Origin of the sequence: Actinomyces timonensis, assembly GCF_040702965.1 — a bacterium.
GTDB lineage: Bacteria > Actinomycetota > Actinomycetes > Actinomycetales > Actinomycetaceae > Actinomyces > Actinomyces timonensis_A.
This window is the reverse complement of record NZ_CP159989.1, coordinates 1,837,253-1,952,595: the sequence shown is the minus strand read 5'-3', so window position 1 is coordinate 1,952,595 and position 115,343 is coordinate 1,837,253. Positions and strand designations below refer to the sequence as shown.

The following is a 115,343-nucleotide window of genomic DNA, read 5'->3' as shown; positions in this document are numbered from 1 at the left end:
TTGTCCTCCTTTCGCCCGTACTCCCTGTGTTAGTCAACCAGCTTTTCGTTAAGCGGCTGTGGCACGTGGAGCGCAACCGGTCTGAGGAGCGACGTCGAGGACAGTACCTTCTTGCGCTGGCGACAAATGACAAGACATATAAAGAAACGCGCCTATTTGGCTTGCTTCCGCATTTCGTCAACACCTACCGGGAGATGTTGGAGCGATTCTACTCCGTCGACATGGCGATCGAGGGCAAGCGAGGTGCGGCTGGCGTCGCCTCAGGGCTTGCGGGTGTTGCGGTCACAGTAGTGGCAATATTTTTCGCGATATCTGATTCATTTGCGATTGGTGACGTCGGCCGGCTTGCCTCCTATATCAGCGCGATATCGGCCGTGACGGCCGCGGCGCAGATGCTCATTGGAGGATTCGGACAGCTCTTCGAGCACACACTCTTTCTCGGCAACCTGTTTGACTTTCTGGACCTCTCGCCCGCCCATGAACGAGGTGACGATTTGCCGAAGCGAACTCCGGGTGACGGGGAGATGGTGGATCCTCAGGAAATCGTTTTCGACGATGTGACGTTCCAGTATCCCGGGCAGTCGAAGCCCGCGCTTCTGAACTTTTCCGCCACCTTCTCCCCGGGGCGAACGGTCGCGCTCGTGGGAGAGAATGGGGCGGGCAAATTCACGATCGTGAAGCTGCTGACCCGCCTCTATGAACCGACAAGCGGCCGGATCCTCATTGGCGGTACTGACATACGGGAGATTGACCTGGATGTTTACCGTGGCCAGTTGGCAGTGTTGTTTCAAGACTTCATTCAATATGAAGCCTCTCTTCGTCAGAACATCGGTTTTGGGCGGCTAGAGAATATGGATGATGCTGATGGGATCCTTTTGGTCGCCGAGCGCGCCCGCCTCATGGACGTGATCGAGGACCTTCCTCATGGGCTCGATACGCAGCTTGGAAAATGGTTTAGCGAGGGCCGTCAGCTTTCGGGTGGGGAGTGGCAGCGTGTGGCACTTGCGCGCGCCCTTTTTCGTGACGCTCCGATCATTGTCCTGGATGAGCCTACCGCATCTCTGGACGCTCAAGCCGAGGAGGCTGTCTTTGAGCAGATTAACGTCGGAGAATCAAGGGCGACGAAGATTCTCATTTCCCATCGGTTTTCGACGGTTCGAATGGCTGACGAGATTCTTGTCGTTGGCGAGGGTAGACTCCTCGAGCGTGGTACGCATAGCGCTTTGGTCTCGGCTGGCGGCGTTTACGCGCAGATGTACGCCATCCAGGCGAAAAGGTGCCTGGATTGCTGACGCGGCTATGCCGGCTCTTCGCAGTTGAGGGGTGGGTGGCTGGGCGTGTCGGTGCCGGGGATGCGGCAGCAGGGCGCTGTCGCGTCGCGCGATGCGCTGGGCGTTGGAGGTGCTGGCGATCGACCCTCTGACCGTCTCGCGCATCGTCGCAGGTCTTGGGGCCTCCTGGCGCACGGTCAATGACGCGGTCCTGGTCGAGGGCAAGACCCTCATGCGAGAGCTGGTCACCAGCATCTGCCGGGGCGTGCGATCGGCCCTGAGCAGAGCCCCGAATGGTCGCCGGACTCGGGCCGTCAGGGGGCTTTGAGCCTCTCCATCACCGTTGCCGCCGCGTGCTCGACGTCCTCGTGCTCCCAGACGTGGATGACGGTCCACCCCAGGGCGGCGAGCCTCTCGTCGGTGTCGCGGTCACGCGCCTGGTTGCGGGCGATCTTCCACTGCCACCACTCGGTGTTGCGACCTGGCAGGGAGCCGTGCTCAGGGCAGCCGTGCCAGAAACAGCCATCGACCTGCACGGCGACCTTGCTGCCAGGAAAGGCGATGTCGACCTTGCGCCGCGGGAGCCCCTCCACCTTGTACTGCACCCGGTACCGGTAGCCGGCGTGCCACAGGGCGCGCCGTAGCGCGGTCTCGGGTGAGGTGTCGCGGCGTGCGAGACGGGCGTAGCGGCGAGAGACCGAGACGTCGGCCGGCGGAGTACGCTGCGGCTCGGGTGCGTTCAGAGCGTCGTCGGACACTATGCGGCCCTCAGTCGTGGCCGGACGCCCGCTGTGCGTGGCCCAGTGCTTCCCTCACCGGACCGTCCGGGCTGTCAGGCGCCTCGCGTACGGCACGGAGGATCCGCCGTCCCGACGCCGTGCTTTGAAGGATCGCCGCGTCACGCTCGCAGTGGCGCTTGAGAACGTTCCAGACGGCACCGACGTTGACGCCATTGCCCAGCTGCTTGTACGTCCTCGCTTCCGGCTGGCCGGCGAAGGAGAAGCCGTCTGGGAAGCCTTGCAGCCGAGCCGCCTCCCGAGGAGTCAGGCGACGACGACGAGGACCGATGATGCTTGTCTGCGTGATCGCGACGAGTGCGGGCACGTATGTCGGTGGCTTGGCACGCAGGCCCGACGGGCGGAAGTGCATGAGGCAGTCCCACAGGGAGCTGCTGTCCTGTGCCTGCCACTCGAAGCTTGCGGCGTGACGGGGGAAACTCGTGCACCCCCCACCGGCGCTCCCACTGGGGGATCCAGTGCGCGTGACGGGTGAAGAGCTCAGCGTTCTTCCTCAGGAAGCTGAGCTTCCAGGAGGGTGTCTCCTCGTGCGCGCCCGCTTCGACGTCGGCCTCGAAGGTCTCGATGTCCGCCCAGGCGTCCGCCCAGATCGGGAACCCGGGAAGCCTCGTGCCCGGCTCGTTGTGACGTCGGTACAGCTGAACCCACTCGTCCCAGGCGTTGATCCAGTGGGTCTGCGCCGCTGTGAGGTCGTAGCCGTCGACGTCGTCGTCGAGATAGTGCTCGATGCTCCACTCGACGGACTCGGTGCCGTAGTACTCCTTGGAACGAGTGACAGGCTGTGGCTCGGGCGCCCCGATGTGACGGGGGTCGTGGGACGCGGTGATGAAGACGCGCTCGCGAACCTGGGGACGTCCTCCCTGCTCGGGTCCGAGCTGGTGGGGTGAGAGGATCGCCGGCCGGTCGGCGACCTGATAGCCCTCCGTTCGCAGCGTGCTGACGATGACCTCCCACTCGTGGCGATGACGCGGGCCGGCGAGGTTGCGGACGTTCTCGAGCAGCAGCACGGTGGGGTGGTGCTGCTTCACGACCTGGAGGATGTTGAAGTAGAGAGTGCCGCGCGTCTCCTCCATACCCTTCTGCGCGCCAGACTTGGAGAAGGGCTGGCAGGGGAAGCCCGCGGCGAGGACGTCGTGGGCGCGGACCCTCGTGGCGTCCACCCCGTTCTCGCTGGCGTCGGCGGTGATGTCGCCGAGGGGGTCCATGCCCCAGTTCTGCTCGTACACGCGGGCGGCGTCCCTGTCGATCTCGACGGCGTAGACGCATCGGCCTCCCAAGCCGGACAGGGCGGCGTGGAAGCCGCCGATGCCGGCGAAGAGGTCGCTGTAGGTGAAGGCAGGATCGTGCTCCCTCGCCCGGGAGTAGGGGGTGCCCGTCATGGGGATAGCTAAACACACCTTCGACTTCAGGGGAACGACCGCTCGCGGCGGGCGGCGCCGCTCTGCAGGCGTCCCTGCCGGAACTCTGTGAGGACCCTCTGCTCGACAGCGGCCTCAAGGCCGTCTGCTCCCTCGAACACGTAGGTGTCGACGGTGACGGGAGTGAAGGCGGCCTTGAGTGTGCGGGACGTCGGTGTGCGTGCCGTGGTGCTGCCCCGCACAGCCCTGTGCCACGCGTCGAAGCTGGCGTCGGTGTCCGGCGCGGAGGACCCGGACAGGACGAGGAAACCGAGGGCTCCGGTCTGCTCGACGCACTGGAGGATCGAGTCCCGGTCGTTGACGGCCGGCGTGCGCACCGGGCCGGCGTGCCGGCGTGCGCTCCGGGCTGGCGAGACGGGCGCGGCGGCCTGGCTGTGCGGGTGCGCGGCGCCGCCTCTCCCGGGGTATCGACAGTCGGTCAGTGGTGGCGCAACGTCGATCAGTGGAGATGCTGACGCGATCAGTGGAGGAACTGACGCTGTCACTCTAGAAAGTGATGGCATCACTGACCTACAGTGACGCTATGGTTCGCGACGACCCCCTGCAGGCGCAGATCGATCGGCTCCGGCGCCTGCGCACGGATGACGAGTGGATTGAGGTCAAGGCTGCGGTCGGTGGACTACCCAAGAGCATCTGGGAGACCGTCTCGGCGTTCGCCAACACGGCCGGTGGTCTCATCGTCCTCGGCCTGGACGAGGCGAACGGTTTCTCTCCGGCTGACGGCTTCGACCTCGGCATGGTGGCGAACCAGCTCCGTGCCGGCTTGACCGAGGCGCCGGGGACGAGTCCCAAGGTCTCGCCCGTGCCCACGTTCGACATCAAGCACGACGAGGTCGATGGCTCACCGGTCCTCACGGTGAGCATCCAGCCGCTCCTCCCGGCCCCCCGATCGCAGATGCCGTGCTACGTCGTCGCGCGGGGTCTCCAGAACGGCAGCTTCAAGCGAGTTGGCGATGCCGACCAGCGCCTCACGCCCTACGAGACCTACCTCCTCAACAGCCGGTTCAGTGATGATCTCACCGACCGTGAGCCTGTCCGCGGAGCCGAGCTCACCGACCTCTCCGTCGACCTCGTCGATCGGACCATCGCGCGGCTGCGCTCCACCGGCTCGCGTGCCCTGGGGGGCTTGTCCCCGGACGATCGCGTGGGCGCCCTCAAGCGGATCAACGCCGCTACGGCTGACGGCCGGCCCACGCTCGCCGGCTACCTCGCACTCGGCATCTACCCCCAGCAGGAGCTCCCGCAGGTCGTCATCGACGTCACCGTCCACCCTGGCATCGTCAAGTCCCAGGACCCCGCGACCCGGTTCCTGGACCGGCGCATGTGTGACGGTCCTCTGCCGACCGCCATCCAGGACGCCGTCGCCACTGTCATGCGGAACCTCGGCACCGCCCGCGTCGTCGACGGGGCTCGGGGGCAGGACCTCCCGGAGATCCCCGAGGAGGTCGTCCGCGAGACCATCGCCAACGCAGCCATGCACCGGGACTACTCCACCTACGTTCGTGGGCAGCAGGTGGCGGTCGATGTCTATCCCGACAGGGTGGAGGTCAGCAACCCGGGAGGGTTCTACGGAGACCGGACCAAGGACAACGTCGCGGAGGGGTACTCGACGTCCCGGAACCCGAGCCTGGTGAAGCTGCTTCAGGTTGTCCCCATGCCCGACGGCGTGTCGACTGTCTGCGAGAACCAGGGCTCCGGAGTCGCCCTCATGGTGGACACGATGCGTAAGCGTGGACTCCCCGCCCCCGACTACTCGGCATCGTCCATCGACCACGTGGTTGTCAGGCTTGCTCGCTTCGGTCTCGTCAACCCGGAGACCGAGCAGTGGCTTGCAAGCCTGCCTGGGCGCACACAGGCGAGTCGGCACCAGGACATCGCCCTAGCCCTCGCGCGGAACAAGGGGAGCGTGGCCGTGTCGGACCTTCGCGCCAACCTCGGCCTCGACTCTGACGACTGTCGTGACGTCCTCGCTCACCTCGTCGCAGACGGCCTGCTCATCGGCGTCAACGACGGTCCCTACGTCCTGGCCGACCTTCGCCACACTGAGACGGCGACCGGCGCCGAGTGGGAGGTGCTCAACGCCCTTGACGCGGTCAGTCCTCGAAGTATCCAGGATCTTGTGGCAGCGACAGGCAAGACGCGTCACGCGCTGCGCCCCATCCTGCGAGACCTTGTGGACCGTGGGCTCATCACCCCGACCGCACCGCCGCAGAGCAAGAATCGCCGATATCTCCTGGGCTAGGTGTGCTGATCGGGCAGGTTGGTTGAAGGACTGCGATCCGGTTGTGTGAGTATGGGGAGGGCCTTACTGGTTGAGTGGGAGTCGCGACAGAACCGCTCAAGCCAGGAAGGCCCTCTCGCGTCCCACGCTAACGCAGCATTGACCCCGAGGCACCGTCTGATCATCGCCCGCCTGGTGGTCGGCAACGGCGTCCCGATCAGCGAGGCCGCCGCCCGCTTCCAGGTGTCCTGGCCGACCGTGAAGCGCTGGACCGACCGATACCGCGCCGGGGAGTCGATGCAGGACCGTTCATCACGACCACGCCACAGCCCGAGCAAGACACCTCAGCGGATCGTCAAACGGCGCGTGAGCCTTCGGCTCAGGTTGAGGGAACGACCCGTCCAGCTCGCCTCACGCCTGGGGCTGGCGCTTCGTGGGACACCGCCAGGGCGATCAAAACCGCGACAACCTCCCACCGATCACCCGGCTAACCAACATCCCCGATCAGTACACCTAGCGCAGCGGACCCGGACACCTTCTGAGCTATGGAACGAGTTTCACAGGCGGGGGGTGATTGGTGAGGCGGATTTCTTCACCTACTACGCTGGTAAGGACCGCGCGACCGGAATCGAGGTTGGGGCGGTGACTCGTCTGTGTAAGCCTCTGTCCCTGGCTGATGACTTGGGTGTGGCTCAGCCGCCGCAGAGTTTCCAGTACCTGGATGACGTCGAGTTCGCTAAGGTCCTTGCTGCAGCCTGACGCCATTGCTGGGGGGTGGTTGTTCTGCTGGTTCCCGGGTGACGACATGTGGTACACTATCTGCCGCACCAGGCGGCTGCTAACGAGCGCTACCGATCTATGTTCGGCTGCTCGATGGTGACAAGATTGGCATTGTAGTGTCGCCTGACGTGATATTGAGTGCAGTGTGGATGCGGCGGAAGTCGGACTCGCGGTCGCGGGTGCGGAAGGGGAGGGAATAGACATAGTTGACGCCGGAGCCTGGGTGGGTGTGGGTGCGCTCCGCTAGCGGCATGACGTCGTTCGAGTCCGGACGGCCGCGCTTGGCCCAGGCCTGACGCACGGGCGTGGGCACCTGGCGGCCATTGGCGTCATAGACGTAGGCGCCCTGGCCACGGCCATGGTCATAGTCGTAGAGCGCCGCGAACTGCGTGCGGTAGATCGTGCACAGATCCTCCACCGGCACACCCAGCATCATCGCCACCATGACATCGATCTCCGCCTGAGCGTTGCGACGATCCTCCGCACGACGCAACGGCACATCCGGCGTCCACACCGGCCCCACCCCACGCTCGTCATAACGCTCCAAGATGGGCGCATCATCGAGGAAGGACTCATCCCAGCACTCAGCCCACAGGTCCGCATAGGCCTCGGTCGCACAGTTGAGGCGCAGGCTGCGCAGGGTGACTTTGCGAGCCAATGAACTCTCAAGTGGAAGGGTCGGCAGCAGGTTGAAATCGTTGCCGCGGATGTCGTTGCGCGCACGGGAGCGAACCTGGAAGTCAGCGAGAAGAGAAGACGCCAGTCCGGCTACGATCGGTGTGGCGGCTAACGGTGCGGTATGGGGCATTGCGGCAGAGAAGACGGAGTCAACGTGCGCCGCGCCGGGAGGGATGATCGCCGGGATGAGGGTGCGCTCGCCGGTGTTGGCGGCCATGCGGCGCCACGCGATGCGGTAGTGGTCGCGGGCGGAGGACTCGCCCCAGTGGGTGTAGAGACGGTCGTAGTCGGCGCGCTCTCCAGCCGGCTTGTACTGCGTCACCGGCCGCGCACTCGCAGGAAGAACCTCGAGATCCGTCGAGGTCCAGTCCTTCTGGTTCTTCATCGTCTCGTTCGGGCTCTTGTACAGCGGTGTTGAGACATAGATGTGCGGACCCTGGAGGATCGCGTCCTCCCACGACGCCTCACCCCATTGCTGGACGAAGCGGCCCTTCTGACGGTCGATTGATTCATCCCAGCCGCGTGAGAACTCGAGCCCGAGGCTGCTGAGGCGCGGATGCGACGCCAGCGTGGACAGTGTGCGCGCGGCCGCCGAGTTGACGGTTGAGACCATGGGCGTCGAGCGCCAGTCCTCGGCCTCGGTCACCGCCTGCCAGGTCCGCAGCACCGACGCGTCCACCCGCTGGACACGGGCCGCGTGCGGGCGCAGGTCCCACGTGCCCGTGTGCGGATCCTTGAAGCCGGGCTCCTCACCACTGCCGTCGTGGAGGAGCGAGCGCAGGACAGTGTCGGGGTGGTAAAGCGAAGTCGCATGGGCGAACTGAGGGGTCCGATCCGCCCCGTAGACGTGGACCCCGTACGTCTTTTGGTTCTGGATGTCGAAGAGCTGGAGCTCGTTGATGAACTGCCAGTGCCGGCGCAGGTGCCGGTAGGCGGCAGCACGCAGCTCAGGCGTCTTGGCGTCCGTAATATGCGTCTCCATATGGATGAGGCTGGAGATGCCCCGCTCGGCTTGGTGCTCCCACACCTGGCACATAAAGGCCCGGTAAAGGTCGGGCTGGCCACTCAGAAGCGGATAGACGGTTGGGTCGCTCAGCAGCTCGGACTGGGCAATGACCTCCGCCGTGCCCTCGATGACCAGGTTTCGCACGCCGTCGCGGGCCACGGTGATGGGCATGCGCTCATTCTTGGCGGCGACCGAGGGCTTGCTTGTCAGGGTCCACCACGGGTCACCCTCTGACAGCAGGGCGCCAACATCGGTGCGTGGACGCACCCACGGCGGGTTACCCACCTGGAGGTCAAAGCCGCCTCGCGCGAAGACCGTGGCGAAGTCGAGCTCCCAGTGGAAGAAGCCCTGCTCGACTGCTGTTGAGCGCACCACCTCCAGCCAGCGGTTGCCCGGGTCGGAGCACACGGAGCCGACCGGGCGGGCGCCCGCGAAACTGAGCCTCGACGGCCTCCACATCCTCCAGCTGCGCCCAGGTCGAGGCCTCGGCCAGCGTCCCGTCCGTGCCCTTGGCGTCCTTGGGCGCCCGGCCCACAATCCCCTCCAAGGCGTTCAACCAGTGCTCCAGCGTCGGCGGGGACACATCCGTCGTCAGCGGCCAGAACCACAGGGCACACCACGCATCCATCACCAGGCGCAACCGCCGGTAGGCCGAGTCCTCATCAGCCAGGTAGGCCTCAATCTCCTCACGGCTCACCGTCGAACCCGCGGTCGGCGCCGCCACCCGGCCCCACAGGTCGATCCGCCGGGAGGCCTCAGCCTCCGCCACCCGCAGGCGCCGCAGGCTCAGCTCCCACAGCACCTCCACGCGCCGCGCCAGCGCCGTCAGCCGCCTGGCCTGCACCGGAGTCGGCGCCTTCGTCACCTCCCTACGCCAGGCCTTGAGCGCCCTCAGGCGCTCAGCGTCGACCAGGTCCCGCACCTGCTTCGGCACCTCCACCGCACTACCCCAGCCCTTAGCCGGCAGGAGGAAGTGGTGGACGCGATCCGACACGTCCACCGCCCCACCCAGGCGGCGCACGCCGTCGTCGGAATCCAGAACCTCAGCCACCGCGCGCAGAGGCTCGGCCACCGGCGCACTCCTCAGCCACGCCCCCTTCTTCAGCTGTGAGAGCGAGTACATGGCCCGCTTGGCGCCCACGAGCGAGTTGCCGCGCCGCAGGCGCAGACCGAACCACGGCGCCGCCAGACCCTCCACCATCGTCTCCAGCCACAGGGAGACCTCCGCCAGCTCCACCGCCGTCGCGTTGAGGTCCACCCCGTACACCTGGTGCAAGGCCAGGTACGCCTTGACCTTCGCCAGCTCGCGGGGACGCTCCTGCGGGTCCACCCGCTCACCCAGCTCACGTTCCCGGCGCGACAGGTACTGCTCCGCCAGCTGGCGCACCGCCTCGATCGCGAAGGCCCCCGAGCCCAGCGCCGGCTCGCACACCGTCAGGCCCAGCACCTCCTCGGCGCTCGTCGTCCGCCCACCACAGTCCAACAGCTCGGCCAGCGCCTGCTGCACCGTGAACCGGGTGAGCACCTCCGGGGTGTAGAAGGAAGCCGAACGCTGCCGGTCCCGGCCCGAGAGCCGGAAGACGAACTCGCCCGCCTCATAGGTCACGTTCCGGCGCTCCCCGGTGGCCTCGTCAACCGTCGTCACGAAGTCCCGCGCCTGAAGGCCCTCCATGACATCGTGCGGCACCACCCACGAGCCCTTCGAGGCATCCCCACCGGGGGCCACCTCCCACAGGCGCTCGGTGGCGAAGGAACCCGTGTAGCTCATGAGCCCCTCATAGACCGCGCCCAGCTGGTTGATGCCCAGCTCCACGTAGGAGATGAAGCCGCGCCCGGTCTTGCCGCCCTCCTTCGTCAGCAGCAGGCTGCGCAGGACCCGCAGCATCGCCGCATTGCCCAGCTTCACCTCGTCGATGAGCGCCGTCGCCACCGGGCGGAACAAGTCCGCGCGCATCGGCTGGAACACCAGGCCGTCAACCGGCTGTCCGGCCTCACCGGCCTCACCGCCCGCCGCCGGGGCGCGGTGCCCCTTGTCCACCAGGGAGAACAGCAGGCGCAAGGACTCATAGATGTGCGTGCCCGACTGAGAGGACTCCTCATGCAGCTCACGCAGGCACAACTCGCGCAGACGCTCCAGGCCGTAACCGGCGTCGTACTCCGCGGCCCCCACCGGCAGCACACCCAGCTCCGGGCTCGCCTCCGCGTACAGCAGGAAGATGATCCGGTAGATGAACCGCAGCGACTGAAGCGCCAGCGGCTGCGCCTGCGACTGGGGGAGCGGCGCCAGACCCGCCGCCGCGCGACGGCGCACCACCTCGTTCGCGATCACCTCGATCGAGGAGCGCACCCCCTCGCGCAGGTCCTTCGAGACCCCCACCGTGTGCGCCGTCGACTCCGCCAGCGTCACCGTCCACCACGTCTCACCCTCCGGGCCGGGCACGAGGGAGGCCGCCTCCAGGCAGGCCAGGGCCCGCTCCACCTCGCCGCCGCGCCGCACGTCATGGCGCTCGACGACCAGCTGGACATCCACCGCCAGCCACCGGCCCTCCGGCCAGCGCTCCTTCTCCGCGACCAGTGCCCACCGGCCCGCCAGGACCAGGGCGAAAGCCGGGCCGTGCTCGTGCGTCATGAGCGTCGACAGCGCCCGGGACACCGACTCCACCGGCTCAGCGCCCTCCACGGGCGGGGCGGCCGGCTCCTCCAGGTCCACCGGCTCCCACGGCTCCGCCAGGCTCAGGCCGTCCTTGACCAGCAGGTCCTCCACCGCGCAGACCGGGCGCGCCCGCAGCAGGGCCAGTGGGGCCGGGCCCTCATCACCCACAGGGCGCACCAGCGTCACCGGCCCGCGCTCGGTCAGCCGGTACTCGGCCGAGGCAAAACCCAGGACCTCGCGCAGCAGCGTGTCCAGCTCGGCGCAGGCCTGAAGGCCAGCGGCGGTCAGGGCCAGCGGCCCGCCCACCGCACCGCCGTCGGACCCACCACCGTCGGCCGCGGGAAGCGCCGCCAGCAGCTCGACCAGCCGGGGCCGGGCAGCGCGCACACGCGTACGCGGCGTCGGCGCGGGCACCGCCCCGTCGGCCGGCTTCTCCATCTCCTCCCACTGCTTGCGACGCTCCAGCACCCGCGCCAGGAAGGAGCCCTTGGCGGCGTCGGTGGTGAAGTAGTGCTCACTGATCCAGTCCTCGCCCACAACGAGCGCGTCCGATGCCGCCATCAGCGGTCTCCTTCCTCAGCGGCCTGCCGCGGTACGACGACGAGCAGCGGCCGGATGAGCGTATGGGCGGGCGAGTGCTGCGCGATGAGCGCACGCTCCTGGCCCACCGTGCGCCGCTGAGAGCGCAGCTGGCGGTTCTGCAGGAGCCGGCCGGCGTCGTCATCCCATGAGTCCACTCGCGCCGCCCAGGCGCTCACCCGCCGCTCGGCGTCCGCCGTGGCCGCATCAACCACCATCCTCATTGGGGCGTGGGCCGCACCCACCGCCGGGGCGACAAGCGCGGTCAGCAGGTCCAGATCCGCGGGCGCGCCCGGGTTCGTCTGCCCCGGCCCGACCCCGACCTCAGCGACCATGGCCGCCGGCGAGTCGTGCACCGTGGGGATGGGAACGCGTGGTGATCACGCGCCCTGCCGCCACATCCGCGCGGGCCGCCTCCACGTCCAGGCAGGGGAAGGCGACGCTCGCGCTGACCATCGACACCGTCCGCCCTGCCCGGTTCGTCAGCGTTCCCAGGAGCAGGACGGTCGGCGCGTTCACCTTGCCGTGGACGGCGAAGACCGAGGAGCGTCCCAGGCGCGCCAGCACCCGGTCACCGGCCCACTCCAGCACCGGGTGCAAGGGTCCCAGGTAGTGGGCCTCCGGCCAGGAGGAGTCCGAGTCGTCTCGCAGCGCCTGAGCCAGCAGCTGCGCGCCCTTGCGGGCCGTGGTCGCCAGTAGCAGGCGATCGCGCACCCGGCGCTCCTGCAAATAGGACTGTGGCAGGACCGCCAGGCGGGCGCGCAGCCCCGGCGGGGGCACGAGCTCGGCCACGTGCTCGACGCCGTGCTCACGCCAGGACACCCCGCCCCCGCCCGTCACCGGGTCGGCCTTCTCCTCCGGGCGCTCATAGAGCTCGGTCAGGGCCTGGCGCAGGTAATCCACCTGCGAGGCGTACAAGGGGTCCTGCTCGGATGCAGGCTGCGTCGAGGGCACCGCTGACGCGGCCGTGGACGCGGGGGAGGGCGGGACGCCGGCCGCCGGGGTGGTGCTGGTGGGTGGGGTGGTGCTGGCCGCCGGGGTGGTGCTGGAAGGCCGGGCCTCGCCGTCGGCAGGCACCGCCCCCGTCAGGCGCGCGAACAGGGCAGCCATCGGGTCGCGCTCCAGAGCCACATCCACATCCGGCACGACCGCATCGATATCCGTGCCCGCCGCCAGCGCCTCACGGATCGCCTTCTCCTCCTTCTCACCGGAGTACAAGCCCATGAGGGACGCAGCGTCCCCCAGCGCCCGGTGCGCCTGGTCCTCCTTGACCATCAGGCGGGTGAGCACCCGCACATCACCGGAGAATCCCGGGTCCGCAGGGCTGAGCAGCAAAGTCGTGATCTGGGGAGAGACCTCCTGGCCGTAACGGTCGATCCGGCCATTGCGCTGCTCGATCCGGATGAGTGACCACGGAATGTCGTAGTGGATGAGCTCATGGCACTGGGCGTGCAGGTTGACACCCTCCGAGGCCACATCACCGGTCACCAGGACGCGCACCGGCGTGTGCGACTGGCGGAAGGCCTCGACGATCTCCTGCTGCTCGACGTCCGACAAGCCACCGTGCATGATCCGCACCGCCTCGGCAGGCAGCCCCAGGTCCTCACGCAGGTGCTCCGCCAGCCAGCCTAAGGTCGCCACCCGCTCGGCAAAGACCACGACACGCTCAGGTGAGCGGCGCCCGATGCCGATCCGTGCCAGCTCCTCCAACAGCGCCCGGTACTTGCCCGAGTCCGTCGTGTTGGCCTGCACAGCCAGCTCGCGCAGCCGGGCCAGGGCCCGCACCTGCTCCGAGGAGGCCAGCGCCTCCTGGTTCGCAGCGCGGGTGCGGCGCCGCGCCATGCGCTCATCAATCGTCTGGATGAGAGCCGCCGGGGAGGACAGGAAGGCCTTGGCCAGCGTCCACGAGAACAGGGCCTCCCCGCCCCTGCCCGTGCCGGGGACCATGCCGGGCGCCGCGGCGCCGTCGGGCCGGTGCAGCCAGGAGCGTGACAGCTCCGCCGCCACCGCCTCCTCCGCCGCCGACGGCTCCACCAACCGGTTGACCGGGGCCAGCCGCTCCTTCCACCGGCCACCCACGACGTCACGCACCTGCGGGGAATGACGGTGGCGACGAATGACCAGGCGACGCACGGCCTCCTCATCCAAAGTGCCGTCCGGGCGCACCGCCGTCGGCTCCAGCAGCCGGATGAGCTCGGCGAAGGACCGTGGGTCGCCGTTGTGCGGGGTCGCGGAGGCCAGGATGAGGGCGTCCGTCTGACGCGCCAGCACGTCAGCCAGACGGTTGTTGAGCGTGCCCCGGTTCGTCACGTTGTGCGACTCGTCGATGACGACGGCGTCCCAGTGCTGGCGGCGCAGGTGGTTGAGGTAGCGGTCGGACTTGAGCGTGTCGATCGAGATGATCGCGCGGTGGTAGACGGAGAACGGGTTGCGGGTGGCCGGCACCGAGCGCCGCACCCGCTGGATGCCCAGCGAGTCCAGGCGCACGAAGGGCAGGGCGAAACGCGACCACATCTCGTGCTGCATCTGCTCCAGCACATGGCGCGGGGTGACGATGAGGATGCGCTGCCCACGGCCCCGGCGCACCAGCTCGGCCAGGATCATGCCGATCTCCAGGGTCTTGCCCAGCCCGACGGCGTCGGCCAGCAGGATCCGGGGGCGCAGGTTCGCCGGGTCCAGGGCCTGACGGACCGCGGCGAGCTGATAGGGCAGAGGATCGGCCAGCATGCCGCCCACCACCGCCAGCTCCGTGGAGAGCGCGGGCAGCGGGGACTTACGCAGCGTCGCCTCCAACCACAGGCGCGACAGGCGGTAGCCGGGCGACGGGTCCGCCACCACGCGGGTGTGGCGCGGGTCCACCGGGGTGATGCGGTCCAGGCCAGCGCTGAACTGGGCGGTCGTGTCCTGCACCAGCTCGGACAGGCCCTGGACGGTGACGAGCATTCCGTCGGCGTTGTGAGAGACCTGGGTGACCAGCCACTCCTCATCGCGCACGCGCACCACCGAGCCAGGGGAGACGTCAAGGGAGCCGGAGGTGGTGCCTGGGGAACCGGATGGGGGAGGGGCGGGTATGGCCGTGGTCACGGACGTGATCCTACGAGCCAACGACGACGAGCCCCACCTCGTGCACGCGCACCACACCGAGACCTTCCTCCTGCCTGACTGACGGAGGACGCCTCGGCCAAGGAGTACCGTAAGACGTCCTCGAGGCACCTAGTTGTATGAGGCCATGACGTTGGTGATGCGGGCGTGGACTCGGGTGGTTGGTCGTGGCAGGTGGCGTGGGGCCGATGGTAGCTGTAGCGGTGGACGTGCTGGTGGCGGGAGGCCGGGCAGGCCACGGTGCGGCGGACGTCCTTGACCCGGTAGCTCACCCCGTTGTCGGCGACCACCCGCACCAGCCACTCGATGCCGTCAGCGGCGAGGAATGCCCTGGCGGGGTCGGCCGGGGCGTCCAGGCACAGCCTCACCCCCGCTCCTTAGAGCTCCTCGGGGTACTTCCCAGGTGCTGGCATGGTCCTCATCCTTCCGTGGGATCAGACCCTCCACCACACCTGGAGCGATCCACTCTGGGGTCCGCCAGGGCTCGCGGGGTGGTGACCATCCCTTACGACAGGCCGATGCGCGAGCAGTGGCTGCGCCCGGACCGCCTGGCCCCGGCCACACACGACCTCTGGCTGCACCCCGCTGCGGCCGTGGCCCGGGGCGTATGAGGCAGCCCGCCCCACGGGTAGACTCGATCAACAGACAGACAATGGGAGACGAGGCATCATGACGCAGGTTCCGGTGGCGCCCACGCACCTGAGCGCGGAGGCAATGAGGGCTCGCATGCTCGCCCGCGCGGCTGCGAACCTGGCAGGTCATGCTGTGGAGGACGAGGACAGCCTCGAGCTGCTGGACCGCGTGGCCTCAGGGCAGGTCAGTGGCGATGAGGCCGTTGCGCTGTTCCGCCGTCGCGCCCTGGCCCGGTGAGCCGGCCCTTGTCCTGGGAGGACTACTTCATCCCGGGCACCCAGGTCCTGCGCAACCTGCTCGTCTCACCCGGCAAGCCCTATGGGGAGACCGACCCCGCCATCCTGCGTGACTTCGAGGAGAAGGTCACCGAGGTGCGCATGACCGAACTTGCCTCCTCGCCGGTTGACGGCGCTTTCGACTACGAGCACATGAAGGCCATCCACCGCCGCATTTTCCAGGACGTCTACGAGTGGGAGGGTCAGGAGCGAACCGCCCCGGTGGGTCGGTTCATGGTCAAGGACGGCCACGCCTACTACCCGGCAGGCCCCGCGCTGACGGCGGCGGCCGAGACCGAGTATCGCCGCCTCGCGGGCAAGAACCTCCTACGAGGTCTGGAGACCGGCGACTTCGTGCGCGAGCTGGCCGAGTCATGGGGTGAGATCAACGTGATCCACTCCTTCCGCGAGGGCAACACTCGCAGCCAGTTCATCTTCTTCTCCCAGCTGTGTGAGCACGCCGGCTATGTCCTCGAGGCGGACCGGTTCGCGCCGGGCCAGGCACTGCGTGACGAGTTCGTGGCCGCGCGCTTCCGTTCCCAGGGCACGGGATCGAACGCCGACCTGGCGCAGGTGCTGGCCAAGGCGGTGCGGCCCGCGCCGCTGACCCACCAGCAGGTCCTCGACGACCTGGTCACGAGGACGGCGCGAGCGCGCCGCCAACCGCAGGGCGCCCGTCGGTCGGGGCGTCCGCGCCGTCGGCCTCGCGCGTGAGGAGACGGCTTCTCAGGAGTCTTGAAGAACGCCGTCCTCCTCGGACCGGACGTGAGCGTGGTAACCCACATCCTGCCCAGGAAGCCTTCACCCACCCAACCCGTACACAACCTCCCGAAGAAGTACACCTAGTTGTTGTGGGTCTTGGCGTTGTGGACGCTGGGGGTGCGTAGGGGGCGGCGGGGTCTGCCTGTCAGGATGGGTGGTGCTCAGTCACTGTCCGTCCCAGAGAGAACCCGCCGCCCGTATGACACACCGTAAGGCCCCATTGACCCCGGAGGGTCGCTACCGGCTCGCCAAGCGCGTCGAGTCCGGGCGCCCTATCGCCTACGTCGCCGCCGAGGCCGGCATCGCCCGGTTCCCGGGGCGCATGATCCACGTGGATGTCAAGAAGGTCGGACCCGTCCCGCCCGGCGGCGGCTGGAGAGCTCACGGCAGAGGCTCGGCCAAGGCCAGGGCCTCCAAGCGTGGCGCCGGCGCGCGCGTGGGCTGCACCCATATCCACACCGCCATCGACGGCTTCTCCCGCCTGACCTACACCAAGGCCCTCGACGACGAGAAGGCGTCGACCACCATCGCCTTCTTCTGCCGCGCCCGAGCCTTCTTCGCCGCCCACGGCACTGAGCGTCTCGTGCGGGTGTTCACCGACAACACGGCGAGCCACAGGGCCAAGAACTTCCACCGCACGGTGCTGGCGCACGCGCTGCGGCATCAGAGGACGCGCCCCTACACGCCGAGGCCGGGCGGCGAGGTAGAGCACTACCACTGGATCCTGGCCGAGGAGTGCCTCTACGCCCGCGACTACACCTCAGAACAGTATCGCCGCCAGGCCATCGCCGTGTTCAACCATCACTACAACGTCCAGCCCGCGTAGGCGGGGGTTGAGCGCTGCGAGTCGGCCCGCGCAGCGTGAGTGCCCACGGTGGCGTCAGCGGTGCGTTCCGCACTGAGCGGTGCCGTTCGCGCCCACTGGTGCGTCCTGCCCGCACCAGTGGGTGCGAACAGCGCTGCTCGGTGGGAGCGGCATCAGTCGGCGCGGCCCCCGTCTCATGCCGTCGCCTGGGGCCGCCGCCAGCGGCGCCGCCCGCCCCCGCCCCTGGTCGCGCGGCGTGAGCAGGCAGAATATGCCGCGCGCGGGCGAGGCCTTTATCCTTTCGTCATGCGGCATGGCGCGGGGAATAGGCGAAGGTCGGGGTGGTGGCAGATCGCCCCCTCCTGCGCGCTCGTGCTCAGCGGGGCCGCGATGGTCGGCGGCTACGCGCAGGCCCACGACGGCGTCGCCCTGCCCGGCACCACCATCGCGGGGCAAGACGTCAGCGGCCTCGACCGCGACCAGATCGTCGGCCTCGTCTCCGCCCGCTTCAACGAGGCCCAGGTGACCATCCGCGTCGGGGACAGCAGCCAGACGGCCACCTTCGCCCAGGCCGGGGTCGTCCTCGACGCCGACGCCACCGCCAGGGCCGCCGTCGCCGGCGCGGGCTCCTTCGGCCCCACCCTGCGATCGATCATCGGGCCCCGCGAGGTCATCCCCGCGGTCACCCTCGATGAGGCGGCCTTCGCCGGCTTCCTCGCCTCCTCCCAGGCCCTCGCCGGCACCGCGCCCGTCCCCGCGCGCATCCAGCTCAGCGCCGACGGGACCGCTTTCGAGGTCGTCCCCGACTCCTCCGGAACCGGTGTCGACGGCGCCGCCATCCGCGCCTCCCTGACCACCTCTGCCCGCTCGCTGAGCGGCGGCGAGATCGCCGTGGCCGCGGCCCCCCAGAAGGCCCCGACCACCACCTCCCACGCCCAGACCGCCGTCACCGAGGCCAACGCGCTCATCTCCAGCGTCGTCACCCTTACCGGGGCCGGCTCCTCCTGGACTGCGACATCGGCTGAGAAGGCCTCCTGGGTCACCACCATCGCCACCGATCAGGGGATGACGGCCCAGGTCGACCCCGCCAAGGTCCGCGCCTGGGTGGACGCCCGCACCGCCGAGGTGGACAGGGCACCGGTCCATGAGATCACCAATGTCGACGCCGCCGGCAACGACCTCGGCCTGGCCCGCCCCGGCCGGCCCGGCACGCGCACCACCAACGCCCAGCAGATCGCCGACGGCATCGTCTCCGCCCTGAGCGCCGGGACCGACTACTCCGGGGCCCTCGCCTTAGAGCCCGTCGCCCCCTCCGCCCGGACCCGCACCGTCCCCTCGGGCCCCGAGCGCTTCGCCTACCAGGCCGCTGATAGTGAGAAATGGGTCGATGTCAACCTCACCGACGACACGATGACCGCCTATGTCGGCACCACCGTCGTCCACGGCCCCGTGAGCATCAACCACGGTGAGGAGTCCGGCGAGTGGGCCACCAAGCTCGGCACCCACCACGTCTACCTCAAGAACGAGTCCCAGGACCTCGGCTGCGCCCCCGACTTCCCCTACTGCCAGAAGGGAGTCCCCTGGATCGCCTACTGGGATGGCAACTTCGCCATCCACGGCGCCCCCTGGGCCGCCGAGTTCGGCTACGGCTCCGGTCGGACCAGCCACGGCTGCGTCAACGCCCCCGTGGAGGAGGCCCACTGGTTCTACGACTTCGTCGAGATCGGCACCACGGTCGTCACCCACGAATGAGTCCCGCCGCCGTCGGCGGGCGGGCCGCGGTCGGCGGGCGGGCCCCGGTCGGCGGGCGGGCCGCCGCCGGTTGTGCCCAGCGCCATAGGCGGGGGCTCCCGGCTGTTTTCACCGCTCAGCGGCGAGTGCCATAGGATGGCCGGGATTGACGCCATCCATGGGCGTCCGCCGGACGACGGCGCACCTGCAACCCAGCATTCGGAGTAGATCCCCCGTGAAGAGCACTGTCGAGAACCTAGACCCCGCGCGCATCAAGCTGACCGTGGAGGTCCCCTACGAGGAGCTCAAGCCCAGCCTCGACGCCGCCTACAAGGAGATCGGCTCGCAGGTCCAGGTCCCCGGCTTCCGCCGCGGCCACGTCCCCCCTCGCGTCATCGACCAGCGCGTCGGCCGCGCCTCCGTCATCCAGGAGGCCGTCAACAACGAGCTGCCCAACCGCTACCGCGACGCCATCGCAGAGTCCGGCCGCGTGCCGCTGCTCCAGCCCGAGGTTGAGGTCACTGAGCTGCCCAACGTCACCGGGGCCAACGGCGGCCAGCTCGCCTTCACCGCCGAGGTCACTGTGCGCCCCGAGTTCGACCTTCCCGAGCTGGACGGCGTCGAGCTCACCTTCGACGCCGTCGAGGTGGGCGAGGAGGACGTCGACTCCGAGCTCGACTCCCTGCGCGCCCGCTTCGGCTCGCTGAAGTCCGTGGGCCGCAAGGCCAAGACCGGCGACTTCGTCACCATCGACCTCAAGGCCGTCATCGACGGCGAGGAGGTCGACTCCGTCTCTGGCGTCTCCTACGAGATCGGCAAGGGCAACATGCTCAAGGGCCTGGACACGGCCCTGCGCGGCCTCAAGGCCGAGGAGTCCGCCACCTTCACCACCGAGCTCGCCGGTGGCGAGCACGCTGGCGAGCAGGCCGAGGTCACCGTCACCGCCACCGCCGTCAAGCAGCGCGAGCTGCCCGAGGCTGACGACGAGTTCGCCCAGATGGCCTCCGAGTTCGACACCATCGCCGAGCTGCGCGAGGACCTCGCCAAGCAGGCCACCGACCGCAAGACCGCCGACCAGGCCGTCGCCGCCCGCGACGCCCTCCTCGACCTGCTGCGCGACAAGATCGACTTCGAGGTCCCCCAGGCCGTCATCGACAACGAGGTCTCCCAGCACCTGGCCGCCGAGGGCAAGGAGGGAGACGAGGAGCACGCCGCCGAGATCCGCGACGACGTCACCAGCGGCGTGCGCGACCAGATCATCCTCGACGTCCTCGCCGAGACCCTCGACGTGCGCGTCGACCAGAGCGAGCTCCTGGACTTCCTCTTCCAGACCGCCCAGCAGTACGGCATGGAGCCCGGCCAGTTCATGCAGGGCGCCCAGCAGGCCGGCCAGATCCCGGCCTTCGTCTCCGAGCTCGCCCGCAACAAGTCCCTCGCCCTGGCCCTGCGCCAGGTGACCGTCAAGGACTCGGCGGGCAAGGAGCTCGACCTCAGCGAGTTCATCGGCTCCGATGAGGCCGACGCCGCCGCCATCGTCGACGAGGTCCAGCGCGTCGCCACCCCGGCCGACGGCGATGGGAAGGCCGGCTCGGCCGCCTCCGGCTCCTCGCCGTCCAGCCCGTCATCGGCCTCCTCTGCCAGCGCCCCGAGCGCCGAGTGAGCCGTCGGGCCCGGGCCATCTGAGCGCGGGGGCGCCCCCATCCGAGGAGACGGATGGGGGCGCCCCTCTCATCACGGGGAGTCTCGCCGGCGCGGTCACTCCTCGTCGACGTCGACCATGACCAGCTGCATGCGGCAGGCGGTGACGGCCGTGAGGGCATGGCGGTCGCCCGGGGCGAGGTAGACGACGTCGCCCGCCGCCAGGCGCTCGGTCCGCCCGCCGATGGAGAAGTCCATCTCCCCCTCGAGCAGGGTGACGACCACCGCCTTGGGGGAGGCGTGCTCGGTGAGCAGCTGGCCGGCGTCGAAGGTGAAGATCACGGTGCGCAGGACGTCGTTGTTGACGACGACCCGCGACGTCGTGGCCTCCTCGCTCACGGGAAGGGCCTCATTGAGACCCAGGCGGAACAGGGACTCGGTGACGGGTGTGGTGGGCATGGTGGGTGCTCCTCTCGCGGTTGGGCATCGGCGGATGAGTGGATGGACGGGCGGATGGGAGCGCGCCGGGCCGCCGTGGCGGTCCCGGCTCACCCTCGGGCGGGGGCGGGCTTGCGCGCGACGATGCTGACGGCGCTCAGCATCTCGCCCTGCGCTCGGAAAGTCTCGCGCATCGCCCTGACGCGATCCAGGGCGCCGGGAGTGCGGCGCACGGCGCGCCAGAAGCGGAGGGCCCCGAGAACCCCCTCGTCCTCGATGAGGCGGCGGGGCTCGAGCAGGCGCATCGGGGCCGTCCCGGTCCACACGACCTCCAGCCCGGCCCCCGTCAGGAGGGCGCGCCACTCCTCCTCGGGCAGCGGCCTGGCCCCCACCTTGATGATCCGGGACAGGCGCTTGCGGGCGGCCTCCCTCTCCTCCTCGCCGCGATCGGCGCGCAGGGCGAGCTCGTGGATCGCGTACTGGCCCCCGGGGGCCAGGAGCCTGGCGACCTCGGCGATGATCGCCCTCTTGCCCTCCTCCGACTGCATGGTCAGCATCGCCTCGCCGATGACGAGATCGGCCTCGCCTGCGGGGAGCCCCGTGTCGGCGGCATCGGCGACGACGTAGTCGGCTCGCGAGTGCCCCGCGAGGACAGCGGCGACCTGCTCGCGGCCCTCCGGGTTGGGATCGACGGCCCGGTAGGAGGCGGGGGAGGAGCCCAGGAGGAGCTCGGCGGTGCGGCCGACACCCGGCCCCAGCTCGACGATGCGCTGCCCCGGGCCGATGTCGACGGCCTTGAGGAGGCGGCGGGTGAGCTCGATGCCGCCGGGGCGCAGCACCCGCTTGCCGAGCTTGGCGAGCAGCCAGTGCCCCTGCATGCGCGAGGCCTCCGGCCCCCGGCGCTGGCCGTGGCCCGCAGAGGCGCTCACCCCCTCGCCCCGGGATGGGCGATGCTCCGCCTCCATGATTAATTCCTGTCGCAGTCGAGAGAAATATGGATGAGGGCAGACTAACCTGATCCCCGGGCCTGCGCTACCCCTGCGGTGAGGGGGCGGCCACCCGGCGGACCCTGTGCCGTGAGCGAAAAGGCCACGGGGGCGGGCATGGCGCTCAGCCGCCTCGCGCTAGCGTTGACACACCGACACGAGAGGACAGACGTGAGCGAGTTCCACACGCGCCCCGGCGCAGCCGCCGCACCCAGTGCCCACGAGGGCCAGGGCGCCGGGCTGGGCCTGACCGACTCCATCTACAACAGGCTCCTCAAGGAGCGCATCATCTGGCTGGGATCGGAGGTGCGCGATGACAACGCCAACGCCATCTGCGCCCAGATGCTGCTGCTGGCCGCCGAGGACCCCGAGCGCGACATCTACCTCTACATCAACAGCCCCGGCGGCTCCGTCACCGCCGGCATGGCCATCTACGACACCATGCAGTACGTCCAGCCCGACGTCGTCACCGTGGCCACCGGCATGGCGGCCTCCATGGGCCAGTTCCTGCTCAGCGCGGGCGCCAAGGGCAAGCGCTACCTCACCCCGCACGCCCGGGTCCTCATGCACCAGCCCTCCGGGGGCGCCGGCGGATCCGCCACGGACATCCGTATCAACGCCGACCTCATCATCAAGATGAAGCAGGAGCTCGCTGAGATCACGGCCGCCAACACCGGCCACTCCGTCGAGGAGATCATCGCCGACTCGGACCGCGACCACTGGTTCAGCGCGCCCGAGGCCCTCGAGTACGGCTTCGTCGACCACATCGTGCGCTCCAGCCGGGAGATCGGCCAGCAGAACGGGGAGAACTGATATGAGCACTCGTCCCTACTTCGAGGCCGTCGCGCGCCAGATGGGCCCCGCCGGCGCGGTCGGCGCCGCCGCCATGCCGCGGTCCCGCTACGTGCTGCCCCAGTTCGAGGAGCGCACCGCCTACGGCTTCAAGCGCCAGGACCCCTACGCCAAGCTCTTCGAGGACCGCATCGTCTTCATGGGCGTCCAGGTGGACGACGCCTCCGCCGATGACATCATGGCCCAGCTCCTCGTCCTGGAGTCCCAGGACCCCGATGGGCTCATTACCATGTACATCAACAGCCCTGGCGGCTCCTTCACGGCCCTGACCGCCATCTACGACACGATGCAGTACATCAAGCCGCAGGTGCAGACCGTCTGCCTGGGCCAGGCCGCCTCCGCCGCCGCCGTGCTGCTGGCCGCGGGCAGCCCGGGCAAGCGCCTGGCCCTGCCCAACGCCCGCGTGCTCATCCATCAGCCCGCCATGGAGGGCGTGCACGGCCAGGCCAGCGATATCGAGATCGTCGCCGACGAGATCGACCGCATGCGCGCCTGGCTGGAGGACACCCTGGCCGCGCACACCGGCCGGGACCGCGACCAGATCCACAGGGATCTGGAGCGCGACAAGATCCTCACCGCTGCCGCGGCCCTCGAGTACGGGATCGTCGACCAGGTGCTCAGCCCTCGCAAGGCCGCGCCCTCCCCGCACTCCTCCTGACGTCTCGTGGCGCCCGAGCGGCGCCATCCGCCCCGACTGGTGCCGATTCCACCCAGTGGTGCGTCCTCCCCGCACCAGTGGGCGTGGATGGCCCCAGTCGGGGTGGCGCGCTCCGCTCGGCGCGGATGGCACCGCTCGGGGATGGCGCGCGCCCGCCGTCGCGCCGCGCGGCGCCCGCCACCGGGTGGGTGATCGCTCAGGGGCTCGCCGGGCCCGGCCCTCGCGCCAGGACGCTCGACCTAATAGGCTGGCGGCACCCCGTTCCCTGATTCCAGCGGCGCTCCCCGCGTCGCCTGGGGGCGGACCCGACGACACAAGGGGGACACGTGCCACGCAATGCTGAGAGCGTCGACCTGCTCAAGTGCTCCTTCTGCGGCAAGAGCCAGAAGCAGGTCAAGAAGCTCATCGCCGGCCCCGGGGTCTACATCTGCGACGAGTGCATCGAGTTGTGCAACGAGATCGTCGACGAGGAGCTCGGCTCCGGATCCGTCGGCGTACCCCTCGAGCTGCCCAAGCCGCAGGAGATCTTCGACTTCCTCAACGGCTACGTCATCGGCCAGGAGGGCGCCAAGCGGGCCATGAGCGTGGCCGTCTACAACCACTACAAGCGCGTCCAGGTGCGCGAGCGCGCCGTCGCCGAGGGCGACGGCCTGGAGCTCGGCAAGTCCAACATCCTCCTGCTCGGCCCCACCGGCACCGGCAAGACGCATCTCGCCCGCACGCTGGCCAAGCTCCTGGACGTCCCCTTCTCCATCGTCGACGCCACCGCGCTCACCGAGGCCGGCTACGTGGGCGAGGACGTGGAGAACATCCTCCTCAAGCTCATCCAGGCCGCCGACGGCGACATCAAGCGCGCCGAGAAGGGCATCATCTACATCGACGAGATCGACAAGATCGGCCGCAAGGCCGAGAACCCCTCGATCACCCGCGACGTCTCCGGCGAGGGCGTCCAGCAGGCCCTCCTGAAGATCATCGAGGGCACCACCGCCTCCGTCCCCCCGGGTGGCGGGCGTAAGCACCCCCACCAGGAGTATCTCGAGATCGATACGACGAACATCCTGTTCATCGCCGCCGGCGCCTTCGCCGGCATCGAGGAGATCGTACGCGCCCGCCAGCGCAAGGAGACCGGCGCCCAGCTCGTCGGCTTCGGCGCGACGCTGGCCAAGGACCAGGCCAAGGACGTCTTCACCTCCCCGGTGCGCCCCGAGGACCTGCACACCTTCGGCCTCATCCCCGAGTTCATCGGCCGCCTGCCCGTCATCGCCACCGTGCAGGACCTCGGCGTCCCCGAGCTCGTGCGCGTCATGACCGAGCCCAAGAACGCCCTCGTCTCCCAGTACCAGTACCTCTTCGGGCTCGACGGCGTCGAGCTCGTCTTCACCGACGAGGCCATCGAGGCCATCGCCGCCAAGGCCCTGGAGCGCAAGACCGGCGCGAGGGGCCTGACCTCCATCGTCGAGGAGGTCCTGGGCGAGGCCATGTTCGAGGTGCCCTCCATGCCCGAGGTCGGGTGCGTCGTCGTCGACGCCGACGCCGTGCGCGGCACCGCCCGCCCCCGCTACGAGGCCGGTACCGGCTCGCTCAGCTCCACCCGCAAGGCCGAGCACGGCAGGAGCCGGACCGCATGAGCGCCTCCGAGGCCGTTGAGCGGGACATCCCCGGGGTGCCCGCCGCCCTCGCGCGCTACCGCGTCACCATCGACAACCTCGACGCCGCCCTCGTCCACCTCCTCGCCGAGCGCTTCCGCTGCACCCAGCAGGTCGGCGAGCTCAAGGCACGCCTCGACCTGCCGCCGTCGGACCCCGAGCGGGAGGCCCGCCAGATCGCCCGCCTGCGAGCGCTGGCCAAGGACTCCGGGCTCGACCCCGTCTTCGCGGAGAAGTTCTTCACCTTCATCGTCGCGGAGGTCATCCGCCACCACGAGGAGATCCGCGACGTGCTCTCCGAATGAGAGCCCCGGGCGGGGGCGCGAGGCCCCGGCCCGGATCAATCAGGCCACCGGCCTCCTGTAGAGCGCGTCGATCTCATCGGCGAAGCGCGCCAGGGCCTCCGCCCGGCGCACCTTGAGCGAGGGCGTGAGCAGGCCGTTGTCGATCGTGAAGTCACCCGGCAGCACCGTGAAGATCCGAATCGACTCCGCTCGGGACACGGCCTCATTGGCCCGGGCCACCGCCCGCTCCAGGGCCGCGCGCACGCGCGGATCGCTCACCGCCGACACGGGGTCGAGGTCCTCGATCCCGTGGGAGGCGAGCCACAGCGGCAGCATCTCCGCGTCCAGCGTCACCAGGGCGCCGATGCAGGGGCGGTTGTCGCCGACGACGAGAACCTGGCTGACCAGCGGATGGCCGCGCAGCCGGTCCTCCAGGACCGCCGGGGCCACGTTCTTGCCCCCGGCGGTGACGATGAGCTCCTTCTTGCGACCCGTGATGCGCAGCGAGCCGTCGGCCTCGAACGCGCCGATATCGCCCGTGCGCAGCCAGCCGTCGGCGGTGAGGGCCTCGGCCGTGGCCCCGGGGTTGGCGTGGTAGCCCCGGAACAGGCCGATGCCGCGCACGAGGATCTCGCCGTCGTCGGCCAGGCGCAGCTCCGTGCCCGGCATGGGGCCGCCCACCGTGCCGATCCGCATGCTCGCCGGCAGGGTGACGGCGCAGGGCGCGGATGTCTCGGTGAGGCCGTAGCCCTCCAGGACGGTCACCCCCGCGCCCCGGTAGTAGTGGCCGAGCCGCTCCCCCAGAGGACCGCCGCCGCTGATGACGTGCGAGACCCTCCCGCCCAGCAGCGCGCGGAAGCTTGGAGAACACGAGACGGTCGAAGATCCTCATCTGCGCCCGCAGGCCGCGGCTGGGCCCCTCGGGGGTGTCCAGGGCGCGTGAGTAGGCGATCGCCGTCTTGGCGGCCAGGCGGAAGACCTTCTGCTTGTTGCCGGTCGAGCGCGCGTCCGCGGCGTTGTAGATCTTCTCGAAGACCCTCGGAACGGCGACGACGAAGGTGGGGGAGAAGGTCGCCAGGTCGTCCACGAGGTGCTTGACATCCGGGGCGTGGCCCATGACGCCGCGCTCGGAGCACACGATGGCGATCTCGATGAACCGCCCCAGCACATGGGCCAGGGGGAGGAACATGAGGGCGCGCACCTCGCCGGCGCCGAGGACCTCGGGAACGTGCTCGCAGGTGTTGACGCCCAACTGGAAGAGGTTACCGTGAGTGAGCTCCACCCCCTTGGGGCGCCCCGTGGTGCCCGAGGTGTAGACGATCGTCGCCAGGTCCGCGCTGGTGAGCGCGGAGGCGCGGGCGTCCAGCCCGGCGCGGTCCACGCCTTTGCCCGCGGTGATGAGATCCGTGATCGCGCCGCGCGACAGGCACATGACCCGCAGGTCCGCCAGGGCGGCCTGATCGGCGGCCCGCGAGCGGATCGTCTCGATCATCTGCTCCATGCCGGCGTTCTCGACGACCACCAGCCTCACGGAGGCGTCGGTGAGGATCCACTCGGCCTGCTCCGCTGAGGAGGTCTCATAGATCGGCACCACGACGAGGCCCGCCTCCCAGGCGGCGAAGTCCAGAAGGGTCCACTCGAAGCAGGTGTGGGACATGATCGCGATCATGTCCCCGGGGCGCAGGCCGAGCGCCATGAGCCCGGACGCCACCTCACGGACCTGGGCCTGGAACGCCGCCGCGCTCATGGGGACCCAGCGGCGCCCGACCGAGGGCTTGCGGGCGACGAGCGGGGCGGACGGCGAGCGGCGCACGCGCTCGGCCAGCGCCCACGGGGCCGTCATCCCGTCGTGGACGGGGACCGCCAGCGGGGTGGAGCGGGTGGTGCTGGCAGCGTGCTGCTGGAGATCCGCCGGCTCGGTGCCGGGGCGCGCGGGGCTCGTCATAGCCCCATCATCGCCCGCCGAGGCGCGCGGCGGGGCCCGAATACGGTCACGTGCGCGTCCCACTCCCTGCCAGCGGCCCCGGGAGACGCCCCTGACCGGCGGCTTCCGCTGATCGTGAGCGCGTCAGGCCTCCGGGCCCCGGAGCTTGCCCGCGTAGATGGAGGCGACGGCGTCGGCATGGGCCTCCATGACGGCGGCCCGCTTGACCTTGAGCGAGGGGGTGAGCAGGCCGTTGGCCTCCGTGAAGTCCGTGGTGAGCACGCGGAACTCGCGGATCGACTCGGCCCGGGAGACCGCCTCGTTGGTGCGGGCCACGGCGCGCTCCAGCGCGGCGAGCACCTGCGGGTGGGCCGCGGCCTCGACCACGCCCATCTCCGGCAGGCCGTGGTTGCGCAGCCACTGGGACAGCATCTCCGAGTCAAGCGTGATGAGCGCGGAGATGAACGGCTCGTCGTCCCCCAGGACGAGGACCTGGCTGACCAGGGGATGGCCGCGCAGCCGGTCCTCGAGGATCGCCGGGGCCACGTTCTTGCCGCCCGCGGTGACGATGAGGTCCTTCTTGCGACCGGTGATGCGCACCCAGCCGTCGTCGTCGATGGCCCCGATGTCTCCGGTGCGGAACCAGCCATCGGGGGTGAAGGACTCGGCGGTGGCGGCGGGGTTGTTGTGGTAGTTCCGGAAGACGCCCAGGCCCCGCAGGAGGATCTCGCCGGTCTCGTCCACCCGGACCTCGTTGCCGCAGACGGGCGGGCCCACGGTGCCGATCTTGTTGCGCGCGTCGAGATTGACGCAGGTGGGGCCGATCGTCTCGGTCAGCCCGTAGCCCTCGAGGATCTCCAGGCCCATGCCCCGGTAGAAGTGCCCGAGGCGCTCGCCCAGCGGCCCGCCGCCGGAGATGGCGAAACGGGCGTTGGGGCCCAGGAGGGCGCGGAGCGTGCGGTAGACGAGGCGGTCGGCCAGCGCGTGCGAGGCGGCCAGCGACTTCGAGGGGCCCATCGGGGTGTCCAGCGCGCGGGAGTACTCGATGGCGACCTTCGCCGCCCAGCGGAAGGTCCGCAGCTTCATGCCGCTGCCCGCCTTGGCGTCGGCGGCGTTGTAGATCTTCTCCAGCACCCGCGGCACGGCCAGCACGTAGGAGGGCCCGAAGGCCTGAAGATCCGGCAGAAGGGTCTTGACGTCCGGGGTGTGTCCGAGCACGCCCTGGCCCGCCAGGGACAGCAGCTCCAGGCAGCGCGCGTAGGAGTGCGCCAGCGGCAGGAAGAGCAGGAGCCGAGTGTCCGGGCGGTAGAGGAGGTCAGGCATCCAGTGGACGCCGTTGTGCGCCAGGCCCGCCGCGTTGCGGTGGGTGATCTCGACGCCCTTGGGGCGGCCCGTCGTGCCGGAGGTGTAGATGATGGAGAAGATGTCCTCGGGGCGCACGGCGGCCGAGCGATCCTCGACGACGGCCCGCGAGATCGTGCGCCCGGCCGTCGTCAGCTCGGTGAGGGCGTCTCGGTCCAGGGACAGGACCCGGGGGCGCTCGGCGCCGGGGTCGGCGGCCGAGCGGGCCTTGATGGCGGCGTCCACCACGAGCGCGTGGCCGGAGGTCTCGGTGACGACGAGGCGGACGTCGGCGTCGTCGAGGATCCACTCGATCTGCTCGGCCGAGTCGGTCTCGTAGATGGGCACGGAGACCAGCCCGGCGCGGGCGATCGCCATGTCCAGGAGCGTCCACTCGTAGCAGGTGCGGGACATGATCGCCACGCTCATGCCCGCCTCCAGGCCCAAGCCGATGAGCCCCGCGGCGATCCGGGCGACCTCCTCGCCGAAGGCCCGGGCGGTGATCGGCGCCCATGTGCCCAGTGAGCTGCGCCGCTCGATGATGGGGCGCTCCGAGGTGCGCGCGATGCGGTCGGCCAGCAGCCAGGGGACGGTCCACCCCGACTCGGTGTCGCGGTTGTCGCAGGTGCCGGACGCGCCCATGGTCAGGGGGCTGGAGGCGGCGCCGTCGACGACGGTCGTGGCCCCCAGGGACGGGTGGGGCGCGGCGCCGGCGGGGGCGGGGGTCCGTTGCGGCACGGTCCTCAGCCCTTCTTCGGCTTGGCCGGGGCCTCACCGAGCTCGACGGCGGTGACGGTCACAGCCGGGGCCGGCTCGCCGTCGTCGCCCGCGCGAGGCTCGGCCGCGGCCAGGGTCATCGGGCCCGTCACCTTCGCGGCCTCGAGGAGGTCGGAGCGAACCGCCTCCACGCTCGCCTGGGCCTCGGGGGCCACGGCCAGCGCCACGGACAGGATCGGCGTCTTCTGACTCGTCTTGGCCTCCGACTTGACCTTGCGCAGCGCCGCCAGCGCCTGGCCGGCGCGGGCCACGAGGGCGGCGTCGGCACCGACGGAGGCCTCGCGCAGGGGCGCGGCCTCGGGCCAGGCGGAGCGGTGGACGCTGCCGGTGCGGTACCAGCTCCACACCTCCTCCGTGGCGAAGGGCAGGAAGGGGGCGAAGAGGCGCACGAAGGCGTCCACGGCGATCGCCAGGGTCGTGCGGGCGCTCGTGACGGCGACCGGGTCGTGGGAGCCGCTCAGGTCATTGGCGCGGTCCTTGACGAGCTCGATGTAGTCGTCGCAGAAGGTCCAGAAGAAGGACTCCGCGGCCTCCAGGGCGCGGGCGTGCTCGAAGCCCTCGAAGGCGGCGGTCGCGGCATCCACGACATCTGCCAGGGCCGCCAGGACCGCCCGGTCGATCGGCTCGGTGACGGCGGCGGCGTCCAGGCTCGGCGCGGGGGCGGCCGCGAGGGCCTCCTCGTCCGCGTCCCAGGGCAGGCCCATGGACAGGGCGAACTTGGAGGCGTTGAGGAGCTTGATGGCCAGGCGGCGGCCGATCTTGATCTGCTGCTCCTCGAAGGCCGCGTCCAGGCCCAGGCGGGCCGAGGCCGCCCAGTAGCGCACGGCGTCGGCCCCGAACTTCTCCAACAGGCCCATGGGGGTCTCGGCGTTGCCCTTGGACTTGCTCATCTTCTTGTGGTCCGAGTCCAGGATCCATCCGGAGATGCCCGCGTGCCTCCAGGGCAGTGAGCCGAACTCCAGGTCCGCGCGAACCACGGAGGAGAACAGCCAGGTGCGGATGATGTCCTGGCCCTGGGGGCGCAGGTCCATGGGGTAGACGCGGTTGAAGAGGTCCTCGTCCGTCAGCCAGCCGGAGACCAGCTGGGGGGACAGCGAGGAGGTCGCCCAGGTGTCCATGATGTCGAGCTCGGCGGTGAAGCCGCCCGGCTGGTCGCGCTGATCCTCGGTGTACCCGGCCGGGGCGTCCGAGGAGGGGTCGATCGGCAGCTCGGCCTCGGCGGGGGTGAGGACGCGGGCGTAGTCCACCTCGCCGTCGTCGTCGTCGATCGCGTACCAGACGGGGAAGGGCACGCCGAAGAAGCGCTGGCGGGAGATGAGCCAGTCGTTGTTGAGCCCCTTGACCCAGTTCTCGTAGCGGACCCGCATGAAATCAGGGTGGAAGTCGAGCTCGGCGCCGCGGGCGAGCAGATCAGCGCGCAGGTCGGCGCCAGTGGCCGGGTTCGTCCAGTCCTTCCCGCCGTTGCGCAGGTACCACTGGCGGGAGGTGACGATCTCCAGGGGCTTGTCGCCCTTCTCGAAGAAGTTCGTCTGGCGGGTGGTCGGGGTCGGCTCGCCGCGCATCTCGCCGCTGGCGGCCAGGGCGGCCACCACGGTCTCCCGCGCCGAGTAGGTGGTCTTGCCGGCCATGGACGCGTAGGCCTCGCGGCCCGCCGCGGTCGTGATCCACTCGGGGGTCTCGGCCTCGATGCGCCCGTCCTTGCGCAGGATGGCGCGCAGCGGCAGGCCGAGATCGCGCCACCACTCGATGTCGGTGGTGTCGCCGAAGGTGCAGCACATGGCGATGCCGGCGCCCTTGTCCCTCTCCGCCGCCGGGTGGGCCAGGACCGGAACCTCGACGCCGAAGACGGGGGAGGACACCGTCGTGCCCAGCAGCGGCTGGTAGCGCTCGTCATCGGGATGGGCGATGAGCGCCACGCAGGCCGCGAGCAGCTCGGGGCGCGTGGTCTCGATGCACACGTCATGGGTGCCGGCCGGGCCGGTCTCGATGGGGGCGCCCGCCGCGGCCGCGCGCTCGGCAGCGTCGGCGTCGACGACGTGGAAGGCCAGGCGGTGGTAGAAGCCCGGGTACTCGCGGGACTCGAGCTCCGCCTGGGCGACGGCGGTCTGGAAGGTGACGTCCCACAGGCCCGGGGCCGCCGCCTGGTAGGCCTCGCCGCGCTCCAGGTTGCGCAGGAAGGCGGCCTGGGCGACCTTGCGGGCGCGCTCGCCGATGGTCTGGTAGGTCTGCCTCCAGTCCACGCTCAGCCCGAGCTGGCGCCACAGGGCCTCGAACTGGGCCTCGTCGATGGTGGTCAGGCGCTCGCAGAGCTCGACGAAGTTGCGCCGCGAGATCGGCTTCTGATCCCTGGCCTTGACGGACTTGCCCTCGCCGCCGGTGCGCGGGGGGGTGAAGTCGGGGTCGTAGGGCAGGGAGGGGTCGCAGCGCACGCCGTAGTAGTTCTGGACGCGGCGCTCGGTGGGCAGGCCGTTGTCGTCCCAGCCCATGGGGTAGAAGACGGCCTTGCCGCGCATCCGCTGGTAGCGGGCGAGGGCGTCCGTGTGCGTGTAGGAGAAGACGTGCCCCACGTGCAGCGAGCCCGACGCCGTCGGGGGAGGGGTGTCGATGGAGAAGACCTCGGGGCGCTCGGCGGAGCGGTCGAAGGCGTAGGTGCCGTCCTCCTCCCAGCGCTGCCCCCAGGCGGACTCCAGGCCGTCGGCGCTCACCTTGGCGGGCACGCGCGGGCTGTGGAGCTGCGAGGGGATGAAACGGGATGAGTTACTGGGCTGCGACATGCCGCTGATTCTGTCACGGGGCTGCCTCGGCGCTCCAAGCGGGCGGGGCGACGCGCCTGTGAGGTGGGCTACCAGGCCGTGAGAGGTGGGTGCGGGGCCCCATCGGCCGTCCCCGGACCCCTCCTCGGCCCGAGGACCGGTCTCGGTGCTGTTTTCGACCGGTCTCGCTCCTGATTTCGACCGGTCTCGCGCGAGGGGGAGAGGATTGGTACGCTTGTGCCAGAACTGGCCGCAGCGATCCCCAATGACGAGGAGGCGGGCATGACCGAGGAGTCCCCGGGCGCGCGCATCGCGGGGCTGAGCGACGACGTCGCGACCCTGACCCGCAAGAACACCCTGCTCGCCAACGCCCTACGCGCCGCCCGCACCGAGCTCGCCTCCCTCCACGACGATCTCCAGGCCCTCCAGGCCCCGCCGCTGGCCCATGCCACCGTCATCGCCGCCCACCCCACCGAGCGCGCCGCCGACGTCGCCCTCGCGGGCCGGCGCCACCGCGTGGGCGTGGGGCCCGACGTCGTCGCCTCCTCCCTCGCCCCCGGGGCCCAGGTGCTCCTCAACGAGCACCTCGTCATCACCGCCACCGCGCCGAGGCCCCGAGGCGGGGAGGTCGTGAGCGTCAAGGAGGCCTACGACGACTCCACCGTCCTGGTCACCGCCCGCCACGACGAGGAGATCGTCCTCGCGCTCGCGGACGGGCTCTCCCGCCGCGCCCCACGCGCCGGGGACGTCCTCGTGGCCGACCTCACGGCGCGCATGGCCCTGCGCCCCCTGTCCCGCGCCGAGGTCGAGGACCTCCTCCTGGAGGAGGCCCCGGACGTCTCCTACGAGGACATCGGCGGGCTCGGCCCCCAGATCGAGCTCATCCGCGACGCCGTCGAGCTGCCCTTCCTCCACGCCGACCTCTACCGCGAGCACCGGCTCATCCCGCCGCGCGGCGTCCTCCTGTACGGGCCCCCCGGCTGCGGCAAGACCCTCATCGCCAAGGCGGTGGCCTCATCGCTCGGCGCCAAGGGCAGGGGCGAGGCCTACTTCCTCAACATCAAGGGCCCCCAGCTCCTCGACAAGTACGTCGGCGAGACCGAGTGCCGCATCCGCGTCATCTTCGCCCGTGCCCGGGAGAGGGCCGCCACCGGCATCCCCGTCGTCGTCTTCTTCGACGAGATGGACTCCCTCTTCCGCACTCGCGGCTCCGGGCGCTCCTCCGACGTCGAGACCACCGTGGTGCCGCAGATGCTCGCCGAGCTCGATGGCGTCGACGAGCTCGACAACGTCATCATCATCGGGGCCACCAACCGCGAGGACATGATCGACCCCGCCATCCTGCGGCCCGGCCGACTCGACGTCAAGATCCGCATCAACCGGCCCACGGCCGAGGGCGCCGCCGAGATCCTGGCCACCTACCTCACCGAGGACCTCCCGCTGCGCGACGGCCTCGTCGCCTCGGCGGGCGGGCGATCGGCGGCCATCCGCGCCCTCATTGACGGCGTCGTCGCCCGCCTCTACTCCGAGGCCCCCGGGAGCGAGATGGTCGAGCTCACCCACGCCGACGGGAGCGTCGAGGTCCTGCGCGCCGCCGACCTCGCCAGCGGCGCCATGCTCGCCAACATCGTCGACCGCGCCAAGAAGGCCGCCATCAAGGACCTGGTGACCACCGGGCGGCGGGGCCTGACCGCCGAGCACCTGCGCGCCGCCCTGGCCGACGAGCTCGACGAGAGCAGGGGGCTCGTGGCCGCCACCCGCCCCGAGGACTGGGCCAGGGTCACCGGCCGGCGCGGCGTGCCCGTCACCGCCGCCCGGCCGCTGGGGGGAGGGCCGGCGTGAGTGGGCCCGGCTTGCGCCCGGCCGACCGGGTGATGGGCATCGAGACCGAGTACGGGATCCTCGGGGCCAGCGCCGCGGAGGTCATCGACGCCTGCCTCGAGGCCGCGCGTCGTGACGGCCGGCCCGAGGGCGTGCGCTGGGACTACACGGCCGAGCAGCCCCTGCGCGATGCCCGCGGATTCGAGATGCGCCGCGAGGACGCCCACCCCGCCATGCTCACCGACGAGATCCGCGGCCCCGCCCTCGAGACCCGGGCCCCGCGCACCAGCGCCGCCGCGCGCCTGACCGACATGGAGGAGTCCTGGCAGCGGGGAACCTCCACGTGCCTGCCTGACGGCGGCCGCCTCTACGACGACCACGGCCACCCCGAGTACGCCACCCCCGAGTGCTCCACCCCCGCCCAGGCCGTCCTGCACGACCTGGCCGGGCAGGCCCTGCTCGCCGACGGCGCGGCGCTCCTGGCCTCGCGGGGGGCGCCCGTGCGCCTGTTCAAGAACAACATCGATGGCAAGGGCGCCTCCTACGGGACCCACGAGAACATCCTCATCCCCCGGGCTGTGCCCTTCGAGGCGCTGGCCCAGGCCCTCATCCCCCTGCTCGTCGTGCGCCCCCTGCTCACTGGGGCGGGACGCGCCGGCACCGGGGCGGTGACCAGCGGCGCCCGCCTCCAGGCCTCCCAGCGGGCCGACTACATCGAGACGGTCATCGGGCTGCCCACCGTCATGAACCGGCCCCTGATCAACACCCGCGACGAGCCCCACGCCGACCCCGCCCGCTGGCGCCGCCTCCACCTCATCCCCGGCGACGCGAACGCCTTCCCCACCATCACCTGGCTGGCGCTGGGCATCGCCTCCCTGGTGTGCCTCACCGCGGCGGACCCCGCCCCCGGCGCCGCGCCCTGGAAGCGCCTGGCCCTGGCCGATCCGATCGCCGAGCTGCGCGCGGTCTCGCGCGACACGTCCCTCGCCCACCGCCTGGCCCTGGCCGACGGCGGGAGCGCCGACCCCCTCGACGTGCTGGAGGCCTACCTCGACGCCGTCGTCGCCAGCCTCGACCGCGTCGGGGCGCCCCACCGGGCCCCCGAATCCGACCCGCTGATCCCCGACCTCGCCGCGCTCGCGGACGGCCTGGACGCCGACGGCCGTGAGACCGGGGCGCTCCTGGCCTTCTGGGAGGCCTCGATCAACGAGCTCAGGCGGCTGCGCGCCGGGGAGCGCGGCGCCGCCGGGCACCTGGAGTGGGTCGCCAAGGGGGAGCTCCTGCGCGCCACGGCCCAGCGCCACCCGGGGCCGGCCGGCGAGCCCGTCCTCCACGCCGTCGACCTGGCCTGGGGCGAGGTCGGCGCGGGCCTGGCCCACAGGGTCCCGGCCGCGGCCGCCGCCACCGGTGGCCTCGATGAGGCCCGTGCCCGCGCCGCCCTGAGCGCCCCGCCGCCCACCACCCGGGCGTGGCTGCGCGGCCGCCTCCTGGCCCGCTTCCCCGGTGCCGTCCGCGCCGCTGGCTGGCAGGCGGTCGTGCTCGACGCCGGGGGCGAGCACGACGAGCGCCTGGCCCTCGACGAGCCCACGGCGTACGGCCGGGCCCAGACCGAGCCCCTGCTGAGGGCCCCCGGCACCCCGAGGGACTTCCTAGAGGCCCTCGTGGGCGCCGGCCGCCTCGGCCCGCCCCAGGCCGCCGCCCTCACCAGGGCCGACACCCCGACCGTTCCACGACCATGACGCCCCGCGATCGAGGAGAGCAGCGATGAGCGAGACCGCCCAGCCCCAATCCACCCACCACGACGACCCCGCCCCGGACGACGCCCCCGAGCCCGGCGGCGCCGGCCCGGCGCGCGGCCAGGATCTCGGAGGCGTCCTGGACATGATCGACGACGTGCTCGCCGTCGGCGCCCAGGAGTTCGTCCAGGGCTTCGTCCAGAAGGGCGGGCAGTGAGCCGCGTCTTCGGCCTGGAGACCGAGTTCGGCCTGCTGCGCCTGGGCACCGACGGCCGCGCGGAGGACCCCGCGCGCACCGCCGACGAGCTGATGCGCCACCGCCCACCGGGCTACCGCAGCACGAACCTGTTCCTGCCCAACGGCGGTCGCCTCTACCTCGACGTCGGCTCGCACCCCGAGTACGCCACCGCCGAGTGCGCCACCGTGCGCCAGCTCATCGCCCAGGACGAGGCCGGCAGGGCCCTGATCGCCTCCATGGCCGAGCTCGCCGCTGCGCGCGACGGGGACCCCGGGGGCGCTGAGGGCGCTGGGGGCTCGCGGACGATCCATGTCCTGGCCAACAACAACGACTCCGCCGGCCACACCTACGGCTGCCACGAGAACTACTCCCTGCCCCGCCGCGTGAGCCCGGAGGCGATCCTGCCCGTGCTCTCCACGTTCCTGGCCACCCGGCCCGTCCTCGTGGGCTCGGGCGCCCCCGCGCGCGGCAGCGCCAGCGCCGACGGGGCCGGTGAGGATCGCGGGGCCGATGAGGACTCGGCCTGGGCGCTGTCCCCCAGGGCGCCCCACCTGCGCGCCCTGACCTCGGCCGACACCACCGGCGAGCGGGCCCTCGTCAACACCCGGGATGAGCCCCACGCCGACCCGGGCCGCCTGCGGCGCCTGCACATCACCTGCGCCGACACCACGATGTCCTCAACGACGACGGGCCTGCGTGCCGCCCTGACCACCCTCCTCCTCGACGCCCTCGAGGCGGGCGTCGACATGGACGGCGTCGTCCTGGCCGATCCGCTGGAGGCGCTGGCCTCACTGGGCTCGGGCCCTTGGGGGGACCGGGCCGCGCGGGCCCGTGACGGGCGGGCCCTCACCCCCGTGGACGTGCAGGAGGAGATCCTGGCGCGCCTGCTCGACCGCCTCGACGCCGTCGGCGCCCCGCCCGCCCTCGAGGGCGCGGAGCACCTCGTGCGGGACCTCGCCCCCCGGGTCATCGGCGCCCTGCGGGCGCGGGAGGCCAGCGCCATCGACACTGAGATCGACTGGGCGATCAAGCGGCGCGTCATGCGCGCCCACCGGCAGCGCCACCCCGATCTCAGCGGGCAGGCGCTCACCGTGCTGCGGCAGCGGGTGGACCTGGCCTACCACGACCTCGACGCGAGCAGCGGCCTGACCCAGCGCCTGCGCGCCCAGGGGCAGATGGCCGAGCTGTGCTCACCGTGGGAGATCGAGCAGGCGGCCATCCAGGCTCCACCGACGCGGGCCGCCCTGCGCGGCGCCTTCATCCGGGCCTGCCTCGATCGCGAGGCGGACTTCTCCGTCACCTGGTCCAGCATCCGCCTGGACTCGCCTCCCTCGCCGGCCGTCGACCTGCTCGATCCCGCGGCGTCCAGCGACCCCGCCGCCGAGGCCCTCATCGGGACAGTTCGCGCCCTGCTCCCCGAGGAGATCCGGCGCATCCGCCCCCAGGGGCTCTGAGCGCCCGGGGGCGGAGGGCGGCCCGCGCGGCGGCGCGACTGGCCCGACCCGTGCGGCCTCAGGCCCCCAGGTCGCGGTCCCTGGAGACCGTGGCCTCGAAGGCCCGCACGACGGCGTCGGAGAATCCCGCGCGCTCCATCGCCGTCAGCCCGGCGATCGTCGTGCCGCCCGGCGAGCAGATGGCGTCGATGAGATCCGCCGGGGTGCGGGGCGGCTCGGCGGCGCTCCCCGCCTGGGCGGCCAGAGCCGAGCCCAGCACGGCCTGGGTGACGATCCCGACCGCCGTGCTCTTGGGGATCCCGCCCAGCACGCCCGCCCGGGACAGCGCCTCGATGAAGGCCAGGACGAAGGCGGGGGAGGAGCCCGCCAGGCCCACGAAGGCGGAGAAGTCCTTGTCCTCCAGATCCACGGTGCGCCCGATGGCGCCCATGAGCGCGCGCACCGGCGTCATGGCGGTCTCATCGACACCCGGGCCCGCCGCCAGCGCCGTCATCGAGGCGCCGACCCCGGCGGCCATGTTCGGCATCGCCCGGACCACCCGGGCGCCGGCGGGCAGGAGGGCGGCCAGGCGCGAGAGCGTGAGCCCCGCGGCGATGGACAGCACGAGTGGTGATCGCTCGGCCAGCACGGGGGCGATCCCCTCCACGACCCCGGGCAGCGCCTGCGGCTTGACCGCCAGGACGAGGACGTCCCCCGCCCCCAGGCGGCGCATGAGGGACGCGGGGTCGGGCACGTGCTCAGCGCCCGTTTCCCCGGCCAGGGCCCTGGCCGAGCCGTGGGCGCTTGTGACGAGGAGGGAAGCGGGGGCGATGCCCGCGCCGATCGCCCCTCGAACGATCGCTCCCGCCATGTTCCCCGCGCCGATGAAGCCGTAGGTCGTCATCGCCCCAGGCTACCCGCCCGGCGGCGATCTCATCCGGACGCCTCCGATCTCCTCCCATCCCAGATGATCCGCATGGCGCCGGCCCCGGGCCGCGGTCCACAATGGGCTTATGAGCACCGCAGCCCCAGCACGATCAGCGCCCGACGGGCTCACCGCTGATCCCGCCATCGACTCCGCCGCTGAGTCCGCCTCCGAGTCCTCCGCTGAGTCCGTCCCCGTCCGCCGCGCGCTCGTCACCGGCGCCTCCACCGGGATCGGGGCCGCCACCGTCCGCCTCCTGCGCGCCCACGGATGGGAGGTCGTCGCCACCGCCCGGCGCGTTGAGCGACTGGCCGCCCTGGCCGCCGAGACCGGCTGCTCCTGGGTCGCCGCCGACCTGCAGGAGCCGGAGGACATCGAGCGCCTGGCCCGTGAGGCCCAGGCGGCCGGTCCCATCGACGCCGTGGTCAACAACGCCGGCGGCGCGATCGGCGTCGACCCCGTGGCCGAGGGCAAGCCCGAGGAATGGCTGACCATGTACGAGCGCAATGTCCTGGGGGCGTTGCGCGTGAGCCAGGCCTTCCTGCCCGCGATGCGCGAGCGCGGCGGCGACCTCCTCTTCCTCACCTCCACGGCCGGCCAGGCCACCTACCCCGGCGGCGCGGGCTACGTGGCCGCCAAGCACGCCGAGCGGATCATCGCCAACACCCTGCGCCTCGAGCTCGTCGGCGAGCCCGTGCGAGTCATCGAGATCGCCCCGGGGCTGGTGGCCACCGAGGAGTTCTCCCTCAACCGCCTCCACGGCGACGCCGCCGCGGCCGCGCGGGTCTACGAGGGCGTCGCCGAGCCGCTCGTGGCCGACGACGTCGCCGAGTGCGTCGTGTGGGCCCTGGAGCGCCCCGCCCACGTCAACATCGACTCCCTCACCGTGCGCCCCCGCGCCCAGGCGTCCAACACCGTCATCGCGCGCGACCGCTGAGGGGTACGGCCCGCTCCCCGACACGCGCGGTTTGCGCCCACAGGTGCGCCCCGGCCGAGCAGCGCGCCTTGCCCCGACTGGTGCGGTTCGCACTGACTGGTGCGGGGAGGACGCACCGTTCGGTGCGGATGGCGCTGCTCGGTGCGGATGGCGCTGTTCGGTGTGGATGGTCCGGCCGATGTGGTTCGCGCCTGCAAGCGTGCCTGGGCCGAGCAGCGCGCCTCGCCCCGACTGGTGCGTTTCGCACCCACTGGTGCGGGGAGGACGCACCGTTCGGTGCGGATGGCACCTCTCAGTGCAGACGGCACCACTCGGTGTCGATGGCGCTGTTCGGGGTGGATGGCACCGGCCGACGGATCGGGGCGCGCTCACCGCGCGGCACGGCTCCCAGGGCTCAGGCGGCGCGCAGGTAGCGCTCGACGACGACCTCGGCCAGGGCGGCATGGTGGCCGATCGGAGGGGCGAGGACCTCGGCGCCGCTGGAGCGCAGGGCCGCCGAGAAGCGCCCCTCGGCCAGCAGGTAGGTGGCCACCGCGATGGACCGCGCCCCCTCAGCGCGCCACGCCGCCACCGCCTCGCTCACGGTCGGCGCGCTCCCGGACAGGTAGGCGGCGCGCACCGGCAGGCCGACCCTCGACTCCAGCGCGCGGGCCGCCATCCCCGCCTCCCGCACCGGCTTGGCCCGCCGCGATCCTGCTGCGGCCAGGACGATCCCATCCAGATCACCCCAGTGGGCGCCCTGCTCCGCGAGCCTCTGCGGCGAGCCGGTCGACGACGGCGCCGATGAGCGCCGGGTGCGGTCCCAGGTGCTCGGTGAGCCGAGCCGGGCCGTGCTCGTCCACCATGGCCGGCAGGTCCTTCTCCACGTGGTACCCCGAGCCGAGGAAGACCGGCACCACCACCGGATCCGCCCCGCCCTGGAGGGCCTCGACCGCGCTGGGCGACTGGAACTCGACGTACCCGTGGTCCACCTCCACCCCGGGCAACCGCGCTGCGACATCGCGGGCGATCCGCTCCAGGAGGGGGGCGGAGCCGGGCATGCGCGTCCCATGGGCCAGGAGCACGAGGCGGCGGGCACGCCCGGCATCGCCCCGGTCGACGGCCGCGCTCACAGCCCTGCCCCCGCGGTCACCGGCTCACGGGGCGCGGGCTCCCGGAGTGCCTGCTGGCGCGGATGCGGCGCGGCGGCGGTGAGCCGGAGCGAGCGCCGAGCCCGTCGCGCGCTGATGGCCACCAGAACCGCGAGGATCGGCGCCAGCGCGGCGATCATCCCGCCGACGAGCGCCGCGGGCGCCCCGGCCGTATGAAGGATCGTCGTGAGGTTCGTGCACACGATCAGAGCGCCGACGCCGCTGCCCAGCACCTGCCCGGGCAGGCGGGAGACCACCCACGCGGCCAGCGGCGCGGCCAGAGCGCCCCCGCAGAGCACCGCCAGGACGACCCTCGCATCGATCCCCGCCGCCCCCAGCCCCGCGAGGAACCCGGCCGAGGCCGCCACGCTCACGAGGAACTCCGCGGTATCGACGCTGCCGACCACCGTGCGCGGGGCGGTTCGCCCCCGGCTGAGCAGTGTCGTCGTCGTCACGGGGCCCCAGCCGCCCCCGCCTGTGGCATCGATGAAGCCTCCCAGGAGCGCCAGCGGCGTCAGGAACATCTTCGAGTGGGGGCTCCGACGGGCCGAGGAGGCCGCGGGCGGGCGGATGGTGAAGCGCGCCAGCACGTAGAGCCCGAGCGCCAGGAGGATCGTGGAGCTGATCGGCGTCGCCGCTCGACTGGACAGGTGGGACAGCGCGGTGGCGCCGAGGAACGCCCCCACCGCGCCGGGGCCCGCCAGTCGGGCGGTGAGCCTCCAGTCCGTGTTGCCCAGCCGGTGGTGGGAGGCCCCCGAGACGATGGTCGTGCCGATCTCCGCCAGGTGGACCGAGGCGCTGGCCAGGGCAGGACTGAGCCCGGCCAGCAGCAGGAGGGACGAGCTTGTGACGCCGTAGCCCATGCCGAGGGCGCCGTCGACGAGCTGGGCGGCGAGCCCGGCGAGGGCGAGGATGACGAGTTTGCGCATGAGGGCCTCCGTGGTCTCCGATTCGGGATGGGGTGGGGTCAGGATCCGGTGATGACGCGGTGCTCCCAGTGGGGGCTGAGGGTGACGACGTCGCCGAGCACGATGACCGCCGGCGCGGTCACGCCGACCGAGGCGGCGACCTCGGGGAGGCATCGCAGGATCGTCGTCGTCACCCGCTGATCGGGACGCAGGCCGCTCTCGACGACGGCCGCCGGGGTGAGGGGATCGGCGCCGCGGCCCAGCAGGATCGACACTGAGCGGGCCAGATGAGTGACGCCCATGAGCAGCACGAGCGTGTGGTCCCGGCGCGCGGGCACGGTGGAGATGAGGTCCTCGTGGGCGCTGACCACGGAGAACCCGCGGGCCAGGCCCCGGTGGGTGACGGGGATGCCCGCGGCCGCCGGCACGGCCACGGCCGAGGTGACGCCCGGGACGACCTCCATGTCGACGCCGGCCGCCCGGCAGGCCTGGACCTCCTCGCCGCCCCGCCCGAGGACGAAGGGGTCCCCGCCCTTGAGGCGCACGACCCGTGCCCCGCCCCGGGCGCGCTCGACGAGCAGCGCGTCGATGCCGTCCTGGGGGACGAGGTGGCGTCCAGGGCGTTTGGAGACGTCGATGACCTCCGTGCCCGGTGGGCAGTGCTCGAGGAGCTCGTGCGGCGCCAGCCGGTCAATGACGACGACGTCGGCCCGGCGCAGCAGCTCCAGCCCCCGCACGGTGATGAGCGAGGCCTCCCCGGGGCCGGCTCCCACGAGAGCGACCGAGCCCGCGGCGCGGGGCTCCTCGGGGGTCGTGGGGGAAGCGGGCCGTGAGGGCGCTGGCGCCGTGAGCGGCCTGCTCATGAGCGCTCCCGCGGATGCGCGAGCGGGGCCTCGTCGGGGTCGTGCGCCATGCCCGCCGCGAGGGTCCAGCCGTCATGCGCGTCGATGACGAGGAAGGCGCCGTCGGTGCGGGAGTGCTCGTAGGGGGCGACGGGGATGGCCTCGGACAGGCGCAGGCGCACCCGTCCGATGTCGTTGAGGGAGAGGCCGTCCGCCTCCACGAGCGCCAGGTCGTCCAGGTCCAGGCGCCCGGCGATATCCGTGACCACCGCCTGGACGGTCCTCGTGCCGTGCTTGACCAGGACGCGGTCGCGCTCGCGCAGCGGCCGGTCGGACAGCCACGCCAGGCTCGCCTCGACATCGCGGCTGGGCCGGGGCGCCCCCTCGGGCGCGGCCAGCAGGTCCCCGCGCGAGACGTCGATGTCGTCGGCCAGCTCGATGGTGATGGACTGGCCGGTGACGGCGCGCTCCAGGGGGCGATCCCCCAGGTGGATCCCCGTGACGCTGGTGGCGCGCCCCGAGGGCAGGGCGACGACCTCATCGCCGATCGCCACGGCGCCCGCCGCCACCTGCCCGGCGTAGCCGCGGAAGTCCTCCAGGCCGCGGGGGGCGGCGCTCTGGGGGCGGATGACGGATTGCACGGGCAGGCGGAAGGGCTGGCGGGCCTCCGGCGGGTCGACGCTGATGGTCTCGAGGAGCTCCAGCAGCGCCGGGCCCGTGTAGAACGGGGTGCGCGCGGAGCGGGTCACGATGTTGTCCCCCTCCAGCGCGGAGGTCGGCAGGGCGCGGGCGTCGGCCAGCCCCAACCCCCGCGCGACGTCCTGGATATCGGCGGCCACCTGGGCGTAGACCTCGGCGGAGTAGTCGACGAGGTCGATCTTGTTGACGGCGACGACGACGTGCGGCACCCGCAGCAGCGCCGCCACCGCCAGGTGGCGCCGGGTCTGCTCGACAACGCCGTGGCGGGCGTCGACCAGCAGGACGACGAGGTCGGCCGTCGACGCCCCCGTGACTGTGTTGCGGGTGTACTGCACGTGCCCGGGGCAGTCGGCCAGGATGAACGAGCGCCTGGGGGTGGCGAAGTACCGGTAGGCGACGTCGATCGTGATGCCCTGCTCGCGCTCGGCGCGCAGGCCGTCGGTGAGCAGGGCCAGGTCCGTGCGGGGCATGCCCCGATCGAGGCTGACCCGCTCGACGGCGGCGAGCTGGTCGCGCAGGACGGACTTGGAGTCGAACAGGAGCCTGCCCACGAGCGTGGACTTGCCGTCGTCGACGCTGCCGGCCGTGGCCAGGCGCAGCAGGCCCGTGGGCCGGCCCTCGGCGGGCGCGCCGGCCCCGGTGCTCGGGGACGTGGGAGGGGAAGCGGTCGGGGTCATCATGTGTCCTCGGGTTCGTCGGTGGGGTGGTGGGAGGGGTGGTGGCGGCTCAGAAGTAGCCCTCCTTCTTGCGGTCCTCCATCGCCGCCTCCGTCAGGCGGTCGTCGGCGCGCGTCGCACCGCGCTCGGTGAGGGTGGAGGCGGCCACCTCGACGGCGATCTCGTGGTTGGTGGCGGCTCCTGACTCCACGGCGCCGGTGCAGGACATGTCCCCGACGGTGCGGTAGCGCACCGTGCGGACCTCGACCCGCTCGCCCTGGCGGGGCTGGGTCACCGGGGTGACGGCGAGCCACATGCCATCGCGGTGGAACACCTCGCGCTCGTGGGCGTAGTAAAGGCTCGGCAGGGCGATGCCCTCCCGCTCGATGTAGCGCCACACGTCCAGCTCGGTCCAGTTGGACAGCGGGAAGACCCGCACGTGCTCGCCGGGGGCGTGCCTGGGGTTGAACAGCGTCCACAGCTCTGGGCGCTGGTTGCGCGGATCCCACTGGCCGAACTCGTCGCGCAGGGAGAACACCCGCTCCTTGGCCCGCGCCTTCTCCTCATCGCGACGGCCCCCGCCGAAGACGCCGTCGAAGCCGCCCTCAGCGATCGCGTCGAGCAGCGGGCGGGTCTGCAGCGGGTTTCGGGTGCCGTCGGGGCGCTCCCGCAGGCGGCCGTCGTCGATGTAGTCCTGGACGGAGGCGACGATGAGCCGCATGCCGGCGGTCCTCGCGGTGGCGTCGCGGTAGGACAGGACCTCGGGGAAGTTGTGCCCGGTGTCGACGTGGAGCAGCGGGAAGGGCGCGGGCGCCGGCCAGAAGGCCTTGCGGGCCAGGTGGAGCATGACGACCGAGTCCTTGCCGCCGCTGAACAGCAGGACGGGGCGGGCGCACTCGGCGGCCGTCTCGCGGATGATGAGGATCGCCTCGGCCTCCAGCGCGTCGAGCTCGTCGAGCGCGGGGCGGGCAGCGGTGGTCGAGGGGGCGGTCGCGTGGGTGGTCGGGGTGGTGCTCATAGGTGGATCCCGCATTCGGTCTTGGCGAATCCGGCCCAGCGGCCGGAACGTGGGTCTTGTCCGGGGGCGACGCGAGCCGTGCAGGGCTCGCAGCCGATCGAGGGGTAGCCGTCGGCCAGCAGCGGGTTGACGATGACGCCGTGCTCGGAGGCGTAGGCGAGCAGCTCATCGAGGCTCCAGGCGGCCAGCGGATTGATCTTGACGATCCGGTGCGTCTCGTCGAAGCCCACGAGCGGGGTGGAGACGCGGGTGATGGCGTCCTCGCGGCGCACGCCGGTGGCCCAGGCCTCGTAGCCGGACAGGGCCCTGGCCAGCGGCGCCACCTTGCGCAGGGCGCAGCAGCGCGAGGGATCCCGGGAGTGGAGGGCCTCCCCGTAGCGCTCGTCCTGCTCGGCGATCGTCAGCTCGGGCAGGACATCGACGACGGTGACGTCCATGGTCTCGGCCACCGCGTCGCGGGTCCCCTCCGTCTCGGCGAAGTGGTAGCCCGTCTCGAGGAAGAGCACGTCGACGCCGGGGATCAGCGCGGCGACGACATGCGGCAGCACGGCGTCGGCCATGGAGCAGGCGACGGCGAGGCTGCCGGGGAACGCCCTCGCGGCCCAGGCGACGACCTCCTCGGCGGGGGCGTCGTCGCCCAGCTCGGCGGCGCCCGCGGCGGCCAGGGCGCGCAGCTCGTCCTCGCCGCGCCTGGGGGCGCGGGGCGAGCGGGCGGCGTTGGCGCCCCGGGCGGTCAGGCGGCCGAAGCGGCCCACGGGGGCCCCGGCGGCGCTGCCCGCGCTGGTCGTGCTGGTCGGTGCGGTGGTCATGCGAGTCTCTCCTCATCCGCGCGCTGCGCCCATTGGGCGAAGCTCTCCTCGGGATAGCGGTCGGCCAGGTAGGCCCGCACGACCCTCTCGATGTAGTCGGGCAGGCCATCAGCGGCGACCTTGAGACTGCGCACGGTGCGCCCCAGCTCGGCCTCCTCATGGCCGGGGGCGGCCAGCCCCCCGCCCAGGTGGACCTGGAAGCCCGGTGCCCTCTCGCCGTCGACGGTGATGATCTGGCCCTTGAGGCCGATATCCGCCGTCTGGATCCGCGCGCAGGAGTTCGGGCAGCCGTTGATGTGCACGGTCAGGGGGCGCTCGAGGTCGGCGTCGGCCAGGCGCTCATCGAGCTCGGCTGACACGCGCGCGGCGAGGGCCTTGGTCTCCACGATCGCGAATTTGCAGAACTCGATGCCCGTGCAAGCCAGCATCCCGCGGGTGAAGGGGCCGGGATCGGGGTCGATGCCGAGCGCCGCCAGGCCCTGGCGCGCCTCCTCGAGCCTCCCGGCGGGGATGTCGAGCAGGAGGATGTTCTGCAGGGGGGTGGTGCGCGCGCGGTTGGAGCCCACGCGCTCGGCGAGGTCGGCCAGGCCCAGCATGACGTCCCCGGACAGGCGGCCCACCGGGGGCTTGCCGCCGATCCAGTAGCGCCCATCGGCCTGGCGGTGCGCCCCGAGGTGGTCCCGGGAGCCGCGCGGCGGTCCCGGGGCCGGGCCATCGGCCAGGGCGTAGCCGAGGTAGTCCTTCTCCAGGACCTCCCGGAACCTCTGCGGCCCCCATTCCGCCATGAGGAACTTCAGCCGCGCCTTGTTGCGCAGGCGCCGGTAGCCGTAGTCGCGGAAGACGCGGATGACCCCCCACCACACCTCGGGCACCTGGTCGGGCCGGACGAAAGCACCCAGGCGCTTGCCGAGGAAGGGTGCGGTGGACAGGGCCCCCGCGATCCACAGGTCGTACCCGGGGCCGAGCTCGGGGTGCTCGACGCCGACGAAGGAGATGTCGTTGATCTCGTGGAGAACGTCCAGGGTCGGTGAGCCGGTGAACGCGGTCTTGAACTTGCGTGGCAGGTTCGCGATCTCGGGATTGCCCAGGTAGGTGTCGTGCAGGTGGCGCGCCGCCTCGGTGGGGTCGATGATCTCCTCGGGGTCGATCCCGGCCACAGGGGAGACGAGGAAGCCGCGGGGCGTGTCCCCGCAGGCCTCGATAGTGGTCAGCCCCACCTCCTCCAGGCGGCGCCACATCTCGGGGACGTCCTCGATCCGGATCCAGCGGAGCTGGAGGTTCTGCCTGTCGGTGATGTCGAGAGTGCCGCGGGCGAACTCGTTCGAGATCCCTCCGATGACGCGCATCTGCTCGACCGACAGCGACGTGCCATCCATGCGGATGCGCTGCATGAAGTAGCGGTCGGAGAGCTCGGAGGCGCTCAGCTGGGAGGTCCGGCCGCCGTCGATCCCCTGCTTGCGCTGCGTGTAGAGCGCCCACCAGCGGAAGCGGTTGTGGAGGTCGTCGTCGGGGATCGCGTCGTAGCCGGCGGAGGCGTAGGTGTCGATGATGCGCTGGCGCGCGCCGAGCGGGTCCCCGTCCTGCTTGAAGGCCTCATTGGGGTTCAGGGGCGCGCGGCCGTCCACCAGCCACTGGCCGTTGGACCGCCCCGAGCGCGGGGGCCGCAGGTCACGGCCCCTCGCGGGGCCCGCCGCGCTGCTCGTCGTGGTGCTCATGTCTCCTCCAGGTGGGCGGCGCTGGGCGTCTGGAGGGGAGTCGGATCAAGAAGCTTCCCGCGGTGCCGCTCCCGTGCGGGCGGTTCGCCGCTGGGGGAGAGTCGTGCTCGGCTCCGGACGCCTCATCGCGCCGGAATCCGATGATCAATCTGATGATCGCGGTGTCAACCGCTGCGGTCAGGCGCTCGTCAAGCCCGACAACACATGACCCAGCCGTGCCCGTGCGGCGTCAACGCGGGGCGTGCCCAGCGGGTCGTGACGCGGCGTGCTGTGGTCATGGGCCGGACTATAGGGGCCGGCCCGCGCTGATGCCAGTGGGCGCTTGCATGGTGAGACCGGCGTCCCGGCAGGGGAGCGACGACGCGGAGCGGGCGGCGCGCCCCCGCGCGCCGCCGGAGGGCCGGGGCGGGGATGTGTCGAGGACGACGCCGCCCGCGCGCCCTCCCGGCTGGCTGCTCCCAGCGCCGCTGGCTACACTCCTGCGCTAACAGGCAGCGACCCGGCCGATTCGCCCGCGCGGCGATCGGGCATCACCGGCGAGCCTCCGGCAGAACAGCGCCGGGCCCCACGGGCCCGTCCGCCCAGTAGACCCGGACGGGACAGCCCGTCACAGCTGATGATGAAGCGGTCGCACCGCGCGCAGCCCTGGGCCGGGCGCGGAGCGGCAAGCGAGGTGGTACCGCGGTGCGGCCCCGCCGACCCGGGAGCCCCGGGCGGAGGGCGTCGGCGTCGTCCTCGTGATTCCCGTCCACCTGGATGTTCACGAGCGAAAGACGCGAGGCACATGGCTGAGCAGACCCAGCGGAGCGCCGCCGCCCACACCGGCGCCGCCTTCTACCCCCTGCACCGCGACGGCGAGCGGGTCGACCCCTCCCCGTCCTTCCCCGCCCTGGAGCAGGAGATCCTGGCCTACTGGAAGGCGGATGACACCTTCGTCGCCTCCGTCGAGGCCCGCCCCGCCCACGACGCGGGCGGGGACTCCAACGAGTTCGTCTTCTACGACGGCCCGCCCTTCGCCAACGGCCTTCCCCACTACGGGCACCTGCTGACCGGGTACGTCAAGGACGCCGTCGGCCGCTTCCAGACCCAGAAGGGCCGCCGCGTCGAGCGCCGCTTCGGCTGGGACACCCACGGCCTGCCCGCCGAGCTCGAGGCCCAGCGCCTGCTCGGCATCGACGACATCTCCGAGATCACGCGCCCCGGCGGCCTCGGCATCGAGGCCTTCAACGCCGAGTGCCGCACCTCCGTGCTGCGCTACACCAAGGAGTGGGAGGACTACGTCACCCGCCAGGCGCGATGGGTCGACTTCGACAACGACTACAAGACCCTCAACCCCGACTATATGGAGTCGGTCATCTGGGCCTTCAAGACCCTCTACGACAAGGGCCTGGCCTACCAGGGATACCGCGTGCTGCCCTACTGCTGGCACGACCGCACGCCCCTGAGCAACCACGAGCTGCGCATGGACGACGACGTCTACCAGGACCGCCAGGACAACACGGTCACCGTGGGCATGCCGCTGACCGAGGCGATCCTCGACGGCGCCCCCGAGCTCGTCCTCATCTGGACGACGACCCCCTGGACCCTGCCGTCCAACCTCGCCGTCGCCGCGGGGCCGGACGTCGACTACGCCGTCATCGAGGTGCCCTCCGGACTCGACTCCCCCCTGGCCGGCCGCCGCGTCATCCTGGCCGAGGCGCTCGTGGGCTCCTACGCCAAGGAGCTGGCCGCCGAGGGCTCCGAGCCCGCCGTCCTGGCTCGCCTGAAGGGCTCCGAGCTGGTGGGGCGCCGCTACCACCCGATCTTCGACTACTTCGATGACGAGGCCCACCGCGCTGAGGGCGCCGCCCCGGGCCCGAACGGCTGGACGATCATCGCCGGCGACTACGTCACCACCGAGGACGGCACCGGACTGGTCCACATCGCCCCGGCCTTCGGTGAGGACGACATGCTCGTGTGCCAGGAGGCCGGGATCGGCGCCGTCATCCCCGTCGACGACGGCGGCGTGTTCACCTCCGAGGTCCCCGACTACGCCGGGCTGCAGGTCTTCGACGCCAACAAGCCGATCACCGTCGACCTGCGCGACGGCTCCGGGCCGCTGGGGCGCCGGGACGAGTCCGCCCGGCCCGTCCTCGTGCGCCAGGCCTCCTACGTGCACAGCTACCCGCACTGCTGGCGCTGCCGCAAGCCGCTCATCTACAAGGCGGTCTCCTCCTGGTTCGTGCGGGTCACCGCCATCAGGGACCGCATGGTGGAGCTCAATCAGGAGATCACCTGGACTCCCGCCCATATCAAGGACGGCATCTTCGGCAACTGGCTCGCCGGGGCCCGCGACTGGTCGATCTCGCGCAACCGCTACTGGGGGGCCCCGATCCCCGTATGGGTCTCGGACGACCCCGCCTACCCGCGCACCGATGTCTACGGCTCCTTCGCCGAGCTGGAGGCCGACTTCGGCGTCGAGGTCACCGATCTGCACCGCCCCTTCATCGACGCCCTGACGCGCCCCAACCCGGACGACCCCACGGGAAAGTCGATGATGCGCCGCATCCCCGACGTCCTGGACTGCTGGTTCGAGTCCGGCTCCATGCCCTTCGCCCAGGTCCACTACCCCTTCGAGAACGTCGACTGGTTCGAGTCGCACAACCCCGGCGACTTCATCGTGGAGTACATCGGGCAGACCCGCGGCTGGTTCTACACCCTCCACGTGCTGGCCACCGCCCTGTTCGACCGCCCCGCCTTCACCTCCTGCGTCTCCCACGGCATCCTCCTGGGCGACGACGGCGCGAAGATGAGCAAGTCCCTGCGCAACTACCCCGACGTCTCCATGGTCTTCGACCGCGACGGCGCCGACGCCATGCGCTGGTTCCTGCTGTCCAGCCCCGTCGTGCGAGGGGGCAACCTCGCGGTAACCGACAAGGCCATCCGCGACACCGTGCGCCAGGTCCTCCTGCCCCTGTGGAACGCCTGGCACTTCTTCGCCCTGTACGCCGGGCAGATGAACGACGGCGAGGGGTACGTCAGCCCCGGCGTGGACCTGTCCGACGCCGCCCTGTTCGGGCGCAAGGGCTCCCTGCACGTCATGGACCGCTACATCCTGGCCCGGGCGCGCGACCTGGCCGACACCGTGGGAGCCCAGATGAGCGCCTACGAGATCACCGGCGCCACGGTGACCATCCGCGACTTCCTCGACGTGCTCACCAACTGGTACCTGCGCGCCTCGCGCTCGCGGTTCACCGACGACGACCCCGCCGTCGCCCGGCCCGCCTTCGACACCCTGGCCACCGTGCTGCGCGTCCTGACGGAGGCCATGGCGCCGCTCGCCCCGCTGGTGAGCGAGGAGATCTGGCGGGGGCTGACGGGCGGGCGCTCCGTGCACCTGACCGACTGGCCCGTCCTGCCCGCCCGCGTCGCCGACCCGGCCCTCGTGACCGCCATGGACGAGGCCCGCGACGCCGTCTCCGCGGCCCTCGGCCTGCGCAAGGCCGCGAAGCTGCGCGTGCGCCAGCCGCTGCGCTCCCTGCTCATCGCCACCGCGCAGCCCGAGGGACTGGCCCCCTTCGCCGATCTCATCGCCGAGGAGATCAACGTCAAGGCGGTCCGCGTCCTCGACGCCGCCAACGCCGGCTACGAGCTGCGCGAGGAGCTCTCCCTCAACCCGAGAGCCTTCGCCCCCGAGATCCGCAGGCTCACCTCCGCGCTCTTCGCCGCGGTCAAGGCGGGGGAGTGGGCCCTCACCGAGGACGGCGACGCGCGCTTCGACGGCGTGACGATCGACGGCGCGCCCGTGGTCCTGGAGGCGGAGGAGGGCTCCTTCACCCTCACCCAGCGCATCGAGGTCGACGACGACGCCTTGAGCGCCACCGTCCTGGCCTCCGGCGCCTTCGTGGTCCTGGACACCGCTCTTGACGAGGAACTCGAGGCCGAGGGCTGGGCGCGCGACCTCATCCGCCTCGTCCAGGACGAGCGCAAGGCCGCCGGTCTCCACGTGGGCGACAGGATCCGCCTGACCCTCACGGTCCCCGAGGACCGGGGCGTCTGGACGGGGGCGCACCTCGCCCTCATCAAGGCCGAGACCGGCTGCGTGGACGCCTCGGTGGTCACCAGCGCCTCGGCGGGGCGGCCCAGCGCTGCCGTCGTCCGGAGCGAGGGCTAGCGCTAACTGAGAGGGCGGCCCGCTCCCCGGAGCCGGGCCTCGCCCCCGCCGTATTCAGCGCGCACCGGAGCGCGCGATGAATTCTGGGAAAACTCTGGGAATGCGCATGGTAATAGTCTGATGTCGGACGAATTAATGGAGTGGTCCACCTCTTGGGGCTCCATCGAAGGTCGATATTCCATTGACACCTTTGGGGGGTATCGCTAGCCTGACATGTGTGTTCAATTCGCTTGTGATCATTTCGTGATTGGAGCGCTCGACTCGACATGCCCCAGTGAGACGGCGTTCGTCCTGGCCGATTCCCCGCGCTCCGCGCGGCTGATTCGCGAGCCCTCTCCAGCCCTGCTGAGCTGAGTCGGCCGAGATCCCGTCCTCATACTCAAAGGAAATCGATGGCCCAGGAGAACTCCACCGGCGTCCCCACCCCTACCGGCGTAGCGCCGCGCGCGGCGAGGCCGGGTGCCCACCCGGAAGTCCGCTCGGCGGAACCATCGAGCGGGGGAGCGCCGCTGGTATCCGTGATCGTCCCCTCGTTCAACTCCGAGGACCACGTCGCGGAGACGATCCGCAGCGTCCTGGCCCAGACCGTGGCGGACCTGGAGGTTATCGCCGTCGACGACGCCTCGACGGACTCCACCGTCGCCATCCTCACCGGCCTGGCGGAGCGGGACCCGCGGATCACCGTCCTGGTGCAGGAGGAGAACCAGGGGGTCGCCCGGGCGAGGAACCGCGGCCTCGAGACGGCCCGGGGGCGCTACATCGCCTACGTCGACTCCGACGACCTATGGGCGCCCGCCAAGCTGGAACGGCAGATCGCCTTCATGGGGAGGACCGGGGCCGGGGCGTGCATCACCTCCTACGAGACCATCGAGGAGGACGGCGAGCACCGGAACTACGTCCACGCGCCCCGGTCCTTCACCTACGAGAAGTTCCTCAAGAACACGATGACCTGCACGCTCTCCGTGGTGTTCGACACCACCATCGTTGATCGGTCCCTCCTGGTCATGCCCGACCTGCGCCGCGGGCAGGACGCCGCCACCTGGCTGCGGGTGATGAAGAGCGGCCACCGCTTCCACGGCCTGGACGAGTGCCTCGCCAAGTACAGGAAGACGGCGGGATCCCTGTCCTCCAACAAGATCAAGGCGGTCAAGCGCACCTGGCACCTCTACAGGGACGTCGAGCGCCTTCCCCGCCCCTACGCCGCCTACTGCCTGGCCTGGCAGCTGTCCCACGCGATGATCCGACGCCGGAGGAGCTCCTGATGAGGACACGGACGGCGGCGCTGCTCTCCCTCGCGGGCGCTGCCATCGCAGTCACGGGGACCAGCGCGCTCCGGGGCCGAGCCGCCCGCCGGGCCGGCGGGGTCGGCGCGGCCGGCGAGAGCCGCCGCATCGGCGTCATGGGCAGGATCGACCTCGGCGAGACGATGGTCGACGGCCAGACCGTCAAGACCCGGGTGGTCTACCGCCACCTCGCCCATCGATTCGGCGCCGACGCCATCCGCGCCGTCGACACCCTCGACTACCGCCACCACCCCCTGCGGGTGGCCAAGGACGCGGTGCGCTGCCTGGCCGTGTGCGACGACGTCGTCGTGCTCCTGTCCGACAACGGCCGCCGCTTCTTCTTCCCCGTGCTCGCTCTGGCCGCGAAGACGCGCGGCACGCGCGTCTTCCACAACCTCATCGGAGGCCGCCTCGCCGACGACATCGAGCGCGATCCCTCAGGCCGCCTGGTGCGCTACCTCAACGCCTTCCGGGTCAACTGGGTGGAGAGCCGGGCCCTCGTGGCCCGCCTGGCCGAGCTCGGCGTGCGCAACGCCGCCTACCTGCCCAACTTCAAGGACCTCGACACTGGCGCGGCCCGCCTCGACGCGCCCGAGGGCCGCCCCGCGCGCCTGTGCATGTTCGCCAGGGTGGTCCCGGGCAAGGGGGTCGAGAACGCCGTGCGAGCTGTGGCCTCCCTCAACGAGGACGCGCGCCCGGGCGGCCCCGAGGCCGTGCTCGACATCTACGGGCCGGTCGACGAGGACTACGAGGAGGAGTTCCGCGCCCTCATCGAGAGCGCCCCCCACGCCCGGTACATGGGCGCCGTCAAGCCCGAGCAGGGCGTGGCGACCATCCGGGACTACTCCGCCCTGCTCTTCCCCACCGAGTTCTGGGGGGAGGGAATCCCCGGAACCATCGTCGACGCCATGGGCGCGGGCCTGCCCGTCATCGCCAGCCGCTGGGCGTACTACTCCGAGATGCTCACCGACGGCGTGACAGGACTCGGCTACGACTTCGAGCGTCCCGAGGACCTCCGCTCGACCATCGAGGCCTTCCTCGCCCTGCCCCGCCAGGAGGTCGAGGCCATGCGCCGCGCCATACACGAGCGCGCCGAGGCCTACACCGCCGGCGCCGTCTTCGATCGGATCGCCGAGGCCATCACCGCCCGCCCCTGAGGCGCGGCCCCGCCCCACTTCCCCCGAACCACCCACGGATCACGAGGACAAGCGCAGATGACACCCACGCAGCCCAACGGCTCGCAGACGGCAACGCGATCGCAGCCCGCCATGCGAGTAATGCTCGTCACCCACGGGCTGGGCACCGGAGGCGCGGAGATGATGGTCCTCAACCTCGCCCGTGAGCTGCGGCGCGACGGATGCCCCGTGCTCGTGGCCTGCCTGGGCTCGGGGGGCACCGATATCGCCGACGCCCTGCGCGACGCGGGCGCGCGCGTGGAGGCGCTGGGCAAGAGGAAGGGCCCGGACCCCTGCGTCACCGCCGGGCTGCGGCGCCTCATCCACGACTTCCGGCCTACCGCCATCCACACCCACCAGCCGGTCCTCGCCTACGTCCTGCCCGCCGTGCGCCTGAGCGGGGCCCGCCCCCGCCTCATCCACACCGTCCACTCCGTGGCCACCCATGAGACCCGCCCGCCCGTCCTCCGGCGCTTCAACCGCTACGCCTTCAGGCACGGCGTCGTGCCCGTCGCGCTGAGCGAGGAGGTCCGCGACTCGATCTGCCGCGAGTACCGACTCGCGCCCGAGGGCGTCCCCGTGGTCCCCAACGGCGTGGACGTGGGCGCCTTCGCCTGCGAGCGCGATCTTGAGGCGGCGGGCGAGGGCGCTGGGCGGCGCGCTCCGCGCCTGCTGTGCGTGGCCCGGCTCGCGCCGGTGAAGAACCACGCCCTTCTCCTCGACGCCGTCGCCGCCCTGGCCCGCGCCGGACGCGACGCCAGCCTCACCCTCGTCGGCGAAGGTCCCCTCACCGCCGATCTCGACCAGCGCGCGAGGGCCCTCGGCATCGCCGACCGCGTCCGCTTCGCGGGCCCCCAGCGCGACACCGCCCCCTTCTACGCCGAGGCCGACCTCTTCGCGCTGGCCTCCGAGCACGAGGGCCTGCCCATGAGCGTCATCGAGGCCATGGCCGCGGGCCTGCCCGTCGTGGCCACGGCGGTCGGGGGAGTGCCCAGCATCGTCGCCGATGGCGCCAACGGCGCCCTCGTCAACCCCCGCGGCCCCCAGGCCACCCAGGAGATCGCCGCCGCCGTGGTCAGGATCTGGGAGGACCCCGAGCGCTACGGCCGACTCAGCCGCGCGGCGCTCGCCACCGCGGAGGACCACTCCGCACGAGCCATGATGGAGGCCTACTGTGACCTCTACCGCTGAGATGATCACCAGGGCCGGTTCCCGGCGCCCGCGGCCCCGATGGGGGCGGGGCGCCTCGACCGGCACGGCCGACGCCCTCAAGGAGGCCGTCGTCGGCTTCGCCCGGCGCTGCTACCCCCTGCGCTACCTCGGCCTGATGATGATCTGCGGGATCCTCATGAAGCCGAGCCTGGTCGATGAGAGCCCGTCCCTGGCCCCCCTGGTCAAGGCCCTCACCGCCGTCCTCTTCGTCGGGCTCGTCCTGGCCTGCCTCGCCCGCTCGGTGGCGCTGCCGGCCACGCTCACCCTCTTCATCCTCTACCGCCTCGCCTACCTGCCGCCCACGCTGCTGGGCGATGGCGACCTGCTCAACTGGGGCTACGCCTCCGTCGCCCAGGTGAGCGTGCTCATGGTCATCGAGCTGCACGTCGGCGCCGATGAGGACTCGCGCAGGCGGCTCCTGAGGGTCCTGACCGACCTCCTCCTCCTCTACCTCATGGTCAACGCCGCGATGATCCTCCTGGGGATCTCCAAGGACGCGGCCGCGGGCGCCCAGTTCTCCCAGCCCTCCTACCTCCTGGGCATCCGCACCAGGGTCACCGACACGATCTTCCCGGCCACGATGCTGGCCTTCCTCTACGACTCCACCTCACCCAGGCGCTGGGGCTGGCGCTCAGTCATCGCCGTGGGCTCCGGCCTGCTCCAGATCGCCTCCCTCCATGTGGCCACGGCCCTCGTGGGTACCGCCATCGCGGCCATCACCTACGTCGTGGTCGCCCTGAGGCCCCATGGGCGGGGCCTGCTGTCCATGAGGGCCGTCACCGTGGGCGGGCTCGTCATCACGCTGCTCGTCGTGGTGGCCCGGATCCACCTCCTGTTCACCTCCCTCATCGAGGGAGCCCTGGGCAAGTCGCTCACGCTGACCGGGCGCACGGACATCTGGGATTCGGCCCTGCCGATCCTCGCGGACTCGCCGCTGCTGGGCTACGGCATCAACCACGAGTTCGGCAGGTTCTCCCCCGGCGCCGACGGCGGACTGTGGCAGGCCCACAACCAGTACCTGCAGATCATGCACGACGGCGGGCTGATCGCCGTGGGCCTCTTCCTCGCCCTGCTGTGGGTGGCCGGCGCCCGGATGGACCGCTCGAGCTGCGACCCGCGCGCCCGTGCCGCCCTGACCTCTGTCTACGCGGCGATGTCGGTGATGGCCGTGAGCGAGATCTACATCTACAACATGGCCCTGTTCGTCCTCATCCCCTTCCTCGCCAGCCGGGTCGCCGAGCTGACGGGCGGCCCCCGCGCCGCCGAGACCGGGCCCATCGATAGGAGCGTCGTGCGATGAGCCTGCCCTCACGAGTGATCCATGGCGCGCGACGCTCCCTCTCCGCCTCCCAGTTCCGCCGCGCCTCCTCGGCCGGGGCCCTGCGCGCCGGAGAGGACTTGCGCCTGGGATCCTTCGCCCGCTGCTCCGCGGGCTCCACGCGCGCCCCCTCCGTGACCATCGGCGACCACGTCTTCCTCGACGCCACCCTCATGACGCGAGGCGCGGGATCCATCGCCATCGGCTCCCACTGCTGGATCGGCGGGGCGGGGTCCACCCTCATCGGCGCCGTCGAGTCGATCCGTATCGGCTCCGATGTCATCATCTCCACGCACGCCCACATCTTCGACCACAACAGCCATCCCACTGACCCCGAGGCCCGCCTGCGCATGACGCGGGGCGAGCACGGCGGGCCCCTGTGGGACTGGACCGAGGCCGAGGCCGCCCCCGTGGTCATCGAGGACAACGTGTGGATCGGGGAGTACACGATGGTGCTCAAGGGGCTGACCATCGGGCGCGGATCGGTGGTGGCCGCGCACGCCGTCGTCACCAAGGACGTGCCGCCCTACTCGATCGTCGCGGGCAACCCCGCCCGAGTCGTCAAGAGGCTGCGGTGAGAAGGATCCTGTCCCGCCGCCCCACCGGCAGCGCCGTCGACTCCCTGCTGCTGGCCAGCGTGAAGATCGTGACGCTGGGCTCGACCATGGCCAACACGATGATCCTGTCGCACAGCCTGTCCCTGACCGACTACGGCACCTACGCCCAGGGCGTCCTGCTGGTGACCATCTGCTCGGACTCCACCATCCTGGGGATGGCCGACGCCGTCAACTACTTCTTCAACCGCGGCGGGAAGCGGCGCCTCTCGCGCGCCTACGTGCGCGCCATCGTCATGATCCAGACGGTCGTGGGCGTGGTGACCGCCCTGGCGATGCTCCTCGCCCAGGGCGCCATCGGCGGCTACTTCGGCAATCCCCTGCTCCCCCCGCTCATCGTGCTGCTCATGGCGCGGCCCATGCTCACGAATATGACCAGCGTCTTCCAGGTCCTCATCGTCTCGATCGGGCAGGCGCGGGTCATCGCGATCCGCAACCTCGTGCTGGCGGCGCTGAAGCTCATCGCTGTCCTCATCACGGCCACCATCACCTCTGACCTGGGGATCCTGTTCGCGATGCTCCTCGCCCTCGACGCGGCGTCCCTGCTGTGGTTCTGGGACAGCTTCCGGCGCTGGCAGTACCCCGTGTGGCCGTCACTGCCCAGCTGGCGCCGCGTCCGCCAGATCCTGGGCCTCGCCCTGCCCATGGGCGTCTACGTGCTCACGGCCACCCTCATGAGGCAGATCGGCGCGCTGGTCATCGGCATGAACGAGCCCACCGAGCGCTACGCCGTCTACTCCAACGCCTCCATGGTCCTGCCCCTCGACCTCATCTCCGCCTCCTTCCTGACCGTCATCGTCCCGATCGTCACCCGCTACATCGGCGCCGACCAGAAGGAGCGCATCCGCGACCTCTTCCGGCACTACCTGGCCGTGGGCTACCTGACCACCGGGACCTTCGCCGTGGCCTGCCTCGTGGTGGCCCCCGAGGTCATGCGGGTGCTCTACGGCGCCCGCTACCTCGACGGCCTGGCCGTCTTCTGCCTCTACCTGGTCACAGCCATGGTGCGCTTCGCCAGCCTCTCGCTCATCCTGTCCGCCGCAGGCAGGACCCGCGCTCTCATGGTCGTCTCGTTGGCGGCCGTCGCCGCCAACGCGGTGCTGTGCCCCGTGCTCTACGCCCTCATCGGCTTCGTCGGGCCGGCCGTGGCATCCGTCGTCGTCAACGCGGCGATGACCTGGGCCCTCCTACGGCTCAGCCTGAAGGAGATCGGGGGAAGCCTGCGCTCGGCCTTCGACCCCGACGACCTGGGCCTCTACGCCCTGACCGCGCTGGCCTTGGCGGCCGCGGGCGCCGGGGCGCGCTGGGCGCTGGTCTCGGCCGGCGCCCCCGCGCCCGTGACCGCGGTGATCGTCTTCACCGCCGTGACCGCTGCGGTCCTCGCCCTCAACCGCAGATCCCTCATCGGCTCGCTGCGGGCGATCAACGCGATGAAGTGAGGGCCCGCGCCGACATGACCGAGAACGACCGACACGACTGATGTGACCGATATGACCGAGAACGACCGAAGAGATCAACTAGCAGGAAGGCTCCACATGTGTGACGCAACAGGACGGCCCGGCGTGGCCTCCCCCCACGGCATGGCACCGGCCTGGACCGGTGCACCCGGCTGCCCCGGCGAGGAGGTGGCCCGCTGATGACGCTCGAAGACCTCCTCCTGCTCGCCAAGCGCAGCTGGCGCATCCTCTGCGCCGGCATCGTCGTGGGCGCGCTCCTTGCGGCCGGCGCGGCGCTGCTCGGCCCCAGGTCGTACACCGCCGCCTCCATCGCCTACGTCAAGGTGGACGCCTCCATCGCCGCCGCCCAGGACAACCCGACGAGCTACCAGCTGGTCGCCTCCCAGCTGGCCGAGCGCAAGGCCAAGTCCCTCCTGCCCGTCATCACCTCCGAGACCGTGGCCCAGGGGGTCATTGACTCCCTCGGACTGGCGGGCACGACGCCCACCGACCTCGCCGAGTCCATCAAGGCCAAGCACGTCGCGGGCGCGGACACGGTCGTCGTCGAGGCCACCGCCGACTCGCCCGAGCGGGCCCGCAGGATCGCCGACGAGACCGTCCGGCAGTCCCACCGGGAGTTCACCGCGCTCAACGGCGATGACATCCCCGTGGGGGTTGAGCTCATGACCTCCGCCGAGCTGCGCGCCGCTCCTCGCTCGCCGTCGATCATCATGCTCCTGGGGGCCGGCCTCCTTGGGGGGCTCATCGCCGCCTACCTGGGCGTCCTCGTCGTCGAGGTGCTCAACAAGCGGGTGCGCGGCGCCAGCGAGGCACTGGCCGTCCTCGACTCGCCGGTCCTGGGCTCCCTGCCCCACTCCGACCGCATCAGGAACGGGGCGGACGCCTCTGACCCGGCCATCGAGGAGGAGCTGCGCAAGCTGCGCACCAACTTCATCCGCGCCACGGCGACCGCCGGCCGCAGCGCCGTCATCTCGTCGGCCCTGCGCGGCGAGGGCCGCAGCACCATCGCGGTGGGCCTCGCCCGGGTCCTGGCCCTGTCCGGCCACCGCGTCGTCCTCGTCGAGGGCGACCTGCGGGCCCCGTCCCTGGCCTCCGTCCTGGGGATCGATGGCCGCCGGGCGGGCCTGGCCCAGGTGCTCGCCGGCGCCGTCGCCGTCGAGGACGCGCTCGTGCGCACCTCCATGCCGGGACTGTCGGTCATCCCCGCCGGGGCCCTGCCCGGCAATCCCTCCGAGCTCCTGGGCTCGTCCCGGATGACCGAGCTCCTGGAGAGCCTGTCCGCCGAGGCCATCGTCCTCATCGACTCACCGCCGAGCTCGCAGGCCACCGACGCCGCGGTTCTGGCGGCCCAGGCCGACGGCGCCCTCCTCGTGGTCTCAACCGGCACCACCACCAGCGCCCAGCTGCGCCAGGCCGCCCAGGCCCTGGAGCAGGGCGGCGGCAGGATCCTCGGCGTCGTCCTCAACGCCGTCAACAAGCGGGGCTTCCTCGACGGGGGCCCGGTGGACACCCTGATCCCCGGCGGGGCGGGCCGAGCCGACGGCGCGCGCGGGGCGATCGGCGCTGGCGCCCCCGCGCCCGCGATCCCGTCCCGCGACGGCGCCCCCGCCGGGCTCCTCAGCGACCGGTCGGGAGAATCATGATCCAGTCAGCCTCCCTCAGCGCCTTCCCGACCGCCTCCGAGGCATGGAGGAGGAGGGCCTTCTTCCGCCGGGGCCTCCGCGCCGGGGACATCGCGATCATCCTCCTCGTCGTCGCGTGCGTGGAGAGGCTCTGCCACGTCACCGGCCGCGAGCACGTCGGCAGCGGCGTCATGCCCGCCCTCGTGATGCGGGCCCTGCTCATCACGGCGGTCGCCGTGACCTGGGGGCTGCTGCTGACCAAGGCCGACGTGTACCGCGACCGGGTCCTGGGCCACGGCGCCACCGAGTACAAGCGCGTGGTGTGGGCCACCGTCCTGGAGTTCGCCGGCTTCTCGATCCTGGGGTACATGGTGGGGGTTCGGCTGCCCACCGCCTACCTCGTGTCCGCCCTGGCGATCTCGATCGTGGCCCTCCTGGCCTGGCACTGGGCGGCTCGGCGCCGCCTCATCCGCCTCGCCGCCGCGGGGAGCCTCGCGCAGCCCGCCTACGTCGTCGGATCGGCCGGAGCCGTGGCCTCGGCCATCGACGAGCTCACCCGGCAGCCGGGGCTCGGCCTGCAGATCCGGGGGGCCTTCGTCTCCGACGCGGCCGCCCTCGACGGGCGCCCCGGCCTGCCTGTGCCCGTCATCGGGGAAGTGGGCAGCCTGCAGGAGACTGTGGAGAGCTCCGAGGGGATCGCCGTCGTGGTCGCGGAGGACTCCGGGCTCACCTCCGCCATGATCCGCAGGCTGAGCCAGTCCCTCGGCGCCGAGGGGCGCCTCATCATGCTGCCCCCGCTCCTGCAGATCGCCAGCTCGCGGCTGTGGATGCGCTCGGACCGGGGGCTGTCCGCCATCGAGATCCAGCAGCCCCGCGTCGACGTGGCGCACTCGCCGCTCAAGCGCTCCTCGGACATCTTCGCGTCCTTGCTGATCATCGTCCTGCTGGTGCCCGTATGGCTCATCGTCCCGCCCCTGATCTGGATGCAGGACCGCGGCCCGATCCTCTTCCGCCAGACCCGCATCGGCCTGAACGGCAAGCCCTTCAAGATCTGGAAGTTCCGCTCCATGCGGATCAACGCCGACGCCGAGCTCGCCGGGCTCCTGCGGGAGCAGAACCGCACGGGCAGCCCCCTGTTCAAGGTCGACAACGACCCGCGCATCACTCGCGTGGGCGCCTTCCTGCGGCGCACCTCCATCGACGAGCTGCCTCAGCTCTTCAACGTCCTGGCCGGATCGATGAGCCTGGTGGGCCCGCGCCCGCAGGTGGCCAAGGAGGTGGAGCTCTACGACGAGGAGGCCGCCCGGCGCCTGCTCGCCAAGCCGGGTATCACCGGGCTGTGGCAGGTCAGCGGCCGCTCCTCCCTCACCTGGGAGGAGGCCATCCGCCTCGACCTGTTCTACGTGGACAACTGGACCCCCGGGATGGACCTGTGGATCCTGCTGCGCACCGTCAAGGCGGTCCTCCTCCTGGACGGCTCGGCCTGACCGCCCGGCCTAGCCGGGCCGGAGCGCTGCCCGCGTCCGTTCCGGCCGCTTACCGCCCGCGTCGATCGCGGAGCCTTCCCGCATCCCGATTCCTCACCGCCACCAGCGCGCTCTCCCAGGCGCGCGGGGGCACCACCGAATGATCCTGATGATCCGGCCCCATGAGGGCTGGGAGGAGAGGAGCACACATGCGCATCTCGATGATCGGATGCGGCTATCTCGGCGCCGTTCACGCGGCGTCGATGGCCGAGATCGGGCACGACGTCGTAGGCATCGACGTCGATAAGAGCCGGATCAGCGCCCTCGCGGCCGGGACCGCGCCGTTCTTCGAGCCGGGCTTCGAGGAGGTGCTCTCGCGCAACGTCGCCTCCGGCCGCCTCCGCTTCACCACCGACGTCTCCGCCGCCGAGGGCTGTCAGGCCCACTTCATCGGTGTTGGGACGCCTCAGACGCCCTCCGGCGCGGCCGATATGACCTATGTGGACAGCGCCGTCGACGCCCTGGCGCCCCACCTGGGCGGGTTCTGCGGGGGCGAGGAGATCGTCGTCGGCAAGTCGACCGTCCCGGTGGGCACGGCGGCGCGCCTGGCCGAGCGGTTCGAGGCCGCGGGCGCCACCCTGGTGTGGAATCCCGAGTTCCTGCGCGAGGGCTTCGCGGTCAAGGACACCCTCGAGCCCGATCGCATGGTCTACGGCCTGCCGGCCGACCCCTCACGGGCCGAGGCGGCCGCCGCCGTGCTCGATGAGGTCTACGGCCCCATCCTCGCCACCGGCGTCAAGCGCCTGGTCATGGACTACGCGACGGCGGAGCTGGTCAAGGTCAGCGCCAACTCCTTCCTCGCCATCAAGATCTCCTTCATCAACGCCGTCGCCCAGATCTGCGACGCCGCCGGGGGCGACGTCACCGCCCTGGCCGAGGCCATCGGCCTGGACGCGCGCATCGGCCACCGCTTCCTTCGTGCCGGCATCGGCTTCGGCGGGGGATGCCTGCCCAAGGACATCCGGGCCTTCCGGGCCCGCGCGGCCGAGCTGGGCGCGGGCGAGGCCCTCGAGATCCTCGCCGAGGCGGACCGGGTGAATCTGCGGGCCCGCGCCCTCGTGCTCGACAAGGCCCGTCAGATGCTCGGTGACGGCCTGACCGGTGCCCGCGTGGCGATCCTGGGCGCCGCCTTCAAACCCGACAGTGACGACATGCGCGACTCTCCCGCCCTCGAGATCGCGGGCCAGCTCGCCGCCCTCGGAGCGCGCGTGGCGATCACCGATCCTCAGGCCGGCGCCATCCTCGCCGAGCAGGACCGCGAGGGGCTGGAGGTGTGCGCCACCGCCGATGAGGCGCTGCGCGGCGCCGATCTGGCCGTGCTGGCCACCGAGTGGCGCCAGTTCACGTCCATCGACCCCGCGCGCGCGGCCTCCCTCATGCGCCGCCCCAACATCATCGATGGCCGCAACTCCCTTGACGCGGCGGCCTGGAAGGAGGCGGGCTTCTCCTACACGGGGATGGGGCGGCGCTGAGGCCGCCCCGGGGCCAGTACAGTTGCCTCTCGCGGGCCAGCGCGGGCATGGCGCGGGACGCGGGCGATGAGGAGGACGAGTGATGACCCACCACCAGGGACCCGGCTCCGCTCCGAGCGCTGGGGGCAGCCCCGGCAGCGGGGGCGGGGCACCCTCCCACCCGGGCGCGGCTTTCGGCATCCCCGCCCATGCCACCGCCGAGGAGGCCGTTGACGCCGTCTTCGGCGGTGGTGCCGGGGACGGGGGAGAGGGGATCGACCCGGCGCTCCTGCCCTACCTCGAGGCCGCCGACGCCCCCGCGGCCGGAGCGCCGGACTCCGCGGTCGCCAGCCTCAGCCTCGCCGAGGCCCGCCAGGCCCGCAGGGCGCGGGCCGAGGCGCGATCGGAGGCCGAGGCCGAGGACCTGGCGGCCCTGCGCGAGCTCGTCGCCCACAACATGCTGGCCTCGGGCGACCCCGATGAGCTCGACGCGCTCCTGGCCGAGGTCGACGCCGACGACTCCGATGACTGGGAGTCCTGGGAGCCCGTGCTGCCCGACACCGGGAGCGATCCCGACGGCGGTCAGGACGATCCGGCGCGCGGGGGCGATCCCGGTGAGCACGACGCCCACCGCGAGGCCCTGCTGGCGGCGGCCCGCGGCGTCGAGGTGAGCGAGCGCATGCGGCAGGTCGAGGCCGAGATCCTCTCCCGCGCCCCCGAGCACCGCGTCCAGCCCTCCCTTGAGCGCATCGAGGCGGTGATGGACATCCTGGGCCACCCCGAGCGCGCCTACAGGGTCGTCCACATCACCGGCACCAACGGCAAGACCTCGACCGCCCGCATGGTCGAGCGGCTGCTGGCCGCCGCGGGCCTGCGCACCGGCCGATTCACCAGCCCGCACCTGGCCACGATCCGCGAGCGCATCAGCCTGGACGGCGAGCCCATCAGCGAGGAGGGATTCATCGCCGCATGGGAGGACATCGCCCCTTACATCGCGATGGTCGACGAGCGCTCCCAGGCCGACGGCGGCCCGAGGATGAGCTTCTTCGAGGTCCTCACGGTCATGGCGCTGGCGGCTTTCGCCGATCACCCCGTGGACGCCGCCATCATCGAGGTCGGCATGGGCGGCACCTGGGACTGCACGAACGTCGTGGAATCCGACGTCGAGGTCATCACGCCCATCGGCCTGGACCATGCCTCCTGGCTCGGCAGCACGATCCGCGAGGTCGCCCAGAACAAGGCGGGCATCATCAAGGACGGTGCCACCCTCATCACATCGGTCCAGGCGCCCGAGGCGCAGGAGGTCATCGCCGCGGCGGCGGCCGAGCACCGCGTCGTGTGGCGCAGGGAGCTCGACCCCGATGAGGACCCCGGCGAGCCGGGCGCCGGGGAGCTGAGCGTGCGCTCGCGCGAGCTGGCCGTGGGCGGCCAGCTCGTCACGCTGGCCACGGCCGCCGCCGTCTACGAGGACGTCTTCGTGCCCCTCCACGGCGAGTACCAGGCGCGTAACGCGCTGCTGGCGCTCGCGGCGGCGGAGGCCTTCTTCGGGGGGCGCGCCCTTCCGCCGGCCCTCGTGGAGGAGGGCTTCGCCTCGACGACTTCTCCGGGGCGCCTGGAGGTCCTGCGCTCGTCCCCGACCGTCATCGTCGATGCCGGGCACAACCCGCACGGCGTGGCCGCCCTCATGCCGGCCATCGAGGAGGCCTTCGGCTTCAGGCACCTCATCGCCGTCATCGGCGCCATGGCGGACAAGGACGTCGAGGGCATCCTGTCGATCCTTGAGCCCGCCTGCGACGCCGTCGTCTGCGTGCCCATCGACTCTCCCCGCGCCATGGACGCGGAGGACCTGGGCGCTGTCGCCAGGGAGGTCTTCGGGGAGGACCGCGTCCAGGTGGCGCAGGCCCTCGCCGACGGGGTCGACCGCGCCGTCGCGCTCTCCGAGGGCGAGGACGGGCCGATGACCGCCTCAGGCGTGCTGATCGTGGGCTCGGTCGTCCTGGCCGCCGAGGCGCGGGCGCTGTTCCGCCGCCCCTGACCCCGCTGACGCGGTATCGTCGCCCCACCGCGGCGGCCGTGGCGATGGGGCCCGATCACCGGTCCCGCCCATGATCCCGCCGGGAGGCGCCCGACCACCACCGACCCCGAAGGACACCTCATGACCGCCTCACCCAGCCGCATCCTCATCCTCATCAAGCCCGACGGCGTGCGCCGCCGTCTCACCGGCGAGATCCTGCGCCGCATCGAGGCCAAGGGCTACGCCCTCACCGCCCTCAAGCTCGTCACCCCCACCGAGGAGGTCCTCGCCGCCCATTACGCCGAGCACGTGGAGCGCCCCTTCTACCCCGGGCTCGTGGAGTACATGACCTCCGGGCCGGTGGTCGCCGCCGTCGTGGAGGGCCACCGGGTCGTCGAGGGGTGCCGCTCCCTCATGGGCGCTACCGATCCGACCACGGCGGCGCCCGGCACCATCCGCGGCGACCTGGCCCGCGACTGGGGCACGAGCGCCATGGAGAACCTCATCCACGGCTCGGACTCCGAGGCCTCCGCCGCCCGCGAGATCTCCATCTGGTTCCCCGGCTCGGCTGAGGCCCTCGCTCGCTCCCATGCGATGGCGGCCCGTCCCCTGAGGGGGCGGGCCGCCATCGTGTGAGGGCGATCCGGGGCCGGCGGAGCGGATCAGTGGCGTCAGTAGTGGCTGACCACAGTCGTGCCGTTATCCGCCCAGGCATACATCCACTGGGCCTCGTCAACGGGCATGTTGAGGCAGCCGTGCGAGCCCGAGTACCCGAAGGAGGAGCGCCACGGAGCGCCGTGGAAGGCGTAACCGCTGTAGAAGTAGCTCACCCAGGGCACGCCCTCGGTGACGTAGTCGGAGCCATCGGCGTTCTGGCCGCGCATCGTCTGCGTCTCGTACTTGAGGTAGACGTGGAAGGTGCCGGTGACCGTGGGGGTGTCAGCCGCGCCATCGACGACCGCGACGGGCCCGCGCACGACGGTCGCCCCCTCGTAGGAGGTCACCGTCTTGGCGGAGAGGTTGACATCCACCCACTTCTCGCCGGGGGCGGCCTGGTACCCGAGGTTCTCCGCGCCGTCGGCGATGGTCCGCTGCGTCCACTTCTCCTCGCCGACCAGCATCTCGAAGGTCCCGGAGTAGCCGGTGCCCTCGCCCAGGGCCTTCGTGATCGAGGCGGCCAGGGCGTCCACGTTATTGACCGTCTGGCTCTTGACCGCCTCGACGGGGGTCGCCACGACGTCGCCCTTGGAATTGACGTTCCTCGTGCCCTGGACCTCGTCGATGTTCTCCTCGCTGGCCTGATCGCTCACCCAGGAGGAGACCTTGGCGGAGTCGATCGACAGGGCCGGGGCGGCGTCGTTGCTCGTGGACACGATGATCCAGGAGGCCTTGGTGGAGTCGTCGGGGCTGTAGGAGTGGTTGCCGGAGGCGCCGGAGATCGTCACGTCCTGGCTGATCCAGCTGTTCGCGGTGTCGGCCACCGCCTGAGCGTCAGCGTCCGAGACCGCGGGCGGCTGGGCGCTCATCGACACGGAGGCGCTGGCCGGGGCCAGGGCCGAGGCGGCCTCGGCGCCGGCCCGGGCCAGGGGGGCGGGGTCGATGCTCGTTCCGGCCACCGCCGGCGTCACCGTGAAGGAGGCGCCACCCGCGTCGAGCCCGATCTCCGCGTTGCGCGCGCGGATCTTGTCGGCGGGGATGAGCGAGGAGGCGTAGGCGTCGGTGACGGCGGTGTCGGTGGTCGTGACCACGGGAAGGTCCTCGGACGAGAACAGCGCGGTCAGGCGGTCGCCGGCGGTGGCGCCGCGCTTGAGGGCGGCGTCGGCCGTCGCACCCGCGTCCACGGTGATGCCGAGGTCTGCCAGTGTCGCGGTGGCGGTGGCGTCCCCGGAGACGGCGACCGTGGCTGATTCCGATCTCGATGCGATCATCGAGACGATCTCATCGCGCGTCATGCCCGACACATCGGTCCCCGCGATCGCGGTACCGGGAACGGCCCGGTCCGCGTAGTGGCTCGTGTAGGCGTAAGCGCCCGTGCCCGCACCGGCCACGAGCAGCAGCAGTCCCAGCCCCGCCCACAGGGGCCAGCGGCGATGGCGCCTGGGCGCCGCCGCCTCGGACCTGTTGTCCAGAAGAGTCTCTCCGGTCATCACAATGCCTTCGATCATGCACGCCCCGTGAGCCCCCTCCTTGGGGAGGGGAGGGGCGTGCTGTCCCAGTCCGGCCCCGCGCGCGCAGGACCGGCCATGGAACCATCACACGACACCGCGTCCTCGGAGTCAACGCCCTTGGCTGCGAGTTCCCTGTGAGATCCCTTAACGCCCGCGAGAATCCGCGGTTCATGGGGCGCACGCGGGGAGTCCTCCCCGCCCTCGGCGCCAGCGGGCGGGCAGGGCCGGCCGCACGGCGCGCCCGGGAGGAGCGCGCGGGGCCCCATGGGCGCGCGGCCGGCGGCGGCGCGACTAGACTCCTGCCCATGTCTGCCATCTCCTCCGCCGAGGTCGCGCGGGTCGCGGCGCTCGCGCGAGTGGCCCTGACCGATGAGGAGGTGACGCGCCTGGCCGGTGAGCTGGACGCCGTCGCCTCCTCCTTCGCCCGGGTCACCTCCGTTGTCACCCCCGATCTGCCGGCGACCTCCCACCCCGTGCCGCTGACCAATGTCCTGCGCGAGGACGTTCCCGGCCCGACGCTCGACGTCGACGAGCTCCTCGCCGGCGCCCCCGCGGCTGAGGACTCGATGTTCCTCGTGCCCCAGATCCTCGGAGAGGAGTCCGGCTCATGAGCGACGCCCACCCCTTGGCCTCACTCCTGCGAGCCACTGCTGCCGAGCAGGCGGCGGCCCTGGCCAGCGGTGAGGTGAGCTCCCGTGAGCTCACCAGCGCCCACCTGGAGCGCATCAGCGCCGTCGACGGGGCCGTCGGGGCCTTCCTCGACGTCGACGCCGACAAGGCCCTGGCCGACGCCGTCGCGGCCGACGCCGCCCGCCGCGACGGCACCGCCTCCAGCGAGCTCACCGGCGTGCCCGTGGCCGTCAAGGACCTCTTCGCGACCCGCGGGCAGGTCACCACGGCGGCCTCCAGGATCCTTGAGGGATGGGTCCCGCCCTACGACGCGACGGCCGTGACCGCCCTGCGCCGCTCCCGGTTGCCGATCCTGGGCAAGACCAACCTCGACGAGTTCGCCATGGGCGGCTCCACCGAGCACTCCGCCTTCAAGCGCACCGCCAACCCGTGGGACCTCGGGCGCATCCCAGGGGGCTCCTCGGGCGGCTCGGCCGCCGCGGTGGCCTCCTATGAGGCGCCGCTGGCCCTGGGCACCGATACCGGTGGCTCGATCCGCCAGCCCGCCGCCGTCACCGGCACCGTCGGCGTCAAGCCGACCTACGGCACCGTCTCACGCTTCGGCGTGATCGCGATGGCCTCCTCCCTGGACACGCCCGGCCCCATGGCCCGCACCGTCCTGGACACCGCCCTCCTGCACGACATCGTCGGCGCGCACGACCCGCTGGACTCCACCTCGCTGGACGACGCCCCCCGGGGCATGGCCGCCATCGTCCGCGCCGCCCGGGCAGGGCGGGACCTGACGGGCCTGCGCGTGGGCGTCATCTCCGAGCCTCGATGGCGGTGAGGGCTACGACCCCGGCGTCATGGATTCCTTCCACGCCGCCCTGGCCCTGCTCGAGGCGGCCGGCGCCAGTGTCGAGGCGGTCGGCCTGCCCCACCTGGAGTACGCGCTCGACGCCTACTACCTCATCATGCCCGCCGAGGTCTCCTCCAACCTCGCCCGCTACGACGGCATGCGCTACGGCCTGCGCGTCGAGCCTGCCAGCGGCCCCGTCACCGCCGAGACCGTCATGGCCGCCACCCGCGGCGCGGGCTTCGGGGATGAGGCCAAGCGGCGCATCATCCTGGGCACCCACGTGCTCTCCGCGGGCTACTACGACGCCTACTACGGGTCCGCCCAGAAGGTCCGCACCCTCGTGCAGCGCGACTTCGCTGCCGCTTGGGAGCGCGCCGACGTGCTCGTCTCCCCGACAGCGCCGATCACCGCCTACCGCTTCGGGGAGAAGGACGATCCCCTGGCGATGTACAAGCTGGACGTCACGACGATCCCGGCCAATCTCGCGGGCATCCCGGGCATGAGCCTGCCCTCGGGCCTGAGCGGGGGGCTGCCCGTCGGCTTCCAGATCCTGGCGCCGCAGCGCGCCGACGACCGCCTCTACCGCGTCGGCGCGGTCCTGGAGGCGGCCCTGGAGGAGCGCTGGGGCGGGCACCTGCTGGCCCAGGCCCCCGAGCTGGAGGAGGAGCAGCGATGAGCGACACCCTGATGGACTACGACGAGGCCGTGCGCCGCTACGACCCGGTCATCGGCCTGGAGGTGCACGTCGAGCTCGGCACCGCCACGAAGATGTTCGACGCCGCCCCCAACGCCTTCGGCGGGGAGCCGAACTCCCGCGTCACCCCCACCTCCGTGGGCCTTCCGGGCGCGCTGCCGGTGGTCAACAAGCGGGGCGTGGAGTACGCGATCCGCATCGGCCTGGCCCTGGGCTGCGAGATCGCCGAGTCCTGCCGCTTCGCGAGGAAGAACTACTTCTACCCCGACCTGGCCAAGGACTTCCAGACCTCCCAGTCCGATGAGCCCATCGCCTTCGACGGCGCCCTGGAGGTCGAGCTCGAGGACGGCGCGCTGTTCACCGTGCCCATCGAGCGCGCCCACATGGAGGAGGACGCGGGCAAGAACACCCACATCGGCGGCGCTGACGGCCGCATCGAGGGCGCCTCGCACTCCCTGGTGGACTACAACCGCGCCGGCGTGCCACTGGTGGAGATCGTCTCCCGCCCGATCGTCGGCGCCGGGGCGAGGGCGCCGGAGGTGGCCGCTGCCTACGTGCGCTCCCTGCGCGACATCTTCAGGGCCCTCGGGGTGAGCGAGGCCCGCATGGAGCGCGGCAATGTGCGCGCCGACGTCAACGTCTCCCTGCGCGAGGGCCCGGACGCGCCACTGGGCACCCGCACCGAGACCAAGAACGTCAACACCTTCCGCGGGATCGACGCCGTCATCCGGTATGAGATCTCCCGTCAGGCCGCCATCCTGGCCAGCGGGGGGCAGGTTCTCCAGGAGACCAGGCACGGCCAGGCCGACGGAACCACGCGCGCCGGTCGGGTGAAGTCCGACGCCGACGACTACCGCTACTTCCCTGAGCCCGACCTCGTGCCGGTGGCCCCCAGTCGGGAATGGGTCGAGGAGATCCGCGCGGCCCTGCCCGAGCTCCCTGCTGCCAAGCGCCGCCGCCTCAAGGCCGAGTGGGGCCTCAGCGACACCGAGATGCGCGACGTCGTCAACGCCGGCGCCCTGGAGCTCATCGAGGCCACCGCCCGGGCCGGCACCACCGGCCAGGCCGCCCGCAAGTGGTGGATGGGCGAGCTCGCCCGCGCCGCCAAGGAGCAGGAGGCCGCGCTGGAGGAGCTGGCGATCACCCCCGCCCAGGTGGCAGAGCTTCCAGGGACTCGTGGACTCGGGGCGCTTGACCGACAAGCTCGCCCGACAGGTCCTGGCCGGCGTGCTCGCGGGCGAGGGCGATCCTGAGGCCGTCGCCTCCGCGCGGGGCCTAGAGGTCGTCTCCGACGAGTCCGCGCTCACGGCCGCCATCGATGAGGCGCTGGCCGCGCAGCCCGACGTCGCCGACAAGATCCGCGGCGGCAAGGTCCAGGCCGCCGGCGCGATCGTGGGCGCCGTCATGAGGGCCACCAAGGGCCAGGCCGATGCCAAGCGCGTGCGCGAGCTCATCATGGAGCGCGTCCAGGGCTGAGGCGCGGCGCCGCCGCCCCTCGGCGACCCGCTCCCGGCGCCCTGGCGCGCCCGTCACAACGGCGGGCGCGCCAGGGCGCCTCTCGTGGAGGGACAGGTCGTGGGGAGGACTGGGGAATCAGACAATCGCGGGTCCCCTCGCCTGACGGTGGCGCCGGATCCTATGGGCGGAGCGAGAGGGATAGTCTTCGGCCGAATCATTCCCAGCCCAGGCGGTCGGCGAGCGGCGCCGATGGACACCGCCTCGAAGGAGCCAGCATGGTCCAGCCCAGTCCCAGTTACACCGTCGCCCTGCACATGGAGGTCCCCGCGTCCCAGCGGGTCGTCGCGAAGCTGGTGGACACCGCCACCGCGACCGGCGCCATCGTCACCGGCGTCGACGTCTCGGACTCCGATGGTGACCGCCTCGTCGTCGACCTGACTGCCGACACCCGTGACTCCGTGCACCGCGGCGAGCTCGTCAAGGCGCTGCGCGCCATCGACGGAGTCATCGTGGAGAACGTCGGGGACTCCACCTTCCTGGCCCACGTGGGCGGCAAGATCGAGATCTCCTCGAAGTACCCGGTGCGCAACCGCCGCGACCTCGCCCGCGTCTACACCCCCGGCGTGGCCCGTGTCTGCAAGGCCATTTACGACCACCCCGAGCGGGCCCGTAAGCTGACCATCAAGAAGAACACCGTCGCCGTGGTCACCGATGGAACGGCGGTGCTCGGCATGGGTGACATCGGCCCGGCCGCGGCGATGCCCGTCATGGAGGGCAAGGCCATCCTCTTCAAGCAGTTCGGCGGCGTCGACGCCTGGCCCGTCGCCCTGGACACGAAGGACCCCGAGGAGATCATCGCGATCTGCAAGGCCATCGCCCCGGCCTACGGCGGCATCAACCTCGAGGACATCGCCGCTCCCAAGTGCTTCGACATCGAGGCCCGCCTGCGCGAGGAGCTCGACATCCCCGTCTTCCACGATGACCAGCACGGCACCGCGGTCGTCACGCTCGCCGCGCTCATCAACGCTCTCAAGGTGGTCGGCAAGCGCATCGAGGACGCGCGCATCGTCCTGTCCGGCGTGGGCGCGGCGGGCAGCGCCATCGCCAAGCTGCTCATGGCCCACGGCGCCACGGACATCGTGGGCTACGGGCGCACCGGGGCCCTGCACAGCGGGGACACCACCGGCATGAACGAGCACCGCAAGTGGCTCGCCGAGAACACCAACCCCCGGGGGGTCACCGGGACGCTCCAAGAGGGGCTGGAGGGGGCGGATGTCTTCATCGGCGTCTCCAGCGGCAACCTGCTGACCCCCGAGGACCTGGACGTCATGGCCGACGGCGCCGTCGTCTTCGCCATGGCGAACCCGACGCCCGAGGTGGATCCGATCGGAGCCGCCGACCACGTCAGCGTGGTCGCCACCGGGCGCTCCGACTTCCCCAACCAGATCAACAACGTCCTGGCCTTCCCCGGCCTCTTCCGAGGTCTTCTCGACACGGGGATCACCAACATCTCCACCGAGCTGCTCCGCGCCGCCGCCACCGGCATCGCCTCGGTGATCAGTGACGACGAGATCAGCCCCGCCTACATCATCCCCAACGCCTTCGACACGCGTGTGGCCGACGCCGTGGCCGCCGCCGTGCGCCGCTTCGCCGAGGACTGAGGCGCGGGGCGCGCGTCGACGGCGACCGTGGGTGGGGCGCCGGGCCAGCGGGCCCGTCGCCCCACCCACGTGCGATCGTCCCGGCGCCGGCATGGTGCCAACGGGTCAGGCCGGTGGTGGCGGGCCTGGGCGGGGCGACGGCGGGAGCGGACGGAGGCGGATCTCGATCCGGATGTGTTCGGCGTCATGCCCGGAGGATTTGACCTTCCGGGGAGGTCGCAGGCTAAAGTTCTCTGCGTCGCCGAGAGGGCCTGAGGGCCCGAAGGGCGACGCCGGAGATTGCATTCGGAGCGATACGGGAGATGAGGGTCACGAACCCTCGATTTGACCGGGAAATATCGATTCGTTAATGTTCTCTTTGCGCCTTCTTGTGATGGTGGCTCTCTGTTGTGGGGGTTGTTGTTGTGGGGTGGGTGTGTTGTTTGAGAACTCGATAGCGTGTCATGCTTGTTTATGTCTTGTTTTTTTGTTTGGCCTGTGCTGCTGCTGTTTTTGTGGTGGTGGTGTGGGTTGGGCTTGGAGATTTTTTCTCTGGAATTGTTTTTGCTTGGGGTCGTGTTTGGCGGTTCTGGGTGAATTGGTTTTTTTGGAGAGTTTGATCCTGGCTCAGGACGAACGCTGGCGGCGTGCTTAACACATGCAAGTCGAACGGTGAAGCCCTGGTTTTTGCTGGGGTGGATGAGTGGCGAACGGGTGAGTAACACGTGAGTAACCTGCCCCCTTCTTCTGGATACCGCCACGAAAGTGGTGTTAATACGGGATATTCTGGTCCTGCCGCATGGTGGGGTTGGGAAAGGTCTTTTTGTCTGGTGGGGGATGGGCTCGCGGCCTATCAGTTTGTTGGTGGGGTGATGGCCTACCAAGGCTTTGACGGGTAGCCGGCCTGAGAGGGTGGACGGCCACACTGGGACTGAGACACGGCCCAGACTCCTACGGGAGGCAGCAGTGGGGAATATTGCACAATGGGCGGAAGCCTGATGCAGCGACGCCGCGTGAGGGATGGAGGCCTTCGGGTTGTGAACCTCTTTCGCCAGTGAAGCAGGCCTGTCCCTTGTGGGTGGGTTGACGGTAGCTGGATAAGAAGCGCCGGCTAACTACGTGCCAGCAGCCGCGGTAATACGTAGGGCGCGAGCGTTGTCCGGAATTATTGGGCGTAAAGGGCTTGTAGGCGGCTGGTCGCGTCCGTCGTGAAATCCCTCGGCTTAACCGGGGGCGTGCGGTGGGTACGGGCCGGCTTGAGTGCGGTAGGGGAGACTGGAATTCCTGGTGTAGCGGTGGAATGCGCAGATATCAGGAGGAACACCGGTGGCGAAGGCGGGTCTCTGGGCCGTTACTGACGCTGAGGAGCGAAAGCGTGGGGAGCGAACAGGATTAGATACCCTGGTAGTCCACGCCGTAAACGTTGGGCACTAGGTGTGGGGGGCCTTTCCGGGTCCTCCGCGCCGCAGCTAACGCATTAAGTGCCCCGCCTGGGGAGTACGGCCGCAAGGCTAAAACTCAAAGGAATTGACGGGGGCCCGCACAAGCGGCGGAGCATGCGGATTAATTCGATGCAACGCGAAGAACCTTACCAAGGCTTGACATGTGCCGGACGGTCCCGGAGACGGGGCCTCCTCCTTGTGGGGCCGGTTCACAGGTGGTGCATGGTTGTCGTCAGCTCGTGTCGTGAGATGTTGGGTTAAGTCCCGCAACGAGCGCAACCCCTGTCCCGTGTTGCCAGCGCGTAGTGGCGGGGACTCGCGGGAGACTGCCGGGGTCAACTCGGAGGAGGGTGGGGATGACGTCAAATCATCATGCCCCTTATGTCTTGGGCTTCACGCATGCTACAATGGCCGGTACAGAGGGTTGCGATGCCGCGAGGCGGGGCGAATCCCTTAAAGCCGGTCTCAGTTCGGATCGGTGTCTGCAACTCGACACCGTGAAGTTGGAGTCGCTAGTAATCGCGGATCAGCAACGCCGCGGTGAATACGTTCTCGGGCCTTGTACACACCGCCCGTCACGTCATGAAAGTCGGCAACACCCGAAGCCCGTGGCCCTACGGGGAGCGGTCGAAGGTGGGGCCGGTGATTGGGACGAAGTCGTAACAAGGTAGCCGTACCGGAAGGTGCGGCTGGATCACCTCCTTTCTAAGGAGCTTTCTGGTCCTCGTCGTCCCGGTCGGGGCGGCTCGTCCTTCTGTCTTGCCCTGTTTGGTGGGCGGGGGCGGGTCGCTGGTCGGCCGGGCTGGTTCGGCGGGGGTCGTTGGGCGTGGACGAGCGTGGCGCGTTATCGGGGTTCTGGGACAGCTCGCCGTTGCTGGCGTTCTCGGTTGTTCCGTGGTGGGCCCTGCTGGGCCGGCCGGCCGCTGGTGGTGGTTGGTGGGCCTGGTGTGGGTGGGTTGGTTGTGAACTGTATAGTGGGCGCGAGCATCTGGCGCGCTCGTCATCGCCTCTTCGTGGGGGGTGGGGGGCGCGCTTCTTGTTTTTGCTTGGTTGTTGTTTTTTCAGCGTGTTTTGCTGTGCTGCTTGTTTTTATGGGCGTTCGGTGGATGCCTTGGCATCAGGAGCCGATGAAGGACGTGGTGGCCTGCGATAAGCCTCGGGGAGCCGGCTAGCGGGCTGTGATCCGAGGGTGTCCGAATGGGGGGACCCGGCCGGGGTCATGCCCGGTCACCCGCGCTTGAATTCATAGGGCGTGGGGGGTGACGCGGGGAAGTGAAACATCTCAGTACCCGTAGGAGAAGATATTCCGTGAGTAGTGGCGAGCGAAAGCGGATGATGGTTAAACCATGGTCGTGTGACACCCGGCAGGGGTTGCGGTCGTGGGGTTGTGGGACGCTGTCCTCCCGTTGCTGCCGTGGCGGGGCGCAGTGATCAAGCCTGTGTGGTAGCCGAACCCTCTGGGAAGGGGGGCCGTAGTGGGTGAGAGCCCCGTAGGCGTAACCCGTGGGCCTGCGTGATGGTGTTCCCGAGTAGCACGGGGCCCGTGGAATCCTGTGTGAATCTGCCGAGACCACTCGGCTGCCTGAATACTTCCTGGTGACCGATAGCGGATCAGTACCGTGAGGGAATGGTGAAAAGTACCCCGGGAGGGGAGTGAAAGAGTACCTGAAACCGGGCGCCTACGAGCCGTCAGGGCCCCTGCCTCGTGCGGGGGTGATGGCGTGCCTATTGAAGAATGAGCCTGCGAGTCAGTGGCGTGTCGCGAGGCTAACCCGTGTGGGGGAGCCGTAGCGAGAGCGAGTCCGAAAGGGCGTTTTTGAGTGGCGCGTCCTGGACCCGAAGCGGGGTGATCTACCCATGGCCAGGTTGAAGCACGTGTAAGAGCGTGTGGAGGACCGAACCCACCTCAGTTGAAAATGGGGGGGATGAGCTGTGGGTAGGGGTGAAAGGCCAATCAAACTCCGTGATAGCTGGTTCTCCCCGAAATGCATTTAGGTGCAGCGTCCCGTGTTGCCCGGCGGAGGTAGAGCTACTGGGTGGCTGATGGGCCCCACAGGGTTACTGACGTCAGCCAAACTCCGAATGCCGTTCGGGTGGTAGCGGGGCAGTGAGACGGCGGGGGATAAGCCTCCGTCGTCGAGAGGGAAACAGCCCAGATCGCCGGCTAAGGCCCCTAAGCGCGTGCTAAGTGGGAAAGGATGTGCGGTCGCGCAGACAACCAGGAGGTTGGCTTAGAAGCAGCCATCCTTGAAAGAGTGCGTAATAGCTCACTGGTCAAGTGATCGTGCGCCGACAATTCAGCGGGGCTCAAGCACGCCGCCGAAGCCGCGGACCCGTCGTGTTGGTCCTTCCTGGTCCTTGTGGGCTGGGCAGGGGCGGCGGGTGGTAGGGGAGCGTCCCGCGCTGGGTGAAGCCTCGGGGTGACCCAGGGGTGGACGGCGCGGGAGTGAGAATGCAGGCATGAGTAGCGATACTAGGGTGAGAAGCCCTAGCGCCGAATGACCAAGGGTTCCAGGGCCAGGCTAGTCCGCCCTGGGTGAGTCGGGACCTAAGGCGAGGCCGACAGGCGTAGTCGATGGACGACGGGTTGATATTCCCGTACCGGTGTAGCACCGCCCATGCTGACGCGCGGGTGCTAACCCACGCCGCTGCTCGCTGTCGCCTGCCTGGGGGCCTTCGGGTTCCTTGGTGGGTGGCGGGTGGTGGTCTGGGGGTCCTCCGTGCTGGTAGGCAAGCGCATTAACAGGGGTGACGCGCAGTGGTAGCCCCGCGGGCCTGATGGCTTGGCCCGTTCAAGCGTGCGGCCCGGTCTCCAGGTAAGTCCGGGGACCACCTGCTCCTCCCTTGTGGGGGGGGTGGGAGGGTGAGGCGTGATGGTGACCCCGCCTTGTGGTGGGGGACAGTAGGGTGATCCTGTGGCGCCGAGAAAAGCCCCGGCGCGAGGTGCGAGCCGCCCGTACCCTAAACCGACACAGGTGGTCGGGCAGAGTATGCCTAGGCGCACGAGTGAATCATGGTGAAGGAACTCGGCAAAATGCCCCCGTAACTTCGGGAGAAGGGGGGCCCGAACCCTGAGACGGCTTGCCCGTTGGGGGAGGGTCGCAGAGACCAGGGGGAAGCGACTGTTTACTAAAAACACAGGTCCGTGCGAAGCCGCAAGGCGATGTATACGGACTGACGCCTGCCCGGTGCTGGAAGGTTAAGAGGATCCGTCAGCCCCTCATTGTGGGGTGAAGCGGTGAATTCAAGCCCCAGTAAACGGCGGTGGTAACTATAACCATCCTAAGGTAGCGAAATTCCTTGTCGGGTAAGTTCCGACCTGCACGAATGGCGTAACGACTTCCCCGCTGTCTCCACCATGAGCTCGGCGAAATTGCATTACGAGTAAAGATGCTCGTTTCGCGCAGAAGGACGGAAAGACCCCGGGACCTTTACTATAGCTTGGTATTGGCGCCCGCTATGGCTTGTGCAGGATAGGTGGGAGACTGTGAGACCGCCACGCCAGTGGTGGTGGAGTCGTCGTTGAAATACCACTCTGGCCATGGCGTGCGCCTGAACCTGGGCCCGTGATCCGGGTCAGGGACAGTGCCTGGTGGGTAGTTTAACTGGGGCGGTTGCCTCCTAAAGTGTAACGGAGGCGCTCAAAGGTTCCCTCAGCCTGGTCGGTAACCAGGTGTTGAGTGCAAGTGCACAAGGGAGCTTGACTGCGAGACCGACGGGTCGAGCAGGTGCGAAAGCAGGAACTAGTGATCCGGCGATCCCGTGTGGGTGGGTCGTCGCTCAACGGATAAAAGGTACCCCGGGGATAACAGGCTGATCCTGCCCAAGAGTCCATATCGACGGCATGGTTTGGCACCTCGATGTCGGCTCGTCGCATCCTGGGGCTGGAGCAGGTCCCAAGGGTTGGGCTGTTCGCCCATTAAAGCGGTACGCGAGCTGGGTTTAGAACGTCGTGAGACAGTTCGGTCCCTATCCTCTGCGCGCGCAGGATACTTGAGAAGGCCTGTCCCTAGTACGAGAGGACCGGGACGGACGAACCTCTGGTGTGCCAGTTGTCCTGCCATGGGCACGGCTGGTTGGCTACGTTCGGGACGGGTAACCGCTGAAAGCATCTAAGCGGGAAACCATCTTCAAGATGAGGTATCCACACCCCTCCTCTGGGGGGGGGGTGGGAGGCCCCCAGTAGACCACTGGGTTGATAGACCAGGAGTGGAAGGCCTGCAAGGGCTTTTGAGCTGACTGGCACTAATCGGCCGACACAAGCACACCAGCACAACACGCGCCGTCCAGCCAGCGGTCCACCAAGCCACCCCCTAAGCAAACGAAGGGGGGGAGGCACCGGTAGGGGCCACGGTGGTGATGGAAGCACGAGCCAAGACAAGCGCCCACTATGCGGTCCACGACCAACCACGCCCCACCACCCACACCCCCCAGGGGGGTGGGTGGTGGGCCCGTGAGTTGGATAGAGACGTCCCGGTGGTCATAGCGGGGGAGCCACGCCCGGTATCCCTTTCCGAACCCGGAAGCTAAGACCCCCAGCGCCGATGGTACTGCCCCTGCCAGGGGGCGGGAGAGTAGGACACCGCCGGGCACACACCTAATAGGAGGGGCCCTGCCGTGCGCGCGTCAACGCGCGCACGGCAGGGCCCCCACCTCATTTCTCGCCCGCCCCCCATTTTGCTCGGGCGCGCCCACGACGACCCCACCGGCCCAGGGGGGGGCCGGCCAGGGGGTCCCGGCCCAGCGCCCACCACCAGGCCGCAAAGCCCAGCCCCGCACGCACCGGTACCAGCCCGCGCCCGCCCACGACCGGCCCCGCCCCCACGCGCACACGACCACCACCACGAGGAAAAGGCCACCACCCCCAGGCCCACCACCCACCACCGGGACACCGCCTCAGCCCGCCCGTACCGCCTCAGCCCGGCGGTTGCGCCCTCGAACCACGACAACGAGACCGCAACACCGGGCCCAGACCCCACCCCGGCACCAAAAAAGGGGCACGCACCAAAACCCCCAACACCCGACCACCAGCACCCCCTCCCGTGACCCCGCCAAGGACACCAGCGCCCCCCAAGGACTCCATCGACGCCGTCGCACAGCCATGTCCTGCCTTGACATCGCCTGTGGTGGGAGCAACAATCGTCCCTACTAAATCGAATTAGGCAGGAGGTCAACGATGACTCAGCTCTCCCGGCGCGGACTGCTGACTGGCGCCGCGGGGGTCGGCTCAGTGGCCCTCCTCGGCGGTCAGTGGTCACGTCTGATCGGTGCGGACATCCCGGGCCGGTACGACAACTCGCTGTCGATCGCGATCCTCGGGACCAACCAGGACGCGGTCGCCCGAAAGTCGCTCGTCGATGCTTTCACCGCCCAGCATCCCGATATCCCCGTCCGGCTCCAGGCCGTCCAGGGCGCCGACTGGGCGGACTTCTTCGCCAAGATCCTCACCATGGTGGCAGCCGGGACCCCGCCGGATGTGTGCGTCGTGGCGACCGAGGGCGCCCAGCTCTTCGCCGAGAGGCTGGCCGAGCCGCTCGACGCCTACATCCAGCGCGACGCCGCCGAGGTCAAGAACTACTTCGACGATGTCCACCCGAGCCTCATCGAGGCGTTCATGTACAAGGGCTCTCTCTACCAGATGCCTATCGACTTCAACGCCGCGAACATCTACCTCAAAACCGCCGCGATGGAGCGCGCGGGCGTGGCGTACCCCGCCGTCGACTGGACCCACGAGGACTTCCTGGCGATGGCGCGGCGGATGAGCAGAGCCTCAGACAGGGGATTCATCCCGTTCTACTGGACCAACCGGCTGTGGGGAGGGGTCGTGCCGTGGCTCTACGCCAACGACACCAGCTTCCTCACGGAGAAGAAGGCCAGCGGCGGCCAGTGGCTCTGGGAGCAGTTCTACCCGGGCCAGGAGGGCGCCTATTCCGGTGGCTATCTCTGGGAGGGCTCTAACGCCTCCGACCCCCGTGTGGCCGAGTCTTTCGAGTTCCTGCGCGCGGTCGTGGGGGAGGGCCTGGGCACCAGCCCCGCCCAGGGCGGAGGTAATGAGCTCGTCGGGCAGTTCTCGGGCGGCTCCATCGGAATGACGCCGGCGGGCGGCTACTGGGTCCAGGGCCTGTCGGAGGCCGGGCTCGCGCCGGAGGACTACGACGTCGCCTATTTCCCCAGGGGGCGCTCTCAGCGCCACCAGTTCGGCGCGGCCGGCTACGCCATCCTCAAGACCTCCAAGCGCAAGGACGAGGCCTGGGAATGGGTGAAGTTCTGCACCTCCCTGGAGGGCATGCGCCTCGCCTTCACCAAGCCCGACACCACGCCCACCCGGCGATCGATGTGCGACGAGACCCTCTACGCGGGCAAGGGGCCAGCCCACTGGAAGGTCTTCTACGACACCCTCGACCAGCGGCCCTGCGCTCCCATCCCCGCGCCGCCGCAGCAGGCCGCTGTTGAGACAGCGCTCATCAAGAACGTCCTGGGCGCGGTGACCGGCTCGGCGGCCGCCCTCCCCGGCGCCCTGGAGCGACTCGACGCCGACCTCACCCGAGCCCTGGAGGCATGACATGCAACGGAAAGCCCTCATCTGGTTGTTCCTCGCGCCCACGGTGATCGGGCTGGGAGTGTTCAGCCTCCTGCCGATCCTCGCCTCGATCGGCCTCGCCTTCTTCTCATGGGACATCATCACGCCCCCGAGGTTCGTCGGCCTGGACAACTTCACCAGCATCGCCGCCGACCCGACGATCCGAGTCTCCTTCCTCAACACCATCGGCTTCGTCGTCGTCGCCGTGACCCTGCAACTCGCGGTCGCCCTGGGGCTGGCTGTCCTCGTCAATACGAGGATGCCCAGCATGGCCAGGTCCTTCTTCCGGTCGGTGCTCTTCTTCCCCCTCATCCTGTCCGCGGCCTCGGTCTCTATCATCATGACCTACCTGTTCAATGAGAGCTTCGGCCTGGTCAACCACCTGCTCTCCGTGCTCGGCATCGGAAGCGTCCCATGGCTGACCTCCACCAGCGGGGCGATGGTCGTCGTCGTCCTGGTCTACGTGTGGCAGAACTTCGGGTTCTCTTTCCTGTTGTTCCTCGGAGGGCTCTCCTCCATCCCCAAGGAGGTCTACGAGGCCGCTCAAGTCGATGGCGCCACGGGCTGGAAGCAATTCTGGAGGATCACCTTCCCACTGGTCAGCCCCACGACCCTGGTCGCCTCCGTCATGGCGGTCATCTCCGCCCTGCAGATCTTCGACCAGCCCTACGTCCTCACGCGAGGAGGCCCGGGGGACTCCACCCGCACCGCGGTCATGGTGATCTACGAGTCGGTGTTCAAACAGCTCCAGTTCGGCAGGGCCTCCGCGATCGGGATGATCCTGACCATCGTCATCATGCTGGTGACAGCGCTGCAGTTCCGCCTGTCCCGACGCTTCGTGTTCTACGGCTGAGGAGGCCGACCCATGAAGAAGCTCGCCACCTACGCAGTCCTCGGTCTTGCCGGCCTGGTCACCCTCGCCCCAGTGATCTGGACGGTCCTGGCCTCGATGCGGCCACCCGCCGAGTCGCTCTCCGCCGACAGCCCCATCATCCCCAGCGCCCTCGACCTCTCCTCCTACTCGGCGGTGTTCAAGAAGGTCGACATGTGGCTGCTCATCCTCAACTCGGTGCTCGTCACCGGCGCGATCGCCATCGGGCAGATGCTCTCGGCCGCGATGGCCGGGTACGTCTTCGCCCGCTTCGAGTTCCGGGGCAAGAAGACGCTGTTCGCGTTCATTCTCGCTACGATGATGGTGCCGATGCAGGTCACCATCGTGCCGGTGTTCATGCTCATCCGGGGCATGCACCTGGCCGACACCCTCGTCGCCCTCATCCTCCCGGCCATACCCACGGCCTTCGGGACCTTCCTCATGCGCCAGTACTTTCTCGGGCTCCCCGCGGAGCTGGGGGAGGCGGCCGAGCTCGACGGCGCAGGGGCGTGGCGCGCCTTCCGCTCCATCTACGCCCCCTTGGCGATGCCGGGAATGGCGATCGTGGGGATCCTGGCCTTCAACTTCCACTGGAATGAGTTCTTCCGCCCCCTGATCCTCGAGATCAGCGAGAAGAACTTCACCCTTCCCCTGGGACTGGTATCCCTCCAGGGCAATATGGGCACGGGGTCCGTGGCCACGGTCCTGGCGGGCGTCGTGATCTCAATGATCCCCGCGTTCCTCGTCTTCGCCTTCGGGCAGCGCACGCTGCGCGAGGGGCTGACGGCGGGATCTCACCGATAAGGAGGACCGGAACAATGGACGCTCCCACCACGAGCTACCACCTGCGCCCCGTGAGGGGTTGGCTCAACGACCCCAACGGCATCACCCGCGTCGACGGCGTCTGGCACGTGTTCTACCAGCACAATCCGCACGCCCCCGTCCACGGCCGTATCTCCTGGGGCCACGCCACCAGCAGGGATCTGGCCCACTGGGAGCACGAGCCTATCGCCTTCTCGCCGACGCCCGGCGGCCCCGACTCCTTCGGCTGCTGGTCGGGGGTGTTCGTGCCCGGGCACGACCGGCCCGCCGTCGCGTACTCCGGAGTCGTGGACGCCTCGGCCGGCTCAACGATCTGCCTGCGCTGGGGCAGCCCCGACCTGCGCGACTGGGGGCCGCCGGTCGTCGTCGGGCGCACCCCGGGCTCCGACGGCATCGTCATCATGCGCGACCCGTACGTGCTTGAGCACCAGGGCCGCCGGCTGGCGGTGCTCGGGGCGGGCCTGGCCGACGGAAGCCCCGCCATCGCCCTGTTCGACCGCGAGCGCGAGACCGACTGGCGCTATATCGGGTTGCTCGTCGACGACGATCCGCTGCTCAGGCGGATCGGGGGCGCCGACATCTGGGAGTGCCCCCAGTTGTTCCCGCTCGGCGGGCGGTGGGTCCTGATCGTCTCCCTCAACCACCAGGGACGGCTCGGCGAGGTCGCCGCCGCCATTGGCGACCTCGTGGAGCGGGACGGGCGGCTCCGCTTCATCTCCGAGAGCGCTCACATCCTCGACGACGGCGCCGATCTCTACGCCCCGCAGGTCGCGCTCACGGATGCCGATCCTCTTCTGCTCGGCTGGGTGCGCCAGCCGGACCAGGACCCGGCGGTGCGCGACCACTCGGGCTGCCTCAGCCTTCCCCGACGCCTGTCGTTGGTCGGCAGAGAGGTCCGCTCCAGGATCGATCTGGGCGCGGCCACCGCCCTCATCGGTGAGGCGAGCGAGCTACCCGCTGGGCGGACCGCGCTCGCCGATCGGCGCTGGGCGATCGACATCCTCGGGGACGGCGCGCGGCTCAGCCACCCCGCCCGGGGGGTGATCGACCTGTCCCTAGGGGACCAGATCTGGGTCGACGGCGCCGTGCTCGAGCTCTACCGCTACTCGGGGATCCCTGCGACATGGCGGCATGACGAGCCATGGGAGCTGTGCTGCGCCACCGATAGGACGGCCAGGGCCGCCGACGTCATCCCGCGAGTCCCCTGAGGGTCGCGCGCAGGAGCCGACGGCTCGACGGCGACCGTCACGGCCGGGGCGGCGCCGTCGAGCCGCGGACCACGACAGGGCACTCCAGGACGCGATGGGATGGGCCGGGCACCTCCCCCCGGACGGCCTCCAAGGCCATCGCGACCGCGGTGGAGCCCATGAGGGCGTGGGGGAGGGCGACAGTGGTCAGCGGTGGGACGAGGCTCTCCGCCAGTGCCTCCTGATCGTCGAAGCCGATGATCGACAGATCATCGGGGACCGAGAGCCCGAGGCGCGCGGCCGCCAGCAGCGCCCCGGCCGCGACCCGGTCGCAGGCGGCGAAGAGCGCCGTCGGGCGCTCCGACTCCGGCGGGCTGAGCGCCTCCATCGCGGCGGTATGGCCATCGTCGATCGTCCACCCCCGGCCGACGAGCCGGGCATCGATCCCCTTCCGCTCGGCCGCGGCCCGGAACGCCCGCCAGCGGATCGGGCCCGATACGTTCCCGACGTCGACCGGCCGCGCGCCGGGGGAGAAGTGCCCTCCCAGCATCGCCACGCGACGATGGCCCAGTCCCGCCAGATGCTCGAGGGCGGCGGTGGCCCCACCGGCGTCGTCGGGGCTCACCGAGGGCCTGCCGGGGCGGCGCGTGACGCAGTTGGCGAGCACGAGGGGGGCGCGGGACGCCGGGGGCTCGTCGAGCTCGGTGAAGCCCATCGTCGCGTAGATGATGGCGTCGACCTGACGGCTCTCCAGGGCCTCGATCGCCTCCGCGGCCCGTTCCACGCGGCAACCGAGGTCCATCATGAGCAGGGCGTAGCCAGCGGAGTTGGCCTCCTCAGTCGCCGCGGAGAGGAGCCTGCCCCCGAAGGGCGAGGACGCGAACGCGTCTGTGACCAGCCCGATCGAGCTGGTCGAGTTCCTCCGCAGGCTCCGCGCGACATGGTTGGGGCGGTAGCCGAGCTCCTGCGCCGCCCGCAGGATGCGCTCACGCGTGGCGGGCGAGATATTGCCCTCGTCGCGGCCATTGAGCACGAAGGACACGGCGGTCGTCGACACCCCCGCGGCGGCCGCCACGTCCGCGGCGCGAGCACGCGACTGCCGCTCCTTGCCTGTCATGCCCCATATGGCACCAGGGCCCCATCGCGGTGTCAATCCGCCGGGAGCCCCACGCCCCGGCGCCCCACGGGGGGACGTGCTCAGCACCACGCGACTCTCTGGGCCTTCGGGCCCTGCCCGGGCGAGCGGTGTCAGGCAGCATAACGCCGTGAATGAGACTCCTCCTCCCACCGATCCTCATGGCCTTCGATCCGGCCTGGACGCCGACAGACTGATGCAGCAGTCCGAGGTGGTCCTCCACCTCGGCAAGCTCATGCTCGCCGCTGGAGCCGGCTCCTACCGGGTGAAGTCGGCGATGGCCAGGGCCGCCTCCGCAGTCGGCATCGACCGCCACCAGGCCACCGTCACCATGACGGAGCTCGTCACCTCCTCCTACGAGGGGGAGCGCTTCCGCACGGAGGCCGCCGAGGTGCGCCGCGTCGGCGTCAATGTCGATCGGCTCGAAGCCCTGCGCCGCATCGTCCACGATCTGCGCGCGCACGAGCGCGTCGAGGTCCTTGAGGCCAAGCTCGCCGAGGTCGAGTCGATGCGCGGGCTCTACGGCCCCGTCGCCAATGCCCTGGCCTCCGGCATCGCCTGCGCCGGGTTCTGCTTCCTCAACAAGGGAGGATGGGCCGAGTGCCTCGCGGTGCTCTTCGCCGCCGCGCTCGGGCAGGCGGCGCGCCGGGCCATGCTTGTGCGCCACATGCAGCACTTCTACACATGGCTCGTCAGCGGCGTCATCGCGTCCACCCTCTACATGGTGGTCATCGCCGGGCTCACCGCCGCCGGGCTCATCTCGCCGGGGCACCAGGGCGGGATCATCTCCGCGATCCTCTTCCTCATCCCCGGCTTCCCCATGGTCACCGCTATGCTCGACCTGTTCCGCCAGGACTTCTCCTCCGCGGTGTCCCGCATGTCCTACGTCATCATGGTCATGATGGCGGCCGGCGTCGCCGTCTGGACCGTCACCTCCATCGCCGACTGGGACGTCAACGGGACAGCCGCCCTCACGCCCGAGGGACCGGTCCTCTACGGCCTCCGCCTCCTGTGCTCCTTCGTGGCCGCCTACGGCTTCGCCGTCCTGTTCAACGCCCGGGCGCGCGCCTGCCTCATCTCCGCGATCATCGGGGCCGTGGCGAACACGGGCAGGCTCGTCCTCATCGACGTTCACCACGTTCCGTGGCAGATGGCCGTGGGGCTGGCCGCCATCGTCATCGGCCTGCTCGCCCAGACCTTCGTCTCACGGGCCTCCCTGTCCCGCGTGGCTCTGTCCGTGCCGGCGGTCGTCATCATGATCCCCGGCGTCCCCTTCTACCGCGCGATCTCCGCGCTCAACGACCACACGGTCGACACGAGGGTGGCCGTCGGCCAGGCGGCCGCCAGCATCGCGGAGGTCTTCTTCGTCATCACCGCCATCGGCGTGGGCCTCGCGCTGGCCCGCATCATGACGGACCGCAACTGGCGCCACGACGTGCCCACCTCCGGCATGATCGAGCTGCCCGAGCCCGAGGGCGACTGAGAGCGGTCCGCGCCGGTGGGACGCGCTGACGAGGAGGGCCCGGGCTCACCATGAGTGAGCCCGGGCCCTCCTCGTGCCCGTGGGCCGTGCCTCACAGGCCGCCGAGGATCTGCGCCATGAGGATCTTCACGATCATGGCCACGGGGTAGACCATCGCGTAGCCCAGGGCCACCCGGGGGTCGGCCCCGGTGCGCTCGTTGGCGAAGGCCAGCACCGCTGGCTGGGTCTGCGCCCCGCCGATGAGCCCGGACAGGCGCGTCCCGCCCATCCTCACGATCCAGCGCATCGAGGCGTACAGGCCCATCCCGACGATCGTCGTGATGACGAACCCGGTGACCAGGATCTTCCACCAGTCGCCACCGGTGAAGGCGTCGGCGATCTGGCCGCCCGCCTTCGTGCCGGCCTGGGCGAGGAAGACCAGGAGCCCGAGCTCCGCGAGCACGGCCGTGGCGGTGAAGGGGATAGCCGTCACGAAGCTCTTGATGCGCCCGATCCGACCGAACACGAGCCCGACGAGGAGCGTGCCCGCCGCCGAGCCGATGGAGAAGGTGGCGCCGGTCGGGGTGAGGATCTCCCACTCGCCGATGACGATGCCCAGGCCCATGCCCAGGCCGAGCGCGATGGGGTTGATCGAGGACAGGCCCCGCGCGGAGTCCCCGAAGAACTTCGACACCTCGGCCATCCGCCCGGTGGGGGCGACGACGCGCACGCGGTCCCCCTGCTGGAGGACCAGGTCCGGGGTGCCGACCATGTCGACGTCACCGCGCCGCACGCGCGAGATCGTCGCGCCGAAGCGGCGGTCGATGTCGAGATCGGCGAGGGTGCGGCCGGCGAGCTTCGGGTCCGAGACGGTGATGCGCCGGAAGTCGAGGTACTTGCGGTCCTCGATGAGGGAGTGCGACGAGCCGTGCCCCAGCTCCTTGATGACCTGGTTGACGGCGTCCTGGCTGCCGACGACGGTCACCAGGTCGTCCTTGAACACGCGGTCCCCGCTCGAGGGACGGGTGATCGGCCCGGTCTCACCGCGCCGCAGGCGCGAGAACTTGAGCTCCCCGGAGATCCTGGCGGCGATATCGGCGATCATCGGGCCGTCGGAGCGCTCCACACGGATCGTTCGGTTGGCCAGGGGGGAGGGCTTGTCGCGGTCCGAGCTGCGGTAGCGCAGGGCCAGGAGGGTGAAGAACAGCATCCCGATGACGCCGTACAGGTAGGCGACGGCGTAGCCGACCGTGGCGATCGCGGCGCCCTCGGGATTCCCCGAGAGCGTGGCGGCGTTGCCCGCGGCGGCCAGGGCCGGCGTGTTGGTGAGCGCCCCGGCGAAGGTGCCGGCGATCTGGGCGGAGTCCATGCCCAGGACGTGGCCCAGGCCCAGGCCGGAGCCCGCGGCCACGATGAAGAACAGCAGCATGAGCGCCAGCGGCCCCGCCGCGGTGCGCAGCACGTGGAAGAAGTTGGGGCCCGATTGGATGCCGATGGCGAAGGTGAAGATCGCCAGGCCGAGCGTCCCCAGTGGGGCGGGGATCGCGATCTCGACCTGCTGGGAGGTTCCCCAGGCCGCCAGGGCGATGCCCGCGAAGAGGACGGCGGCCGCTCCCAGGCTGACTCCGCGCACCTTGACATGGCCGACGAGCATCCCCAGCCCGATGAGCAGGAACAGCACGAGAACAGGGTTCTCGGCCAGATGAGTGAGTAGTCCGTGGGTCACGATGATCGTAGCCTTCCGGTCCTGCCCAGCCTCGGCGCGCAGGGTCGTCATTGAGATGCGGTCATGCTCAGGGACTGCGATGCCCCTGCCCGCCGGTGGCGCCCGGCGGATGCCATGACATTCTCTCATCAACGGGACCGCGTCTGATGACGGACCAAGGGCACAGCGGCCGGCATGCGGCCTGACCGGGCCGCATGCCCCTCGCCATCATCCGTGATTCCATGATGTGAGATGGTTGATCTCTGATATGACTCACCTCGTGGACTGCCATACGGTGGTCCCAGCCGGCGCCGCGCCGGGAGGACCGACCGATTGGAGGGCGATGATGGCGCGCCAGGACACCCCGAACGCGGCCGTCCCCGAGGTGATGACGGGGGCGGAGGCCCTCGTGCGCTCTCTGGAGGAGCTCGGGGTCACCGACATCTTCGGCATGCCGGGCGGCGCGATCCTCCCCTTCTACGATCCGCTGCTGGCCAGCTCCAGGATCCGCCACATCCTCGTGCGCCATGAGCAGGGCGCCGGGCACGCGGCCCAGGGCTACGCCCTGGCCACCGGGAGGCCGGGCGTATGTGTGGCCACCTCCGGCCCCGGGGCGACCAACCTCATCACCCCCATCGGTGACGCGCATATGGACTCCGTGCCCATGGTCGCCATCACGGGGCAGGTGAGCGCGGGCTCCATCGGGACCGACGCCTTCCAGGAAGCCGACGTGATCGGCTCGACGATGCCCTTTGTCAAGCACTCCTTCCTGGTGTCCGATCCCGCGGAGATCCCCGAGCGCGTCGCCGAGGCCTTCCACCTGGCCTCCACCGGGCGCCCGGGCCCCGTCGTCGTCGACGTCACCAAGGACGCCCAGGTGGGCGTCGCCGAGTTCCACTGGCCGCCCCGGCTGAGCCTGCCCGGCTACAACCTGCCAGGGCGGCCCAACCAGCGGCGCATCGAGCAGGCCGCTGAGATGCTCGCCAACGCCCAGCGCCCCGTTCTCTACCTCGGCGGCGGCCTGTCCCGGGCGGGCATCGCCACCGAGGCGCTCACCGAGCTCATCGACACCCTCGGCGCCCCCTTCGTCACCACGCTCACCGCGTTGGACATCATGCCCACCGATCACCCCCTCCACCTGGGGATGCCGGGGATGCACGGCACCGTGCCCGCCGTCGGGGCCCTCCAGAGGGCGGACGTCGTCGTCAGCCTCGGCGCGCGCTTCGACGACCGCGTCACGGGCAGGCCCGACACCTTCGCGCGGCGCGCCGCCGTCATCCACGCCGACATCGACCCCGCTGAGATCTCCAAGATCCGCACCGCGGACGTGCCCATCGTCGGCGACCTCCTCGATGTCGTCCCCGCGCTCGCCGCGGCGATCGCCGCGCGGGGCGAGGATCGCGTGAGCCTGGAGCCCTGGGTGGCGGAGGTCAGCGATGTCCGCCGCCGCTACCCCATCGCCTGGACCGACACCGACGACGGCGTCCTCCAGCCCCAGGAGGTCATCACCCACCTGGCCGCCGGCGCCCCCAAGGACACGATCTGGGCCACGGGCGTCGGGCAGCACCAGATGTGGGCCGCGCACTTCCTGGGCTTCAACCAGCCCCGCTCCTGGCTCACCTCGGCGGGGGCTGGCACCATGGGGTACGGCGTGCCCGCCGCCATGGGCGCCAAGGTCGGTCGGCCCGACCGGCCCGTGTGGCTCATCGACGGCGACGGCTGCTTCCAGATGACCAACCAGGAGCTCGCCACCTGCGCCCTCAACGAGATACCCATCAAGGTCGCCATCATCAACAACTCCTCCCTGGGCATGGTGCGCCAGTGGCAGACCCTCTTCTACGGGCAGCGCTACTCCAACACGGACCTGCACACCGGCTCCGGAACCCGGCGCATCCCCGACTTCGTGACCCTGGCGCAGGCCTACGGTGCCGTGGGCCTGCGCTGCGAGCGCCTGGAGGACCTCGACGAGGTCATCGAGAAGGCCAACGCCATCAACGACCGCCCCGTCGTCGTCGACTTCATCTGCTCGGCCGACGCCCAGGTGTGGCCGATGGTCGCCGCGGGCGTGTCCAATGACGAGATTCAGCACGCCCTGGGCATGAGCCCGGCGTGGGAGGAGGAGTGAGCCCCATGAGCGCAGCCAGTACCGCGGGCGCGGCGAGCGCCGCGGGCACGATGCACACCCTGTCCGTGCTGGTTGAGGACACCCCGGGCGTCCTGACCCGTGTGTCCGCGCTGTTCACCCGTCGCGGCTTCAACATCCGCTCCCTGGCCGTGGGCCCCACCGACACCGACGGCGTCTCGCGCATCACCGTGATCGCTGACGCCGAGGGCCGGGCCATGGAACAGGTGACCAAGCAGCTCAACAAGCTCGTCAACGTCCTCAAGATCGTCGAGCTCGATCCCGCCACCTCGGTGGAGCGCGAGCTCTACCTCATCAAGGTCCACGCCGACGATGCCAACCGCACCGCCGTCCTGCAGATCGTCGACCTGTTCCGCGCGCATGTCGTCGACGTCTCCCCGAGCTCGGTGGTCATCGAGACCGTCGGCTCGGAGTCGAAGGTCCGGGCACTGCTGACCTCCTTGGAGCCCTACGGGGTCAAGGAGATCGTCCAGTCCGGTGCCGTCGCCATCACGCGCGGTCCGAGATCCATCACAGATCAACTTAAGGAAAAGTGAGAATCCATCATGGCAGCTGAGAAGTTCTACGACGACGACGCCGACCTGTCCGTCATCCAGTCCAAGAAGGTCGCGGTGATCGGCTACGGCTCCCAGGGCCACGCCCACGCGCTCAACCTGCGCGACTCCGGCGTCGAGGTCATCGTCGGCCTGCGTGAGGGATCCGCCTCGGTCGCCAAGGCGGAGGAGGCCGGCCTGCAGGTCAAGCCCGTCGCCGAGGCCGTCGCCTGGGGTGACGTCATCGTCGTGCTCGCCCCGGACCAGGTCCAGGCGACGCTGTACGCCGAGCAGATCGAGCCGAGCATCAAGCCCGGCTCCGCCCTGCTCTTCTCCCACGGGTTCAACATCCACTTCGGCTACATCAAGCCGGCCGCCGATATCGACGTCGTCATGGTCGCCCCTAAGGGCCCCGGCCACACGGTGCGCCGCGAGTTCGAGGCGGGCCGCGGCGTGCCCGTGCTCGCGTGCGTCGAGCAGGACGCCACCGGCCAGGCCTGGCCGCTCGCGCTGTCCTACGCCAAGGCCATCGGCGGCACTCGCGCCGGCGCCATCAAGACCACGTTCCGCGAGGAGACCGAGACGGACCTCTTCGGCGAGCAGGCCGTCCTGTGCGGAGGCGCCTCCCAGCTCATCCAGTACGGCTTCGAGACGCTGGTCGAGGCCGGCTACCAGCCGGAGATGGCCTACTTCGAGGTCCTGCACGAGCTCAAGCTCATCGTGGACCTCATCGTCGAGGGCGGCATCTCCAAGCAGCGCTGGTCCATCTCCGACACCGCCGAGTACGGCGACTACGTCTCCGGTCCCCGCGTCATCACCCCGGATGTCAAGGAGCGCATGAAGGAGGTCCTCGCGGACATCCAGAACGGCTCCTTCGCCAAGCGCTTCATGGATGACCAGGCCGCCGGCGGCCCCGAGTTCAAGGAGCTGCGGGCCAAGGGCGAGGGTCACCCGATCGAGAAGGTCGGCCGCGAGGTCCGCTCGATGTTCGCCTGGCGCGCCGAGGTCGACTCCGACTACACCGAGGGCTCCGTCGCCCGCTGACGCGCGCCTCCTCGCGAGACCGGTCGAAATCAGGAGCGAGACCGGTTCCGCGCTATAAGGCGCCGTGGGGCCCGCCGAGGATCTCGGCGGGCCCCACGCTCATGCGCGACGCGCTGTCGGCGTCCCACGAGGCCGCGATATGAGATGCGCGCGGAGGTGGAACGAGGCAGGCCATAGGGTCCGACCATGACGCAGACCATCAGGCTCGCAGTGATCCCCGGCGACGGCATCGGCAAGGAGGTCGTCCCCGAGGGCCTCAAGGTCCTCGACGCCGCCCTGGCCGGAACCGGCACGTCCATCGAGCGCACCGACTTCGACCTCGGCGCCGAGCGCTGGCACGCCACGGGCGACACCCTCACCGACGAGGACCTCGCCGCCATCAAGGAGCACGACGCCATCCTCCTGGGCGCCGTTGGCGACCCCTCCGTGCCCTCCGGCGTCCTGGAGCGCGGCCTCCTCCTGCGCCTTCGCTTTGAGCTCGACCACTACGTCAACCTGCGCCCGGCCAAGCACTACCCGGGTGTGCCCACGCCGCTGGCCGAGCCCGGGGACATCGACTTCGTCGTCGTGCGCGAGGGCACCGAGGGCCTCTACTGCGGCAACGGCGGCGCCGTGCGCGTGGGCACCCCTCACGAGATCGCCACCGAGGTCAGCGTCAACACGGCTTTCGGCGTCGAGCGCCTCGTGCGCTACGCCTTCGAGCAGGCCAATGCCCGCCGCCACCGCCTCACCCTCGTCCACAAGCACAACGTCCTCGTCCACGCGGGCCACCTGTGGCGGCGCACCGTCGAGGCCGTCGGCGCCGAGTACCCCGGCGTGAGCATCGACTACTGCCACGTCGACGCCGCCACCATCTACATGGTCACCGACCCCTCCCGCTTCGACGTCATCGTCACCGACAACCTCTTCGGCGACATCCTCACCGACGAGGCCGGGGCCATCACCGGTGGCATCGGTCTGGCCGCCTCCGGCAACATCAACCCCGACCGGGCCTTCCCCTCCATGTTCGAGCCCGTCCACGGATCGGCCCCCGATATCGCGGGCCAGGGCATCGCCGACCCCACGGCCACGATCCTGGCCGCCGCCCTCCTGCTGGAGCACATCGGCGAGCCCGATGCCGCCGCGCGGGTGAGCGCGGCCGTCGACGCCGACATGGCCGCCCGGGCGCGCGCGAACGAGGAGGGCGGTCCGCTGACCCGCTCGACCAGCGAGATCGGGGACGCGATCACCGCGGCGCTGCGGGCCTGAGCCGCCGAGGGGCCCGCCCCGGGGCGCGGCGTCGCCGCGGCGGCGATAGTGGAGGCCACCGCGGCGACGACAGCGCGAGACGGCATGCGAGACCCCCTGTCCGGTCAATGAGAACGGACGTAGGGTGTGCCCATGCCTGAGACCACCGCTGCGATGCCGCGCCCCCCGATCGATTCCCTCACCACCCCGCTGGCCCGCGCCGCAGAGGTCCCCGTCCCCGCCGCGGACGAGCTTGCCGACCGCTTCACGCTCACCCCCAACCCCGCGCCCGCCAGCGAGGCGGAGCGGGCCGAGCGCCTCGCCAGCCCCGGGTTCGGCTCCAGCTTCACCGACCACATGGCCCACGCCCGCTGGATCGCCGGGCAGGGCTGGACCGATCTCGGCATCGTCCCCTTCGGGGACATCAGCCTCTCCCCGGCGGCCGCCGTCCTCCACTACAGCCAGGAGGTCTTCGAGGGCATCAAGGCCTATCGCCACGCCGACGGCTCCGTGTGGACCTTCCGGCCCCGGTACAACGCCGCCCGCATGGCCGCCTCCGCGCGCCGCCTGGCCATGCCCGAGCTTCCTGAGGAGGACTTCATCGCCTCCCTGGTCGGCCTCGTGCGCGCCGACGCCGCCTGGGTCCCCTCCGGCGAGGGCGAGTCCCTCTACCTGCGGCCCTTCGCCTTCGCCTCCGAGGCCTTCCTCGGGGTCCACTCCGCCAGCGTCGTCGACTACTACGTCATCGCCTCGCCGTCGGGCGCCTACTTCACGGGCGGACTGACCCCCATCAGCATCTGGGTCTCCAGTGAGTACCACCGCGCCGGCCGGGGCGGCACGGGCGCGGCCAAGACCGGCGGCAACTACGCCGGCTCCCTCCTGCCCCAGCGGATCGCGGCCGAGCAGGGCTGCGACCAGGTCTGCTTCCTCGACGACGTCACCCAGACGAATATCGAGGAGCTCGGCGGCATGAACCTCATGGTCGTCGACGCCGATGGCACCGTGCGCACGCCCCGCCTGACCGGCACGATCCTCGAGGGCTCCACCCGCTCGGCGATCCTGCGCCTCCTGGCGGATTCCGGACGGCGAGTCGTCGAGGACACGATCAGCCTGCGGGGCCTGCTCGACGGCATCCGCTCCGGGGCCATCAGCGAGGTCTTCGCCTGCGGGACCGCGGCCGTCGTCGTCCCGCTGGGCCGCCTCAAGGGGGAGGGCTTCGAGGTCGAGCTCAGCGGGCACGAGGTGACCAGTGAGATCCACTCCCGGCTGACCGCCATCCAGAACGGCATCGAGCCCGACCCCTACGGATGGATGTACCGGCTCGCCTGAGCCGCGGCTCCGCCCCCTGACCCGGCCCACCCCTGATCGTGCCCGGCCCACGGCTGCCCCAGCGCCTCCGACGGCGGTGGGGCAGGCCCGCGCTCAGCTTCGTCCTGGCCTCCCCCGGGGGCCCGGAGGCGGCCCAGGCGGCGATCCGCTCCTGCCTCAACCAGTCCCTGCGCCAGGTCGAGGTCATCGTCGCCGCGGGCGGCGCCGCCGGGGGCCGGGCCCTGAGCGGGACCGCCCGCGAGGCCGTCGAGGCGCTCGCCACCCGGGACTCCCGCGTCCGCGTCATCGACGGCGGCGCCGGGGAGGCCCTGGGGGCCGCCCGCTCCCGATGGGCGCTCCTCATGATGGAGGAGGATCGGATCGAGCACGAGGGGCCCGCCGCCCTCATCGACTCCCTCGAACGATCGGGCTCCGACCTCGCCGTCGGGGCGAGCCGCGTGCTCGACGGCGACTGGCGAGCCGAGCCCCTGGGCCCCACCGGCCGCGGACTGCGCCTCGATGAGGCCCTGGGCATCCTGGAGGCCCCAGCGCCCGGCCGCCTCGTGGCCCGCACGAGCGCCTGGCGCCGCCTGGCCCGCGGCGGCGCGCTCGGTGATCCTCAGGACTGCGCCGACGCCGTTCTCAGCCTGCTGCTGGCCGCGAGGAGTATCGACGTCGTCAACGCCCTCGTCCGCTCCCGCACGGCGATGGAGCCGCTCAGTCGGGAGTGCCGGCTGGAGCGGCTGGCCCGCTTCGCGGATCACCTGCCGGCGCTGCTCAGCGGCGCCGTCGGCTCTGTGCGCGAGCGCGTCCTGGGGAGCGTCCTGAGGGACAGGCTCCTGCCCCTCGCCCTATCCGCCGCGACGGCCGGGGACGAGGGGGCCCGGCGCCTGCGCGCCCTGGCCGCCCGGCTCGTCCCCGGCGCGGCCGACCCGGCCTGGGCGACGCTGCCGCTCCTCGACCGGGTGCTGCTCTGGGTCCTGGCCCACGGCCCCCTCGACGAGCTCTGGGAGGCCCTGGCCTCGCGCGCCGAGGACACCACCTGCCTCCCCCTCGTCCCCGATGCCCGTGCCCAGGCCGGTCTGGCGGCCGCCGCCCCCGTCCTGGGGCGCCTGACCGCCCTGCCCGCGGAGCTGCTCGTCATCCGGCCCATCGACCTGCGCGTGGAGGCCCGTGCCACGAGCCTGGCGTGGCGCGACGCGGGCACCCTCGTCATCGAGGGCTGGGCGCGCGTGCCCGGCCTCGATCCCGCGCTCGCCGGGGCGCCCCGGGTCGCGCTCGTCGGCGAGCCGGCCCGCGAGGGGGACGCCACTCCCGTCAGGGACGGGGCGCCCGCGCCGAGCGCCGTCGAGATCGAGCCGCGCAGCGCCCCCGAGGCCGATGAGGACGCCCAGGACCCTTGGCGCGGCTACGAGGCCGCGGGCTTCCGCGCCACCGTGAGCCTGGGCGCGCCGCCCGGGACCGGCGCTGAGCTGCGCGTGGCGCTGAGCGCGGGGAACCAGGAGCTCTCGGACCACCTGGCGGCCCCGATCTGGATGAGCGGGGCGGTGGGCTCGGGCGGGAGCGCCGCCTGGCGCGGCGCGGACGGTCGATTGCGGGTCGGCGCGGCACCGGCCGCCCCCGGTGGGGAGACTCCGGCTTCGGGAGAGGCACCCGGGGCCGCCCGGATCGGCCGGGCCTGGGCCGAGGGGGAGAGCCTCTGGCTGGAGGGGCCGGGAGGCGACTGGGTGGAGGAGTCCTCGGCGCGCCTTATCCTCACCTCGTCCCGAGGGGTCGCGGAAGCCGTCATGGAGCCCTCCGCCCCCCTGTGGCGCGCCTCGATCCCGCTCAACGACCCCGGCATCGCGCGAGGGGCCTACCGGCTCCGATGGGCGCTGCCCGGCGGGACGGCCACGGACTGCGTCCCCGCGGCCGGGCTCGCCCCGGTGGTCGACTTGGCCGGCCGCTCCCGCAGCGCGCGGCTCGCCATCGAGACCGGGCGCGTCTCCTTGAGCCTGCTGCCGCCCCTGGCCCCCGGGGAGCGGACGCGGCGCGGCAGGCGCCTGCTCATCGACAAGGACGCCGGGCCGCTCGTCGACGGCGTGCTCCTGGAGTCCTTCCAGGGCCGCAGCGGCGGGGACAGCCCCGGCGCCATCGCGGCAGACCTGGCGCGACGAGGGCTGGGCGCCCCGCTCTGGTTCTCCGTCATCGACGGGACGGTGCCCGCGCCACCCGGCACGATCCCGGTCGTCCGCGGCTCCGAGGAGTGGTTCCGCGCCCTGCGCGCGGCGCGCGTCATCATCACCAACGACTGCCTGCCGATCTGGTGGGCCAAGCGCCCCGGCCAGCGGGTCATGCAGACCTGGCACGGCACGCCGATCAAGCGCCTCGGCCACGACGCCGCCCCCGGGGCGACCAGCCTCACGTACCTGCGCATGATCGCCGCCCAGGCCCCGCAGTGGGACCTGCTGCTCGCGCAGTCGCCCACCGCGGAGGAGCGCCTGCGCTCGGCGCTCGGCTTCACGGGCCCCGCCCTGGTGGGGGAGTACCCCCGCAACGCGCCCCTGACCGCCGGGGAGCGCCCCCGGGGCGAGACCCGGCGCCGAGCACGCGCCGAGCTGGGCATCCCCGACGACGCCCTGGTGGTCCTGCTGGCCCCCACCTGGCGCGAGGGCCTGCGCGAGCGGGAGGCCCCGATCACCCGCATCGCCGACGCCGCGAGCATCGCCCGCGAGACCGGCGCCGTCGTCCTGGTGCGCGGGCACCACATGAACCGCCTCGCGCTCGCCACCCCGGACGGGGGCCCCGGCGCCTCCGCGGGGGTCATCGACGTCAGCGGGCATCCCCGCGCGGAGGCCCTCATGCTCGCCGCGGACGTGCTCGTCACCGACTACTCGAGCATCATCATGGACTTCGCGCTCACGGGCCGCCCCGCGATCGCGCATGTGCCCGACCTGGAGGACTACCGGCGCCGTCAGGGCCTGTACGGCCACTGGCCCGACGACGCCCCCTGGCCCGTCACCCACGACGACGCCGGGCTCATCGCCGAGCTGCGCCGGGCCCTGGCCGCTCCTCCTGGCCCGGGCGGCTGGCCGGCCACCGCCGCCCTGGAGGGCTCCGGCCCCGATCCCGTCGAGCGGACTCTGGCGGCTCTGCGCGCCTGGGTGGCGCAGTCCCTGGGGCATCTGCCCTGATGACACTCCTGCCGGTCTCGCGGGCTGGTGGAAACGCCACCGGTGTGATGCCATAGGCCCATGAACGAGACCCCTGATCTCGTCTCTGCCGCCGATGACAACGCGAGAAATCCGGATGTGCCGGGCGACACCGACGATTCAAGCGCCGAGACGCTCCTGCCAGGCGTTCCGATGAGCCTCGCCGAGCCGGGCCGCTACGCGGCCCCCGCGCGCCACCGCGGGCGCCGCCGCTGGCGGGTCGGGCTCGTCTCCGTCCTGGTCCTCCTGCTCGTCCTGGTCACGGGCGTCGGCGCCTTCGGATGGTGGCTGCGCCATCGCGTGGACTCGGCCATCGAGAGGATCCCGGACCCCTTCGCCAGCCTCACCGAGCGCCCCACCGGGGCGGATGCCCGGGGCGATGCCCCGGTCAACATCCTCGTGATGGGGTCGGACTCCCGGATCAGCGCCGGCGACCCCTCCCAGTGGGAGGAGGGCGGCCAGCGCACGGACGCCATGATGATCATCCACGTCAACGGCGACCGCCGGGGCGTCTCGGTCATCTCCATCCCGAGGGACTCCTGGGTCCCCATCCCTGGGCGCGGCACCGGGAAGATCAACTCCGCCTTCTCCTACGGCGGGCCGGCCCTGGCGATCCAGACCGTTGAGAGCCTCACCGGCGTGCGCATCGACCACTTCGCGGTGGCCGACTTCGAGTCCTTCGCCACCCTTACTGACGAGATCGGAGGGGTGACGATCCGCCTGGAGAAGCCGATCACGCTGGCGGGCGCCGAGTTCGCCGCGGGCCCCCAGCGCCTCAACGGCGCGCAGGCCCTGGCCTTCACCAGGGAGCGCTACAGCCTCTCCCGCGGCGACTTCTCCAGGATCCAGCGCCAGCAGGCCTGGATGCGCGCCATCGTCTCCCAGGTCCTCAACGGCGGTCTCATGTCCGATCCCGCCGGGCTCTACAGATTCCTCTCCGTGGCGGCCAGGACCACGTCGGTGGACGAGGGCTTCTCCATCGACGAGATGCAGGCCCTCGCCCTGAGCCTGCGAGGCCTGGGATCGAGCGGCGTCACCTATGTGACCGCCCCCTTCCAGGGGACGAGCACGAGTGAGGACGGCCAGTCGATCGTCGTGCTGGACCAGGCCGCCGACGCCCCGCTCTTCGAGGCGGTTGCCAACGACACCGTCTCCCAGTACCTCGCCGAGCACGCCGACGCCGTCCCGCGGCTGCCATCGGCCGTCGAGTGAGGCGGAGGCCGTGGGGCCCCGCTCGCCGGCCGCGAGCGGCATCACCGGAATTTGGCGGCATCACCGGCCCCCTGGGCCTTCAGATGGAGTGAGACAGTGACGACGACGCGGACCCTCGCCCCGGCCGACCCATCGGACGGGGCCCCGATCAGCACCGTCGCGGTGGTCGGCCTGGGATACATCGGCCTGCCCACCGCGGCGGCCCTGAGCAATGCCGGCCTGAGGGTCATCGGCGTGGACACCTCCGCGTCGAGGGTCGAGGCCGTGGGCAGGGGCGAGCCCCCCTTCGCCGAGGAGGGCCTCAAGCAGGCCGTCGCTGAGCAGATCATGAGGGGCAGGCTCACCACGCAGCGGACCATGCCCCGGGCCGACGCCTACGTCGTCGCCGTCCCTACGCCCCTGGCCGCCGGCAACCGGGCGGACCTGGGAAGCGTCGACGCCGCGGGGGCGGCCATCGCGCCGGTCCTGGCCGGGGGCGAGCTCGTCATCCTGGAGTCGACGTCGCCGCCGGGCACCACGGCGCGTCTGGCCCGCGCCATCCAGGCGGCGCGCCCCGACCTGGCGGTCCCACTCGCCGAGCAGGACGACGCGGGCGGCGCGATCGGCGGTGCCGCGCGCCCCGCCGCTCCCGAGCGGCGCGCCGGCGCGGCCGTCGACGTCGTGCACTGCCCCGAGCGGGTGCTGCCGGGGCGGGCGATGGCCGAGATCGTCGAGAACGACAGGATCATCGGCGGGCTCACCGCCCGAGGGGCTCGGCGGGCCCGCGACCTCTACGCCGCCTTCTCCACCGGCGAGCTCCTGCTCACCGACGCGCGCACGGCGGAGCTGGCCAAGCTGGCGGAGAACGCCTACCGGGACGTCAACATCGCCTTCGCCAACGAGCTCGCCGCGATCTGCGCCGACCAGGGAGTGGACCCCTGGGAGCTGATCGAGCTGGCCAACAGGCACCCGAGGGTGTCGATCCTCAAGCCTGGCCCCGGCGTGGGCGGGCACTGCATCGCGGTGGACCCCTGGTTCATCGTCGAGGCCGCCCCCGAGCGGGCGCGGCTCATCCGCGCTGCCCGGGAGGTCAATGACGCCGCGCCCGGGCGCGTCGTGGAGCAGGTGCTGGGCGCTGTGAAGGGGCAGGCGTCCCCTACCATCGCGGCGCTGGGGCTCGCGTTCAAGGCCGACGTCGACGATCTGCGCGGATCTCCCGCCCTGGCGATCGTTGAGGCGCTGGCGCGGGCGCTCCCGCGCGCGCGGATCATCGTTGCCGAGCCGCATATCGACGCCCTGCCGGAGCCCCTGTCCGGCTGGCCCGGAGTGAGCCTGGCGTCCATCGAGGACGCGGTGGCCCGGGCGAGCGCCGTGGTCCTCCTCGTGGACCACCAGGAGATGCGCGGCCTCGACCCAGCGGCCCTCGCGGGCAGGGCGGTGATCGACACCCGGGGCCTCTGGCGCCAGCGGAGATCCTGAACGTTCACTGAGAATTGCCAGGTCAAACGCTGTTTCTGTGAGGTTGTCCATGGAATTGCGGCCATTGAACGGATGACAGGACCGGATCGATCGGCCATACTCGGTGTCGAATCGTGATCTTCGGTTCTGAAGGTGCTCTGGCCTCTCCCTGAGGAGTTCTTCGATGCGTCGCGTCATCACATATGGGACATTCGATCTCCTGCACTACGGGCATATCGAGCTGCTCCGACGCGCGAGGGCCCTCGGCGACTATCTCGTGGTCGCCCTGTCGTCTGATGAATTCAATGCCGGGAAGGGCAAGAAGGCCTACTTCTCCTATGAGGAGCGCCGGGCGATGCTCGAGGCCATCCGCTATGTCGACCTGGTGGTCCCCGAGAACAACTGGGAGCAGAAGGTCGATGACCTCGTCAAGTACGAGATCGACACCTTCGTCATGGGTGACGACTGGACGGGTCGGTTCGATGAGCAGCTCGGCGGTCTCTGCGAGATCGTGTACCTGCCCCGGACGCCTGAGATATCGACGACGCAGATCAAGGGCGACATTGCCCAGTCCTGATCTCCGCTGACGCCCCACGACAACGAGCACGAGGGAGGCCCGATGACCGCGGATAGCCCCGAATCATCCACGACGACCGCGTTGAAGCCGATCTGGCGCGCCGTGGTGCCGAAGTCCGTGCGGCGGGCGCTCTACCACCGGCGCCATCGGACCGCCGAGCAGGGCCAGCAGCCGTCCCACCTGCCGCCCGTGCTCGCGGCCGCCGCCTCCACCGGGCCGGTCCAGCACTCCATGACCACCGGTCCCAAGCTTCTCCGTCATCATCCCGGTGTACAAGGTCGAGGAGTACCTCGATGCCGCCGTCGAGTCCGTGGTCAAGCAGACCTACAAGGACATGGAGATCATTCTCGTCGACGACGGCTCGCCGGACCGCTGCGGCCAGATGTGCGACGCCTGGGCCGCCCGCGATCCCCGCATCCGCGTGCTCCACAAGCCCAATGGCGGGCTCTCCGACGCGCGCAACGCGGGAATGGCCGTCGCCACCGGGGACTTCATCGGCTTCGTCGACTCTGATGACCTCCTGGACCCGCGCGCCTATGAGCGCCTCATGGGCGCCCTGGAGCACAGCGGATCGGATATCGCCACGGGCAACGTGCTCCGATTCCAGGGCGAGAGGAAATGGCAGGGCTGGAACCAGGGGTACTCCCACGACCAGTCCCTCTACCCCGAGCTCGCGCCCGGGTCGAGGGTGGCCACCGGTGTCCAGATCCAGGATCACCCCGAGCTTATGTTCGACACGACCTCCTGGAACAAGGTCTACCGGCGGTCGCTGCTGGCGGCCCATGGCATCGACTTCCCCGTCGGCAAGCTCTACGAGGACATGTTCCCCGTGGCCCGCGCCTACGCCGCGGCCTCGGCAATCGACGTCGTCTTCGACTCGGTCTACCTCTACCGCGAGCGCGAGGACCGCTCCTCCATCACCCAGAAGCGCGGGGAGCTGAAGAACCTCGTCGACAAGATGGAGATGGTGGACCGCACCTGGGACCTCGTGGCCCAGCAGGACAACCCCGAGGTCCTGCGCGACACCCTCCTGTTCAAGCTCCTCGAGGGGGACCTGCCCGTCTACGCCCCCTACCTCGGGCGCGACCCCGAGTTCGACCAGGCCTACATCTCTACCCTCACCCGCTACTGGCCCTACGTGACCCCCGATCTCATGGGCCGCATACCGCTGGGGCGCCGGGCCCTCGTGGCCTGGCAGGCCCGCGGCGAGATCGAGATGGCCGACCGCGCCGAGGCCTGGATCAACCGGCACTTCTTCGACATCCCCGTCATCGAGGACGAGCGGGGAATCCGCGCCGATCTCAGCGTCAACACCGAGATGCTCGCCCCCCTCATCGAGGGCGGCTACGACTCGATGACCCGCTACGCCAAGCCCCGCTGCACCGTCACCGAGGCGCAGATCCGCGACGGGCTGCTCACCGTCGAGGGCTACGCCTTCCTCGACATCCTTCCCACCGGCGCCGAGCAGGTGATCTCCTTCGAGCTGCGCTCCACCGACGGGCTGACCGTGCCAATCGGGCACCGCCGCGTGCGCAACGAGTGGGCCAACGGCTCCTGGCCCGCCGGCATCGGGGACCGCGAGGACTGCGGCTTCATCATCTCCGAGCCCCTGGCCACCCGCCTCCCGGCGCTCCCCGGGGAGCCCGGCGCCTCGCGCGCGTGGAGCATGTGGTACTCGGTGGCCTCGCCCACCCACGCCTCCGACTTCGAGGAGCTGCGCCCCGTGTGGCGCGGAGGCGCGATCCGCCTGGGGGACACCGCCATCTCCGACGACGGCTGGAGCGCCTCCATCGACTGGTCCTCCTGGACCAGGCCCCTGACCCTGGACCAGCGCCGCTTCTCCTTCATGGCCACCGGCGTCGTCGAGCGCGACGCCAGCCTCGCCACCATCATCCGCTCCGTCGACGGCTGCGCGATCCGCGAGGCCCGCTACATCCGCGATCACGACTCCACCACCCTGCCCGCGGTCCTCAGGGCCGCCCCCGACGGCGTCGTCGAGGCCTCGATATCCATGTCGAGGGTCCCGGGCCGCGACGTCCCCAAGGGGGCCCGCAATGGCTGGCACCTGGAGGTCAAGAGCGCCCGCGGGGACTGGGAGCGAGTCGTGCCCGCCCAGGGCCTCGTGCGCGAGGGCCCCGACCGGGCCTGGTCGGTCCGCGGCGACTCCGACGGCTCCCTGTGCCTCGTCGACGGCGCCTCCTCCCTCATCGTCGACGAGATCACCTACGAGGGCCACGCCTGGCGCCTGACCGGGCGCTGCCCCGCGGAGGTCGACCCCGCGTCCACGGTCTCCATGTGGAGCGATCAGGGGGCCTTCGAGCACTGCGCCTTCGAGGTCCCCTCGCCCGGGCGCTTCGCCGTGACCATCCGCCCCTGGAAGAAGGGCTGGTACGCCGACCGCGAGATCGCCTGGAGGACGGGGGAGTACCACTTCTGGCTGCGCGTGGACGGGCGGGACTCCAAGTACCGCATCCGCGCCAACTCCTCGCTGCTCGAGACCACCCTCCAGATGAACATCTGGGACGGCGCCCTGCACTCGCGCTTCCACGTCTCCGCCGACTCCCTGGACATGACCATGCGGGTCGACGAGGGACTGCTCCATACCGAGCGCGGCCGCCACAACCGATTCCGGCTCCTGGGCCAGTGGAAGACCGCCACGGGCGTCGAGCCCATGGACGCCGCCGTGTTCGCGTCCTTCATGGAGGGGCACGCTGCCGATTCGCCCCTGGCCCTCTTCGAGGAGCTCAAGAGGCAGGACACCGGCCTGGACCTCTACTGGGCCGTCAATGACGGCTCGGTCATCGTGCCCGACGGCGCCACCCCGCTGCTCAAGGGCTCAACCAAGTGGTTCGAGGTGCTCGCCCGGGCCCGCTACGTCGTCAACAACGTCGGCGGTATCGAGGGATACGGGAACCGCCCCTTCCAGCGCTACCTGCAGACCTGGCACGGCACGCCGCTCAAGCACGTCGGGCGCTCCCACATCGAGGAGACGCCCTGGGCCTACGCCGTCGGCGCCCTGCGGGGCCGCGAGGAGAAGCTCGGAGTGGGACGGCCTCGTCTCGCCCAACCCCTTCTTCTCCTCCATCGCCGCCCGCGAGTTCTTCTACGACGGCCCGATCCTGGAGATCGGCTACCCCCGCAACGACCGCCTCGTGCGGGCCGACGACGCCGAGCGCGCCCATGTGCGCTCCCGCTTCGGCCTGCGCCCCGACGCCCGCGTGCTGCTGTACGCCCCGACCTTCCGCGAGACCGGCGCCGGCGGCCAGGTCTCGGCCATGCGAGAGCTGCTCGACCTGGACCGCCTGGCCGACGATCTCGGCGAGGAGTGGACCATCATCCTGCGCGGGCACAACTACAACCGCCGGGCCTCGGCCAAGGACGTCAGCCGGGCGCGGATCCTCGACCTGACCGAGCACCACGACATCAACGACCTGATCATCGTCTCCGACGCGCTGGTCACGGACTACTCCTCGGTTATGTTCGACTACCTGTGCACCGGTAAGCCCGTGCTCAACTACGTCCCCGACCTGGAGGAGTACACCGCCTCGCGCGGCATGTACATGACCGTGGGGGAGTGCGCGGTGGGACCCCTCCTGCACGAGCAGGACGCCCTCCTCGCCGAGCTCCAGGGCATCGACGCCTACGACGAGCGCTACGGGGACCGCTACCGCCAACGCGCCGAGTTCTTCGTCCCCTGGGACGACGGGCACGCCTCCGAGCGGGCGCTCGGCGCCCTCCTGACATGACAGACCGACGAGCAGCGGCATGCCAGCCGCGCCCAGAACGAGGAGGAACAGTGGGAGTCTTCGACGACGTGGGGACCGTCCGCCAGGAGGCGGGCAGCAGGACCGTGACCGTGGACCTGTCCTCGCTCCTGTCCTCGCCGCAGGCGATCCTCAGGCCCGCGACCATGGCGCCGCCGGACCGCCTGAGGGTCACCGACGAGCGCCTGGGCACCGACACCACCCTCATCGCCCTGGCCCGCCAGAACCCGGGCGTCAGGGCGGCGCTCAAGGCGATCACCGCGGAGGGGTACCTCGTGGCCGGCGCCGGCGACGGCGAGGGCGTCCTCGTGCGGCGCGGCTGCGTCGGCTCCTTCTGGGACGAGGTGCGCACCGGCGAGTGCTCCCTGACCCGCTCCGGCGTCGCCTACTCCTACCAGGAGCCCGAGCGGGGGGTGCCCGCCCGCTACCTCGTCGTCGTCTTCTCCGGCATGCACTCGGACTGGAACCACCCCGGGCTGGACCGCTACATCTTCCCCCAGTTCCGCCACATCGGGTCCCTGACTCCCCCCGGCACGGCCGTGCTGAGGCTGGGCGACCTGGGCGGCATCTCCGGCTCGTTCTTCATGGACACCGCCGACGCGCCGTCGAACTGCGATGACATCTCCGAGCTCATCGTGACCGCCATCAACAGGCTCGGCCTGCCGCCCCAGCGCGTCTGCCTCATCGGTCCCTCCAAGGGAGCCACCGGCGCCGCCATCCACGGGCTTCGCCTCCACCTGCCCTTTATCGCCGTCGACCCGGTCGTGGACGACACCTACTACCGGGAGGAGCGCGACGACCAGCACTTCACCGGCGCCCCCATCTTCCCCAGGCGCGTCGAGGAGGTCCTCGCCGAGCTCATCGACGCGCCCGGCAGCGCCTCCCCGCCGCCCGGCGCGGTCCTGACCGCCAGAGGATCCGAGATCTCCTCCGACGCTCTCGCCTTCGCCCGAGACCTGCGGCGCCCCTGCGCCGTTTACGAGTCCGATGACCCCAGGGTCGGCGCCCACCCCGACGTGGCGCGCGCGGTCCTCGGGCCAGCCATCACCGTGCTCAACGCCCTCCTGCTGGGGATCCCGGTGGGGAGCACGATCGCGGCGCAGTCCACCAGCGCCCACAAGTGCTGAGAGGTGCAGAGATGGATTACCTAGACGGTGTTGAGCTCCTGCCCCGCCGCCCCCACAAGGGCGTGTGGGACGTCCCCCTCGACGACTTCGCCTCCGACCCGGCCGGCTTCCAGGCCGCCCTGGCCGACCAGGACCCCGACTTCATCCGGGTCGCCGACGCCGCGATCACCGGCCCCGGGGGCCCCATCGGGGCGGGGCGCGCCGACGCCCGCCTCCACGCCCTTCACAAGCTCCTGGCGGGCAAGGGCTACTTCATCTGGGAGGGCGGCGACGGCGTGGCCAAGTACATCGCCCGCGGCCGGATCCGCAGCTTCTGGGAGCCCATCGCCTCCGGCGAGATCTCCATGACGAAGGACGGCGTCCTCTACCAGATGATCCTGCCCGAGGGCGGCAACGCCCTACGGCGCCTCGTCGTGGTCTTCTCAGCGATCCACGCGAATGACGACGAGGCCTCCCTGTGGCGGTACTTCCCCCACGACTACCAGCACCTGCGCGGACTGACCCCCGGGGACACGGCGATCCTGCGCATCGGCGACCTGGGCGGCGTCGTCGGCTCCTTCTACGGCGACACCCTCGACGCTCCGGGCAACGCCACCGCCATCAGCGCGCTCATCGCCCGGGCGATCCGCTCCTTCGACATCCCGCCGGCGCAGGTGTGCCTCCTGGGCTCCTCCAAGGGCGCCACCGGCGCCGTGCGCCACGGGGTGGCCCTCGGCCTGCCCTTCGTTGCCGCCGACCCCGTGCTGGGGGACCAGTACCACGAGCGCTCCCACGACGACGCCCACTTCACGGGCCCGGAGGTCTTCACCTCCACCAAGGACAGCGTGTTCGCCGAGCTCCTGGCCTCTGAGCGCCCCACCGGGGGCAGGGGGGTGTTCCTCACCTCCCCGCGGTCGCCGCAGCACGACATGGTCGTTCAGTACGCCCAGAGCCTGCGCCGCCCCACCCTCCTCCTCGACTCCTCGGATGTCATGATCGCCGACAGCCCATGGGAGCCCGGAGTCGTCCTCGGCCCGACCCTCATGGCCGTCAACGCCCTCATCCTGGGCTGGTCCCTCCCCGAGGGCACCATCGAGCTGTGAGCATGCGGCGCGCGCTGTGGCACCTGCGCCACGGCGGCCCGGCCGGCCTGAGGGAGCACCGCCGCCGCCAGCGCGCCGCCCGGCCCACCGTGAGCCGGCGTCGCGCGCGCGCCGCCGTCGGGCGGGGCGTGGAGGGCATCCCCGATTGGGATCTCCCCGAGGCCACGGCGCCCCGGCACGACGTGACCGTCGGGGTCATCGCCGACGAGTTCACCTCCCTCGCCCTGCGCTACGAGTGGCGCGCGGTGCTCCTCGACCCGCTGCGCTGGCGAGCCCAGTTCGCCGAGCGGCCCCTCGACCTCATCTTCGTGGAGTCCGCCTGGCATGGGAACGACGACGCCTGGATCTACCAGGTCCTCGGCGACTCAGCCCCCTCCGAGGGGCTGCGGGACCTCATCGCCGCGGCGCGGGCCGCCGGGATCCCCACGGTCTTCTGGAACAAGGAGGACCCCGCCCACTACGACGACGCCATCGCCACGGCCGCCCTCTTCGACCGCGTCTACACCACGGACTCCACCCTCGTGCCGCGCTACCGGGCCGAGCTCGGGCATGACCGCGTCGGCGTCCTGCCCTTCGCCGCTCAGCCATCCATCCACAACCCCATCCGCCTGGTCGGCCCGGACGGGCGCCCCGTGGAGCGCCGCGGCGTCGCCTTCGCCGGCATGTACTTCGCCCACAAGTACCCCGAGCGCCGCGAGCAGATGGACACCCTGCTCGGCGCCGCCGCCGACGCCGGGCGCTGCACGGGCCACGACCTCGTCATCTACTCGCGCTACCTGGGGGACGACGACCGCTACCAGTTCCCCGGGCCCCACGACGCCGCCGTGCGCGGCAGCCTCGACTACGTCCAGATGCTGTCCGCCTACCGCGCCCACCGGGTCTTCCTCAACGTCAACTCCGTGGTGACCAGCCCCTCGATGATGGCGCGGCGCATCTTCGAGATCACCGCCTGCGGCACGCCCGTCGTCACCATGCCCAGCCCCGCCACCGGCGCCTTCCTGCCCGGCGGGAGCCTCGCCGTCGTCCAGGACCGCGCCGGCGCCGAGCGCGCCATGCGGGCGCTCTGCGCCAATCCCGGGCTCGGCGACCGCATGACGCACCTCGCCCAGCGCGAGATCTGGGCCCATCACACCTACGCCCACCGGGTGGACACGGTCCTGGCCGACCTGGGGATGCCTGAGCGGCGCCGCCGGATCCCCTCCGTCGCGCCCCTCATCTCCACCAACCGGCCCCACCGCCTGGTGGCGGCCCTGGAGACCCTCGCCGCCCAGGAAGAGGTGGAGATCCGCCCGATCATCCTCACCCACGGCTTCGAGGCCGACGCCGCCGCCCGCGCCCGCGCCCGCGAGCTCGGCCTGGAGGCCACGTGGATGAGTGCGCCGGCCGGCACGAGCCTCGGCGCCAACTACGCGTCCATGCTCCAACGGGTCGAGGCCGACCTCATCGCCAAGATGGACGACGACGACCTCTACGGCCCCCACTACCTGTCCGAGGCCCTCAGCGCCATCGACTACTCGGGCGCCGGGATCGTCGGCAAGCACGCCCACCACGTGCACCTGGCGGGCAGCGATCTCACCGTCCTGCGCTTCCCCGAGTGGGAGCACAGGTACACCTCCTTCGTCTCCGGACCGACGATCGTGGCCAGGTCCGACCTCGCGCGATCCGTTGGCTTCCCCGACACCAGCCAGGGCGAGGACACCGCGCTGCTGCGCGGCGCCATCGACGCTGGCGCGAGCATCTACTCCACCTCCCGGTTCGGCTTCGTCCAGCGCCGGGGCGCCGCCGCCGATCACACGTGGGCCATCGACGACGCCGAGATCCTGGCGACCTCGCGCATCAGCCACTTCGGCGCGCCGGGCGCCACCGAACTGCCCTGAAGGACCGTCCCGAGGGGCGCGGGGGACGGGACCCGGCGCGGGCCGGGGAGCCCCGTCGATCCCTCAGCCGCGCGCCGCGAAGGCCTCGACGCCGTCGGCCACCCAGTCGTAGAAGGCGTCGATGTAGTGGAAGGGGGCCGCCCCCCAGCGGTGGGCGTCATCGGCCACGACGAGCTCGTCGGGCACCTGGAGCACGTGAGTGCCCAGCTCGCGAGCCCTCTCGTAGTAATCGATCATCGCCCAGTTGGCCCCCAGGGCGCTCATGCCCCAGCTGCGCACCGTTGAGCGCCCCTGCGCCGTGCGGGCCGCCCAGGGCGCCTGGAGGAGGATCGTCCGCTCCAGCAGGCCGACCCGCTCGAGCATGGCCCCGAGGCGTGGCAGGGCGGCGGCGAAGAGCCCCTGGTGCTCGTCGGTGCCCATCTCGACGAGGCGCCCGCCCAGCGGCCCGTAGAAGTCCCGGCCCAGGCGCAGGCTCGCCGTCAGGCCCTCCGTGGAGCGGGTGAGCCAGTGCCCGGGGGAGGCCTCGATGACGCCGAGGCGCTCGTCGGTGAGGTCCCACAGCAGCGCGTCCGTGGTCGCGGCCAGGCCCGCCAGCTGGGCCTCGGCGTCGCCAGCGGCGTCGGAGGCGAAGCAGCGCCGCGCGAAGGCGCTGTCCAGCGCGTCGGCGTCGATGGCGCTGACGTCCACGGCACTGCCGGTGGAGATGATGGACTGCCTGGCGACGTAGCGGGCCACCGACCAGCCCCGCTCCTGGAGCGCCGTGGCGGAGTCCCTGCCCACGCAGGATCCGAGGATCGCCAGGGATCGAGCGGGGGCGGGTTCGGTCACTGGGAGGCGTCCTTACGGTGACGGGGCGCGTAGGCGTCAGGGCGGCGCGCGGCGCGGGGGGATGGCGGGGAGGAGGCGGGCCCGGGGGCCGCCGGCTCGCCCATCCTACCGGCACTGGCGGGGGCGGGCGCCGAGGGACTCGCGGGGGCGGAAGCGGCGCGGGGCGCCCACTTGCGCCGGCAGCGCGCCAGGATCTCGTCCGCGACGGCGTGCTCCCCCTTGGCCACGTTCCAGGACCACCAGCGGTAGTCGTGGGCGATCTTCGGGCCGGGCCCGTCGCCGATGAGCTGGCCGTCCATGAGCCAGATGGCGCGCGTGCACATCTCCTCGATGGTCTGGGCGGCGTGGCTGACGATGAAGACCGTGCCCGCCCCCGCGCGCAGCTCGGCCATCCGGCTCTCGCTGCGCTCCTTGAAAGCGGCATCCCCGGTGGACAGGGCCTCGTCGATGAGCAGGATGTCCGGGCTCGCGGACACGGCGATCGCGAAGCGCAGCCGCGAGGCCATCCCTGATGAGTAGGTGCTCATGGGCCGGTAGATCGCCTCGCCGATGCCCGCCAGGGCCACGATCCCCGGCAGGGCGGCGCGGGCCTGCGGCGGCGTCATCCCCATGGCCAGGCAGCCGAGGATGACATTGCGCTCCCCGGGCAGGTCCGGCACGAGGGCCGCGTTGACGCCCAGGAGCACGGGCGTGGAGCGGGCCAGGACCCTCCCGGAGCGCGGCGTCTCCAGGCCCGCCACGATGCGCAGCAGGGTGGACTTCCCCGAGCCGTTGCGCCCCAGGATCCCCAGGGACTCTCCGGCCCGCGCCACGAAGGAGACCCCCTTGAGCGCGTCGACGGCCACGCGCGGGCGCTGCCCGAGGGCCCTCATCGCGACCCGCCTGGCGGGGCTGAGGGCGCGCATGGCCGAGGCGTCCGCCGAGGGTGCCCGGTAGCGCACGTGGAGGTCGTCGACGATGACGGTCACGGGTGGGGCGGCGGGCCCGCCATCGGATGGGGCCCCGCGGGGGGCGAGGGGGTCAGCGCTCGACGCCATAGGACTCCTCCCTCATCCAGAAGAAGACGTACCCGACGCCCACGGCGACGAGCGCCCACAGGCCCATGACCGCCCAGTCGTGCCCCGGCGGCACGCGCTGGTAGAGGATGACGTCGCGGTACATGGTCAGCAGCTTGTAGCCGGGGTTCCAGTCGACGACGAACCTGGCGGCGGGCCGGTGCGTCATCCTGTCGAAGGAGAAGAACACCCCCGAGCCGAAGTACCAGAACTGCGCCACGAAGGGCCACACGTTGCGCATGTCCGGCAGCTGCGCCGTGAGCCTGGAGGTGAAGAGCGCCAGGCCCAGGGCGAAGAGGTTCTGCAGCGCGAAGATCGGCGCGATGAGGATCCAGTGCCATGAGGGCCAGGCGTGTGGCGGCAGGATCATGACGATGAGCAGCAGGGCGGCCAATGGCGGCAGCGCGTCCAGGGCGCCCCGGATCGTGAAGGAGATCGGCAGGGCGACCCTGGGGAAGGAGAAGGAGCGGATGAGGTTCCTCCCCGCGAACATCACCTGCCCCCCGCCGGTGATCGCCCGCTGGAGCGTGGGGAACATGGTGACCCCCACCAGCAGGTAGCCCACGAAGTTGTCAATGCCCCGGTTGGTCTCCAGCAGCAGCCCGAAGACCGTGAAGAACACCAGGGCGTCGAGCATCGGCTTGACGATGAGCCAGATATTGCCCAGGAGGGTCCCCCGCTGGGTCCCCAGGGCGCGGGCGCGGGCGTCGGCCCAGATGAAATGACGGCGCTGCCAGGTGCGGCGGATGTACGCCAGCAGGGGCGGGCGCTTGCCGACGGGCCTCAGCCCCGCTGGATCCGGCCTCTCGAGCCAGGGCGCCGGAGGACTGATACTCATCGCGCCTCCTCATGAATCGTGCGGATGGCGATCCCATTGTCCTCCCAGGTGGGCAGGCCGCTCCTAGCCGACGGCGTGATGTGGGCCGCTCGGGCCGGCGCGTCATCGGCTCCGGCCCGGGCGAGCAGCCTGATCCGCTCCGCCAGGGCGCCGGCGTCGCCCGCGGGGAAGAGGAGCCCGCCGCCCCGGGTGACCTCCACGAGCGCGGGCAGGTCCGAGGCGATCACCGGGCGCCCGAGCGCCTGCGCCGTCAGCGGCTTCAACGGCGTGACCATCCGGCACACCGGCGTGTCCCGCCGGGGGGCGCAGAAGGCGTCGAGCGCCTGGTACCAGCCCAGGGCCTCACCAGCCGGGACCCGGCCGGGCAGGACGCAGACCCCCGACCTCGGGCCCAGCAGGCCCAGGTCCTCGGCCAGCGCGACCAGCCCCGGCCGGCTCACGCCGTCGCCCACGATCGCGCAGCGGGCGTCCACGCCCCGGGCGCGCGCGAGAGCAACGGCCCGCAGGAGCACGTCGAACCCCTCGTAGTCCACCAAGGACGAGACGCTGCCCACCCAGAAGCCCCCGGTCGGCAGGCCCAGGCGGGCGCGCGCCTCGGCGGGGGAGCGGGGCTCGGCGGCCAGGACCTCCCCGTCCACCGCGTTCGGCACGACCGTGATCCTCTCGGCGGGCACGCCCCGGCCCACGAGGTCATCGCGCTGGAGCGCCGACAGGACGATGACGGCGTCCGCCTGCCGGGCCAGCTCGGCCTCCTTGGCCCTCAGCAGGGCGAAGCGCTGGGAGGTCAGGGCCTCGGCCTGCTGCTCGGGGGGACGGGAGGCCACCCATGTGTACTCCAGCATCCCGCGCATCTCGTAGACCCACGGCAAGTCATGCCCGCGCGCCACGGCGGAGACGACGAGGGCGTTGGCGTAGTTCGTCGTCGTGTGCAGCGCCCCGGGGCGGAAGGCGGCCACCTGCTGGGCCAGGAGCCGGGCCGTCTGCGCCAGGCGGGCCGCGGGCGTGGGCGCGAGCCGGGAGGGTAGGAGCCGGTGGTACTCCACGCCGTCGACGACGTCGCGCGAGGCCGCCCCCGCGCGGCCCACGGTCACGGGGTACCCGACCCGGGTGACCGCTCTCAGCTCCTCGCCCGCCCGCCGCTGGGCGAGGAGCAGGTGGTGCGAGCGCAAGGCGTATCCGGACTGGGTGTGCGGCAGGGAGTTGGTCAGCAGGTGCAGCACCCGGGGGGCCGATGAGCGCAGCGGCCCTTGCCAACCGGGGGAGGAGACGGCGGGCAGCGCGAAGCCCGGGGACATCGTCGCCAGCTCGGCGGACAGGCGCGCCCTGGCGGCCCGGATCGAGTGAGGGGGGTGGACTGGGCGCGCCCCCCGGGAGGAGGAGTCGGCCAGGACGGCATCGAGCGCCCCGATCGCCTCATCCAGGTGCCCCCGTGACCACAGGTCCCGGGCCCTCATCCTCGGCGGCGCGGCCGGGGCCCCGCCGGGCAGGAGATCGGCCAGGCCCACGGCCAGGGCGAGCTCAGCCGCCAGGCGCCGGCCCAGGCCGCTGCTCGGGCGGGCCTGGGCGAGGGACTCCACCACGCGCTCGGGGCGGTCGGCGAGCAGGGACGCGAGGGCGGCGCGCAGCGAGCCATCGCCCGCGCCGGCGCCCACCGCTCCGGCCAGGGCGGCGCGCGCCCCGTGGGGCAGGCGGCGGGCGCCCTGCAGGGCCAGCAGGAGGGGGTCCTCCGCCATGTGCCGCGCGACGGTGTCGGCCAGGAGACCGGCGGCGCGCAGCCTGGTGGCCGCGGGGGACGCCGACCGCGGGGCGGGAGGCGCGGCCTGGGGGGCCCGGGTCTCAGCCATGGGCCACCTCCGCGAGCAGCGCCTCGTAGCCGTCCACCAGGTCATCCCGGTCGGCGTGCCGGGCGAGCCACTGCGGCCCGGCGCTCACTGCGAGGGCGGAGCGGTTGGCCGCCAGATCGGCCCAGGCGGCGGCCAGCGCCCCTGGGTCCTGCGGGGGCACCACGAGCCCGGCGCTCGCGGACCGGATGATGCCGGCCGCCTCACCGGCGACGGCGCCGCTGATATGACGGCCGGTGGCCAGGGCCTCGTAGAGCTTGGAGGGCACCGTCATGGACATGGCGGGCCAGTCCTGGAGGCTCACGAGGACCGTGTCAGCCCAGGTGTAGTGCTCGGCCACCGCCCCGGGAGCGACCAGCGGCAGCATCTCCACCGGAGCGCCGAGGCGCTCGGCGGTGGCGCGGATGCGGGCCGCTCGCGCGCCGTCGCCCACGATCCGCAGGCGCAGGCGGGCCCCCCGGCGCTCGGCGAGGGCCGCCGCCTCCACCGCGGCCGCCAGTCCCTGGCTGCGCCCCACCGTGCCCAGGTACACCACGCGCAGCTCCGGGCGACCATCATCGCCGTGCCTGCGCGGCGGGGGAGCAGGCAGCGCCCAGTCCGACGGGGCCGCGCTGTTGCGGATGACCTCCACCCTCCTCATGCCCCGCTCGCGCAGTGCCTGGGCGAAGGACTCCGTGGTGGTCACGATGGCGTCGGCCCTCCGCTCCAGGGCGGTTACCACCGGGGGGATGAGGCCCACGGCGCGGTGGCGCGACAGGCGCGGCGCGGCGCCGCCGATGGCGCTGCTGACGCCGTCGGCGTGGACAGCACTGCCAGCACTGCCGGCTCTGCCGGCTCTGCCGGTGGCGCCCATCTCGCCAGGGGCCCCCGCCCAGCGGCGGCTCGATTCGAGGATGTCCGGCCAGGCGTCACGCAGTTCGGCGACGACGGGGCGCCGCAGCGCGTGCCCAACCGCCAGAGCCGCGGGCAGGGTCGGCAGCCCGGGGACCGAGCCGATGACGACGTCGGGGCGATGGCGCCCGCTGAAGCGCGCCAGGGCCAGGCGGGCCCCGTCCGCGGCCGCTAGCCCCTGATCCGCGCCGCGCTCGCCGATCCCCGTCCCATAGCCCCTGAACGCGGTGCGGTGGACCATCGCCCCACTGTCGTCGCGGGCGATGGCGCCCGGGGCGAGCCGGGGCGAGGGATCGAGCAGGGCGCCGACCGGGTAGTGCGGGGCGGGGGTGAGCACGGCGAGGTCATGACCGCGCCCCACCAGGCCCCGGGCCAGCCACTGCCAGCGGTTCTGCGGCGCGCCGGCCTCGGGCGCCCAGTAGTGGGTGAGAAGGAGGATCCTCACTCCTCCCCACCGCCCTCAGGAGCGGTGGCCCGTGAGCCGGAACCGCTCTCGCCGCCGCTGTCGCGGAGACCAGGACGCCCATGGCGCCGATGGCGCTCATCGCGCGCCGCGGTCACGAGCGAGGGCAGGCTCATGTAGCACGCCAGGACCACCAGCGTCCCGATGACGCCCGGCGCCCACGCGACGGGCCCGCCGGGCCCCTGCCAGGAGGCCAGCGCCACCGCGGAGCAGGCCGCCGCGCAGGCGCCCACGAGGAGCGCCACCGCCCAATGGGGCCAGCCGGCGGCGACGAGCCGCTGGTAGACGTGCTCGCGGTGCGGCTCGTACCAGCGCTGCCCGGAGCGGGCGCGGCGCCACAGGGTCAGGCCCGTGTCAGTGGCCAGGACCAGCAGTGGGGCCACCGCGACGAGCAGCGGCACCCCGGAGGCCAGGCAGAGGGACGCGCCGAAGGACCAGGCCGCCCCGAGGGCGTAGGAGCCGGAGTCGCCCAGGAAGACCCGGGCGCGGGGGGCGTTGAAGGGCAGGAACCCGGCGACCGCCCCGCCGAGCCCGGCCATGATGAGCGCCATCCCGGGGATCTGCGCCGATAAGGCCACATGCGCGTAGTACGCCGCGGTCACGAGGGCGTGCCCGGCGGCTACCCCGTTCGCCCCATCCATGAAGTTCGTGGCGTTGACCATGGCGACGGCGCCCGCGCCCAGCGGGATCACGAGCCACAGCGGGGCCCCCGTGATCGACGTCGTGAGCAGGGCCAGCCCAGCGCCCAGGATCGCCTGGGCGATGAGGCGCCCCTTGATCGGCAGCGTGTACAGGTCGTCGCCGAGACCCAGGATCGCCAGGGCGAGGATCGCGGAGAGACCCACGCTCAGCACCTCGATGAGCCTGCCGGAGCGGACCATCGGCCCCCCTGCCACGGCGCCGGCCAGGCCCGCGCCGACGGCGATGACCGTGGCCAGCACCAGGGCTCCCCCGCCCCCGCGGGGCACCGGCCTGGCGTGGAGGGAGCGGTCGACGGGGACATCGATGACGCCGGCCCGCCGCAGCACCGGGATGATGGCGGCGGTCAGGACCGCCCCGGCCGAGAGGCCCGCGAGCGCGCCGACGGCCGTGCCCCAGGCCCAGGCCCCGAGCGGTTGCGGGATCGAGAAGGCCTGCTGGATCACGTGGAGGCGCCCGCCCGCTCGACGGCGCCCCTGGCGGTCGGAGCGCCACTGCGGGCGACGGTCGGCCGCCCGCTCGCCAGCGCGCGCATCCATCGGGTGGCCGGCCTGACGCCGGGCCCGCCGGTCCGACCGCCCGCGGGGCCACCGGCCCGGGGGTCCGCGGGCGGTGCCCCGGGAGCGGGGGCCTCGCTCGTCCTCGTCATCCACCCGCGCACGAGCTCGCCCTGGCGGCCCCACTCGGAGCGCCGACGGAGATCATCGATGTCCTGGAGGACCCCCAGACCGAGCTCCGCGACATCCACGTGCGAGATGAGCGGGTGCCAGGGACGGCGGTCGACCTCCCCGGCACCGAACAGCGACTCGGTCACCTTCTCCCCGGGCCGGACCCTCGTGTAGGTCACCCGCGGCTCGTCATCGCCCATGAGGGA

The 115,343-nt window shown here is 71.2% G+C and carries 78 protein-coding genes, 3 rRNA genes and 7 pseudogenes (2 of these 88 running past the window's edge); 56 read left to right on the top strand and 32 right to left on the bottom strand.

Annotated features, from left to right (window positions below; genetic code table 11):
• Positions 1-1,292 carry the 3' portion of an ABC transporter ATP-binding protein gene (locus ABXS69_RS08470; RefSeq protein ID WP_366180246.1) on the top strand. 484 nt of this gene lie to the left of the window's left edge, so only the last 1,292 of its 1,776 coding nucleotides appear in the window; its start codon lies beyond the left edge, outside the window; the stop codon is at positions 1,290-1,292.
• A gap of 91 nt (positions 1,293-1,383) precedes the next feature.
• Positions 1,384-1,599, top strand: coding sequence for a hypothetical protein (locus ABXS69_RS08465; RefSeq protein ID WP_366180245.1), 216 nt, complete (start codon positions 1,384-1,386; stop codon positions 1,597-1,599).
• Here ABXS69_RS08465 and ABXS69_RS08460 read toward each other — a convergent pair.
• The 4 genes and pseudogenes from ABXS69_RS08460 to ABXS69_RS08445 form a co-directional block, all read right to left on the bottom strand.
• On the bottom strand, positions 1,586-2,029 hold the full coding sequence (locus tag ABXS69_RS08460) for a very short patch repair endonuclease (protein ID WP_366180244.1): 444 nt from the start codon (positions 2,027-2,029) through the stop codon (positions 1,586-1,588). The two genes, ABXS69_RS08465 and ABXS69_RS08460, sit on opposite strands and share 14 nt — an antisense overlap.
• A 10-nt stretch (positions 2,030-2,039) precedes the next feature.
• A complete protein-coding gene (locus ABXS69_RS08455) occupies positions 2,040-2,420 on the bottom strand; it encodes a DNA cytosine methyltransferase (RefSeq protein ID WP_366180243.1) in 381 nt (126 codons plus the stop codon).
• 415 nt (positions 2,421-2,835) lie between these two features.
• Positions 2,836-3,447, bottom strand: a pseudogene (dcm, locus tag ABXS69_RS08450) (DNA (cytosine-5-)-methyltransferase); the annotation flags it as partial.
• A 26-nt stretch (positions 3,448-3,473) separates the two neighbouring features.
• Positions 3,474-3,803, bottom strand: a complete 330-nt coding sequence (locus ABXS69_RS08445; protein ID WP_366180242.1) for a hypothetical protein — start codon at positions 3,801-3,803, stop codon at positions 3,474-3,476.
• A gap of 206 nt (positions 3,804-4,009) precedes the next feature.
• On the opposite strand from ABXS69_RS08445, the gene ABXS69_RS08440 reads away from it, so the two are divergent.
• Complete coding sequence (locus ABXS69_RS08440) at positions 4,010-5,728, top strand: ATP-binding protein (protein WP_366180241.1); 1,719 nt, start codon at positions 4,010-4,012, stop codon at positions 5,726-5,728.
• 66 nt (positions 5,729-5,794) lie between these two features.
• Positions 5,795-6,136 (top strand): annotated as a pseudogene (locus tag ABXS69_RS08435) (helix-turn-helix domain-containing protein); the annotation flags it as partial.
• Between the two features lie 427 nt (positions 6,137-6,563).
• On the opposite strand, the gene ABXS69_RS08430 reads toward ABXS69_RS08435, so the two are convergent.
• The 4 genes from ABXS69_RS08430 to ABXS69_RS08415 form a co-directional block, all read right to left on the bottom strand.
• Positions 6,564-8,342 (bottom strand): hypothetical protein, encoded by a 1,779-nt coding sequence (locus tag ABXS69_RS08430; RefSeq protein ID WP_366180240.1) that lies wholly within the window; start codon positions 8,340-8,342, stop codon positions 6,564-6,566.
• A 121-nt stretch (positions 8,343-8,463) separates the two neighbouring features.
• Positions 8,464-11,385, bottom strand: a complete 2,922-nt coding sequence (locus tag ABXS69_RS08425) for a hypothetical protein (RefSeq protein ID WP_366180239.1) — start codon at positions 11,383-11,385, stop codon at positions 8,464-8,466.
• Complete coding sequence (locus tag ABXS69_RS08420) at positions 11,385-11,759, bottom strand: hypothetical protein (RefSeq protein WP_366180238.1); 375 nt, start codon at positions 11,757-11,759, stop codon at positions 11,385-11,387. The genes ABXS69_RS08425 and ABXS69_RS08420 overlap by 1 nt, the downstream gene beginning before the upstream one ends.
• Complete coding sequence (locus ABXS69_RS08415; protein WP_366180237.1) at positions 11,728-14,487, bottom strand: helicase-related protein; 2,760 nt, start codon at positions 14,485-14,487, stop codon at positions 11,728-11,730. The genes ABXS69_RS08420 and ABXS69_RS08415 overlap by 32 nt, the downstream gene beginning before the upstream one ends.
• A 687-nt stretch (positions 14,488-15,174) precedes the next feature.
• Here ABXS69_RS08415 and ABXS69_RS08410 point away from each other — a divergent pair.
• The 5 genes and pseudogenes from ABXS69_RS08410 to tig all read left to right on the top strand — a co-directional run bounded on the left by ABXS69_RS08410 (position 15,175) and on the right by tig (position 20,371).
• A complete protein-coding gene (locus ABXS69_RS08410) occupies positions 15,175-15,375 on the top strand; it encodes a hypothetical protein (protein WP_366180236.1) in 201 nt (66 codons plus the stop codon).
• Entirely contained in the window at positions 15,372-16,127 is a 756-nt protein-coding gene (locus ABXS69_RS08405; RefSeq protein WP_366180235.1) for a Fic family protein, read from the top strand. The genes ABXS69_RS08410 and ABXS69_RS08405 overlap by 4 nt, the downstream gene beginning before the upstream one ends.
• Positions 16,128-16,374: 247 nt before the next feature.
• Positions 16,375-16,986: pseudogene (locus ABXS69_RS08400) on the top strand (IS481 family transposase); the annotation flags it as partial.
• 300 nt (positions 16,987-17,286) lie between these two features.
• Positions 17,287-18,732, top strand: coding sequence for a L,D-transpeptidase (locus tag ABXS69_RS08395; RefSeq protein WP_366180234.1), 1,446 nt, complete (start codon positions 17,287-17,289; stop codon positions 18,730-18,732).
• Positions 18,733-18,946: 214 nt separating this feature from the next.
• On the top strand, positions 18,947-20,371 hold the full coding sequence (gene tig, locus ABXS69_RS08390) for a trigger factor (protein WP_366180233.1): 1,425 nt from the start codon (positions 18,947-18,949) through the stop codon (positions 20,369-20,371).
• 95 nt (positions 20,372-20,466) lie between these two features.
• Here tig and ABXS69_RS08385 read toward each other — a convergent pair whose 3' ends face one another.
• Positions 20,467-20,808 (bottom strand): cupin domain-containing protein, encoded by a 342-nt coding sequence (locus ABXS69_RS08385; protein WP_366180232.1) that lies wholly within the window; start codon positions 20,806-20,808, stop codon positions 20,467-20,469.
• Between the two features lie 89 nt (positions 20,809-20,897).
• Entirely contained in the window at positions 20,898-21,752 is an 855-nt protein-coding gene (locus tag ABXS69_RS08380; RefSeq protein WP_366180231.1) for a class I SAM-dependent methyltransferase, read from the bottom strand.
• A 192-nt stretch (positions 21,753-21,944) separates the two neighbouring features.
• On the opposite strand from ABXS69_RS08380, the gene ABXS69_RS08375 reads away from it, so the two are divergent.
• The 4 genes from ABXS69_RS08375 (at position 21,945) to ABXS69_RS08360 (ending at position 25,234) form a co-directional block, all read left to right on the top strand.
• Entirely contained in the window at positions 21,945-22,586 is a 642-nt protein-coding gene (locus ABXS69_RS08375; RefSeq protein WP_366180230.1) for an ATP-dependent Clp protease proteolytic subunit, read from the top strand.
• 1 nt (position 22,587) lies between these two features.
• Positions 22,588-23,283, top strand: coding sequence for an ATP-dependent Clp protease proteolytic subunit (locus ABXS69_RS08370; RefSeq protein WP_366180229.1), 696 nt, complete (start codon positions 22,588-22,590; stop codon positions 23,281-23,283).
• A gap of 326 nt (positions 23,284-23,609) precedes the next feature.
• Complete coding sequence (gene clpX, locus ABXS69_RS08365; protein WP_366180228.1) at positions 23,610-24,911, top strand: ATP-dependent Clp protease ATP-binding subunit ClpX; 1,302 nt, start codon at positions 23,610-23,612, stop codon at positions 24,909-24,911.
• Positions 24,908-25,234, top strand: coding sequence for a chorismate mutase (locus ABXS69_RS08360; RefSeq protein ID WP_366180227.1), 327 nt, complete (start codon positions 24,908-24,910; stop codon positions 25,232-25,234). The genes clpX and ABXS69_RS08360 overlap by 4 nt, the downstream gene beginning before the upstream one ends.
• 39 nt (positions 25,235-25,273) lie before the next feature.
• On the opposite strand, the pseudogene ABXS69_RS08355 reads toward ABXS69_RS08360, so the two are convergent.
• From ABXS69_RS08355 to valS, 3 genes and pseudogenes are all read right to left on the bottom strand, one after another.
• A pseudogene (locus tag ABXS69_RS08355) lies at positions 25,274-27,158 on the bottom strand (long-chain fatty acid--CoA ligase).
• 123 nt (positions 27,159-27,281) lie between these two features.
• A complete protein-coding gene (locus ABXS69_RS08350; protein ID WP_366181579.1) occupies positions 27,282-29,120 on the bottom strand; it encodes an AMP-dependent synthetase/ligase in 1,839 nt (612 codons plus the stop codon).
• Positions 29,121-29,221: 101 nt separating this feature from the next.
• On the bottom strand, positions 29,222-32,029 hold the full coding sequence (gene valS, locus ABXS69_RS08345; protein WP_366180226.1) for a valine--tRNA ligase: 2,808 nt from the start codon (positions 32,027-32,029) through the stop codon (positions 29,222-29,224).
• 261 nt (positions 32,030-32,290) lie between these two features.
• Between valS and arc the strand changes: the two genes are divergently transcribed.
• Genes arc through ABXS69_RS08325 form a run of 4 tightly spaced genes read left to right on the top strand, consistent with a single transcriptional unit; the run spans position 32,291 to position 37,257 of the window.
• Positions 32,291-33,850 (top strand): proteasome ATPase, encoded by a 1,560-nt coding sequence (arc, locus tag ABXS69_RS08340; protein WP_366181578.1) that lies wholly within the window; start codon positions 32,291-32,293, stop codon positions 33,848-33,850.
• Positions 33,847-35,568, top strand: a complete 1,722-nt coding sequence (locus ABXS69_RS08335) for a proteasome accessory factor PafA2 family protein (RefSeq protein WP_366180225.1) — start codon at positions 33,847-33,849, stop codon at positions 35,566-35,568. Before arc ends, ABXS69_RS08335 begins: the two co-directional genes overlap by 4 nt.
• A 25-nt stretch (positions 35,569-35,593) precedes the next feature.
• Positions 35,594-35,782 carry a ubiquitin-like protein Pup gene (locus ABXS69_RS08330; protein ID WP_366180224.1) on the top strand — a complete coding sequence of 63 codons (189 nt, stop codon included), beginning with the start codon at positions 35,594-35,596 and terminating at the stop codon, positions 35,780-35,782.
• Positions 35,779-37,257, top strand: coding sequence for a proteasome accessory factor PafA2 family protein (locus ABXS69_RS08325; RefSeq protein WP_366180223.1), 1,479 nt, complete (start codon positions 35,779-35,781; stop codon positions 37,255-37,257). The genes ABXS69_RS08330 and ABXS69_RS08325 overlap by 4 nt, the downstream gene beginning before the upstream one ends.
• Positions 37,258-37,315: 58 nt before the next feature.
• On the opposite strand, the gene proC is transcribed toward ABXS69_RS08325, so the two are convergent.
• Positions 37,316-38,140, bottom strand: coding sequence for a pyrroline-5-carboxylate reductase (proC, locus tag ABXS69_RS08320; RefSeq protein WP_366180222.1), 825 nt, complete (start codon positions 38,138-38,140; stop codon positions 37,316-37,318).
• 109 nt (positions 38,141-38,249) lie between these two features.
• On the opposite strand from proC, the gene ABXS69_RS08315 reads away from it, so the two are divergent.
• On the top strand, positions 38,250-39,098 hold the full coding sequence (locus ABXS69_RS08315; protein WP_366180221.1) for an SDR family oxidoreductase: 849 nt from the start codon (positions 38,250-38,252) through the stop codon (positions 39,096-39,098).
• A gap of 394 nt (positions 39,099-39,492) precedes the next feature.
• Here the strand turns inward: ABXS69_RS08315 and ABXS69_RS08310 are convergent, their stop codons facing one another.
• The 8 genes from ABXS69_RS08310 to ABXS69_RS08275 form a co-directional block, all read right to left on the bottom strand.
• The gene (locus ABXS69_RS08310) at positions 39,493-39,756 is read right to left on the bottom strand and encodes a CbiX/SirB N-terminal domain-containing protein (RefSeq protein ID WP_366180220.1); all 264 of its coding nucleotides are present in this window, start codon (positions 39,754-39,756) and stop codon (positions 39,493-39,495) included.
• A 64-nt stretch (positions 39,757-39,820) separates the two neighbouring features.
• On the bottom strand, positions 39,821-40,210 hold the full coding sequence (locus tag ABXS69_RS08305) for a CbiX/SirB N-terminal domain-containing protein (protein ID WP_366180219.1): 390 nt from the start codon (positions 40,208-40,210) through the stop codon (positions 39,821-39,823).
• Positions 40,207-41,157, bottom strand: a complete 951-nt coding sequence (locus tag ABXS69_RS08300) for a sulfite exporter TauE/SafE family protein (RefSeq protein WP_366180218.1) — start codon at positions 41,155-41,157, stop codon at positions 40,207-40,209. Before ABXS69_RS08300 ends, ABXS69_RS08305 begins: the two co-directional genes overlap by 4 nt.
• Before the next feature lie 38 nt (positions 41,158-41,195).
• Complete coding sequence (gene cobA / locus ABXS69_RS08295; protein WP_366180217.1) at positions 41,196-41,999, bottom strand: uroporphyrinogen-III C-methyltransferase; 804 nt, start codon at positions 41,997-41,999, stop codon at positions 41,196-41,198.
• Entirely contained in the window at positions 41,996-43,354 is a 1,359-nt protein-coding gene (locus ABXS69_RS08290; RefSeq protein WP_366180216.1) for a GTP-binding protein, read from the bottom strand. Before ABXS69_RS08290 ends, cobA begins: the two co-directional genes overlap by 4 nt.
• Positions 43,355-43,403: 49 nt before the next feature.
• Positions 43,404-44,351 carry a sulfate adenylyltransferase subunit CysD gene (gene cysD, locus ABXS69_RS08285; protein ID WP_366180215.1) on the bottom strand — a complete coding sequence of 316 codons (948 nt, stop codon included), beginning with the start codon at positions 44,349-44,351 and terminating at the stop codon, positions 43,404-43,406.
• The gene (locus ABXS69_RS08280) at positions 44,348-45,160 is read right to left on the bottom strand and encodes a phosphoadenylyl-sulfate reductase (RefSeq protein ID WP_366180214.1); all 813 of its coding nucleotides are present in this window, start codon (positions 45,158-45,160) and stop codon (positions 44,348-44,350) included. Before ABXS69_RS08280 ends, cysD begins: the two co-directional genes overlap by 4 nt.
• Positions 45,157-46,875 carry a nitrite/sulfite reductase gene (locus ABXS69_RS08275; RefSeq protein WP_366180213.1) on the bottom strand — a complete coding sequence of 573 codons (1,719 nt, stop codon included), beginning with the start codon at positions 46,873-46,875 and terminating at the stop codon, positions 45,157-45,159. Before ABXS69_RS08275 ends, ABXS69_RS08280 begins: the two co-directional genes overlap by 4 nt.
• Before the next feature lie 784 nt (positions 46,876-47,659).
• On the opposite strand from ABXS69_RS08275, the gene ileS reads away from it, so the two are divergent.
• From ileS to ndk, 12 genes are all read left to right on the top strand, one after another.
• Positions 47,660-51,028: an isoleucine--tRNA ligase gene (gene ileS, locus ABXS69_RS08270; protein ID WP_366180212.1), complete on the top strand. Its 3,369-nt coding sequence runs from the start codon at positions 47,660-47,662 to the stop codon at positions 51,026-51,028.
• Positions 51,029-51,546: 518 nt separating this feature from the next.
• Entirely contained in the window at positions 51,547-52,290 is a 744-nt protein-coding gene (locus tag ABXS69_RS08265; protein ID WP_366180211.1) for a glycosyltransferase family 2 protein, read from the top strand.
• Positions 52,290-53,468, top strand: coding sequence for a glycosyltransferase family 4 protein (locus ABXS69_RS08260; RefSeq protein WP_366180210.1), 1,179 nt, complete (start codon positions 52,290-52,292; stop codon positions 53,466-53,468). Before ABXS69_RS08265 ends, ABXS69_RS08260 begins: the two co-directional genes overlap by 1 nt.
• Before the next feature lie 57 nt (positions 53,469-53,525).
• A complete protein-coding gene (locus ABXS69_RS08255; RefSeq protein WP_366180209.1) occupies positions 53,526-54,677 on the top strand; it encodes a glycosyltransferase in 1,152 nt (383 codons plus the stop codon).
• Positions 54,661-55,998 (top strand): O-antigen ligase family protein, encoded by a 1,338-nt coding sequence (locus ABXS69_RS08250; protein ID WP_366180208.1) that lies wholly within the window; start codon positions 54,661-54,663, stop codon positions 55,996-55,998. Before ABXS69_RS08255 ends, ABXS69_RS08250 begins: the two co-directional genes overlap by 17 nt.
• A complete protein-coding gene (locus ABXS69_RS08245; RefSeq protein WP_366180207.1) occupies positions 55,995-56,594 on the top strand; it encodes an acyltransferase in 600 nt (199 codons plus the stop codon). The genes ABXS69_RS08250 and ABXS69_RS08245 overlap by 4 nt, the downstream gene beginning before the upstream one ends.
• Complete coding sequence (locus ABXS69_RS08240) at positions 56,591-58,069, top strand: oligosaccharide flippase family protein (RefSeq protein WP_366180206.1); 1,479 nt, start codon at positions 56,591-56,593, stop codon at positions 58,067-58,069. The genes ABXS69_RS08245 and ABXS69_RS08240 overlap by 4 nt, the downstream gene beginning before the upstream one ends.
• 197 nt (positions 58,070-58,266) lie before the next feature.
• Positions 58,267-59,730: a polysaccharide biosynthesis tyrosine autokinase gene (locus ABXS69_RS08235; protein ID WP_366180205.1), complete on the top strand. Its 1,464-nt coding sequence runs from the start codon at positions 58,267-58,269 to the stop codon at positions 59,728-59,730.
• Positions 59,727-61,196, top strand: a complete 1,470-nt coding sequence (locus ABXS69_RS08230) for a sugar transferase (RefSeq protein WP_366180204.1) — start codon at positions 59,727-59,729, stop codon at positions 61,194-61,196. Before ABXS69_RS08235 ends, ABXS69_RS08230 begins: the two co-directional genes overlap by 4 nt.
• A gap of 188 nt (positions 61,197-61,384) precedes the next feature.
• Complete coding sequence (locus tag ABXS69_RS08225) at positions 61,385-62,707, top strand: UDP-glucose/GDP-mannose dehydrogenase family protein (protein WP_366180203.1); 1,323 nt, start codon at positions 61,385-61,387, stop codon at positions 62,705-62,707.
• A gap of 82 nt (positions 62,708-62,789) precedes the next feature.
• The gene (locus tag ABXS69_RS08220; protein WP_366180202.1) at positions 62,790-64,721 is read left to right on the top strand and encodes a folylpolyglutamate synthase/dihydrofolate synthase family protein; all 1,932 of its coding nucleotides are present in this window, start codon (positions 62,790-62,792) and stop codon (positions 64,719-64,721) included.
• A gap of 120 nt (positions 64,722-64,841) precedes the next feature.
• Positions 64,842-65,336: a nucleoside-diphosphate kinase gene (gene ndk, locus ABXS69_RS08215; RefSeq protein ID WP_366180201.1), complete on the top strand. Its 495-nt coding sequence runs from the start codon at positions 64,842-64,844 to the stop codon at positions 65,334-65,336.
• A gap of 35 nt (positions 65,337-65,371) precedes the next feature.
• Here ndk and ABXS69_RS08210 read toward each other — a convergent pair whose 3' ends face one another.
• Entirely contained in the window at positions 65,372-66,847 is a 1,476-nt protein-coding gene (locus ABXS69_RS08210) for a L,D-transpeptidase (RefSeq protein WP_366180200.1), read from the bottom strand.
• 326 nt (positions 66,848-67,173) lie between these two features.
• Between ABXS69_RS08210 and gatC the strand changes: the two genes are divergently transcribed.
• The 11 genes and pseudogenes from gatC to ABXS69_RS08155 all read left to right on the top strand — a co-directional run bounded on the left by gatC (position 67,174) and on the right by ABXS69_RS08155 (position 83,051).
• Positions 67,174-67,479, top strand: a complete 306-nt coding sequence (gene gatC / locus ABXS69_RS08205) for an Asp-tRNA(Asn)/Glu-tRNA(Gln) amidotransferase subunit GatC (RefSeq protein ID WP_073451236.1) — start codon at positions 67,174-67,176, stop codon at positions 67,477-67,479.
• Positions 67,476-69,012, top strand: a pseudogene (gatA, locus tag ABXS69_RS08200) (Asp-tRNA(Asn)/Glu-tRNA(Gln) amidotransferase subunit GatA). Before gatC ends, gatA begins: the two are co-directional and overlap by 4 nt.
• Positions 69,009-70,506, top strand: a pseudogene (gene gatB, locus ABXS69_RS08195) (Asp-tRNA(Asn)/Glu-tRNA(Gln) amidotransferase subunit GatB). Before gatA ends, gatB begins: the two co-directional pseudogenes overlap by 4 nt.
• Positions 70,507-70,763: 257 nt before the next feature.
• Positions 70,764-72,149: an NAD-dependent malic enzyme gene (locus ABXS69_RS08190; protein ID WP_366180199.1), complete on the top strand. Its 1,386-nt coding sequence runs from the start codon at positions 70,764-70,766 to the stop codon at positions 72,147-72,149.
• Between the two features lie 583 nt (positions 72,150-72,732).
• Positions 72,733-74,275 (top strand): 16S ribosomal RNA (locus ABXS69_RS08185).
• Positions 74,276-74,649: 374 nt separating this feature from the next.
• Positions 74,650-77,838: ribosomal RNA gene (locus ABXS69_RS08180) — 23S ribosomal RNA — on the top strand.
• Positions 77,839-78,042: 204 nt separating this feature from the next.
• Positions 78,043-78,161: ribosomal RNA gene (gene rrf / locus ABXS69_RS08175) — 5S ribosomal RNA — on the top strand.
• The 16S, 23S and 5S rRNA genes sit together here, the layout of an rRNA operon.
• A gap of 585 nt (positions 78,162-78,746) precedes the next feature.
• On the top strand, positions 78,747-80,132 hold the full coding sequence (locus ABXS69_RS08170) for an extracellular solute-binding protein (protein ID WP_366180198.1): 1,386 nt from the start codon (positions 78,747-78,749) through the stop codon (positions 80,130-80,132).
• 1 nt (position 80,133) lies between these two features.
• Entirely contained in the window at positions 80,134-81,003 is an 870-nt protein-coding gene (locus ABXS69_RS08165) for a sugar ABC transporter permease (protein WP_366180197.1), read from the top strand.
• A 12-nt stretch (positions 81,004-81,015) separates the two neighbouring features.
• Complete coding sequence (locus ABXS69_RS08160; RefSeq protein WP_366180196.1) at positions 81,016-81,825, top strand: carbohydrate ABC transporter permease; 810 nt, start codon at positions 81,016-81,018, stop codon at positions 81,823-81,825.
• Positions 81,826-81,839: 14 nt separating this feature from the next.
• A complete protein-coding gene (locus ABXS69_RS08155; protein WP_366180195.1) occupies positions 81,840-83,051 on the top strand; it encodes a glycoside hydrolase family 32 protein in 1,212 nt (403 codons plus the stop codon).
• Positions 83,052-83,088: 37 nt separating this feature from the next.
• Here ABXS69_RS08155 and ABXS69_RS08150 read toward each other — a convergent pair whose 3' ends face one another.
• A complete protein-coding gene (locus ABXS69_RS08150; RefSeq protein WP_366180194.1) occupies positions 83,089-84,147 on the bottom strand; it encodes a LacI family DNA-binding transcriptional regulator in 1,059 nt (352 codons plus the stop codon).
• A 214-nt stretch (positions 84,148-84,361) separates the two neighbouring features.
• Between ABXS69_RS08150 and ABXS69_RS08145 the strand changes: the two genes are divergently transcribed.
• The gene (locus ABXS69_RS08145; protein ID WP_366181577.1) at positions 84,362-85,648 is read left to right on the top strand and encodes a threonine/serine exporter family protein; all 1,287 of its coding nucleotides are present in this window, start codon (positions 84,362-84,364) and stop codon (positions 85,646-85,648) included.
• 91 nt (positions 85,649-85,739) lie between these two features.
• Here the strand turns inward: ABXS69_RS08145 and ABXS69_RS08140 are convergent, their stop codons facing one another.
• The gene (locus ABXS69_RS08140) at positions 85,740-87,353 is read right to left on the bottom strand and encodes a TrkA C-terminal domain-containing protein (RefSeq protein ID WP_366180193.1); all 1,614 of its coding nucleotides are present in this window, start codon (positions 87,351-87,353) and stop codon (positions 85,740-85,742) included.
• A 325-nt stretch (positions 87,354-87,678) separates the two neighbouring features.
• Between ABXS69_RS08140 and ABXS69_RS08135 the strand changes: the two genes are divergently transcribed.
• The 14 genes and pseudogenes from ABXS69_RS08135 to ABXS69_RS08070 all read left to right on the top strand — a co-directional run bounded on the left by ABXS69_RS08135 (position 87,679) and on the right by ABXS69_RS08070 (position 107,854).
• Positions 87,679-89,457, top strand: a complete 1,779-nt coding sequence (locus tag ABXS69_RS08135) for an acetolactate synthase large subunit (RefSeq protein ID WP_366180192.1) — start codon at positions 87,679-87,681, stop codon at positions 89,455-89,457.
• Between the two features lie 5 nt (positions 89,458-89,462).
• Positions 89,463-90,011, top strand: coding sequence for an acetolactate synthase small subunit (gene ilvN / locus ABXS69_RS08130; RefSeq protein WP_366180191.1), 549 nt, complete (start codon positions 89,463-89,465; stop codon positions 90,009-90,011).
• 9 nt (positions 90,012-90,020) lie between these two features.
• Entirely contained in the window at positions 90,021-91,052 is a 1,032-nt protein-coding gene (gene ilvC / locus ABXS69_RS08125) for a ketol-acid reductoisomerase (RefSeq protein WP_366180190.1), read from the top strand.
• A 186-nt stretch (positions 91,053-91,238) separates the two neighbouring features.
• Complete coding sequence (locus ABXS69_RS08120; RefSeq protein WP_366180189.1) at positions 91,239-92,300, top strand: 3-isopropylmalate dehydrogenase; 1,062 nt, start codon at positions 91,239-91,241, stop codon at positions 92,298-92,300.
• Between the two features lie 132 nt (positions 92,301-92,432).
• Positions 92,433-93,608, top strand: a complete 1,176-nt coding sequence (locus ABXS69_RS08115; RefSeq protein WP_366180188.1) for a branched-chain amino acid aminotransferase — start codon at positions 92,433-92,435, stop codon at positions 93,606-93,608.
• A gap of 38 nt (positions 93,609-93,646) precedes the next feature.
• The gene (locus ABXS69_RS08110) at positions 93,647-96,760 is read left to right on the top strand and encodes a CDP-glycerol glycerophosphotransferase family protein (RefSeq protein WP_366180187.1); all 3,114 of its coding nucleotides are present in this window, start codon (positions 93,647-93,649) and stop codon (positions 96,758-96,760) included.
• A 60-nt stretch (positions 96,761-96,820) separates the two neighbouring features.
• Positions 96,821-97,990, top strand: coding sequence for an LCP family protein (locus ABXS69_RS08105; protein ID WP_366180186.1), 1,170 nt, complete (start codon positions 96,821-96,823; stop codon positions 97,988-97,990).
• 96 nt (positions 97,991-98,086) lie between these two features.
• Complete coding sequence (gene wecC, locus ABXS69_RS08100; RefSeq protein WP_366180185.1) at positions 98,087-99,448, top strand: UDP-N-acetyl-D-mannosamine dehydrogenase; 1,362 nt, start codon at positions 98,087-98,089, stop codon at positions 99,446-99,448.
• Between the two features lie 163 nt (positions 99,449-99,611).
• Positions 99,612-100,004, top strand: a complete 393-nt coding sequence (tagD, locus tag ABXS69_RS08095; protein ID WP_366180184.1) for a glycerol-3-phosphate cytidylyltransferase — start codon at positions 99,612-99,614, stop codon at positions 100,002-100,004.
• Between the two features lie 256 nt (positions 100,005-100,260).
• Positions 100,261-102,984, top strand: a pseudogene (locus ABXS69_RS08090) (glycosyltransferase); the annotation flags it as partial.
• A gap of 103 nt (positions 102,985-103,087) precedes the next feature.
• Positions 103,088-103,750: a CDP-glycerol glycerophosphotransferase family protein gene (locus tag ABXS69_RS08085; RefSeq protein ID WP_366181576.1), complete on the top strand. Its 663-nt coding sequence runs from the start codon at positions 103,088-103,090 to the stop codon at positions 103,748-103,750.
• A 50-nt stretch (positions 103,751-103,800) separates the two neighbouring features.
• The gene (locus ABXS69_RS08080) at positions 103,801-104,895 is read left to right on the top strand and encodes an XcbB/CpsF family capsular polysaccharide biosynthesis protein (protein ID WP_366180183.1); all 1,095 of its coding nucleotides are present in this window, start codon (positions 103,801-103,803) and stop codon (positions 104,893-104,895) included.
• An 11-nt stretch (positions 104,896-104,906) separates the two neighbouring features.
• Entirely contained in the window at positions 104,907-105,977 is a 1,071-nt protein-coding gene (locus ABXS69_RS08075; RefSeq protein WP_366180182.1) for an XcbB/CpsF family capsular polysaccharide biosynthesis protein, read from the top strand.
• Between the two features lie 2 nt (positions 105,978-105,979).
• The gene (locus ABXS69_RS08070) at positions 105,980-107,854 is read left to right on the top strand and encodes a glycosyltransferase (protein ID WP_366181575.1); all 1,875 of its coding nucleotides are present in this window, start codon (positions 105,980-105,982) and stop codon (positions 107,852-107,854) included.
• Between the two features lie 63 nt (positions 107,855-107,917).
• Here ABXS69_RS08070 and ABXS69_RS08065 read toward each other — a convergent pair whose 3' ends face one another.
• The 7 genes in view from ABXS69_RS08065 to ABXS69_RS08035 are tightly spaced (each overlapping or abutting the next) and all read right to left on the bottom strand, a layout consistent with a single transcriptional unit that may run on beyond the window.
• A complete protein-coding gene (locus ABXS69_RS08065; protein ID WP_366180181.1) occupies positions 107,918-108,682 on the bottom strand; it encodes a DUF6270 domain-containing protein in 765 nt (254 codons plus the stop codon).
• On the bottom strand, positions 108,679-109,719 hold the full coding sequence (locus ABXS69_RS08060) for an ABC transporter ATP-binding protein (RefSeq protein WP_366180180.1): 1,041 nt from the start codon (positions 109,717-109,719) through the stop codon (positions 108,679-108,681). The genes ABXS69_RS08065 and ABXS69_RS08060 overlap by 4 nt, the downstream gene beginning before the upstream one ends.
• A complete protein-coding gene (locus ABXS69_RS08055) occupies positions 109,703-110,575 on the bottom strand; it encodes an ABC transporter permease (RefSeq protein ID WP_366180179.1) in 873 nt (290 codons plus the stop codon). The genes ABXS69_RS08060 and ABXS69_RS08055 overlap by 17 nt, the downstream gene beginning before the upstream one ends.
• A complete protein-coding gene (locus ABXS69_RS08050) occupies positions 110,572-112,419 on the bottom strand; it encodes a glycosyltransferase (protein WP_366180178.1) in 1,848 nt (615 codons plus the stop codon). Before ABXS69_RS08050 ends, ABXS69_RS08055 begins: the two co-directional genes overlap by 4 nt.
• Positions 112,412-113,752 carry a glycosyltransferase family 4 protein gene (locus ABXS69_RS08045; protein WP_366180177.1) on the bottom strand — a complete coding sequence of 447 codons (1,341 nt, stop codon included), beginning with the start codon at positions 113,750-113,752 and terminating at the stop codon, positions 112,412-112,414. The genes ABXS69_RS08050 and ABXS69_RS08045 overlap by 8 nt, the downstream gene beginning before the upstream one ends.
• Positions 113,749-114,915, bottom strand: a complete 1,167-nt coding sequence (locus tag ABXS69_RS08040; RefSeq protein ID WP_366180176.1) for a glycosyltransferase family 4 protein — start codon at positions 114,913-114,915, stop codon at positions 113,749-113,751. Before ABXS69_RS08040 ends, ABXS69_RS08045 begins: the two co-directional genes overlap by 4 nt.
• On the bottom strand, positions 114,912-115,343 hold the 3' portion of the coding sequence (locus ABXS69_RS08035) for a polysaccharide biosynthesis protein (protein ID WP_366180175.1). Its footprint extends 1,737 nt past the window's final position; the window shows 432 of its 2,169 coding nt (coding positions 1,738-2,169); the start codon falls outside the window, past its right edge; its stop codon occupies positions 114,912-114,914. Before ABXS69_RS08035 ends, ABXS69_RS08040 begins: the two co-directional genes overlap by 4 nt.

What these genes read in the sequence shown, in the direction of transcription:
- ABXS69_RS08315 (WP_366180221.1), top strand. Translation starts at nt 38,250, where the DNA reads ATGAGCACCGCAGCCCCAGCACGATCAGCGCCCGACGGGCTCACCGCT.
- ABXS69_RS08050 (WP_366180178.1), bottom strand. Translation starts at nt 112,419, where the DNA reads ATGGCTGAGACCCGGGCCCCCCAGGCCGCGCCTCCCGCCCCGCGGTCG.
- ABXS69_RS08410 (WP_366180236.1), top strand. Translation starts at nt 15,175, where the DNA reads ATGACGCAGGTTCCGGTGGCGCCCACGCACCTGAGCGCGGAGGCAATG.
- ABXS69_RS08145 (WP_366181577.1), top strand. Translation starts at nt 84,362, where the DNA reads ATGCAGCAGTCCGAGGTGGTCCTCCACCTCGGCAAGCTCATGCTCGCC.
- ABXS69_RS08060 (WP_366180180.1), bottom strand. Translation starts at nt 109,719, where the DNA reads ATGGCGTCGAGCGCTGACCCCCTCGCCCCCCGCGGGGCCCCATCCGAT.
- ABXS69_RS08280 (WP_366180214.1), bottom strand. Translation starts at nt 45,160, where the DNA reads ATGACCACCGCACCGACCAGCACGACCAGCGCGGGCAGCGCCGCCGGG.
- ABXS69_RS08360 (WP_366180227.1), top strand. Translation starts at nt 24,908, where the DNA reads ATGAGCGCCTCCGAGGCCGTTGAGCGGGACATCCCCGGGGTGCCCGCC.
- valS (WP_366180226.1), bottom strand. Translation starts at nt 32,029, where the DNA reads ATGTCGCAGCCCAGTAACTCATCCCGTTTCATCCCCTCGCAGCTCCAC.
- ABXS69_RS08440 (WP_366180241.1), top strand. Translation starts at nt 4,010, where the DNA reads ATGGTTCGCGACGACCCCCTGCAGGCGCAGATCGATCGGCTCCGGCGC.
- proC (WP_366180222.1), bottom strand. Translation starts at nt 38,140, where the DNA reads ATGACGACCTACGGCTTCATCGGCGCGGGGAACATGGCGGGAGCGATC.
- ABXS69_RS08070 (WP_366181575.1), top strand. Translation starts at nt 105,980, where the DNA reads ATGCGGCGCGCGCTGTGGCACCTGCGCCACGGCGGCCCGGCCGGCCTG.
- ABXS69_RS08225 (WP_366180203.1), top strand. Translation starts at nt 61,385, where the DNA reads ATGCGCATCTCGATGATCGGATGCGGCTATCTCGGCGCCGTTCACGCG.
- ABXS69_RS08165 (WP_366180197.1), top strand. Translation starts at nt 80,134, where the DNA reads ATGCAACGGAAAGCCCTCATCTGGTTGTTCCTCGCGCCCACGGTGATC.
- ndk (WP_366180201.1), top strand. Translation starts at nt 64,842, where the DNA reads ATGACCGCCTCACCCAGCCGCATCCTCATCCTCATCAAGCCCGACGGC.
- ABXS69_RS08395 (WP_366180234.1), top strand. Translation starts at nt 17,287, where the DNA reads ATGCGGCATGGCGCGGGGAATAGGCGAAGGTCGGGGTGGTGGCAGATC.
- arc (WP_366181578.1), top strand. Translation starts at nt 32,291, where the DNA reads ATGACCGAGGAGTCCCCGGGCGCGCGCATCGCGGGGCTGAGCGACGAC.
- ABXS69_RS08105 (WP_366180186.1), top strand. Translation starts at nt 96,821, where the DNA reads ATGAACGAGACCCCTGATCTCGTCTCTGCCGCCGATGACAACGCGAGA.
- gatC (WP_073451236.1), top strand. Translation starts at nt 67,174, where the DNA reads ATGTCTGCCATCTCCTCCGCCGAGGTCGCGCGGGTCGCGGCGCTCGCG.
- ABXS69_RS08275 (WP_366180213.1), bottom strand. Translation starts at nt 46,875, where the DNA reads ATGAGCACCACGACGAGCAGCGCGGCGGGCCCCGCGAGGGGCCGTGAC.
- ABXS69_RS08260 (WP_366180210.1), top strand. Translation starts at nt 52,290, where the DNA reads ATGAGGACACGGACGGCGGCGCTGCTCTCCCTCGCGGGCGCTGCCATC.
- ABXS69_RS08330 (WP_366180224.1), top strand. Translation starts at nt 35,594, where the DNA reads ATGAGCGAGACCGCCCAGCCCCAATCCACCCACCACGACGACCCCGCC.
- ABXS69_RS08465 (WP_366180245.1), top strand. Translation starts at nt 1,384, where the DNA reads ATGCGCTGGGCGTTGGAGGTGCTGGCGATCGACCCTCTGACCGTCTCG.
- ABXS69_RS08350 (WP_366181579.1), bottom strand. Translation starts at nt 29,120, where the DNA reads ATGGGCGCGTCCGGCACCTGCGACAACCGCGACACCGAGTCGGGGTGG.
- ABXS69_RS08370 (WP_366180229.1), top strand. Translation starts at nt 22,588, where the DNA reads ATGAGCACTCGTCCCTACTTCGAGGCCGTCGCGCGCCAGATGGGCCCC.
- ABXS69_RS08170 (WP_366180198.1), top strand. Translation starts at nt 78,747, where the DNA reads ATGACTCAGCTCTCCCGGCGCGGACTGCTGACTGGCGCCGCGGGGGTC.
- cysD (WP_366180215.1), bottom strand. Translation starts at nt 44,351, where the DNA reads ATGAGCACCACCCCGACCACCCACGCGACCGCCCCCTCGACCACCGCT.
- ABXS69_RS08430 (WP_366180240.1), bottom strand. Translation starts at nt 8,342, where the DNA reads ATGCCCATCACCGTGGCCCGCGACGGCGTGCGAAACCTGGTCATCGAG.
- ABXS69_RS08160 (WP_366180196.1), top strand. Translation starts at nt 81,016, where the DNA reads ATGAAGAAGCTCGCCACCTACGCAGTCCTCGGTCTTGCCGGCCTGGTC.
- ABXS69_RS08385 (WP_366180232.1), bottom strand. Translation starts at nt 20,808, where the DNA reads ATGCCCACCACACCCGTCACCGAGTCCCTGTTCCGCCTGGGTCTCAAT.
- ABXS69_RS08310 (WP_366180220.1), bottom strand. Translation starts at nt 39,756, where the DNA reads ATGGCGGCCCGCGCGCTGGAGTCGAGGGTCGGCCTGCCGGTGCGCGCC.
- ABXS69_RS08190 (WP_366180199.1), top strand. Translation starts at nt 70,764, where the DNA reads ATGGTCCAGCCCAGTCCCAGTTACACCGTCGCCCTGCACATGGAGGTC.
- ileS (WP_366180212.1), top strand. Translation starts at nt 47,660, where the DNA reads ATGGCTGAGCAGACCCAGCGGAGCGCCGCCGCCCACACCGGCGCCGCC.
- ABXS69_RS08235 (WP_366180205.1), top strand. Translation starts at nt 58,267, where the DNA reads ATGACGCTCGAAGACCTCCTCCTGCTCGCCAAGCGCAGCTGGCGCATC.
- ABXS69_RS08075 (WP_366180182.1), top strand. Translation starts at nt 104,907, where the DNA reads ATGGATTACCTAGACGGTGTTGAGCTCCTGCCCCGCCGCCCCCACAAG.
- ABXS69_RS08150 (WP_366180194.1), bottom strand. Translation starts at nt 84,147, where the DNA reads ATGACAGGCAAGGAGCGGCAGTCGCGTGCTCGCGCCGCGGACGTGGCG.
- ABXS69_RS08120 (WP_366180189.1), top strand. Translation starts at nt 91,239, where the DNA reads ATGACGCAGACCATCAGGCTCGCAGTGATCCCCGGCGACGGCATCGGC.
- ABXS69_RS08425 (WP_366180239.1), bottom strand. Translation starts at nt 11,385, where the DNA reads ATGGCGGCATCGGACGCGCTCGTTGTGGGCGAGGACTGGATCAGTGAG.
- ABXS69_RS08230 (WP_366180204.1), top strand. Translation starts at nt 59,727, where the DNA reads ATGATCCAGTCAGCCTCCCTCAGCGCCTTCCCGACCGCCTCCGAGGCA.
- ABXS69_RS08255 (WP_366180209.1), top strand. Translation starts at nt 53,526, where the DNA reads ATGACACCCACGCAGCCCAACGGCTCGCAGACGGCAACGCGATCGCAG.
- ilvN (WP_366180191.1), top strand. Translation starts at nt 89,463, where the DNA reads ATGAGCGCAGCCAGTACCGCGGGCGCGGCGAGCGCCGCGGGCACGATG.
- ABXS69_RS08115 (WP_366180188.1), top strand. Translation starts at nt 92,433, where the DNA reads ATGCCTGAGACCACCGCTGCGATGCCGCGCCCCCCGATCGATTCCCTC.
- ABXS69_RS08155 (WP_366180195.1), top strand. Translation starts at nt 81,840, where the DNA reads ATGGACGCTCCCACCACGAGCTACCACCTGCGCCCCGTGAGGGGTTGG.
- ABXS69_RS08210 (WP_366180200.1), bottom strand. Translation starts at nt 66,847, where the DNA reads ATGACCGGAGAGACTCTTCTGGACAACAGGTCCGAGGCGGCGGCGCCC.
- ilvC (WP_366180190.1), top strand. Translation starts at nt 90,021, where the DNA reads ATGGCAGCTGAGAAGTTCTACGACGACGACGCCGACCTGTCCGTCATC.
- ABXS69_RS08220 (WP_366180202.1), top strand. Translation starts at nt 62,790, where the DNA reads ATGACCCACCACCAGGGACCCGGCTCCGCTCCGAGCGCTGGGGGCAGC.
- ABXS69_RS08290 (WP_366180216.1), bottom strand. Translation starts at nt 43,354, where the DNA reads ATGACCCCGACCGCTTCCCCTCCCACGTCCCCGAGCACCGGGGCCGGC.
- ABXS69_RS08245 (WP_366180207.1), top strand. Translation starts at nt 55,995, where the DNA reads ATGAGCCTGCCCTCACGAGTGATCCATGGCGCGCGACGCTCCCTCTCC.
- ABXS69_RS08135 (WP_366180192.1), top strand. Translation starts at nt 87,679, where the DNA reads ATGGCGCGCCAGGACACCCCGAACGCGGCCGTCCCCGAGGTGATGACG.
- ABXS69_RS08380 (WP_366180231.1), bottom strand. Translation starts at nt 21,752, where the DNA reads ATGGAGGCGGAGCATCGCCCATCCCGGGGCGAGGGGGTGAGCGCCTCT.
- ABXS69_RS08055 (WP_366180179.1), bottom strand. Translation starts at nt 110,575, where the DNA reads ATGAGTATCAGTCCTCCGGCGCCCTGGCTCGAGAGGCCGGATCCAGCG.
- ABXS69_RS08300 (WP_366180218.1), bottom strand. Translation starts at nt 41,157, where the DNA reads ATGCGCAAACTCGTCATCCTCGCCCTCGCCGGGCTCGCCGCCCAGCTC.
- cobA (WP_366180217.1), bottom strand. Translation starts at nt 41,999, where the DNA reads ATGAGCAGGCCGCTCACGGCGCCAGCGCCCTCACGGCCCGCTTCCCCC.
- tagD (WP_366180184.1), top strand. Translation starts at nt 99,612, where the DNA reads ATGCGTCGCGTCATCACATATGGGACATTCGATCTCCTGCACTACGGG.
- ABXS69_RS08455 (WP_366180243.1), bottom strand. Translation starts at nt 2,420, where the DNA reads ATGCACTTCCGCCCGTCGGGCCTGCGTGCCAAGCCACCGACATACGTG.